A 115,343-nucleotide genomic window follows, 5' to 3' on the forward strand; every position below is an offset into this window, starting at 1 on the left:
ACAGTACCTGGGTGCTGCGCTGGGGCATCTGGTGCACCAGGCCAGCTCCGTGGGACCGACCACATTTGCGCGTGAGTTGCTGGGCGAGGGATTGTTTGCCGCTCTTCGCCAGCTTCCACCCGAGGCGGTGGTCGCCATGCAGGCCGTCGCCGGCACGCTGCAGATGGCGCTGCATACGCTGCGGAGCAACCGCGAGAAACGCAATCCTGACGCGGCTGCGCGAGGCTTCCACAATCTCAGTCTCGAACAGTGGGATGCCTTATCCAGCGACGAACAGGAGAACAAGAGAACCGAGCAGCAACATTACTCGGATCTGGTCACCCGGCTCGCGCTGGGCGGCATCCTGAGCAACATCGCCGTGGGTGCGGCCGGCAAGGCATCCGGCCAACCGGAGATGGCGGCCAGGCTGCTGGCCAGCGACCTGAAGATCGCCGCGTATGCCGCAGCCCGCGACACCATCCAGGCCACCTTCAAGATGGTGGGAATGCAGCACCCGGCCCGCTCCAATGGTGGCATCAGTGATCCGCACATCACCAGCGCCGGCAGGTTCTACGGCATGGCCAACGTGCTGGCCAACCTGGCATCGAACGAGCTGGCGTCGCCGGACTTTGCAGCGGCCCGGCAACGCTGGGCCGGCCTGAACTCGCCTTTCACCCAAGGCGAGGCGACCAGCATCATCTTGCGTCAATCGGCGATGACGGCGGCCCTGAATGTCGGCCTGGAAACGGCGGACTGGATCAATGTCACCCAGCACGAAGCCGACCAGGCCGGGACGAAGCAGATCTGGGAGCCCGAATGGAAAGGCAAGCGCGAGGATTATGAGCGGGTCATGGATCACTCGATCGCACGCACGGCCGCCATCAATTCCAATATCGCGCTTGGTACCGCCATCAACATGATTGGCGCCTGGATCGGGCTGTCGCCCGCACGCAGCGGGCTGCTCTCCAATACGGTGTCCGGCGTGGTCGCGGGCATGCAGTACAAGACCATCGGCGCCACCTGGCAGGCCGAGGGAGCCGTTCGCGCAGCCGAGGCGGCTCGCTCGCAGGCCGGGTAAGCACGGCGATCAAACCACCGCGCTCGCCATCCGGCGGGCGTGGTGTGTATGCCCACGGCACTTCCTTTTGGGCACGCAATGCGGGCAGACCAGCAACGCAGTGCGCCACCGCCGCGTGCAATAGCGTTACTCGGCAACCACCCCGCGCCTGGTCAGAATCGCGTGAATGGCATGCGCATACTTGTCGCGCTCGGCGGGCGTTTCGGAATGATAAGCGCCGACGGCAGCCCAGGTATTTCCATATTTATTGGTCATCTCGCGCAGCCGCCAGGCCGCCACATACACGCTGACGCACGGCTGCATCAACGCATCCCTGGAGATGCCGTAGCTGGAAAGACGTCGCAGATGGATCGAATTAATCTGCATTTTTCCATAATCGATGGTGCCGTTGTTGTTGCGGTGGATCGCGTCCGCACGGCCCCGGGATTCCTGCCACGCAATGGCGCGCAACACCCAGGGATTGACGTGTTGATAACCGGCGGCTTCTTCAAAACAGTCTGCGCGTGCGAGCGGCGCGGCGCACAGCAACGCCGCCGCAAGCCACGCGCGTCGCCGAGGCGCGACAGCACGGCTGGCCTGGAGCGCGCACCATCGCTCGTCTGCGGGCATGTTGCTGGAGAGCGTGGCCCAATGCTGTGGATGCCACGTCCCCGTGCCGTGCGCAGACGCACACGTGGTCGGCGTATCGGTCTCTGTCATCTCTGTCACCTGATCGTCGTTGATTCCAGCAACGCGGCGGAGTGGATACGCATCCCCGGTTGATCCAACGTCCCCCGCTCGATCGCGCCACCATAACGGTGCTGTGCATACGCCGGCACATGCTGGACGAAGCGTCTATGACATAAGCGAAAGCACCGCGTGCAGTGTTGCAAGGCAGCTGTTTTCCAGCGGTTTCCCGAGATTTGGCTGCCATCACGTTCGCAAGCAAAAGCGCGCTTTCGCGTCCTGGCAGATGCATCGCGCTTGCCTCTTCTACCTTGCCGACGGGGCAACACAGCGTCCCTGTTGCGAGCTTGCCGTTGCAGCTTTCCGGCAACCGCGATGTACCCAGTCAACCACATGAGACGGGAACCACCATGGACTCATCTATCGGAACCAACTTTTCGAATTTCAGCAACGTGCAGACGATGGGCGTCGGGCCCCAGCAAACGCAGAACTCCGGTCAGCGCGCGTCCTCGGCTGGCTCCGAGCAGCAGCTGGATCAATTGCTCGCCATGTTCATCATGATGATGCTTCAACAGAGCCAGGGCAGCGATGCCAATCAGGAATGCGGAAACGACCAGCCGCAGGACGGTCAGCAGGGCCTGAGTCCGTTGACGCAGATGCTGATGCAGATCGTGATGCAGCTGATGCAGAACCAGGGCGGCGCCGGCATGGGCGGTGGCGGTTCGCTAGGCAGCAACCTGGGCGGCAACAGTCTGGGTGGCGGTTTCAATGCCAACCTGTCGAGCATTACCGGCCAGGCCTGATGGGCAATGCGTGCAGGCTGCCGGTCCACGCGGCAGCCTGCACGTTTCAACAGCATCGGCAGCCCCTCGAGGCGCTGCTCAGGGCGAGACGATATGCGGGGTCAGCAGGAACAAGCGCTGCAGCCGCGACCCGCTCTGCTGGCGATGCTTGAACAGGTTGCCGACCAGTGGAATCTTGGACAACCCGGGCACCTTGTTCAGATCGGTCTGGTCGCTATCGGATGCATAACCGGCGATCAGCAGGCTCTGCCCCTCGTTGACGAATGCCTGCGTGGTGATCTCGCTGGAGGTGATGACGGGAATGCCATCGACGGTGTTGGCGCCCAGCTGCCCGTCTTCGATACGCACATCCAGGCGCATTTGTCCGTCGGGCGAGCCCGGCACCACACTTGGCAGAACGCGTAACGACACACCGGCGGACAGGTTGTAGAGGTCCGCGGATGCGTAGCCGCTGACACGCACGAATGCCTGCTGCTTGTGATCCATCACCGCTTCCACGTTGTCCAGCGTCGCCACCTGCGGGGTGGAGACGATCTTGGCCTTGTTGGTCTGCTCTAGCGCCGACACACGCGTCATCAGGTAACGTCCCGCATCTCCCAGGACCGCCGTCAAGGTGCCGCCCAACGGAGCGCTTGCCCCTGCCGCCGCACCGCTCAGGGTGCCATCGTAGCCAAGCTGGCCGCCACGCCCGTCGCCGGTCTGCACGTCGACACGCCGGCTGTGAAAACGCCAGTCCACGCCCAGATCCTGCATGGCGCCATCGCGGATCTCGATGATGGTGGCATCGATCTGCAGCAGCTTGGGGCGGTTGTCGAGCTGCTGGATCAACGTGCCATAGGCCGCCATCCGCTCGGGGCGGTCGCGAATCAGAATGGCGTTGGTGCGCGGGTCGGCCTCGATCACCGGCGCGTCGGAGGCCAGCTCGCCGCCGCTGCCTGCATCCACCGCCAGCGGCGTGTCGCGCCGGGCCTGGCTCATCTCCGGCCAGACGCTAGCCGGCGCATTGGTGCCAGTGCCCGGCAACGGCGGGCTGACCGGCACCCGATCGGACGGAGAGCCACCGCCGAACCACGACGCAGGCAAGCCGAGAATGCCGTTGTTACCACTGCCGCCGCCATTCTGGCCCTGAGCACTGTTGCCGAACGTATTGGACGAGCCGCCGCCGATCGGTTGCACCCGCCCGAAATTGGCGCCCGGCCCGGGCAGCGCCGCGGTAGGAGCGCCACGCACGCCGTACATGCTGCGCAACAGGCTGGCCATGCCCGGCACCTGGACATCCTGCCCACCGATGCGGGTGCTGTGATCGGCGGCCTGCGCATAATGCAGCTGGAACGCCTGCACCTCGGTGGCGTCGCGTTGGCGTGCGCCCTGCTCGACCTGTTTGGCGATCGCGGCGACGGTATCCACATACCCCGGCGGGCCGGACACCACCGCCACGTGCGCCGCCTCGTCGTAACGGACCGGAAAGCGCGGATCGTCCAGACGCATGCGCGCAAGCGCATCGCGCAGGGCATTCGTCGGCGCAGCGCCCAGATTCAAGGTTGCATTCTTGGTTTCATTGGCGCCCCAGATCCTGAGCACCGCACCGTCGTAATACCAGACGAAGCCGAATGTCGCAGACAAATCGTCGAGGAATTTCTGCGGGCTGGCCTCGAACTTGCCACTGAGCGTGCCGGTCACTTCCGGTGAAATCCAGGTGGTGATGGATTGGCTGGCGGACAGGTCGCGCAGCACTTCCTTGAGATCCTTGTGGTCGGCGACGTATTTGAAGCTGCGCGAATGCCACGGCACCTGCGCGGCATCGGCATGCGGCGGCAGCAACGGCAGCAGGCTGAGCAACAACGCGGCGGCCAATAGCGCACGTCGATGGCGGTGAACTGGAGGACAGGCATATGCCATGGCGTTCCCTCTGCGAGGCAAGTGAAAGAAGTCGATGGGGTGGCGCCCGGCAGGCAGGCGTCGGCCGGGATTGCGTGCCGCGTGCAGCCGGGCTGCAGACACGGCGTCGGGCAGTGCATCGGTGGCGCGTGCGGTCAGTGTAGGCAGCGCACGGCAGTGGATGTCTCAACAATGATCAATTCGCGGCGCCCCCTTTGCCGCCGATGTTGGCGGCATCGTGCAACTGCTGCTGGAAATGGAGGAAGCCGAGTGCGTCACCGGATTGCGTAATGAACACGCTGGTCAGCAATGCGAGCAGCAGCAATGCCAGTACCCCACGGATCGGCTGGCTCAGGTTCGATGGTTCCAGCTTGTCGGCGGCGCGGGCCACAAAGCCGATGGCCAGATCCACCAGCACCAGCACCAACATCACCGGCGCAGACAGCTTGACCATTGCGGTCATCATGTCGTCGGTCTGCTGGATGACGAAGGACTCGGCGACCGCTCCCATGTCCGGCGTGAGCTGGGTCAGCGGCCACCAACGGAACGATTCGAACAGCGCACCGAGCAGCATCAGCATGCCGCCCAGCGCGTAGAAGGACACGATCGCCAGCTGCATCAACACCGTGGACACCGGCGTACTCTGCTCGCCGCTCAGCGGGTTGGTCATCTGGACGTTGTTGTAGCCGGACACATCGTCGATGAGCAGGCCCACGCTCTCGGCAACCCAGAACACCGTGGATGCGGCAAACCCGATCAGCAGGCCGATGAAGGCTTCCTTGAATACCAGGCCCACCAGGCCGGTCGCTTCGATCCTGGCCAGCGCATCGGCCGGCTGTCCGTAGGCGATGAAGGAACTGAGCACATAGATCACGCCGTTGCGCGCCATCCCCGGAAGGCTGTCCTGCGCCGTGGCCGGCAGCACGAAGAACATCACGAACACGCGCACTCCGCACAACGCCAGCAGGGTCAGCAGCGACACGCCCTGGGATGACAGCGCCAGCAGCGCGTTGGCGGTGTCGTTCATTGCCCCACTCCGCGCGCGGCACGATGCCGGCGCAGCCCGACCAACGCCTCGATCGCGTCTTCCTCCTCGGCCGCTTCGCGTTGGGCTTGCCAGGCACGCTGCGCGCTGGCGGCGTTTTCCGCATACATCTGCGCCTGCGCCTGCAGCTTGCTCACGGCCTGTTGCACCGCTGCGGCCTCGTCGCGTGCGTTCTGTAACGCCTGCGTCGCTGCGACCAGCGCCTGCTCTGCGGCGCGGCAGCGCTCTTCCAGCACGGCGCGGAAGCGCTGGTGCTGCAGGATCGTCTCGATGCCGATCGGCTCACCCGCGCCGGCCCTGTCGGCCAGCGTGGCATCGAATGCGGCCAGACGCGCGGTGCAGGCGCTGGCCTCCTGACTGCAACTGGCGCATTCGCGGTCGCACTGCGCCAGCGCGCGCCTGCAGTCGCCCAGACGGTCCTGCATCCGTTCATGACGGCGCGTCTTCAGCTGCTGCAACGTGGTCCAGGTGCCGGCATGCTCACGCATCGTCGATCACGCCGGCAAGCTGCTCCAGGGTGGTGTCATAGTCGCTGAGCTGGTCGGTGGGCTGGCTGAGGAAGTCGCGAATGGCATCGATCCTGGCGATCGCCTCGTCGGCGACCGCGTCGCTGCCCTGGCGGTATTCGCCGACCTGCAGCAAGGTTTCCACCTCGTTGTACTTGGCCAGCAGACGCCGCAGCTGGCCGGCGTACTGGCGTTGCTCGGCAGACACGATCTGGCTCATCACCCGGCTCAGGCTTCCCAGCACATCGATGGCCGGGTACTGGTTCTTGGCGGCGATCTCGCGCGACAGAATCAGATGGCCATCCAGGATGCCGCGCACTTCTTCGGCGATTGGATCGCTGCCGGTATCGTCCTCGGCCAGCACGGTGTAAAACGCGGTGATCGAGCCGGTCTCGCCCATGCCGGCACGTTCGAGCAGGCGGGGCAGCTCGGCGAACACCGATGGCGGAAATCCACGACGCGTGGGCGGCTCGCCGGCGGCCAGACCGATCTCGCGTTGCGCGCGGGCAAAGCGCGTCAGCGAGTCCATCATCAGCAGAACGCGCATGCCCTGATCGCGAAAATATTCGGCGATGGCGGTGCCGACATAGGCGGCCTTGGCGCGCTCGATGGAGGAGCGATCGGAAGTGGCGCACACCACCACGCTGCGCGCCAGACCGTCCTGGCCAAGAATCATCTCGATGAACTCACGCACTTCGCGTCCGCGTTCGCCGATCAGCACGATCACATTGACATCGCACTGCGTGCCGCGCGCGAACATGCCCATCAAGGTGCTCTTGCCGACGCCTGCCGCGGCGAAAATGCCCATGCGCTGGCCTTCGCCCAGTGTCATCAGGCCATCGACGATGCGCACGCCGGTCGGCATCGGTTGTTCGATCAGGCGCCGGCGCATCGGATCCGGCGCCTGCGCCTGGATCCGGACCCAGCCGTCGCCGGCGAGCGGCCCTTGGCCGTCCGCCGGCTCGCCCAGGCCATCGAGCACGCGTCCCAGCAACGCCGACCCGACCGGCACCGCCAATGGGTGGCCCGATCCGATCACGCGCGTCTCGCGCGACAAGCCCACCAGTTCGCCAAACGGCGCAAGCAAGGCGAGATTGCGGCTGAATCCCACCACCTCGGCACGCTGCAGCAGCGTGCCGTCGCGCTGGCGCAACTCGCACACCTCGCCCAGGCTGACCTGCACCCCGGCGACCTTGAGCATGGTGCCGATCACCTCGACCACCTTGCCGTAGCGACGACCGAAGGCCAGCGCAGCCAATTCGCGCTCGAGCGTTGCCTCCAGCACCGGCAGCTCAGCAGTCATCCGGCACCGCCTGTGGCGCGGCCAGGACGCGGCGGATCACCCGCTGGATGCTGCGTAGCTGATCGTGCAGATCGGCCTCGAACACGCCGGTATCCCATTCGCACACGCAGGCGCCCAGGGCCAGACCCGCGTCGCCGCACAGTTCCACCGGCATGGGCCAGCCTGCGGCCGCCGCGGCCGTATCGAAGGCGCGCCGCGCGTCGTCCAGCGCATCCGGATGCACGCTCACCCTTAAGGCCCTGGCCTCGTCCAGGGCGCCGTCCAGCGCCTGGGCGGCGCGTGCGTACAGCGCAGCGGGGTCGTGCCCGTGCAGGACCTGTGCGCAGGCATGCGCGACGATCCCGGCCAGACGCTCGCGTGCGCGCCGTGCGGCATCCTCGGCCGCGAAGGCATGCCGCACGCCGCGCTCGTTCCACGTGTCGAGCTGACGGCGCAGCCCGGCGGCATAGCCCAACCGTGCGCTGCGTTCGGCCTTGTCCCGGGCATCGTCGAGGATCGCCTCGGCTTGCTGCTGCGCATCGTCGATCAGCGCCTGCGCACGCGTTTGGGCGTCCGCCAGCGTCTGCGCGCACCGCGCGTGCACCTGTGCAGTCGCGGCGTCCAGTTCCAGCACACGGGCCAATGCCTCACGGGGGATGACGTCGCCGTCCAGGCCGACCGCCTCCGGCGTGGACCTCAGCCACAGACGCATGGCAGCTCCGGCAACAAGGTGGGAAGCGCCTGCAGGAATGCATCGCTCGCGCCATCTGCAGCGATGGGCGCCACCTGGGCAGCGCCCAGCGGCAAGGACAGCGCGATCACTTTGGCGATGCACGGGTCGGGCCAGGCCCCATCGGCCGCCAGGCGACGCCAGCCATCGCCGACCCATGCCGCCTGGTCGGCATCGCGCGGCAACAGTGGCGCTGTCATGCCGGTGACCGCGCGATGGCGCACATGCTCAAGTACCGCCGGCCCCACCCGCTGCTCGAACCAGCTCAGGCGCTCGCGCTCGATGCAGCGGCGCAGCGCCAGTGCGCGCGAAAACAACGCGCGGCTCATCAATACCTTGGCGAGCAGGTCGGGCGCCAGCACGACCAGCCGGTTGGCCGGCGAATCCAGCGCAGAGACCTGCATGCGCGAGCATCCCGCCCAGGCCTGGACCACGCGCACACGGCGCTGCGCAGGCGCGCGTTCCCAGCCCAACGCAGCGACCGGACCCAGCCAGTGCGCCACCCGCTCTGCCTCCAGCGATTGCGCCAGGGCACGCACCGCCGCCGCCCATCGTTGAAGCCACCGTGCCGCGTTGTCGATGCGTGCCTTGTCCATCGGCCGGCCTCACCCAGCAGGTTTTCTGGACAACGCGCGCAGGCGCTGCCAGCCGCCCCAGCGGCGTGCATCGGCGCTCGGCCACCAGTACAGCGCTGCTGCACCGACCGCCACGCACAGCGCCAGCGCGCATCCGGCCAGCCATGGCCACGCCCAGGCACGTGGGGGCGCCGGTGTGGAGAGCTGCGCATCGCTTTCCGCCCCGCCTGGCACCAGCGTGACGCTGACGTTCTCGTAGGTCAGTCCTTCCACGCTGTGCATCACCAGCGTCTTGATGCTGGGCACCAGGCTGGTCAGATCGCTACCGACGCGAAACTTGATGAACACCGCGGCGCTGGAGGGTTTGACCGAGGTGGACAGCGGGTCGTTGTTGGGAAGCACGATCTCCACATCGGCCGCGATCACCCCATCGATATTCGACAGGGTCTGCGACAGCTGCTGCGACACGCCGTAGATGAAGCGCACGCGTTCTTCGGTGGGTGTGGAGATCAGGCCGTCCTTCTTGAACATCTCGCCGAGATTGGCGTGCCGCGCGTGCGGCATGCCATGCGCGCGCAGCACCTGCAACGCGTACGCCACCTGGTCATGCGGCGCGTTGATCGCCCAGGTCTTGCCGTCGTCGGGCGTGCGCTTTTCCGCATCCACATCGGCGGTCAGCAGCACGGCGAGCATCTCGTTGGCGTCGTTCTCGGTCAGCCCGGAATACAGCTGCTGGTCGCAGCCAGACAGCAGCAGTGCCAGCAGCAACACCACCAGATATCTGAGCGCTCGCATGCTATTGGTTCTTGAACAAAGTCTGCACGGCGTTCTTGCCCGACTGCGCCACGCCGACGCTGACATTGAGGTTGAAGCCGACCATGGTCAGCTCGTGCATCAGCTTCATTTGTTGCGAGGCCATTTCCTGCAGGCCCATGGTCGGCGCCTGCATGCTGAAGGCATCGATATGCTCGGCGATGGTGCGCACGCCATCGTTCTGCACGTCGACCATCCGGCTCACCATGCTGGGCTCTCCCACGCGCTGCATGGCAGGCGGCAGCGGGCTGGAGGATTGCATCAGCGCCTGGAAGCGGTTGACGAGCGCCTGGTTCGGCGCTGCCGTCGGCGATATCGCGGGCGTGGACAGGCCGGAACTGGCAGTGATCGGGGCAACAGGAGGAATGAGCGTCATGGCATGTTCCGCAGGCTGGGTAACGTCCGGGTCAGGCGCGCAGATACTGCGCGTTGGGAACTTCCATCGGCGCGGCGGATTCGGTTGCCGATTCCGCCTGCATGGGTGCCGGCGTGTAGCGTCCTGACAGCGCCTTGACCAGGCCAACGGCGTCGGCATCGGCGTCCTCTTCGATCAGGCTGTCTGCAATGCCGTGCCACGAAGCGTCGCCCACCGCAAACAGGCAGCACGCGTACAAGGCCTTGCATAGTGGCTTGGAGCCGGCATCGGCCTCCAGCTCACGCAACAGGCGCGCACCCTCCAGATAACTGCCGCGCTTGATCGCGATCCAGGCATCGAAGGTGTCCAGCGCCTTCAGCTCCGGCCGCAGCACCCGCACCGCGGCCAGTACCGCTGCGGCCTCTTCGAGTTTCTCGTGCGTCAGCCCCACCGTGATCAGTTCGATCAGCCCACTCACGACCGAACCGGGACATTCCATCTTTTCCATACCGCACCTCGTCATTCAATGGCTGTGGACAGCATGCGTGCGTAACGTACGCGTCGGCGCCAACCAAGGCTCTTCAGAAGCGAACATCGGAATACCATCGCGAACAAACACAGCGTGCTTCGTCCACCCATGCACACGTTCGCCCTGGAAGCCGATCGCCTGGCGATGGCTCAACCAGAATCGGCGTGCAGCAACCGCGGCCGGAGATCGCCATGTCGGATGAGAAGACCGAGAAGCCGACAGAAAAAAAACTGCAGGATGCGCGCAGGGATGGGGAAGTGCCGGTCAGCCCGGACGTCACTGCCGCAGCCGTGCTGCTGGCCGCGTTGTTGGTGATGAAACTGGCGGGCGGTTATTTCGTCGAACACCTGCGCGCCTTGATGTCGATCGGCTTCGATTTCAGCGCCAATACACGCGATGCCACCGCGTTGCACCGCGCACTCGGTCGCATCGGCGTCCAGGGAGTGTGGCTGACGCTGCCCTTCGTGGTCGCATGCCTGGCTGCCGGATTGATCGGCAGCTTTCTGCAGACCGGGCTCAATGCCTCGCTCAAACCGGTCACGCCCAAGTTCGATTCGCTCAATCCCGTGAACGGCGTCAAAAAACTCTTTTCGTTGCGAAGTCTCATCAACCTGATGAAATTGGGCATCAAGGCCGCGGTGATCGGCGTGGTGCTGTGGTACGGCCTGCGCGCACTGATGCCGACGATCATCGGGCTCGCCTACCAGCCAACGGCCGACATCGCCCAGATCGGCTGGCGTGCGCTGGGCATCCTGTGCGCCCTGGCGGTGCTGGTATTCGTGCTGGTCGGCGCGGCGGACTGGAGCGTGCAGCACTGGCTGTTCATTCGCGACAAACGCATGAGCAAGGACGAGCAGAAACGCGAACACAAGGACAGCGAAGGCGATCCGGAACTAAAGGGAAAGCGCAAGGAATTTGCCAAGGAACTGGTCTTCGGCGACCCGCGCGAGCGCCTCGCCAAGGCCAAGGTGATGGTGGTCAACCCGACCCATTACGCCGTCGCGCTGGCCTACGAACCGGACGGCTTCGGTCTGCCGCAAGTGGTGGCCAAGGGTGTGGACGACGGTGCGCTGGAACTGCGTGCCTACGCGCACAACCAGGGCATTCCGATCGTGGCGAACCCGCCATTGGCGCGTGCGCTGCATCAGGTCGAACTGGGCGGGGCGGTTCCCGAATCACTGTTCGAAACGGTGGCGGTGGTGCTGCGCTGGGTCGACGAGCTGGGCCGCGACAACGATGACGGCAGCGGCCCGCTGCCCTGCTAGGAGATCGCATGCGCCTGACACGGTATTTCGCATACACCGGTGAAGTGGCGATCGCCGCCTTGGTGGTGGCGGTCATCGGCTTGATGATCCTGCCGCTGCCCACCCCGCTCATCGACACGCTGCTGGGCATCAACATCACCCTGAGCGTGGTGTTGCTGATGGTCACGATGTATGTACCCGACTCGATCTCGCTGTCGTCGTTTCCCTCGTTGCTGCTGTTCACCACGCTGCTGCGGCTGTCGTTGAACATCGCGTCGACAAAATCGATCCTGCTGCATGCCGAGGCCGGCCACATCATCGAGAGCTTTGGCGAGCTGGTGGTGGGCGGCAACCTGGTGGTGGGCCTGGTGGTGTTCCTGATCATCACCACGGTGCAGTTCATCGTGATCGCCAAGGGTTCCGAGCGCGTGGCGGAGGTCGGTGCGCGCTTCACCCTGGACGCGATGCCCGGCAAGCAGATGAGCATCGATGCCGACCTGCGCGGCGGCAACCTGAGCGCAGACGAAGCACGCAGCAAACGCGCGCGGCTGGCGATCGAGAGTCAGCTGCACGGTGGCATGGATGGCGCCATGAAATTCGTCAAGGGCGACGCCATCGCCGGCCTGGTGATCACCATGGTGAACATCCTGGCCGGCATCGTGGTGGGCGTGACCTATCACGGCATGAGCGCAGGCGAGGCGGCCAACCGCTTTGCAATCCTGTCGGTGGGCGATGCGATGGTCTCGCAGATCGCCTCGCTGCTGATCTCGGTGGCAGCCGGCGTCATGATCACCCGCGTGGCCAACGAGAACGAGGCCAAGACCAGCTCGCTCGGGCTCGAGATCGGACGCCAGCTCACCGGCAATGCGCGCGCCTTGATGGCGGCGAGCGTGCTGCTGGCCTGCTTTGCGTTCGTTCCGGGATTTCCTGCGGTGCTGTTCCTGCTGCTGGCGGCGGCAGTTGGCGCAGGCGGCTATACGATCTGGCGCAAGCAACGCGATGTCAGCGGCAGCGATCAGCCCACGCTGCCATCCACCAGCCGCAAGGGGGCCAAGGGCGATGCACCGCACATCCGCAAGAGCGCGCCGGATTTCGCCTCGCCCCTGTCGATGCGGCTGTCGCCGCAACTGGCTGCGCGGCTCGACCCGGCACTGCTGGACCAGGCGATCGAGAGCGAACGCCGGCAGTTGGTGGAACTGCTGGGCCTGCCGTTTCCGGGCATTGCGATCTGGCAAAGCGACGCCCTGCAGGACCTGCAGTACGAAGTACTGATCCACGACGTCCCGGAAACCCGCAGTGCCTTGAGCGATACCGCAGACCTGCAGAAGGCGCTGGCCCAACAGGCGATCGCGCCGCTGCGTGCACGCGCGCATCTGTTCGTCGGCATCCAGGAAACACAGTGGATGCTGGAACAGGTGAGCGCGGACTATCCCGGGCTGGTTGCAGAGGTCAACAAGGCCATGCCCGCCCAGCGCATCGCCGATGTGTTGCGGCGGCTGCTGGAAGAACGCATCCCGGTGCGCAACATCAAGAGCATCCTGGAGAGCCTGGTGGTGTGGGGACCGAAGGAAAAGGACCTGCTGATGCTGACCGAGTATGTGCGCTGCGATCTCGGCCGCTATCTTGCGCACACTGCGACCGCAGGCACCGGGCAGCTGCCTGCGGTGATGCTCGACCACGCGGTGGAACAGTTGATCCGGCAGTCGATTCGCGCCACACCGGCAGGCAATTTCCTGGCCCTGCCACCGGAGCAGGCCAACCAGCTGGTCGAGCAGGTGGAGCGCATCGTCGCAGATCAGGCACAGCATCCACTGGCGGTGGTCGCATCGATGGACGTGCGGCGTTATGTGCGCCGCATGATCGAGGCGCGCCTGAACTGGCTGGAGGTCTATTCGTTCCAGGAACTGGGCGCAGAGGTGCAGCTGCAGCCGATCGGCAGAGTGGTGGCCTGATGCGCAAGCCACCGGTCCGCCACGTGCGCATCCTGCCGATCGCCGGTGCACCGTTGCCGCCGCACGCAGCGCCCACACCGGCGCGTGCGACGCAGCGTGTCAGCTTCATGCAACTGCGCCGACGCCTGAGCAGCGTGCTGCGCGGATTGCCGGACATGGTGGTGCCGGAGGACGGCGACGACGCTCCGCCGCTGCCAGACGCTGCGGATGCTGCCAGCGACGGTCACGACGCTGCGCCGCTGCCAGGCGCGCCCGCCTGCCTGGATGACGGCAATCGTGGACAGATCGCCCGAGGCGACGACAGCGACGCCTTGGGTCGGCAGATCGCCGCCGAGTGGATCCGCACCCAACGCGCGCAGATGGCCATCCACCACATCGCGCTGCGGGTGGCCGAATTCTGCAATGCCACGCCGGTGCGCGGCGCAGGGATCTGGGAGGCGTGGCTGGAGATCAACCACGACATCCTGCCGCAGACCACGCTGTTCTTGCGGCTTTCGCCAGACCAGCTATCGCTTCGCTTCGACAGCGGCTCACCCGAGACGCGCGAGGTACTTTGCAATGGAAGAAAGCGTCTGGATACCGCATTGAAGGCCGCGCTCAGCGACACGCTGCAGATCAGCATCGAGGTCGTCTAGCGCCGCACATGCAGAACAGCCATATCGAGGGACCCCGCTTTGTCAACCGAGCCGAGCCCGACGCCAACGGCACGCGACTTGTCGCAAGCGCTGACCCACGTGCCTGCTGCGCGCGCGCAGCTCGGCAGAATCCTGTGCGACCCGCGTACCGCACGCCGCTGCGGCTTTACCGCGCAACGCCGCGGCATCCGGGCCGCGGAAGCGGCGCGCCTGCAGCTGCAGTTCGATAGCGGCACCCTGGAGTTGCGGATCGCCGCACGCGACGGCCTGGCGCTGCTGTTGAACGAAGCCGATGCCGCCCTGCGCACCGCGATCGCCGGTGTGCTGTTGAGCGATGCGCTGCGCGCCTTCGCACCGCTCGGACTGGGCGCTGCCGAGGTCGTCGCCTTCGAGCGCTGCGCGGACGCCGCCAATTGCCTCGACATCGGCATCGCCCTCGGCGACATCGACGCGATCGCGGAGACCGCCAGCCCATTGCTGCTTGCCGCGCTGCACAGCGCGACCGCTGCGCTGGCGACACCATCGCCACTGCCGGCCTGGCTGAGCGGACTGCGGCTGAGCACGCGCCTGCGCATTGGCCAGCGCACGGCAGCGGCGACGCTGCTGCAGTCGCTACGCCCGGGCGATGTGCTGCTGCACGCGCTTGGCCCGGCTCCGGTGCGCAGCGGCGAGTTGCTCTGGGGCATCCCCGGAGGTGCGGTGTTGCGCGCACCGGTGCACCTGAAGCCGCAACAGATGATTCTGGAGACCGCCCCCGCCATGCAGCACGATACGCCCGAGTCCGATCCCTCGCAGCCCACCACCGATGTGGCGGCACTGGAGCTGCCTGTCCAACTGGAAGTGGACCAACTTGCGCTCTCGCTGTCGGTGCTGTCGGGCCTGCAGCCCGGCCAGATCCTCGAACTGTCGGTGCCGGTGGACCAGGCCGACATCCGTCTTGTCGTCTATGGCCAGACCATCGGCATCGGCAGGCTACTGGCGGTGGGCGAACATCTCGGCGTGCAGATCCTCAGCATGTCGGAGACTCCACATGCAGATGCCTGATGTCGGCTCGCTGCTGCTGGTGGTCATCATGCTGGGCTTGCTGCCCTTCGCAGCGATGGTGGTCACCTCCTACACCAAGATCGTGGTCGTGCTCGGCTTGCTGCGCAACGCCATCGGTGTGCAGCAGGTGCCGCCCAACATGGTGCTCAACGGCGTCGCGTTGCTGGTGTCGTGCTTTGTGATGGCGCCGGTGGGCATGGAGGCGTTCAAGGCCGCGCAGAACTACAGTCCCGGTGCCGACAACAGCCGCGTGGTGGTGCTGCTCGACGCCTGCCGCGAACCGTTTCGGCAGTTCCTGCTCAAGCACACGCGCGAGCGCGAAAAGGCTTTTTTCATGCGCTCGGCGCAGCAGATCTGGCCCAAGGACAAGGCCGACACGCTCAAGCCGGACGATCTGCTCGTGCTGGCGCCGGCGTTCACGCTCGGCGAGCTGACCGAGGCGTTCCGCATCGGATTTCTGCTGTATCTGGTCTTCATCGTGATCGATCTGGTGGTGGCCAATGCGTTGATGGCAATGGGTCTTTCGCAGGTGACGCCGACCAACGTGGCCATTCCGTTCAAATTGCTGCTGTTCGTGGCGCTGGATGGCTGGTCCATGCTGATCCACGGCCTGGTCTTGAGTTATCGGTGACGCCATGGACCATGACGATCTGGTGCGGTTCACCTCCGAAGCCTTGTTGCTGTGCCTCAAGGTGTCGTTGCCCGTGGTCGGCGTCGCCGCGCTTGCCGGCTTGCTGATTGCCTTCATCCAGGCAGTGATGTCGTTGCAGGATGCGTCGATTTCGTTTGCGCTCAAGCTGGTGGTGGTGGTGGCTGCCATTGCGGTCACCGCGCCCTGGGGCGCCTCGGCGATCATGCAGTTCGGCCAGGCGCTGATGCAGGCGGCCTTTCCATGATCCGGCGCATTTCCCCAGGCGCTGTGCCGCCGTCACTGCCGACCACGCCCGGCGCCCCGCATCACCATGCCGATGCGCCGGGAGCTGGCGCGCAGCCGCTGGCGGACACGCCCCATCATGCCCCCCGTCTGCGCCCCGTTCCGCCACGCAAGCGGCGACGCGGCATGCGGTCGCTGAATGGCATGGACGACGAACTCGACGCCACCGACCAGGAAGATGCCGAAGCGGCGCGCGTGTCGGCGCTACGCGGCCGCGTCAGCATCGCAGTCGCTCAGCCCCAGGAGCAGGGACAACGTCAGGACGATCAGCATGGCGCCGGTGGTCGCGCACATGCCGGCGATCCGCACGCAGTGACGTGGCCAAGCGCCTCGCCGGTACACTGGGACGAGGATGTGCGTGCGGGTGTCCAGGCAGTCATCGATCGCTATGCGGCAACGCGCGCCGCCGACCAGACGGTCAGACGGCACGCCCTCACCGCCGCGTTCGTGGAGTTGCGTGACATCGGCATTGCCCATCCAGTCGCCGCATCGCTGACCACCATGGTCTGGCTGTTGATGCGCGAGCACCTGCAATCGGTCCAGGCGAGCACCTTGTCCGAAAGCGTCGACACCTTGCGCAAACGCCTGGCGGAGATGGTGCGCGCGCAACCGGAGCCCACACCGGCGCTGCGCAGCTACAACCTGCTGCTGCCGCTGATGCTGATCAGCGCGGGAAAGCCGCGCAGACCCGCTGATTGTGCGCGTGGCGTCACACGTTTGAACACGCTACTGATGGAACACCAAGACGGGGCCGCTCAGGGGATTCGTGCATGATCATGCAACTTCGCATACTGACGGGAATACACGCCGGCGCGCGATTAGATTTGCAGCCAGGCAGCTACACGTTAGGCGCCGATCCCCAGGCCGAGATCCGGATCGAAGACTGGCCTGATGGCCCGCTCATCATCGAGGTGGATGCAGATGGTCAAGTTCGTTATCGCAGCGACGCGTTGCCAACGACACCGTTTGTTGCGCTGCATCCAGTGCGTTTTGGTCCGTTGGTGCTGTGCGTCGGCGAGGCTGCTGCCGATTGGCCGGACGATGTGGCGCTGCTGGAGCGGTTGCTGTCTCCAGCCGCGACGCCGGCAACACCCCCACCACGCAAGTCCAGGCGCACTGCGCTGCGCGCAGTGGTGGGCGCCATGTTAGCGCTGGCCGCCGCAGCGCTGCTGCCCTCCCTGCTACCGGCCTTTCTCTCCGATGCCGCTCCCGCGCGCAGCCAGGACAACCAGCTCAACCAGGTCCGGTCCGTGCTGAAACGGCTGGGCTTGCGCGAAGCGCGCGTGGAACAGGTTGGTACGCGCGTGCGCGTCGAGGGTTTGGTGGCGAGCAGCGCGGATGCGGCACGCCTGCGCGTACAACTGCACCGGTACCAACATGCGGTCACGGTCGATGTGCTGGTGGTGGATGAGGTGCTGGCAACCCTGCGCGATACCTTGGCCGACCGCGATCTGAACGTTCGCTACGACGGTCAAGGCGTGTTCTCCATCGCCGGCAGCAGCGACAACGCGGAGCGTGCAATCCAAAGGATTGCCGATCTACGCAGCGATCTGGGCCCGGAGGTCCGCAAGCTGCATGTGGACATCACCCAGCAGGACCCGTCGGTAAAACCGCCCGCCAATTACGACGCCGCGCTGCTCGCCGACGGATTGCATTACGTCGAGACCCCGGACGGCACCAAGCACCTGACTTCCCTGCCGCAGCACGCGGCGCCATGAGAACCGCACCATGTTCGATGCCATGACCCACACGGTTACCCAGGATATGAGCAAGATCTTGCAGACCAAGGCGGAGGATCTCTCCGGTGAACGACTGCGCAACATCGATGCAGCGCTGCACACGACAGCGCAACAACTCCGTGTGCACTGGTCTGCAGCGAGCGATCAGGCTGCGCGCAACAATTTCACCGTCTTGCACGACGGCATCAACGCCGCACGCGACATCGTCGCGCACATTGCCAGCATGCCTTGATCATCGAGTTCCTTGGCCACGTTGGTCAAGCAAAACGCGCCGGCAGGCGCTCCACGTTACTTCACCTTTAGCTGAGGAGTATTTATATGTCGGATTTACAATCGATTGGGCCGCGATTGGGCCAGGGCGGGGATCTGTTTAAATCGGACTTTTCAAGCAGATACGACAATCATATGAGCAGCCAGACTTCAGACAATCAGATGGATAGTCTGATGGGTGGCATTGGCCATTCAGCCTCCGCGCAGGAGCGCATGAACAACTACCTGACCGAGAAGAAGAACGAACTTGACTTCAACGTAGCGCTCAACAAATTCATCGGCAAGGCTGGCGACAACGCGAAGCAGCTGGTTGGCCAGTAATGGGCCCTGACATGACGCAGGGCCGGTGCATGGCCCTGCGCATGTCGTACGACAGATGAGCAGCACCCGATTCGAAGCGATCGTTCGGCAGATGTGCGAAGCACTGGACCTGCCGGATGTGCAGACGGTGCTCAGCAAACGCGTGCTGTGGGTGGACGGGTTTGAAGTCTATCTGCACATGCCTGCAGCCCAGACCGACGATGAAGCACAGCAAGCGCCGGAAGAAGAAGCGCTGTATCTACGCATCTGCTACGGCCTTGCTCCTGCGGGACGCAGCTTGACGGTCTTCCGGCTATTGCTGGAAGCCAACCTCTCGGTGTACGCGCAGGACCAGGCGCAACTGGGATTGAACGACGCCGGCGTGATCGTGCTGATCGTGCGCGTTCCGCTGGACGACGACGTCGACGGCGCATGGATCTGCGATCTGCTCGCCCACTACGCCGAGCATGGCCGTTACTGGAACAACAATATCTTCATTGCACACGACGAAATGTTTGAAGGAATCGCGACAGGGAATTATCTGTGGCTACGCGCCTGAGGTGCTCGGCCGTGCATGCAAGCTGATGCCTGCAGCGAGGCAGGCACGACTCAGCAGCACGCTGATCGGAGCCTTGCGCATCCGCTGCGCTGGGTCACATCGCCACGCTGTCGCGCCGTGATTTCCCCTCGCAGGATTTCTTACGCCATTCATCACTCGCAAGGACACTCGCCAATGAATCTCGCCATCCCCTCACACACCACTGCGAGCTTGCAGCCGTCCTCGTTCTCCCTGTCGCAGCAGCAAGCCCTTACCGCGGTGATCATGAGCATGCTGGCGTACTGCATGCAACGCGTGCTCAGCGACATGCTGCAGTCACAGGATCAGCCATCCAGTAACGGTCAGTCACCGACCACCCCCAATCCGACGCCCTCGATGCCGCCATCGAACCCGCCGAGTTCCACCAACCCCGGCGGACAACACGGCAGCGGGACTGGCAATGGCAGCGGCGGCAATGGCAGCAACACCAACAAAGGCAACGGAAGCACCAGCGGAACAGGAGCCGGCAACGGCACATCCCGCAGCAACCCGGGTCAACCGGCAACGCCGCCTGGCACCGGCCAGCCGGTAACGCCCAGCCCCAACGGCACGCAAGCATCCCTGCCTCCCGGCAAGGTCGTCACCGCACCGCCCGGCGTACAGAACAAGCCCATCGTGGTGCATAAGGGCGAGGTGTTCGACGGCAAGAATCAGAGCTATATCGGCGGCCCCTGCCTGGGCAAGGGCGATCAGGACGAGCACCAGCAACCGTTGTTCGTCGTCGAGGACGGCGGCTGCCTCTGCAACGTCAACATGACGGGCGGCGGCGACGGCGTGCATTTCATGGGCAGCGGCAAGATGGTCAACTGCGTCAACGAAGATGTCAGCGAGGATGCGGTCACCATCGATGGCCAGGGCAACCGCGAGCATGATGCGGGAATTGCAGGTTGTAGCGCTGAGGTCAGCGGCCGGCCGAAGGTCGAGATCATCAATTGCACGTTCAAGAATGCCGCAGACAAGGTCGTGCAGGACAACGGTGCTGCCGACGTGGTGATGTCGGGTGACACCGTCGAGGGTGCCAGCAAGGTCTTCCGCACCAACGGTGGGCATGCCGATATCAATACGAGCCTTCAGGTGGAAAACTGCGAGTTCAATCAGGTCAAGGAAGCAGTGTTCCGCACCGACGCGCCAGGCGCGACGGTGGAGTTGGCAAACCTGACGACCGATGCGCCCGACGAGGTGATTGCTCCCAACGCGTCCCAGGCCATCGGCGCGACACGCATCGGCCATAAGGCCTACAGCGGCTGACCACACCCTGCACCGTTGCTGTGCGTCGAGCGCGCCCGGCAGATGCACTGCGTTGACGCATCTGCCGGGTATCGGCGCCCGGTGGTGTCGAGGTCCACATGCGAGGTGTCGAGCGTGACCCGTATCCGCCCTTCCACCCTGACATTCGGGCTGCCTGGCAACAGCCATGGCGCGGCGCATGCGGGTACGCCGTCGCCGCACAAGCAGGCCCATCACCGACTGCATCAACTGGATGGGCCGGCGGCCGAGTCCGAAGCACGCGCTGCAGAACTGGATGTGGCCGCACGGGTGTATCGCTACAGCGCAGCTGCTGCCGACACCGGACGGGGGGCGCCTGCGCCACGCGAGACAGGCAGGCTGCGGGGCGTGCGGAAGTCGTTGCAGAAGCTCGCCCGGCTCGCCGGCACGGCGGTGGGCATCGCCCGGCAGGCCACTCCCGACCATACGCGCCTGCTGCGCTACCAGGGCACATCTGCGCAGCCTGCACCGCCCGCTCGGGCAGAGCCGGGCCACTGGCACACGCTCGCTCCTTTGCAGACAGCGACATTCGCCGCCTCGCAACGGCTAAGCGACGCCCGGATCGCCGTGCGCAAGGCCGCCGCGCTGGAGCGCCTGGTGGTGCTGCATATCGATCGCCTGGAGCAGGACACAAGCCTGCAGGCCAGACGCGCGCCGCGCCTGGCCGACCGTGCCAACGCCACCCGCAAACGCCAACAGGTGCTGGCCACCTGGAATACGCTGCTCCGCAAGCACATCGCCAGCTGCAGCGAGCGCTTGGCGCGTACCGAGCACCAGCTGCAGCAGCAACTGGACCAGCTCACGGCCATGCCCGCGCCTGCTGCAAACGAGCGCCGACCGCGCTTGCGTGACCTGCTCAAGCACGAAGCCGCGCTGGAGCGCATCCGCCAGCAGCACCAGCACGCGCAGCACCTGTCCGCCCTGCGCGAGAAACAGCAGGCCTTGCTGCAGCGCCTGGAAGCGCGCGCCGCCAACCTCGACACCACACTGGCACAGGCGCTGCAGTCAGCACTCATCGTGGCCGGCGACCTGTTCGAGACCGCTGCGCGCACCGACGCGTTGCGTGCACTGCTGCCGGCGCTGGCGGATCTCACACAATCGCTCGAGGAGGAGGTTGACCGCGCGGCGGCCGACGACCTGCGCGCCAGCCAGGCGCTGCGGGCCGCATCGGACGCACTGATGGCCGCGCAGATCGCGCAGACCGCCTCCAGCACAACCGATGCCGCTGCGGCCACCGCATTGCGCAACCGCTTGTCGTCCTGGGCGAGCGGGCTGTCCACCACGCGTTTCGCAGACCAGGCGGTGCCTGCAGCGGGGATCGTGGCCATCGCGCTCGGCGCGCTGCGCTCGGCAGTGGCCAGTGTGCTCGGCGACAACTGCGCTGACGCCGCGGCGCTGCTGTTGGCCACCTTCGACCGTGTCCACGACAGCACCTGGAGCGCGCTGATCCCCGCCGATCCGGAACGGCCCGGAGACCCGCCGGGCATGACGATGGGCGAGCACTCCGCCATTGCCCGCGCAGCGATCGAGGCGGCGACAACGCATTGGCTGGAGACCCTGGGACGTGTGCCACGCGGCCGTCAGGTACTGGGCCAGTTGATCCAGGCACGCCACGAGCGTGCCGCCGACCCCGGCCGCCAGGACATCGCGCGCATTGCGTTGCGGGCCGATGCGCTGCTGCGCGCCGCACCTGTGGACGATACCGCCACGCGGTGCTGGCTGAGCGGTGCGCGCCGCGCCGCCGGTGTCGCCCTGCACGCGGCCGACCCGGCAGACGCGTTGCGCACCTGCAGCAGCGACGAACGCGCGGCCTACCATGCGCTGCGCAATGGCTACGAGTCGCGTGCTCCCGATTCGGCGTATGCGCGTGCAAACGCCCACCTGCAGGCGTTCGGCGAGGCGGTGTGCACTGCCACCTCGCCGCATCCTGCCGGCGCACACGCGAGCGCTCCCAATCCACTGCAGGCCTTGTCGGAGGGGCTTGAGGTCGCATCGGCCACCGCACTGCCGACACCGCGTCGACGCGCAAACCTGGCCCTGGAGCACGCCGCGGCTGCCTTGGCCGGCTACCTGGGCGCATTGCATGCGGCCCGACCGCAGGGCAGTGTTCCATCGCAGGCCGAGTTGCACTGGCAGGCGGCGGCCGAGCTGCTGCAATGGGTCGATGAGGACGTGGACCGCAGCGGCGTGGTCTTCGATGCCGCCACCCTTGCACGCATCGCCGAACGTGCCGCAGCGCTGCACAACCACCATCAGGCGCAGGCATCCCGAACCCCGGGCGGTGCAGCGGTGCAGGCAGCACCACCGGAAGGATTGCGGCGTGCCTGGGAGCAGGTGCGGAGCGGTCGCTGCACCGCGCCAGCCGCGTTCGATCTGTTGCGCACCTGCCTGTCTACGGTGCGGGCGGAGCACGCAGAGCAAGCGGCGGAGCCGCAAGCAGGCGATCCCTCGCCACAGGCCACGTTGTGGCTCGCACATGCGCAGGACTGCCTGGCGCATTTCGACGCCGTCGTCGACAAGACCTTGCAGTTGATGAAGCAGACCGGTGCCGGCGCCCTGGCTCACCCCGAGGCATTGCTGGACCTGCTGCGCGACATGCTCTCGCACCTGGAATGGCGCGACCGCTGGCGGATGACCTGCCAACAGACCTGGGGCGCCAATCTCGCACCGCTTTCGGCGGCAGCTGCGATTGCAGGGTCTGCGTTCGGCCTGGGTACGCGACTGATCGCCAGCATGCAGTGCAATCGCGATGCCTCGCTGGAGTTCTATATGGGACGTACCGGCCTGTACCTGCAGATCAGCCGCCAATCCGCGACGCAGCGCCAGCTCGCTGCGGGCCTGACTGTCGGCTATGGCATCGATGTGGAAAGCGACTACGCGGCAGCCGGGGTGTCGGCCGCCGTGGACTGGCGCTATCGGCGCGAGGCCGGCGTGGAAGACGGCCTGCAGCTCCGTATCCCCCGGTTGGGCAAGGGAGGCGAGCCGGAGCTGCTGCAGGCATTTTTGCGCATGCTGGAGCATCTGGTACGCCGCGCAACGCCCGATCCTTCCGCACAGCCCCCCGGCGCAGACTGGATGCAGGCATTGCTGGCCGAGCATCCGGACGCCAGCGTCGGGCTGATCGACCAGGCCGCACGCGTCAGCCAGGGCACCGAATGCAGCGCCAGCGTCAGCGCCGGCCTGCGTGCAGGCGATGCGCACGGCCGCCGCGCGGGCGGTGCGCTGGGGCTCGGCGTCAAGTCGCGCCAGGACCTCGGCTGGACATCGACGACCGTGGCCGGCTACATGACCACGCACTACTGCGACGCCACCGCCGCACGCCGGGTGGAAGCGGCCGCACGCCTGACGGCCGGCGCGCAACTGGCGCTTGCCCAGCATCGACACGGAGGCGCATCGGCAACGCCTGCGGCCAGCACCACGCTCTCGGCACTCGATGCCGGCTATGTCGCCGAAGTGAGCGCGGACGTGGCCACCGCGTTCTGCACGCTGTTCCAGTTCGGTGGTGAAATCGATGCGGCCCGCAGCGACCGCGCAACCGACTTCGCGCAATTCGCCGCGTTCGAGCGCCTGGTCCGCACCCAGTGGGAGCGCTGGGCCGACTACGGCCTGGTCAAGCTGGGCAACGATGTCGACCAGACCTTGCAGCCGGTGCTGGCAGAGCTGCAACTGGAGCATTTCATGCAGCAGGCCAGGCGCTTTGCCGATGGCAACGCACTGGCTGCGCTGTTCGCCGACGAGGCGTTACGTAGCGAAGCTGCACCGCTGCTGGACGTGCACCGCGCACTTGCACTGGTGGCGCAGGATGCAGGTGACGACACGGCTGCACTCGCCGAGCGCACCGCCTTCGACGCGTTGCTGCAGCAGCCCGCCGTGTGGGAGCCGACGTTGCTGCTGGTCCGCGAGAAGGCAAAACTGACCGAAGAACGTGGCGTGGACTTCATCGTCAAGCGCCAGCGCAACCGCATCGCCGAGGCCATGCGCACGGTCGGTCAGTGGCCAGCGTACGAAGCGGTGCCGCGCGCCGTATCGCCCCGCTCCACCACCACTACTCGCACGTAAGCCGCGCACCGGGCTGGCCCCGGGACCGCCAACAAACGACAGACGCAACGGCGGTTGCGTCTGTCGTGGCGGCGTGCGCGACGCAGTGGGTCAGCTGCAGGATCGATCGCTCACGGCCTGCCGTTTTCCCACTGGCGAAGTTCCTCGCTTTCGTGCAGTGCCTGCCTGAGCTTCTGTAGCTCGGTCTTGAGTGTCTTGGTCAGGTCGTTGCGTGGCACGCCGCTGAACATCGCCGCCTGCCCGGCGTGCAGGCGGTCGAGCACAGTGTCGATGGTCGCAATCGAGACCGATTGCGTGCCGACCTCCGTGCGCAATTCCTCCAGGGCTTCACGCAATCTCCCCGCCAGCGGCCCAGTTGCAGGCGCAAGCGGCTGCCCCTCCTCCAGGGCGCGCGCAATCTCTGCCGATGTCGGCGCCGAAAACAGCGCGATCGCCGCCTCGACGGGTTCGGCCAGCGCCTGAAGCGTGCCTGCGATGGTGCGTTGATGATCGGCGGCGCTGGCGGCGCGTTCCTGGTCCAGGCGCGTGGCCTGGGTGGTGTTGGCGCCGTTCTTGGCCTTGAGCGCATTCCAGATCGTGTCGTTGAACAGGGTCTGCGCTGCCTGTTGCACGACCGTGGCGGTGGAATTGGCGGCTTCGCCCGCAACGCTGCCGTTTGCGTTACCGCCACGCAAGGGCGCAGCGATCAGGCGGCCGGCCCCGAGCGAGGCGAAATTGGCCAGCACGTTGCTGAGCATGTGACGGCCCAGCACATCGCGTACCGCAGTGGTGATCGCGTTGGTGGTGCTCAAGGCCTGCCTGGCCAACGCCAGGCCTTCCATCCCGGTTTCCAGCAGGTAGTTGGGGAAATGCACGGCGTCAGACCATTGCGCGGGCCGACGGGTCTTGTCCGGCAATGCCAGCGCAAACAGATTCAGCCGCTGCTGTCCGCCAAGCAGGTCGGGCACGCGCGTCTGGCCGGTACGCGCAACCGCCTTGCCGGTTTCGAGCATCGCCTTCTGCACCACCCCTGCCCCGCCAATGGCGAGCGCGCTCAAGCCCAGTTGGCCGGCCGGCGTACGCGTGCCCGGGTCGGCGGAGGTCCGCCGCGCCGCGTTGAATCCCGCGTTGATCGTCGGCTTGAGCAGCAAGGTGTCCAGGGACTTGTCGTCCAGGGTCGATTGCCACTGGGTGATTCCCTGGCGGAGGTCGTAGGTCTGCGCCTTGAGCTCGGGAAGCGTTGCGGTGTTGCCCTCGCCGGGACGCGTGAAGCGTTTGCCCTCGGCAGTGATTTCCAGCAGGGCCGGCGGCGGATCGGGCACCAGGATCTTGGGGTCGATGGCCTGGAACCGCGGCAGGTTGGCAACACGCGCGCGCCGGTCCATCGCCGGGATCAGCAATGTATCGCTGGTATAGGACATCAGACCCGCCACCGTGCCGGACAGCGTCGTCGTACTCAGCGTCTCCGATCCGGGCGCACGCGCGCCATCGTAGGCTGCACCCGCGGCGAGACCGAACGGAGTCCGCATCGAGCCGATGACGAAGGCCCTGAGGCACTCGTAAGCGATCGGCCACGCTGCCTTTGCGCCTGCCGTCTTCATATCGCCGACGATCTGGTATCCGGCATCCGGCCCGAACGCGGCGATGCGTTCGTCCACGCGCGCGTCCGCCCATTCCAGATACGCGGCCTGCAGTGCCTCCTGCTCCTCCGAGGGCGCTGCAAAGCGCAGATTGCCCAGGCGAGTCCGTAGCTGCGCCTTCAGCTCAGCGGCCGCCGCCGCGCTGCGCTGCGCATAGCTCGCTGCAACGGCAGGCGCATGCGGCTCATCGACGACCGAGGACGCGGGGCTTACATACGGAGTGTAAAACGCCGCGTCCGTCGACTCGGAAGAATGCGATGACTGCGAGGACTCCGAGCGATGTGATGCACCATGCGAGGACTCGGCATGACTTGCGTCGGTGGTCACGCGACGTGCAACCGGTGCGCGGCGACCGCGCAATACCGGGCCCGAAGAGGGCAGGCCGGCAAGCGGCCCGGTTGGCACTCGCGCCTGTGGCAGGGCGACGGCCTCCTCGGCATGCGTCGGGCGTGTGGGTGCAGGAGACGTTGCGCGGCCGCTGGAAGAGGTCCCGATGTTGCTGGAGAGCTTCATGAGGCCACCTCGGCCGTGCTGCCGGCCTGCGTCACCAGCGCGTCCAGCACCACACGTGCGGCCACCTGCCCGCGCTCCAGCGCAGTGGCCACGGCATCGGGCGTGCGTTCGACCAACAGCGGGCAAACACAGAGCAGGCCAAGGTCCGAGAGCGTGAGCCGCCAGCCGTATTGGGTCAGCAATTGTTCCTGCAGCGCCAGCAGCGTCACCACCTCCTCGCCGCCGAGCTCGCGTGCGGCCAATGGCAGGATCACTTCCGGAAACGCCGTCATCCCGCCCTGCTGCATCTGCGCGTGGACACGGCACAGCATGCCCGCAGGACCAAGGATGGTTTCGCCTTGGCCAAGTCGCTGCGCAAGCTCCTCAGGCAACCCAAGACGGACTCCCAGGCTGGTGAAGAATGTGTCGTTCGCTGTGTGGAGATTTCCCAATTCCGACATTGTCCGAAATCCTCGAGAAAGTATGCGATGGGTACCGATACACCATTCCGGTAGGAGAAAGTCTCCATTACCGGATGCATAGCCGGGTAACCCCCTGCGAAAGACTCTTGCCGCGCGCGAAGATGTCCTGCTGAAAAATGTGCAACCGAGACCTGGATCATGTGCCTTGCACTCTGGAGCACGACAGGATCATGTTGCACAACCCGGATGCGGGATTAACGCCATTGCACCCCGGACATTCGATTCGCATCGCTATGCCCGACTTCGCGATGCAGGTCGCAAAAAATGGTCAGCGTGCTGCATTGTTGCCGCCCATAGCGGCCACCCCAAACATCAGACGTGGATTCGCTATCGCGCGTTGCGTTTCACCCTATTTCATCAATACAAGCGAGTGGTATTCATGAAGGTTTCTTCCGCACCCCAGACAGCACGCTCCTACACTAACCCCGTAGTGAATTCACCCAGCGCCGAAAGGCAAAGCAGGCCGACCACAAAAAGCGATGGGCCGCTTGCACAGCTCCAGGGACGTTCCGCTCCGAAAAGATATCGCACCGCCCCCAAGCCTGCTCAGTCGAACGCACAGGCTCAGCAGATGCGGCCACTTGGCATGCCGCCATTCCATGCAGGCACCAGTAACGATTGCGGTCTTCATACGATTGCGGCACTGACCGGGCTCGCCGAGGCGGATGTTGTCAACGGGCTTGGCCTGACACCGGACAACATTCAATACATCAGCCAGCATGGCATGACGCCAGACCAGTTTACCTGGGCGATTAGTAAATTCGAAAATGGCAGTGTCAAACACCAGCGCGGATCGCCGCAAGACCTTGCAAGTGCGCTTCATCAGCTTCCAAACTACGAAAAGATTGCGATCGGCATGGAGCGTCATTCAGGCATCGGACACCTCGTTGCTGCGATGCGCCAAGGTGAAAAACTGGTCATCTGGGATCGCCAGGTCAGCCATGTAACAGAAGTGCGAACGAGAGAGGAGTTATTGAATTATTTCAATAGCAATAATGTGTCAAGTGTTCAAACGTGGTCCCGTCAGTGATTCCCGGTAGCCCGCAGCTATCCGCAGGCAACTGAGAAAAACCTCTGCAACATCCTTCTGCAATTGCTGCAGGGCTGCAGCCCAACCGCTCAGCCCTGCAGTGGTCCGGCCGTTCACCTTTTCCGGGCAGGCCAGGATAATGCGCTTCGGGCAGGCGATAGCAGAGAGAGTCCCCCAGCGCGCTGGCCTCTCACGTTTCGATGCAGCGTCATTGCTCCGCTCGCCACTTCCACAGCTCTCGCGAACACCCCCGGTCCGGGGGCCGGTGCAGGAATGCTTGCCGGTCGCAGATAACAGCCGGCAAGGGACATTGGCGTTCAAGGTAGCAAGATGGTGGTCGCCAACCTTTGTCAGGCGGCCACCGTCTATCGAACCGCGAGAGCGTGCGCCTGAAATCAGTTAATCGGCACGCCAATGCATCAGGCGATCGTGGTGATCGCCCTGCACTGCTCTCACAGCAAACGCCGAACGAAGGCGAGCATTACCTGCGCCGCCCACCCCTCAAGCTCCTGAGATTCTCCTTCGTATCCGCCTCGAAATTGTCTGCAATGGGCTTGGGAATAGTCTGTTTACCCAGTGGCACCCCGCCCGCGTCTTCCAGATTCTGGCGAATCTCGCCTTTCTTCTTCTCCTTGTCCAATCGCATCTCTTCGTAATGCAAACCTGCCAACACGGGCACTTTGAGCATCTCAGTCGATTTGCTGATGCTGCTACCTACTAAATAACCTTTAACCGCATCAGTTGGCTGTTGCCGCTCGGCTGCCCCCTTGCCTGCTCCCTTGGCTGCGCCCTCGGCTGTCCCCTTGGCCGCGCCTTCGCCTGCGCCCTTGCTCGCCCCCTTGCTCGCCCCCTTGGCTGCACCCTCGCCTGCCCCCTTGCTCGCCCCCTTGGCTGCGCCCTCACTTGCCGCCTTGGCAGCGCCCTCGGCGACCCCTTTGGCGGCCCCCTTGGCTGCGAGCCTGGCCGTAGGTCCGCCGACAGCGCCAACCACCGCCCCAGCCATGTTGATGCCGGCGAGTTTCCACGCGAGCGACATGTCGCCGCCTTGCAGTGCGGTGTCGAGGACCTGTGCTGCCTGCGCTTCGCTCTCCAGTGCCAGCGCTGCTGCATCGGCAAACTCGCCGATGACGGGGATGCCGTTCAGTGCACTCAGTCCGACCGAGGCCCAGTCCAGGATCTTGCTGTCCCATTTCAGGAACTCATGCAATCCCTTGCCGACGGTACCGATGTCCTTTTTCTTCTTCTTGATCTCGGGTTGATCGGCCTTGCCCATCAACATGTCCGCGACGGCCTTCTGCTGGTCGGGTGATGTGGCTGCGTGCGTGGGCGATTTCTCCGCGGTCTTGTTGGCCGCCGTCATATGTTCGTAGAACTGCTGAAAGTCCTTCTTGCTGATCTTGCCCGAGTCGACGACATGGCCACCACCGAAGAAGCTGTGCGGCTTCTTGTAGCCGGTGATCGAGTTGTTCAACACGCCGAACAGCAGCGGGTCGCCCAACAGCTGTTTGGCGGCGTCGCGCACTGCGGGGTCGGCTTTGTCGTCTTTGGCGATCGTGTCGAGCTTGTCGCGCGTCACCTCCTTGCCGTCGCCGAAAAACGCGTCCTGGTGGCTGTTGATGGTGTCCAGCGTTTTCAGTTCGGGCGCGGTCAGGTGCATCTGCGATGCGGATTTCTGCAGGAAATCCGGGGTACTCATCGAACCCGAGTCTCCCGCCAGCGCCTTCCACTGATCGGGGTGCTCACGAAAATACTGCGCGGCAGCGGTGACCTGCGGTGGGCGCTTCTGGGTCTTGTCGTCGCCTTCGACCAGGTGCTTGAACGCGTCCTGGTTCAGATCCTTCGGCAGATAGTCCGAATAACGATAGAACTCGCGCATCGCGTCGCTTTCGGTCATGACCGTCGGCTCGGTCTTGTCCGGGCTGTCCGACGCCACATAGTTTTGCGTGTAGCCCTTGGCTTGCTTGGTGGCGTACTCCGCCACCTGCGCGTGGCCGGCCGAGAACTTGCCGAGATCGCCGGCCTTGATCTTGCCGCCGCATTTGCCATCGCCCTGCGAGCCGATGGCGAAGAACAGCCGCGGGTCCTTTTGCAGTTCCGTCAATGCCTTCTTCAGATCCGGCGGTGTCGCCGGGTCGTTGATCTTCGCATCGAGATCGGCCCACGCGAGCGGCAGCTTGTCCTTGTGGCGATCGAGCGTGGTGACGATCTCCAACTCGTTCTGGGTGAGCGTCCCGCCATCCCACGTGACCGAAGAGCCGTCCACCGGCGGCGGCAGGTCGCGCCCTTTCATTTTTTCGGGATTGTAGGTCGCATTCTTCCCACCCATGGCAGTGACTTGCGGATGGCGATCGGCAAAGTCGTAGAGGTTGGCCGCAATCAGCTTGCCATTGCACTTGCCCTGGTCGTCGTGGTGGTGCTTGCCGTGTCCCTGGGATGCCATTGCGAAGAACAGGCCGGGGTCCTGCTGCAGACCTTGCAGGGCTTTTTTCAGGTCAGGCGGCGTGGCCGGATCGTTGATCTTTTCATCGAGCTTGTCGAACTCGATCGGCGTCATGTCGCGATGCTGATTGAGCGTTGAAACGATCTCCAGCTGGGATTGCGTAAGCGTGCCGCCGTCCCAGGTAACCGTGGAGCCCTCTGCTGCCGGCGGCGGCGTGTCTCCCTTGATATTTTTTGGATTGAACTCGGCGTTCTTCCCGCCCAGATCGGTCACCTGTTGATGGTGGTCTGCAAAATCCCACAAATCGGCGGCCTTGATCTTGCCGCAGCATTTGCCATCGCCCTGCGAGCCGATGGCAAAGAACAGACGCGGGTCTTTCTGCAGGCCTTGCAGCGCGCTCTTCAGATCGGGGGGTGTGGATGGATCGTTGATCCTGTCGTCGAGTTTTGCGAACTCAAGCGGCATCTTGTCCTTGTGCTGATTGAGTGTCGAAACAATCTGAAGCTCCGATGCGGTGAGCGTGCCGCCGTCCCAGGTCACCGACGATCCATCCACCGCGGGCGGCAGCTTGGATCCCTTGATGTCCTTGGCATCGAAGGGGGTCGCTAGCGTCGGCCAGGAGGTGCGTTTCTCGATCGGCTGGCTGGCCTGCATGTCGTCAGCCGAAGGCGTGGACAACCCAGCCAGTCCGCTGCCTGATCCATCGTTCGGCGCATTGCCGTAGATGGCGGCAAGCAGCTGGTAGATCTGCTGCAGGAACAGGTTATCCATCGCCAGCAACAGATCGGAGTCGTTCATGGCCGAATCGGATCCGGGCGCCTCCGGAGACGAGGCGTCATCCGTGAGAGGGAGAAACAGACCGGCGGCACTCCCGGTCGATAGCGTGTTGAGCGACATGTGCGGCCTCGCAGTGACAGAGCAGTGACAGAGCAGCTGCATATGAGTACATGCTCATACGGTCACACGGGCATGTCTCATGCGGCGAGCACAAATGTTGCCACCGCCGGTACGGGGCGCATGCACCGATGAACTATTTTGGCGAAAAAAGCGCAAGAAGCCGCGCGCAGACGACGAGCCTGCAAACCGGCGTAGAGGTAAGACACCCCCGCGCCACGATGGTGTCGCTGCCTGTGCCGATATCGGTCATGTCGGTCTCGATGGTCACCGTGCCGGTACGATCCGGCGCGCACGCACCCGCCTTGGACATCGGCGCGCCGCACACGGCAGCGGCCATGCCCATCCCGATCAGCCATTGCCCGTCGCGCACGCTGGCGTGCGCCGCCTGTTTTAACAGCGCGCGCGCCTTGTCATGCTCGGCGCGTGCAGTGGCCAGCGATATCTCCGGATACTTGCCCGTGGCATGGACGTTTTCCTTGCAGGCGATCCGGATGGCAGCGGCTCACTGCGCGATCAGGAACACCGCATAGATGTTTTCGGTGTAGGTGATCGTGCCGGTCAGCAGGCTTTCGCCGATGCCCTGGGCTCCGGCGCTTGGCGCAGGCGGCGGCGGTGGGGCCGGTGGCGAAGGCGGCGACACCACCGAGCCTGGCTTTGGCGCTGCGGGGGCCGACCAGGTGCCCGCCTCGACGCCATAGGCAAAATTGGGGGCGACATCGGAGATGCTGTAGATCCCGCCGAGCCGCACGCCGTAAGCAGCGGCCAGTCCTTGGGCCGATTCGCGCGACTGCGTGGCGGCTTCGCGCTTGAGGTCTGCACGCAAGGCAGCGGCATCGGCGTAGGCGGTCTGCATCGACAGCACCTGGACATGCTCATTGGCCTCCAAGCCGCCGAGAAAGGCACGCACATCCTTCAAGGACGTAAAGGTGCCGCGGATCTTGCGCTCCACGCGTGTTCCCTCGAAGACCGATTTACCCGCCTCGTAACGCGATTGCGGCGCAATCGACAACGCAGAGGCATACAGCGAGTCCTTGAGCACGCGGTTGCGCTGCAACCCATCCAGGACCACACGGGCGCGCTCTTCGACGAACGTGCGTGCCAGGTCGGGCTGCGGATTGGTGTTGCTGACCTTCAGATCGACGATGAACCGGTCCGGGTCCACGGTCCGATAGGCCTGCCCCTTCACCAGCAAGTGCGGCTGCGAGGGCAGCGTATTGATCTGCGCTGCGCCCACGGCAGGTAGCATGAGGGCGGTGGCGAGCATCCAAGCGGCGAATCTGTTCATTGTCGTCTTCCTTGATGGCGGGTGATGCCCCTAAAGCGTGGGGTCCTGCAGAAGCGCCGCCACGTCCGCACACAGCCGATCGACCGCCGCCGGCGTGGTGGCCCATGAGGTCACGAAGCGAATGACCAGGCGGCCATCGCTGCGGGTTTCCCAGCGTTCGAAATCGTAGCGCCGGGTGAGCTGTTCGGCCTGCGCTGTGCTGACGACGATGAACTGCTGGTTGGTCGGCGAGTCGCTGGTGAACTGCACGCCAGCGGCCAGCAAGCCGGCGCGCAAGCGCTGCGCCATGGCATTGGCATGCGCGGCCAGCTCGAGGAACAGGCCGTCTTCGAACAAGGTGGCGAACTGCGACCCCAGCAGCATGCCCTTGGCCAGCAGCGCGCCGCGTTGCTTGATCAGATAGCGGAAGTCCGCCTGCAATGCCGGAGTGACGATGACCAGCGCTTCGCCGAGCAAGGCGCCGTTCTTGGTGCCGCCGATGTAGAACGCATCGGTCAGCGCGGCAATCGTCGGCAGGTCCAGATCGTTGCCAGCGGCAGTCAGTGCGGCGCCCAGGCGTGCGCCATCCAGGTACAGCAGCAGGTCGTGTGCGCGGCAGAAACGCGACAGCGCCTGGAGTTCGGCACGCGTGTAGATGGTGCCGCTCTCGGTGCTGTTGGAAATGTAGACCAGGCGTGGTTGCACCATGTGCTCGTTGCCGTGCACGTCCAGCAACGGCTGGATCAGCGCCGGGGTCAGCTTGTCGTGCAACGCGGGCACGGCCAGCACCTTGTGGCCGGTGGCTTCGATGGCGCCGGTTTCGTGCGTGGCGATGTGCCCGGCCTCCACCGCGATCACCGCCTGGTGCGGGCGCAGGAACGCCGCGATCGCCGTCAGGTTGGTCTGGGTGCCGCCGACCAGCAGATGCACGTCGGCCTGTGCCTGCGCGACTGCATTGCGAATCAATGCAGCCGCACGCGCAGTGTGGCGATCGGTACCATAGCCGGCGTTCTGTTCGGCGCTGGCCTGTGCCAGGGCCTGCAGCAGGCGCGGATGCGCGCCCTCGCTGTAGTCGTTGCGGAAGCTGATGCGCATCGCGTTGCCCTGCCCGTCCATCACAACCCCTTGGCCGCCTGCGCAACCGCACGGAACAGCGCACGCCCCTTGTTCATGGTCTCCTGCCATTCCAGGTCCGGGTCGGAGTCGTAGACCACGCCGCCGCCGGCCTGCACGTACAGATACCCGTCCTGGATCACGGCGGTGCGGATCGCAATGGCGGTGTCGGCATCGCCATGCCAGCCGATATAGCCGACTGCGCCGGAATAGACGTTGCGCTTGACCGGCTCCAGCTCGCGGATGATCTCCAGCGCGCGAATCTTCGGTGCGCCGCTAACGGTGCCGGCCGGGAAGGTGGCGCGCAGCACGTCGCTGTAATTCAGGCCGGCCTTGAGCGTGCCGGTGACCTCGCTGACGATATGCATCACGTGGCTATAGCGCTCGATCACGAACTGCTCGCCCACCTTGACCGTGCCCGGTTCGGCCACGCGGCCGACATCGTTACGACCCAGGTCGATCAGCATCACGTGCTCGGCGCGCTCTTTCGGGTCGGCCAGCAATTCTTCTTCCAGCGCCTTGTCCAGCTCCGGTGTTGCGCCGCGTGGGCGGGTACCGGCGATCGGACGCACGGTGACCACGCCATCGCGCAGGCGCGCCAGGATTTCCGGCGAGGAGCCGACCACCTGGGTACCGCCGACATCGAGAAAATACATGTACGGCGATGGATTGAGCGCACGCAGCGCGCGATACACATCCACCGGGCGCGCACGGAACGGCACGCGCAAGCGTTGCGACGGCACCACCTGGAAGATGTCGCCGGCGCGCACGTATTCCTGCGCCTTGCGCACCACCGCGTGGTATTCCTCGCGGGTAAACGAGGAGCGGAAATCCGACTCGTCTATCGCATCGGAAATCTGCGCCTGCGGATACCCGGCGCCGCCCTGACGCAGGCGGTGCGCCAGTTCGTCCAGGCGCCGGTTGGCGCGCACATAGGCCTGCGGCTGGCGTGGGTCGGCATGCACGATCAGGTACAGCCGGCCCTTGAGGTTGTCGAACACCGCCAGCTCTTCGGACAGCATCAGCAGGATGTCCGGCGTGCCCAGCTCATCGGGTTTGTCGCCGGTGCCCAGGCGCGGCTCGATGTACTGGATGCACTCGAAACCGAACCAGCCGACCAGGCCACCGGTGAAACCGGGCAGGCCGTCCAGCTGCGGCACCGAATGCTCGGCGCGCAAGGCGTCCACTTCGGCCAGCGGATCGGCGACCTCGCGGGTTTCCAGCACTTCGCCGTGCTCGCTGATTTCCAGCGTATGCCCGCGGAAGCTGTACACGCGCCGCGCCGGCAGGCCGATGATGGAATAGCGCCCGAAGCGTTCGCCACCTTCGACCGATTCGAACAGGTAGGTGTAGGCGCCGTCAGCAAGCTTTAGATAGACCGACAGCGGCGTGTCCAGGTCGGACAGCACTTCGCGGACGACGGGGATACGGGTGTGACCTTCAGCGGCCTGGCGCTGGAACTGCTCTGCAGTGATCAAGACGACTTTCCTTCCGGGACTCTGTGGCGGGGCGGACGACGGCAACGGGCCACCATCGCCACCAGCGGCGAGCGGAAGAGAAGGAGCGTGGAGTCGTCAGGCGGGACACGCCGCTACTGTAGCGCAACTGCCGCGCAAGGGCAGCAGGCGCGAGACCAAGGCCGCGCAAATCGCGAAGCCGAGCCAGTCCGGCCTTGGGTGTCTTACAGCCCATGACACCAACACGCCGCAACACCCGCCCTATCGCTCTATCGCTCTTCCGATTCCCGATTCCCGATTCCCAGAGCTCAAACGCTCCGCAACGGGCACTCCACCGGCAAATGCATCCGCAACCGCGCCGGCACGCATTCGATGCGGAAATGCAGCGAGGTCTCCGGCTCGCCATCCAGGTTCAAGGTCAGCGGCTGGTGCGAGACGATCTCCAGCCACGGCAGCCGCGCGCGCACGGCCACGCGCTCCAGCGCGGCCTGTTTGCCGCCGGTGACCAGGGTGCCGAGGGTGGCGGCCACTTCGCCGTTGAGCGCGGGCACGATGGTGACGTCGAGCAGGCCGTCGTCGATCAGGGCCTCCGGGCACAGCGCCTGGCCGCCGCCGGCCTGGCGGCCGTTGCCCAGGCCAAGTGCAATGAACTCGCCTTCCCAACGGAAGTCCGGGCCGCTGAAGCGGGCGCTGATCGGGTCGATCCGGCCCAGCCGCGACATGCCGGTGATCAGATACGCCAGGCCGCCCAGCATCTTCTTCAGGCCTTCGTCGGTTTCGACGGTGACCTGGGTGCCGAACCCGCCGCTGGCGACGTTGGCGCACCAGTGCGGGCCGTGCTCGGCGTCGATGCGCAGCAGGTCGATCGGCTCGGCCGCACGCTCGGCGATCAACGTCAACGCGGCGAGCGGCTCGATCGGCAGATTGGCGGCGGTGGCGAAGTCGTTGGCGGTCCCCAGCGGCACCAGGCCCAGCGACGGCAGCGTGGCGGCGTCGGCCATGTGATGCGCCAGCGCGGCGGCCACTTCGCTCAAGGTACCGTCGCCCCCGGCCGCGATCACGGTGTGGGCGCCGTCGGCAACCGCTTCGCCGACATAGCGCTCGGCATCGCCGTCTTCCCAGGTGACCCGCACCTCGAGCTGGATGCCGCGCTCGCGCAGCGTTCCCACCGCCTCACGCAGGTCCAGGTTGTCGGTGGACTTGCCATTGAGGATCAGACGCCAGTGGGACGCGGCCATGCACGCTGCCAATGCTGTGAGGGTGGTGGCCGCAGGCTAGCAGCGGCCCGCTGCGTGCCCCGTGAATACACAGCGTCGCCTGACTGTCATCGGCATGTCACCGATGACCCGGAGAGTGGAAGGCCATAGCAGGGACGACGGGCGGAGGCAGGATCAGCCTCCAATTTTCCTGAAGGCCGCTCCGGTGGGGGCGGCCTTCTTCTTGCGTGCCACGGCGGCGCGGCAGGCCGCGCTCAGGTACCGGCGGCGAAGGCGGCCAGGCGTTCGCCGTCGAGCCGGTAGACGGTCCAGCCGTCCATCGGGCGCGCACCGGCCGCCTGGTAGAAGTCGATGGCCGGCTGGTTCCAGTCCAGCACCGACCATTCGAAACGCCCGCAGCCACGCTGCACGGCCAACCGGGCCAGATGCCGCAACAAGGCCAGGCCGGCGCCCTGCCCGCGCGCCTGCGGACGCACGAACAGGTCTTCCAGATACAGGCCGTTGCGGCCGAGCCAGGTCGAGTAGTTGAAGAAATACACCGCAAATCCCAGCGCCTGGCCATCCTGCTCGCAGATCAGTGCATGCGCAGTGGCCCCATCGCCGAACAGGCTGGTGCGCAGGTCCTCCGGGCTGGCCTTGACCGCATCGGGCTCGCGCTCGTACACCGCCAGTGCGGTGATCAGCTCGTGCAGCAGCTGCGCATCGTTCGGCGTGGCAGCGCGGATCTGCAGCGTGGGCGCGCTCATCGCACCGCGTCCACCGCTGCGCGCATCTGCGCGATCACCTGCGCATAGTCGGGCGCGTTGAAGATGGCCGAGCCGGCGACGAAGGTGTCGGCACCGGCCGCAGCGATCGCGCCGATGTTGTCGGCCTTGACCCCGCCGTCGATCTCCAGCCGGATCGGCTTGCCCAACGCGTCGATCCTCTTGCGGATGGCGCGCAATTTATCCAGCGCCGAGGGAATGAAGGCCTGCCCGCCGAAGCCGGGGTTGACCGACATCACCAGCACCAGATCCAGCTCGGGCAGCACCCAGTCCAGGATGTCCACCGGGGTGGCCGGGTTGAGCACCAGGCCGGCCTGGCAGCCGTGCGACTTGATCAGCTGGATCGTGCGGTGCACATGGCGGCTGGCTTCGGGATGGAAGCTGATGGTGGTGGCACCGGCCTCGGCGAAGTCCGGCACGATGCGGTCCACCGGCTCGACCATCAGGTGCACGTCGATCGGCGCGGTGATGCCGTGCTTGCGCAGCGCCTGGCACACCATCGGGCCGATGGTGAGGTTGGGCACGTAGTGGTTGTCCATCACGTCGAAGTGCACCCAATCGGCGCCGGCCTTCAGGACGTTGTTCACTTCCTCGCCCAGGCGGGCGAAATCGGCGGACAGGATGGACGGGGCAATCGCCGTCGGTTGCATGGGCAGCTCGTCAAGGAACGGGACACGCATTGTCGCAGGCACGCAACGCCGGTGCATCCGCGCCGGTCCCGCCTGCGTATGCACCTGACCGGCGCATCGCGCCCTTTCGCCAAGGACACCGCATGAAGACCACCCCGCTCGCCTCCGCTGCGTTCGTTTTGATGGCCCTCGCCCCGTCCGCCTGGGCACAGACCGGCCCAGCCGACTGGTCAGGTTTCTCGATCGGCGCCAATGTCGGCGGCGCCGACGTCAGTGGCGTTTCCGGCGGCCGCTTCGGCTTTGATACCAACCTGGACGGCCGCGATGGCGACCAGGTCAGCACGCCGACTGGCGCCGATGCCTTCTCGCCCGGATTCTGCGGCGGCGCGGCGGCCGGGCGCACCCCGGCCAGCGGCTGCAGCAAGGACAAGGGCGGCGCCGAATACGGCGCGCGGCTGGGCTACGACTGGCAGGCCGGCAACTGGGTCTACGGCGTGGTCGCCGAATACACCCGCAACGACCTGCGCGACAGCGTCAGCGCCTTCAGCACCACCCCGGCGTTCTACACCTTCACCCGCCAGCTCAACCGCACTGCGGCCCTGCGCGGCCGTATCGGCTATGCCTTCGGCGCGCAGGGTGACTATCTGGCCTATGTCACCGCCGGCGTGGCACGCGGCGAGTTCGACCACAGCTTCTCCAGCAGCAACACCGCCAACAGCTTCACCAGCAGCGGCGGCGACAGCGCCGACGGCTACCAGGCCGGCCTGGGCCTGCAGCGCCGCTTGAGCGACAACGTCTCGGTCGGCGTGGAGTACCTGTTCACCCGCCTGCAGGACGAAGACACCCGCGTGCGTGTTGGCCCGGGCACCGCGCCGGCCACCAACCCGTTCCTGCGCGTCAACCCGGCCGGTACCGATCTGCGCCGCACCGATACGGACTTCTCGTCGAATGCGGTGCGCCTGACGGCGACCTATCGCTTCTGAGTTCTGGAGCTTGCGTGACCACGCCCGACCTGCAAGGGGTCGGGCGTGTTTGATGGTGGCGCCAATGCCGATGCCGGAACGCGGCGGCTGGATCAGCGTTTACGCAGGCGCTGGATCCGGTCGTAGGCCGCATTGATCTGGCTGGCTTTCCGCTCGGCCTGGCGGCGTGCTTCCGGCTCGGCGTTGGCCACCTTGTCCGGGTGGTAGCGCGACATCAGCCGGCGATAGGCCAGGTCGATCTCGGCAGTGGTGGCGTCCGGCTCCAGTCCCAGCGCCTCGTACGGGTTTTCGGCGCGGCGCTTGAACCAACCGGCGTCCACCGCATGCCCGATCGCCAGGCCGATCATCAGCCCGACCACCGGCGCGCCGCGGAACAGCAGGGCGCCGGCCAGTGCGCCGAGCAGTTTTCCATACCAGGACATGTGCGATCGGGGGGGCGGGAAGGCGGGCTGGCGATCTTACCCGAACGCCCGCCCGGCCTGGCTGACGCGGCCTGCACGCCGGCACGCAGGCGGGCTCCAATAAATACAGCGGCGCGCACCGAAGCGCCGTACACTACGCGGCCCGCTGCCCACCCGCGGGCCCGCCGGGTCCCGGGGACAGCGTCATTGCGACGTCCTTAGGAGTGCCTGTGTCGACCACGCTGTTGCAATCCGATCTGCCCGGCCTGCCGTTGCGTCACCGTGGCAAGGTCCGCGATGTCTTCGACATTCCCCGCGAGCGCCTGCCCGCCGATGCGCCCCCGGGCGATTATCTGTTGATGGTGGCGACCGACCGCCTGTCCGCGTTCGACGTGGTGCTGCCCGACCCGATCCCTGGCAAGGGCGAGATGCTGTGCCAGGTGTCCAACTTCTGGTTCCACAAGACCGAGCACCTGATGCCCAACCACCTGGTCGACATCACCGTGGAGCAGGTGCTGCCCGAAGGTGTGGACCCGGCGCTGTATGCCAGGCGCGCGGTCGTCACGCGCAAGCTCAAGCCGGTGCCGGTGGAAGCGATCGCACGCGGCTATCTGATCGGCAGCGGCTGGAAGGACTACCAGCGCACCGGCAAGATCAGCGGCATCGAACTGCCCGACGGCCTGCGCCAGGCCGAGAAACTGCCCGAGCCGATCTTTACCCCGTCGACCAAGGCCGCGGTCGGTGACCATGACGAAAACATCGACTTCGACGCGATGGTCATGACCGTCGGCGCCGAGCTTGCCGAACGCGTCCGCGATGCCACCTTGCGCATCTACCGTTTCGCCGCCGATTTCGCCGCCGAACGCGGCATCCTGCTGGCCGATACCAAGTTCGAATTCGGCACCGATGCCGATGGCCGCCTGTACATCATGGACGAGATGCTGACCCCGGACTCGTCGCGTTACTGGCCCGCCGACCAGTACGAACTCGGCACCAGCCCGCCCAGCTACGACAAGCAGTTCGTGCGCGATTACCTGGAAACCCTGGACTGGGGCAAGACCGCCCCCGGCCCCAGCCTGCCGGCAGACGTGATCGAACGCACGCGCGCAAAATATGCCGAGGCATTGCAGCGGTTGGCGGGTATTTCGGTTGATTGATCTTCAAGGCCCCGCACTCGGGGCTTTGACGCTGCGCCAAAGCAGCACTGGCGGCCGGCGCTCGTCATCGAGCGCCCAAGCACGCACCTGACGCCATCCATTGTCCAAGGAAGTCGCAATGGCTCTCTCCTGTTTTTCCTTGCGCAGATTGCCGGCGTTACGCAACGCCCTCCTGCCGGCGCTGCTTGCAGTGAGCGCGTGCAGCGCCGGCGAATCGGCAGCGCCTGCCGCGCCGCCAGTCACATCCACGGCGTCGGCGTCTGCAGCAGCACATGCCACCTCTCCTGGTGGCGCTTCCGGCAATGACCGGCTCGCTGCCTTACTGCAGGCAGCCGGCGTGCAGTGCGCCGATGCGAACATGGCAAAAGGCTGTACGGCCGGAAATGTCGATGCCGGCGATTTCTATGACGTAGAGCTCTCACCTGCATGTGGCAATACGGGCTTCTTTGCCGGCGTGGCGCAAGCAAACGGGGTGGATGTACTCGACGCGGTGCCAACCACTGGAAGTAATGCGATCGCAAGAGCCAGGCTGGCGCAGGGCCAGCGCGTCTGCATCCAGGCGATCGGCCGCGCTGGACAGACCCCGCTGTATTACTACGTCATCGCGATCCCTGCAGACACTGTTGCCCAATGCAAGAACAACCCCGCATGCGGAACATACGGCGACAGGCCGATCCAACGCTCGAGCGCCGCCGCTGGTGACAGCTGCCACGCCGCCGCACCGGGCCAGTACGTCGGCGAGTGCGCGCAGGGATGGGTGGGTGCGGATGCACTCGATGTGTTTTCAAACGGGATAGAGTCACCCGCGCCGGCCTGATGAATCCGCAGGTAACCCCTAATCAAATCATCATGATTTTTGCGAAGGCGGGATTTGCGTTAGCCTGGCGTGTGTTGGCGGCATCACCGGCAATGGAACGACCCGAGCGCCGGGGCACGGATCGTCGGGCGGGTGGCTCTCCTGGGGTGTTGGCCTGCCGCCTGCCGGCCGGTTTGGGTCACCCTCGGTACCGCAAGCCTTCACACATTTGCAGGTAGCGCGCGGATAGCATCCCGCCCGCGCACCCGTTGCCCACCATGATCAGGAGGATCCCTTGGCCCTTTTCCGAACGTCCCTGCACGCGCTCGCACTGAGCCTGGCGCTGGTTGCCTGCAAACCGCAAGCAGAGCCAGCCGGCGCTGCGATGCCTGCTGCGGCTGCCGCACCTGCCGCCTCGACACCTGCTGCCGCTGCAGCAACGCCTGCCCAGGCGGCAACCTGCCCCAGCACCGACTTCGCTACGTTTCTGAAAAGCTTCAGTGCGGACATAGCGGTACAGGAAAAGGCCACGGCCGATCCGCTGACGATGATTCAACTCGACCAGGACGCACAGCCCGAGCCGGCGCCGGTCACCCGTACGGTTGCGCTGGCCGACGTTGAATGGCCCGTCATCCCGAACCTGGAGGCGGCCCGCAACGGCGGCCGCGAAGTCACGATTTCCGAAGAAGCCGATGGCCGCCAGGTGCTGGTCCGCACACCGGACACCGGCGACCAGCAGGTCTACCACTTCGCCCAGCGCCCTTGCTGGATGCTGGTCAAGGTGGACGACCAATCCCTGTAATCTGCGCGCCAGCGGCCGCGCCGTTCATCGCATACCTGCCATCGTTCCAGGAGATAACCTTGCGCCCTTTCCGATTGATCGGCCCTGCATTGGCAGTTGTCCTTGCGGCCTGTAACGGCCCCCAGGCGGGCGGTGCAACCGAGCGGCCGACGGCTGCTGCCGATACCGCGGCGACGCAGTCGTCCGCACCTGCCGCAACACCCCCCGCATCACCGACACAAGGGACTGTACCTATGGGCACGATAGACTCCTTCATTCCGGCGGGATCGAAGGCTCTGGAGACCATCCGCGGCGATCTGACTGGCGCGGGGCGCTCCGATGCGCTGGTGGTGATTTCCCCGCCAGCCACTGGTGCGGAAAAGCTTGGTGAGGGGCAGCCGCGTACGGTCCTGTTGCTGACACAGACTGCCGACGGCGCGCTGAAAAAGGCTGCCGAAAACAGCAAGATCGTCCCATGCGCCCGTTGTGGCGGCCTGGCAGGCGACCCCTATGCGTTTTCGCGCATCCAGCCCGGGCAATTCACCATTTCCATTTCCGGCGGATCGCGTGAGCGCTGGGCAGACGACTTTACATTCAAGTACTCGGCAGACAAGCAGAGCTGGTTGCTGGACAAGGTGGTGCGTGACCTGTCCGATACCGAGACCGAGCAGCACAACACCCTGGAATTAACCACCAAGGATTTCGGCACGGTGGCATTCGCGGAATTTGATCCCTCCACATTGAAGAAAGCTGCGGCATTGGACGACGCCGCAGCCGAGAAGGCGAATTAAACGGAAGTAATGGTTTGCACGGACAAGGAAGGAGTCCGTTATTTCATGTTGCTGAGAAATGAGGAGTTACTCCCATGGCAACCGATCGCGAAACAGGGCTGCTCCAATCAGCCTATGCAGCAGGCATTACCCAGCCGAAGGAGCTGGCAAACTTCATGGCCCAGGTGGGTCATGAGTCGATGGGCCTCAACCGCCTGGAAGAAGGGTTCCGCTATACGCATGGATCCTCACAGGTGAGTTCGAAGGTGCGATCCGCACTGCGTGAGGGGCCCGAGGCCCTGGAGCAGGCGCGTCTGGATGCCCTGCGCGGGCAACCGGAAAAACTGGCCGAATTGATGTATGGCGGGCGCATGGGCAATAACGAGCCCGGCGATGGCTACCTGTACCGTGGCCGCGGTTACATGCAGCTCACCGGCAAGGATCAATATCGTGCGGCCGGCGAAGCGTTGAACCTGGACCTGGTGGCGCACCCCGATCTGGCGGCACAACCTGAGAACGCATCCCGCATCGCGACCTGGTACTGGCAGAACAACGTGCCACAGGCCGCCAGGCAGGACGCGCATGCGGCAGGCGTTGCGATCAACGGTGGCGATCCGCCGAATGGATTGGCCGACCGCGAGAACCGGTTTGCCCGCTGGCAGCGCGATATCACTCCAGAGCTGATGAACAACCTGGCACATGGCCAGCTCGGACAGCCGGTGCAGCCCGCTGCGCCAGCACCTGCGCAGCCGCAGCATGGCGGTTCCAGCACGTTTCAGCACACGATGGAACGGATGCTCCCGCCGCAGAACGGGACGGCGCCGCACATCACCGGCCATTATGGCGAGCATCGCAGTGCCCGCGATCACGGCGGTACCGACTTCAACTACCAGGGTGGCCAGACAGGCCGCAACCTGCAGCACCCGACGGTGCATTCGCCGGTCTCCGGAACCGTGACGTTTGCGGGCGGCAACTACGGCACTGTCAAGATTCGCGATGCACAGGGTAACTCGCACGAGATCCTGCACCTGGACGCACTCAAGGTGAAAGAAGGTCAGGCGCTGTCCGCGGGCGATGCCATCGGCACGATGGGTGGACGCGGCCCGAACGGCAACAGCCAGTACGCACAGCATGTGCATTACCAACTGCGCGATGCCAGCGGCAAGTTGACCAGCCCGGAGACGTTCTGGAATCAGGGTCATCAGCAGGAGTCGGGCGCGCGCCACTCCCAGCCAGCGACACCGGCGGGCAATGGCACGCTGCGGCATGGCGAGCAGGGCGGCGATGTCGGCAAGCTGCAGCAGGACCTCAACCGGCTTGGCGTGCGCGATGCGCAGGGCAACCGGCTTGCCGAGGATGGTCGCTTTGGCGACAACACGCGGGAGGCGGTGATTGCGTTCCAGAAGCAGCACGGACTGCAGCCCGATGGCGTGGTGGGGCGCAACACGCAGGCCGCGTTGTCCGCACAACCGGCACAGGCACAGGCAGCACAGACGCCTGTCGCTGCGCCCAAGGGTCCGTCGCTCGACGATGCCTCGCACCCGGACCATGCCTTGCACACCGCGATCCGCAGCAGGCTGCCCAGCATGATCTCCAACGAGACGGCGGCCCACGTCACGCTGCAGGCCAAGCAGAACGGGATCGATTCGGCAGACAAGCTGCAGAACGTCACCGTGCAGGATGGCAAGGCGTTCGTCATGGGTACCACGCCGGGCTTCCGTGCGGCGGTGGATCTGAACCAGCCTGCCCCCACGCTCGAGCAGACCAGTGCGCAATTGCTGGCTGGCCAGGCTTCGCAGCAGCGCGCTCAGGACGAGCAGCAGAGGGTCGCGATCGGCGGCCGCTGAGGGCTCAACGGTGCAGCACAAGAAAACCGGCCAGGTCTCTGGCCGGTTTTTTTGTGCGTGTCCTGCTCTCGCATTGCCGCCGAGAACGATGCGGCAACCGTACCTCGGCACACACGCATCAGCGCCTTGCTTTCGCCGTTGGCCGATTGCCTGCCACCGGAGATCGACACACCTTTCAGACGTCGGTTAAACATGGCCTGCAGCGCTGACGACGTCCCACACGCAGCGCCACGTCGGGCGCTCTGCGATGCCCTCCACATCGCAAAGTGGCGCGGCGCACAGAACGCAACACAGCTGTAACTTTTCCTACTGCGCTGTCATGGACTGTGCAAGTTTATCTGCAGGCACCTGTTGCCAGTCGCGATCGGCCGTGATGCGTGTCGCCGCCGATCTTTGCATTGCACGTTTTCGGGGAGAGAGTCGTCATGCAAGTTCATGTCCTGGGCGCGGCGATCTGCTGCGCGCTATCGTTGTCTGCTGTCGCCACTGCCGCGGATCTTTCCGCGGATGCCGCGGTGTCGCGCGCGCAATCCTTGTTGGGCAATCACGCTGCGGCGCTGGCCAACCGTGCAACGGCCGATGCGTTTGTCGCGCGCGACAGCATTGTCGATGCCGACGGCAGCGAGCATGTGCGCTTTGATCGCACCTATCGGGGCTTGCCGGTCATCGGCGGCGATGTGGTGGTGCATTCGCGACGCGGAGTGATGCGTCAGTTGAGCCAGAGCATGGACACCAGCGTGCGCCCGAGCATCGTGCCGGGCATCGATGCGGACACGGCTATGCGTGCGGCCGGTGCGCAGTTCGATCTGGCACCCGATGCGGCGCCGCGCGCAAGCCTGGCCTTGTATGCGCGTCAGGGGGCACCGCGTCTGGTTTATGAAGTGATCTACAGCGGCATCAAGCCCGACCAGACGCCGACCGAAATGCATTACATCGTCGATGCAGTCAGTCAACGCATTCTCGAGTCCTGGGACACGGTGCATACCGCCTGCGCGGGCGGCACCAGTGCGGCCGGCACCGGACGTTCGCTGTATGCAGGCAGCGTGGCATTGGCAACGACGCGTTGCAGCAGCGGGTATGAATTGACCGATCTGAGCCGCGGCAGCGGCGCCACCTACAACATGCGCAACAGCACCTCCGGCAACGGCACGCTGGTCACCGATGCCGACAACACCTGGGGCAGCGGCGCCAATAGCGATACGGTGACTGCGGCGGTGGATGCGCATTACGGCGTCGCATTGACCTGGGACTATTTCCGCACCGCCCATGCGCGCAGCGGCATCGCCAACGATGGAACCGGTGCACGCAGCCGGGTGCATTACGGCAGCCGCTACAACAACGCGTTCTGGCAGGACAGCTGCTTCTGCATGACCTTCGGCGATGGCGACGGCAGCACGTTCACGCCGTTGGTGTCGGTGGATGTGGCCGGCCACGAGATGACCCACGGCGTGACCAGCCGCACCGCGCGACTGGTGTATTCGGGCGAGTCGGGCGGCTTGAACGAAGCCACCTCCGACATCATGGGCGCGATGGTGGAGTATTCCGCCAACAACAGCGCGCAGCCGGGCAATTATCTGATCGGCGAGAAGATCATCCCCGGCAACAGCAGCGGGACGCTGGCGCTGCGCTACATGTTCAAGCCCAGCCTGGATGGCGACTCGCCCGATTGCTACAGCAGCAGCCTGGGTTCGCTCAACGTGCATTACAGCTCGGGCGTGGCCAACCATTTCTACTATCTGCTGGCCGAAGGGGCGGTGGTGCCGAGCGGCTTCGGGTCGGGCACCAGCTGGAACGTGACGCCGGCCGGGTTGGTCTGCAATGGCAACACGGCATTGACGGCGATCGGCCGGGCGGCGGCCAGCCGCATCTGGTACCGCGCGTTGACGGTGTACATGACCTCCTCGACCAACTATGCGGCCGCACGCCGGGCGACGTTGAGCGCGGCCACCGATCTGTACGGCAGCAGCTCCACGCAGTACCGCGCGGTTGCCGCAGCGTGGAGCGCCGTGTCGGTCAACTGATGGATGCCACCCCTGCCACGCGCGCTGCGCGTGGCAGGGGCGCGGCTGCCACAGTGCCATCCGCGCGCGTATGCTTGGGTCATTCCTGGGAGGGAACATGACCGAACGCACCAAGACCGCGCGACCGATCGACCGCTATTTCGCCAGTTATTCCGACGACCATCGCAACGCGACCAATCAGCAGATCCACGTGCTGGCGGTGCCGGCGATCCTGTGGTCGGTGGTGGGCCTGCTGTGGTGCATCCCGGTCGGCGGCACCTGGTTCAGCAGCGGCGTATGGGCGGCGTTGTCGATGTTCGCGGCCTGGTCGTACTACAACCGCTTATCGCGTCCGCTCGGGCTGGGCATGCTGGGGATCTTCTTTTTCTTCGGCTGCCTGTGCCGGTTGATCGAAGGCAGGCTCGGGCTCAGCGGCCTGTTCACCACGGCGCTGACAGTGTTCGTGCTGGCCTGGATCGCGCAGTTCGTCGGCCACCGGATCGAAGGCCGCAAGCCGAGCTTTCTGACCGACCTGACCTATCTGCTGATCGGGCCGATCTGGGTGCTGGCCAAGCTGTATCGTCAGTTGGGTTGGCGGTACTGAGCACGGCCGACAACCCCAGCGCACCGCCCGGTGCCGGCGTGGCCCTGCGTTGAAGCGGCGTATTACGACTGCGCGCCGCCGCGGCTGACGCTGAGGACGCGCTATTGCTGCACCCCAGGCGTGGTCGACTGCGCGCCACGCAGCGCTGCATGGCAGACAGGTGCACCTGCGGGGTATCACTCGCCGATGCCGAGCTCTTCGGGCAGCGGACGAAAGGCGCGCGGCGCATACCCGAAGTCGCGTCGCGCCGGTTCCAGGTCGAACACCAGGTCATCGCGCATGCGCTGCAATGCGGCCGCATTGATGCCACGCAGGCGCCCCAGCCGCTGCGCGGCAGTGAGGGCAAGGCCGAACAGGCCGGGCGGCACCTGATACAGCCGCGCCGGTCGCGGCAGCGCCGCCAGCACGCGCTCCACCATCTGCGTATAGGCCAGCACCTCGCCGCCGCCGACGGCATAGCTGCGCTGCTGTGTCGCCGGCTGGGTGAGCACCGCCAGCGCGGCGCTGGCCAGATCGTCCACATGCACCGGCTGGCGCAGCCCGGTTGCGTTGGCTGGCAGCACGAAGGCGCCGGTGCGCTGCGCCAGCCCGGCGATCTGGGTGAGCGTGCGGTCGCGCCCGGCCCCATAGACCAGCGTCGGGCGCAGCACCGTCGCCGTGGCACCACGCGCCTGGGCTGCGGAGAACAGGGCCTGTTCGGCATTTGCCAGGCGCTGTGCGACATCGCGCTCGGCCGCGTCGATCGAGTGTTCCTTGACCTCCAGGCTGGTGGAACCGAACGCCACGATGCGCGGAGCACGCACCGGATTTTCGACATACCAACGCGCGAAATGGTCCAGCGGACCGCAACTGAAGATCACCTCGAATGCCTCGCCCGCGGCAGCCGGCATGGCCAGATCGCCCTGCCGCCAGATCAGCCCGGCGCGCGCGGCACGTGGCTGGCGCGACCAGGCCGTCACCTGCCAACCGCGGCCGAGCAGCCGCGTCAGCAGGCGTTCGCCGATCTGACCGCTGCCGCCGAACACCAGGGCGCGCGGCGCAGAAACGGCAGTGGACGGAGCGGGATCGGCAGCAGTCACAGGGCTCGGATGCAGTCTGGGTGATCCCAGCATAGCGAGTGACAGGCAGCGGCGCGACGCCGATCCGGCCGCGATTTGCGCAGGCGCGCAGCCACGGCGTTGACGCTGGCGTCAGTCAACGATTTGTTAAGCTCTCTGGCCTGCTCGCGAATCTTGTGTTCCCTGCATGCCTTTTCCGCTGGAAATCCTGCTCGCGCTGCCATTCGTGATGGCGGCCGCCACTGCGCTGCTCTGGCGCGTCTCCCGTTCGATCACTGCGTGGTTGGCTGCGGCCGCGCCGTTGGGCGGGCTGCTCATCCTGGCAACGCTCACACCGGCCGTGCTGCGCGGCGAGGTGGTCGGCAGCCAGCACGCGTGGTTGCCGCAGATCGGCCTGATGTTCTCGCTGCGGCTCGATGGCCTGGCGTGGATGTTCGCGTTGCTGGTGCTGGGCATCGGCGCGCTGGTGGTGCTGTATGCGCATTACTACCTGAGTGCACGCGACAGCGCCTCGCGCTTCTTCGCATATCTGATGCTGTTCATGGGCGCAATGCTCGGCATGGTGTTGTCGGGCAACCTGCTGTTGCTGATGGTGTTCTGGGAGCTCACCAGCATCAGCTCGTTCCTGTTGATCGGCTTCTGGTCGCACCGCAAGGACGCGCGCGAAGGTGCGCGCATGGCCTTCGTGCTGACGGCCGGTGGCGGCCTGGCGCTGCTCGGCGGCATCCTGATGATCGGCGGCATCGTCGGCAGCTTTGAGGTGGATGCGGTACTGGCGGCCGGCGATCTCATTCGCGCCAGCCCGCTGTATCCGTATGCGTTGGGATTGGTGCTGCTGGGCATCTTCACCAAGAGCGCGCAGTTCCCGTTCCACTTCTGGCTGCCGCACGCGATGGCCGCGCCTACGCCGGTGTCGGCGTATCTGCATTCGGCCACGATGGTGAAGGCCGGCGTGTTCCTGCTGGCGCGCCTGCATCCTGCCCTGGCCGGCACCGATCTATTCTTCTATACGGTCACCAGCATCGGTGCGATCACGCTGCTGCTTGGCGCCTGGCATGCGATCTTCCAGCACGACCTCAAGGGCGTGCTGGCGTACTCGACCATTTCGCATCTGGGCCTGATCACGATGCTGTTCGGCCTGTCCACGCCGATGGCGGTGGTGGCCGGCGTGTTCCACATCCTCAACCACGCGGTGTTCAAGGCCTCGCTGTTCATGGCCGCCGGCATCATCGACCACGAGACCGGCACGCGCGACATGCGCAAGCTGGGCAATCTGCGCCGCCTGATGCCGGTCACCAGCGCGCTGGCGATCACCGCCTCGCTGGCGATGGCCGGCGTTCCGCTGCTCAACGGCTTCCTGTCCAAGGAAATGTTCTTTGCCGTGGCGCTGGAAACCGACGCGCCGCAAACGATGCGGGTGTTGGCCAGCATCGCCGCCCTGCTGGCCGGCCTGCTCGGCGTGGCCTACAGCCTGCGCTTCGTGCACGACACCTTCTTCGGCCAGGGCCCACGCGATCTGGACACCACCCCGCACGAGCCGCCGCGCTGGATGCGGATTCCGGTGGACGTGCTGGTGCTGATCTGCGTGGCCGTGGGCATCGTGCCGGCCTGGACCATCGCGCCGGTGCTGCGTGCCGGTGCCAGCGCCATCCTCGGCGAGCGCCTGCCCGACTACAGCCTGGCGCTGTGGCACGGCTGGAACTGGCCGCTGGCGATGAGCATCGCCGGCATGGTGGGCGGCACCCTGTTGTACATGGCGCTGCGCCGCACGCTGGACATGTACGCGATCCAGAACCGCTCGCCGGGCAAGGCGCTGTTCAACTGGAACCTGCGCGCCCTGTTCGCCGGTACCGTGCGCATGACCGATGCGGTCACCAACGGCAATCTGCAGCGCATGCTGATGCTGCTGGTGCTGAGCGCGGTCGTGGTGGCGCTGGTGCCGTTCCTGCAGGGCGGCGCCTTGCCGACCTGGCCGGCGCCCACCCCGCTGCCGCTGCTGGGCTGGACGATCTGGCTGCTGATGATCGCCTGCGCCCTGGGCAGCCTGTTCCTGTACAAGCAGCGCCTGCTCGCCGTGCTGGTGCTGGGTGGCACCGGCCTGGCCGTCAGCATGACCTTCGTGTTCCTGTCGGCACCGGACCTTGCCTTGACCCAGCTGCTGGTGGAGATGGTGACGCTGGTGCTGATGCTGCTGGCGATGAATTACCTGCCCGAGCGCTCGGTGCCCGAACCTGCGCGCCTGCGCAAACTCCGCGATGCCGGCATCGCCGTGGTCGGGGGTGCCGGGCTGGCTGCGTTGGCCTACACCTTGATGACCCAGCCCAGCCACACGGTCGCCGGCGAGCTGCTGCAGCGTGCGCTGCCGGAAGCCTACGGGCGCAACGTGGTCAACGTGATCCTGGTGGATTTCCGCGGCTTCGATACCTTCGGCGAGATCACCGTGTTCGCGATCGCCGGGCTGGTGGTGCACGCGCTGCTGCGGCGCTCGCGCATGGCGCCGGAGCGCACCATGCCTGGCCCGCCGATCAAGTTGCCGGTGCCGGCCGACCTGGCGCAGATCATGTTCCCGCTGACGCTGACGGTGTCGTTGTTCCTGTTCCTGCGCGGCCATAACGCGCCCGGTGGCGGTTTTATCGCCGGGCTGGTGCTGGCGGTGCCGTTGCTGATGCAGTACGTGATCCAGGGCACCGCGTCGGTGGAATCGCGCTTCGGCTTCGACTACATCCGCCTGATCGGCATCGGCCTGCTGTGCGCGCTGGTCAGTGGCGCCGGTGCGCTGGTCTTCGGCATGCCGTTCCTGAGCAGCGGGCATCTGGAGATTCCGTTGCCGCTGCTGGGCGATCTGGAACTGGCCAGTGCGCTGGGCTTCGATATCGGCGTGTATCTGGTGGTGTTCGGCGCGGCGATGTTGATGCTGTCGATGATGGGCACGATCAAACCCTCGCGTACGCGCAGCTCGCAGCGTGGCGAGATCGACCCCACCCAGCGTTCGACACGCACCGCGGAGCAGCATTGATGGAACTGGCAGTGGCAAGCGCGATCGGCGTCCTGACCGCATTGGCGATCTACCTGTTGCTGCGCGCGCGCAGCTTCGACGTGATCCTGGGCATGACCTTCCTGTCGTATGCGACCAACCTGCTGATCTTCGCCGGTGGGCGGCTGCGTAGCGGCCAGGCGCCGGTGCTGCGCGAGGGCGTGCCGGCCGACCTGATGCACTACACCGATCCGTTGCCGCAGGCGCTGGTGCTGACTGCGATCGTGATCGCGTTCGCGATGACTGCCGTGAGCCTGGTGCTGGCGATCCGCAGCCGCAGCGACAATGGCAGCGACCATGTGGATGCGCATGAAGACGCCACCACCGGCGTGGATACGCGCGAGGCACGGCGATGAATCATCTGCTGATCCTGCCGATCCTGATCCCGATGCTGGGCGCATCGGCGTCGCTGTTCGTCGAACATCGCCGCTATGGGCCGCGCGTGCAGCGCACGGTGGCGTGGACGAGCATGGTGTTGCTGGCCGTGTCCGTGATCGCCCTGTTCGCGCGCGCCTCCGACGGCCAGGTGCTGGTGTACCTGCTCGGCGACTGGCCGGCGCGCATCGGCATCGTGCTGATGGGCGACCGCCTGTCGGCGTGGATGCTGTTAACCACCTTGATCCTGGGCGCGGCTTGCCTGCTGCATGCCTGCGCGGGCTGGGACCGGCGCGCGCCGCATTTCCATGCCTTGTTCCAGTTCCAGTTGATGGGCTTGAACGGTGCGTTCCTGACCGGCGACATCTTCAACCTGTTCGTGTTCTTCGAAGTGATGCTGATCGCCTCCTACGGCCTGTTGCTCAGCGGCGGGCGCGGGCTGCAGATGCGTGTGGGCCTGCATTACGTGGTGTTCAACGTGTGTGCGTCGACCCTGTTCCTGATCGCGCTGGGCCTGCTGTTCGGCGTGTTCGGCACCTTGAACATGGCCGAGCTGTCGCAGCGCATCGCCACGTTGCCGGCGCAGGACCTGCCGCTGGCCAAGGCCAGCCTGGGCCTGTTGCTGCTGGTGTTCTGCAGCAAGGCCGCGTTGCTGCCGCTGTACCTGTGGTTGCCGGAGACCTATTCGCGCGCGCCGGCGGCGGTGGCGGCGTTGTTTGCGATCATGACCAAGGTCGGGCTGTACGCGACGCTGCGCGTGTCGGCGCTGTGGTTCGGCGCCGGTGCCGGCGCGCTGCAGGGCTTCGGTCGCCACGCATTGCTGTGGCTGGGCATCGCCACGCTGTTGATGGCCGCCTTCGGGGTGATGGCCGCATCGCGGCTGCGGGTGATGGTGTCGTATCTGGTGGTGTTCTCGGCAGCGACGTTGTTCATCGCCTTCTCGCTGGACGATGCCGGCGCATTGGGTGCGGGGCTGTACTACCTGCCGCACAGCAGCTTCGTGGCCGCGGCACTGTTCATGGTATCGGACCTGATCCGGCGTCGCCGCGGCAGCGCCAGCGACCGCAAGGAAGTGGTCGCGCCGCTGCCGCGGCGCGGGATGCCCGGTGCGATGTTCATGGTCGCCGCGGTGGCGGTTGCCGGGCTGCCGCCGTTGTCCGGCTTCCTGGCCAAGGCCGCGTTGCTGCAGCACGTGCCCGCCGGCCTGGTCGGGCCGGTGTGGGTCGCCATCCTCGGCAGCAGCCTGCTGGTGGTGATCGGCCTGACGCGTGCCGGCGTGCGCCTGTTCTGGCGCGTGCCCGAAGCGGTGCAGGATGTCCCCGCGCTGCAGCCGCAACGCCGTGCGCGCATGCGCCCGGTGGAGACCGCCGCCACGCTGCTGTTGCTGGGCGGGCTGGTGGCGATGACGGCCGGTGCCGGACCGTTGATGCGCTACACCGACGCGGCCGGCGTGCAGCTGCGCGATCCCGGCGCCTACGTGGAACAGGTGCGCGCCACCACGCCGCAACGGAGGCAGCCATGAGCACGCGCATGCCGCTGCGCAGCCGGCTGCTGCCCTCGCCCTCGCTGAGCGTGACGGTCTTCATTTTCTGGCTGTTGCTCAGCGACAGCTTCGGGCCGCAGCAATGGGTGCTGGGCCTGCTGCTGGGCTGGGTGGTGCCGATCTTTGCGGCGCGCCTGGACCGCGAGTTCGCCCGCATCGGGTCGCTGCGCTCGGTGCCGCGCATGTTGCTGGTGGCCGCCGGCGACATCGTGCGCTCCAACCTCAAGGTGGCCGGCCAGGTGCTCGGCCCGGAGTCGCGCATCCACCCCGGTTTCATCTGGGTGCCGCTGGACATCGCCAACATCCACGGCATCGCCGCGCTGACCAGCATGATCACCCTCACACCCGGCACGGTGTCGGCAGCGCTCTCGGATGACCGCAAGTATCTGCTGGTGCACGTGCTGCACCTGGACGACCCGGACGCCCTGATCGCCGAGATCAAGAGCCGCTACGAGAAGCCCCTGATGGAGATCTTTCCATGACCGGCCACATGTTCATCGAATCGACCATCGTCATCTGCATGCATGCGGTGGGCCTGGCCATGCTGATGGCGCTGTGGCGCCTGCTGCGCGGGCCGAGCGTGCCCGATCGCATCCTGGCACTGGACACCCTGTCCATCACCGCCATCGCCGAGCTGATGCTGCTGGGCATGTACCTGGATTCGCCGATCTACTTCGAAGCCGCGCTGGTGATCGCGATGCTGGGCTTCGGCAGCACAGTGGTGCTGAGCAAGTTCGTGCTGCGTCGGGACATCGTCGAATGATCGCGCTGACCGAATATCTGCTCAGCGCGCTGTTGTTGGTCGGCACCTTCTTCATCCTGATCGGCGCGTTCGGCCTGGTGAAGCTGTCGGACTTCTTCAAGCGCCTGCATGCGCCGACCAAGGCCAGCACGCTGGGGGTGGGCTGCGTGCTGCTGGCATCGGTGGGCTATCACCTGTTCCTCGGCGTGGACCCGCAACCGCGCGAACTGCTGATCACCGTGTTCCTGTTCATCACCGCACCGATCAGTGCCCATCTGATGGCCAAGGCCGCGTTGTCGCTGATGATGGAAGACCGCCCGGAAGTGCCCAACCACGGCGACATGGAAAAGGAAGGCCTGCCCACGCCGCAGACCCAAGGCGATGTCGGCGAGAACGCCGACACCGCCAGCCAGCACGCCGGGCCGGACAAGCATCCGCACTGAGGCTTCCTGCTGCCGCGTCGGCCGCCACCGCCGTGCTGGCCCCGGCGCGGTTGCAGCCGGTCAGCGACAGCAGTGCGCCCATCAAACCGGGCAATCCGGTGGTCATGCATGGCGTTGCTACGGGTCCGCCACAGCCCAACGGCGCACATCGCGGCGGCGTGCAGAACGCCAGCGCGCCTTGCAGCGTGCCGATGTCATCGGCGCTTCATTGGCTGCGGGCAAGCTGGGCGCCTCGCAGGACCGCCGCCATGACCCCACGCAAGACCGAGCTCGCCCTCACCGCGCTGCAATCGCACCGCAGCCCACTCACCTTGCTGCAGCGACGCGCGCTGATCCTCGCAGACGGGCAGCGCGATCTGGCAACCCTGGCAGCACTGCTGGGCGGCGACGGCGCCGCGTTGGTGCAAGGGCTCTGCGCGATGGGCTATCTGGCCTTCGGCACGCCTGCAGGCAACGCGAGAACGCCACTCGCGCCCCCGGCCGCTGCGCTCGCTCCCGTCGTCACGGGCGATTGCGTGCCGCCGCCAGCTGCACCACCGAGCGAGGAGGACCTGCAACGCCAGCGTCGCCGCGCGGCCACCAACGCGCGGCTGTACCTGCTCGACATCCTGCAGCTGCAACGCAACCCGGTGGCCGTGGTGCTGCACCGGCAGCTGCACGCCGCACGCACCGAAGACACCATCGCCGCCGCCATCGCCGAGGCGCTGCGCGCGTTGCCGCAGATCACCTCGGCAAGCTATGCCGAGCGCGTACGTGCACGGATCGGCGAACTGCTGCCGGATGCGTTGCAGGCTGCCTGACCGGGCAACTGAAACCGACATGGCGTGGATGGCGTGATCGGCCAGCGGCAACGGATGCCTTGCAGTTGGCGTGATCCGACAATCGCAGCCGGTACCGTGCAGGCTGCTCGAGCACGCGCCTGCGACTGCTGCGTTGCAGACGGCACGGTTCCGACAACCACGCCTCTGCCGTGCCGTACTGCCTGCTCAGCCCCCCGGCTGGTGGCCTGAGCTACGGCGCATCACCTGACCTGGGCGCCTGGAACGCCGCGCGCAAGCCGGACCAGCACTGCTGGTAGTCGCCCTGCCGATGCGCAGCCTGCAATGCCTGCTGCGTGGGGCGCAGCACCGCGTGCGTTTCGAACATGAAGGCCATGGTGTCGGCGATCACGTCCGGGCGCGTCAGGTCGGCATGCGAGGCCTTGTCGAAGGTCGCCGCATCCGGGCCATGCCCGCTCATGCAGTTGTGCAGCGAGGCACCACCGGGCGCGAAGCCGTCGGCCTTGGCGTCGTAGACGCCGTGCACCAGCCCCATGAACTCGCTGGCCACATTGCGATGGAACCACGGCGGGCGGAAGGTGTGCTGCGCCACCAGCCAGCGCGGCGGGAAGATCGCGAAATCCATGTTCGCCGTGCCATGCGTGTCGCTGGGCGAGGTCAGCACGGTGAAGATGCTCGGGTCCGGATGGTCGAAGCTGATCGAACCGATGGTGTTGAAGCGGCGCAGATCGTAGCGATACGGCGCGTAGTTGCCATGCCAGGCCACCACGTCCAGCGGCGAGTGGCCGATGTCCGCGCGCCACAGATGGCCCTGGAACTTGGCCACCAGTTCGAACGCGCCTTCGCGCTGCTCGAAGGCCGCATGCGGCGTTTCGACATCGCGCGCATTGGCCAGCCCGTTGGAGCCGATCGGCCCCAGGTCGGGCAGCCGCAGCAATGCGCCGAAGTTTTCGCAGACATAGCCACGCGCGTTGCCATCGGGCAGCTCGACACGGAAGCGCACGCCGCGCGGTATCACCCCGATCTGCTGCGGCTCCAGTTCCAGCACCCCGAGCTCGGTGTGGATGCGCAGGCGCCCCAGTTGCGGCACCAGCAACAGCTCGCTATCGGCATCGTAGAAGAAGCGATCGTGCATGGAGGCATTGGCCGCATACAGATGCACGGCAACGCCGGACATCGCCTCCGGCCCGCCGTTGCCGGCCATGGTGTAGAGGCCATCGACGAAGTCGGTTGGCGCCGACGGCAGCGGCAACGGGCTCCAGCGCAGTTGATCCGGCGGCACCGGGCCGCGCCCGAAGTCGTTGTGGAAGTGCGTCTGCGCAATCAGCGAGAACGCGCCATGCACCGCCGCCGGGCGGATGCGATACAGCCAGCTGCGCCGGTTCTCGCTGCGTGGCGCGGTGAACGCGGTGCCGGACAACTGCTCGGCATACAACCCGTGCGCGACACGCTGCGGCGAGTTCTGCCCCACCGGCAAGGTGCCGGCCACCGCCTCGGTGGCGAACGTGTTGCCGAAACCGGTCATGTACTGCGGGGTGTTATGCATGGCATGCGTCCGGATCTTGGCCCTCCCTCCCCGGATGCAGAAGGTTGGGATTGAGTTGAATCAGGCCTTTCCTACCGAAGAAGAGCTAAGGCCTGGCGGATTAAGCCCCTCTCCTCGTGGGGAGAGGGGCTTTAACGACGTGCGTCTTCGTTACTTTGTGTTGTCGGAAAAACACCTTGCCTGAGCGCGCTTGATTGCGACCACTTGCCGCCCGCTTCGTTGGCTCCGTACCGGAACCACATCCGACGTTACGGGCAGCCAGGCTGGACATCGCAACACTTTGCACCACTCAAACCCGCACCGACCCAGTTAACCGCACCAACCACAAATCCCGAATCCCGAATCCCGAATCCCGAACAGCAAATCCCCAATCCCCGCCCTCAAAGCACCCCACGCTTCATCTGATCGCGCTCGATGCTCTCGAACAGCGCCTGGAAGTTGCCTTCGCCAAAGCCCTCGTTGCCCTTGCGCTGGATGATCTCGAAGAAGATCGGGCCGATGCAGTTGGTGGTGAAGATCTGCAGCAGCTTGCGCTGCTTGGTGTCCACATCCGCATCGATCAGGATCTTGTTGCGCCGCAGGCGTTCGACATCCTCGCCGTGGTCGGGAATGCGCAGGTCCACCACGTCGAAATAGGTGTCGGGCGTGTCCAGGAATGTCACGCCGGCCTCGCGCATCCTTTCCACCGAGCTGTAGATATCGTCGGTGAAGCAGGCGATATGCTGGATGCCTTCGCCATGGTAGGCGTCCAGGTACTCGTTGATCTGGCTCTTGGGGTCGGAGGATTCGTTGAGCGGGATGCGCACGATGCCGTCCGGGGCAGTCATCGCCTTGGACACCAGGCCGGTCTTGGCGCCCTTGATGTCGAAGTAGCGGATCTCGCGGAAGTTGAACAGGCGCTCGTAATAGTCCGACCAGCGCTGCATGTTGCCGAAGTACAGGTTATGGGTCAGGTGGTCGATGAAGGTCAGCCCGAAGCCGGCCGGGTGCGGGTCGGCGCCTTCGATCGGCTCGTAGTCGGCGTCGTAGATGCTGCCTGCATCGCCATAACGGTCAACCAGATACAGCATGCAGTCGCCGATTCCCTTGACCACCGGGGCCGGGACAGCGCGCGTGTCGGCCTTGTCCTGCACCGCTTCGCCGCCGTTGCCCAGCACGGTCTGCAGCACCGTCTCGGCCGGGGTGCGGAAGCGGATCGCAAAGCCGCAGGCGCTCGGGCCGTGCGCGGCGGCGAAATCGGCGGCAAACGAATCGGGGTCTTCGTTGAGCAGGAAGTTGACCCCGCCCTGGCGATAGACGGTAATGGCGCGGCTGCGATGACGCAGCACCGCGCTGAAGCCTATCTTGCGGAAGTAGTCGTGCAGCTGCGCGGCCTGGCCGGCGGGCGCGGCGAATTCGACGAACTCGAACCCGTCGATCCCCATCGGGTTGTCGAAGGTGGTGACCTGCATGCCCAGGTTCGGGCGGGTTGCGGTACTGCTCGGTTGTGCGCTCATCGTCGTTTCTCCACGCTAGGCCGTCCGCAGGGCTATGCGGGGTGGCAGAAGACCCGCGAGAATGCGCAGGCCACCCAAGGTTTGTAGTTGCAAATGAAACCAAAATCAAGACACAGTGCAACATGAGCGATCTCGACGCCCCTACCCCGCCGCCACATCCTGTGCTGCTCAACCTCGAGCAGTTCCTGCCGTATCGCCTGAGCGTGCTGTCCAACCGCATCAGCAGCAATATCGCCAAGGTCTACGGTGATCGTTACGGCATGGCCATTCCCGAGTGGCGGGTGATCACCATCCTGGCGCTGTATCCGGGTTCCTCGGCCAGCGAGGTCTCCGACCGCACCGCGATGGATAAAGTTGCAGTCAGCCGCGCCGTGGCGCGCCTGCTGGAGCGCGGCTTCATCCGCCGCGAAACCCATGGCGACGACCGCCGCCGCTCGATGCTGGCGCTGTCGCCGGCCGGGCGCCAGGTCTACGAGACCGTCGCCCCGCTGGTCAACGAGATGGAACAGCGGCTGATGTCGGTGTTCAGTGCCGAGGAACAGCAGATCCTGGAGACGCTGATCGACCGGCTGGCCAAGGACGGGCTGCCGCGCATGGCCGGCAAGGACTGATAAAAAAACCCCCGCAGTGCGGGGGTTTTTGCATGCCACGGCAACGACGGGTCAGGCCTGCGGCGGCGCCCACTGCTTGAGGAAATCGAACAGTTTCCTGCGGTCGAAGCCCTCGCCCTTGCGCAGTTCCGGGCCGGACTGGGTGGTCAGCAGCTTGCCGTCGTTGTCCAGCACCAGCAGCGACGGGTAGTCGTTGAGCTGGGCGAACTGCGACAGGAACGCGGCGTTCTCGTTGGTCGCATCGCGATTGACCTTGACCACCACGAAGTGCGCATCGCGGAAGCTGCGCAGCTCCGCATCGCCGCCCATCAGCTCGTCCAGCGCCTTGCACGGCTCGCAGGCCGCATTGCCGACGTTGAGCACGATGCGCTTGCCGCCGCGCTTGGCCTCGACCTTGGCGGTCTCCAGATCGGCGGCCGGATCGCGCGAGGGGTCGTATTGCGCATTGAGCGCCGCCGCCGCAGCGATGTCCGCCGCGGTGGGCGTATTGCCCGAGGACACCGGCTGGCTGGGGTCGGCGCTGGGCGGCTTCTGCATCGAGGTGTCCAGCGGCCGTGGCGCCTCCTGTTGCTCGGTGGGCTGCCCGCAGGCGCTCAACAGACCTGCCAGCAGCAGGCCACAGACAGTGGGTTTGATCGGCATTGCAGTTCTCCTCACTTCACACCATGCATCAGTTTGTTGATCAACGGCGCGATCAGGAACAGCACCGCGCCAGCGCCCAATAGCGCCCAAAACCCGAAGGTATACCCGCTCAGGGCCGAGGACACGCTCATCCCTTCGCTTCCGCTGACATGCCCGGCAAAGATGCCCGACAGGTTGTTGCCGATGCCGGTAGACAGAAACCAGCCGCCCATTCCGAAACCGACCAGACGCACCGGTGCCAGCTTGGTCACCATCGACAGGCCGATCGGCGACAGGCACAGCTCGCCCACCGACTGGATCACGTACACCATGAACAAGGTCCAGAACGGCACCTTGCCAGCATCGTTGACCAGGCTCGACAGTGCAAACATCAGCAGCAGGAACGCCAGGCCGTTGAACAGCAGGCCCAGGCCGAACTTGCGCGGAATCGACGGATTGAAGCGGCCGGCCTTGACCCAGATCCAGGCGATGATGGGCGCCAGGGTGATGATGGCAATCGAGTTCACCGACTGGAACCAGGCGGTCGGGAAGGTCCAGTCGCCGAAACCGCGGTCGACGATATTGTCGGCCAGGAAGGTGAACGAGCTGCCGGCCTGTTCGAAGAACATCCAGAACAGCACGTTGAAGGCGAAGATGATCAGCATCGCGATCACCTTGTCGCGCTGCACCTTGCCTTCGCGGATGCCTTCGACCAGCAGCATCACCGACAGGCCGACGAACAACACGGTCAGCACGATCTGCAACACGTCTGCACCGACGGCGAGCAGGAGGTACACCACCGGGATCGCCAGCACGCAGCCGACCAGCACCATCAGCACCCGGCCGATGCCCTGCGCGTTCGGCGCCGGTACGCCGATGCCCTTGAGCTGCGCGCGGCCGATCCAGAACCACACCAGGCTGATCAGCATGCCCGCGCCGGAGGCCATGAACACCATCTTGTAGGACGGCATGGCCTGGGTGCCGAACACCTTTTCGGCCAGCAACTGGGTCAGCACCGGCGAGATCATCGCGCCGAGGTTGATGCCCATGTAGAAAATGGTGAAGCCGCTGTCGCGGCGCGGATCGGCCACCGAGTACAGCTTGCCGACCATGGTGGAAATGTTCGGCTTGAACAGCCCGTTGCCCACCACCACGGTGGCCAGGCCGATCTCGAACATGGTGTGGTCGGGAACGGCGATCAGGAACAGGCCGGTGGCCATGACGGCCGCACCGACCAGGATCGAGCGTTGGTAGCCGAGCACGCGGTCGGCCACGTAGCCGCCGAAGATCGCCGCCGCATACACCAGCGCCAGATAGGCGCCATAGGTGCGTCCGGCCGGCGCCTGGCCGGTGGCATCGCCGCTGAAGAACTGCGCCACGATGTACAACACCAGCGCCCAGCGGATCCCGTAGAACGCGAAGCGTTCCCAGAATTCGGTCATGAACAGCATCCACAGCGGCCGGGGATGGCCGAGCAGCGTGGGGAACTCGGGCGGTGCAGGCGGCGGCGGGGTGGCGGAAGTCGGCGCGGTAGCGTCAACGCTCATGGAATGTCCCTTGCGTATTCAGGAATGGCTGGGTGCCCAGGGCGTACCCCGGGAGACGCGCGAGGATCACTTAGACGTCATGTACGCGTCAAATTCGCAGCACTCCTCGACCTGATGGCGGCCACTGGAGCGCCACCGGCCTCAACTCCAGCGAGCCACTACCGCCCCGCCCGCTTCCGCTGGCCCGCTCAGCCGTTCTCCGGCTCATCGCGGCCACCCTTCATCGGCGCACGGCTTTCCATACCCACCGACGTGCGCACGTCGAACAGCTCCGGGAAGAAGGTCAGCGCCAGCGCCTGCTGCAGGAATCCCACGCCGCTGGACCCACCGGTGCCACGCTTGAAGCCGATCACCCGCATCACCGTGCGCATGTGGCGGAAACGCCATAGCTGGAACTGGGTTTCCACATCGACCAGGTCCTCGCACAGCGAATATTCGCGCCAGTAGCGATCGGTGTTTTCGTAGATGCGCTCGAACACCGGGCGCAGGCTGTCGTCGGCCACATGTGCGCAGGTCCAGTCGCGCCCCTGGTATTGCGGCGGGATGGCATGCCCGAAGCGCGCCAGGTAGCGCAGGAATTCCTCGTACAGGCTGGGCGCTTCCAGCACCTGGCGCAGCCGTGCCTGCCCCTGCGGGTCGTACGCGAACACCTGCAGCATCTGCGGGTTCTTGTTGCCCAGCAGGAACTCGATATAGCGGTACTGCAGCGACTGGACGCCGGACGAGGGCCCCAGCACGTCGCGAAACCCCATGTACTCGCTCGGGGTGAGCGTCTCCAGTACCGACCACTGTTCGGTGAGCTGGCGCAGCACCTGCTTGCTGCGCGCCAGCACCTTGCGGCACTGCCAGACCTGATCGTTCTGCAGGTGCACCATCGCCGCGCGCAGCTCGTGCGCCAGCAGCTTCAGCCACAGCTCGGAGGTCTGGTGCTGGATGATGAACAGCATCTCGTCGTGGTGCGCCGGCTCGGACAGGGGCTGCTGCGCCGACAGCAACTGGTCCAGCCGCAGGTAGCCGCCGTAGGTCAGCCGCCCCTCCAGATCGGTATGGATGCCGGGTTCCAGGTCACGCAGGTTCTTGTCGACGGGCATGGCAGCGCAGATGGATCGGGCCGGTCAGGGTAGCTCAGTGGCGGGGATTGGGGATTGGGGAATCGGGAGCGGAGATTGGATATCGACGGCCTGGCGGCTGAGGGAGGCGCTGGAGGCTGGGTCTTCGACACGTGATCTCCGGTGTGTGTCGCATCGTTCTACCGTGCAGACCTTCTGGCTGGACCGACGCCCTTCCGGATTATTCCTTGTGCAGCGCGCGGCCTCCCTGCATGTCGTTGCAGCGCGCCTTTGCCGCAGCGCCCGATCTGACTGGGTGACCGGCTCACGCGGGCAGCCTGACAACGCGGTGGCGTACGCGACTGGTACTTCACACCTGAAAAAGCCAACCGCTTTCGACTGCGCAGTCGCAGCAACTGCGCCGGTGTCACCATATCGTCAACCTAGGTCTGCAAATTCATGCAGAATCGAACGGCGCTGCCGGCCAGGGACGTGGCCGGACCAGGGGAGCGTTTCACGTCTCACGGATCAGGGGACTCTCATCTCATGCATGTGTTGCAGCGTCGTGCAGCCTTACTTGTCTGTGCGCTGGCGGTTGCCGGCCACGCCAACGCCCAGGTCGTCATCAGCCAGGTCTACGGCGGTGGCGGCAACAGCGGTGCCACCTTCCGCAGCGATTTCATCGAGCTGCACAACATCGGCAGCACCACGGTCAGCCTGGACGGCTGGTCGGTGCAATACGCCTCGGCCGCCGGCAGCAGCTGGCAGGTCACCCCGTTGGCGGGCAGCGTGCCGGCCGGCGGCTACTACCTGGTCAAGCAGGCCGACGGCAGCGGCGGCAGCGTTGCGCTGCCCACGCCCGATGCCACCGGCACCATCGCCATGGGCGGCGGCGCCGGCAAGGTGGCGCTGAGCAACAGCGCCTCGGCGTTGAGCGGCGCCTGCCCCACCGGCAATGCCGATCTGGTCGGCTATGGCAGCACCGCCAGCTGCGCCGAAGGCAATGCGCCCACCCCGGCGCCCAACAATACGCTGGCGGTGCTGCGCGGCGGCGATGGCTGCACCGACACCGACAACAACGCGGCCGATTTCGCCACCGGCGCGCCGGCTCCGCGCAACGCCACCAGCCCCGCACGCCTGTGCAGTGGCGGCGGCCAGCCGATCGCCACGCTGGCCGATGTCAGCCAGGCCGAGGGCAACAGCGGCAGCCGCAGCCTTGTGTTCACGCTGAGCCTGAGCCAGCCGGCCGGTGCGGGCGGGGTGAGCTTCACCGCAGCCACCGCCGATGGCACCGCCGTCGCTGGCAGCGACTATGTCGCCCTGCCCGCGTCCAGCGTCCGGATCGCCGCTGGCGAGCGCAGCGCCAGCATCAGCGTGGAGGTGCTGGGCGACACCACACCCGAGCCCGACGAGACCTTCGCGCTGCGGATCAGCGGCCTCACCGGCGCGCTGCCGGCCACGCTGAACGCCACCGGCACCCTCCTCAACGACGACTTCAGCCTGCTGCCGATCCACGCCATCCAGGGCAAGGGCGCACGCTCGCCGCTGGAAGGCCAGGTGGTCGCCACCTCGGGCATCGTCACCGCCCGCCGCAGCGCCGGCTTCTTCCTGCAGGCAGCGGATGCGGAAACCGATGGCGATGCGGCCACCTCCGAAGGCGTCTACGTCTACACCGGCAGCGCACCGCCGGACGCCGCTGCCATCGGCAACCGGGTGCGCGTGCAAGGCACGGTGCTTGAGTACGTGCCCACCGCCGACCCGACCCAGCCGCCACTGACCGAGATCGGCGGCAGCCTGACCGTGCTGCTGGATTCCACCGGCAACCCGTTGCCGATGCCGGTGGCGTTGAGCACGAACTTCCCCAACCCGGACGGTGCCTTTGATCAGCTCGAAGCGCTGGAAGGCATGCGCGTTACCGCCGCCAGCCTCACCGTCAATGCGCCCACCGGCGGCAACGTCAACGAAACCAACGCCACCGCCACCAGCAATGGCGTCTTCCATGCGGTGGTCACCGGCGTGCCGCGTGCCTTTCGCGAGCCCGGCGTGCAGTTGCCCGATCCATTGCCGGCCGGCTCGCCTGCCGGGGTGCCGCGCTGGAACACCAACCCGGAAGTGATCGCGGTCGGCAGTGCCGGCGTCGGCGCCGAGCGTCTGGACCTGGCATCGGGCTGCGTCGTGCTGGATGTCACCGGCCCGCTGGACTACAGCTTCCGCCGCTACACGCTGTATCCGGAACGCACCCCGCAGGTGAACTGCAACGGTGCCGACCAACCACGCCCGGCACCGCGGCCGCAGGCCGACGACGTGGCCGTGGCCACCTACAACATGGAGCGCTTCTTCGACGACCAGAACGACCCGGCGACCGGCGAGCCGGTGCTCACCCCGGCCGCATTCCAGGCCCGCCTCAACAAGGCCTCGCTGGCGATCCGCAACTACCTGCACACGCCCGACATCCTGGGCACGGTGGAAGTGGAAAGCCTCGGTGTGCTGCAGACGTTGGCTGCGCGCATCAACGCCGATGCCATCGCTTCCGGCCAGCCCGATCCGCAGTACGTGGCCTACCTGCAGGAAGGCAACGACGTCGGCGGTATCGACGTGGGCTTCCTGGTCAAGACCGCTGCGGTGTCGGCCGGCGTACCGCGCGTGGAAGTGGTGTCCATCGCCCAGGAAGGCAAGACCACCACCTGGACCGAACCGGGTGGCGCGGTGAGCCTGCTCAACGATCGCCCGCCACTGGTGCTCAGTGCCAAAGTGCACCAGGCCGATGGCCGCGTGCTGCCGCTGACCGCCATCGTGGTGCATCAGCGCTCGCTCAACGGCGCCGAGACCGACGATGCGGCCGGCACCCGCATCCGCGCCAAGCGCCAGGCCCAGGCCGAGTACCTGGCGCGCCTGCTGCAGACGCGCCAGCAGCTCGACCCGGCCGAGCAGGTGCTGGTGATGGGCGACTTCAACGCCTTCGAGTTCAACGACGGCTACGTGGATGCGATGGGTACCGTCACCGGCAGGCCGGCGCCGGATGCGCAGACCGTGGTGGGCGGCGATGGCGTGGACCTGGTCAACCCGGACTACACCGACCTGACCTGGTTCAACACGCCCGACCAGAGCTACTCGTACGCCTTCGACGGCAACGTGCAGTCGCTGGACCACATCCTGGCCAACGAGGCGCTGATGCGCGCACCCAACATCGCCTCGCTGTCGGTGGGCCATGCGCGCATCAATGCCGACTTCCCCGGCACCGCGCGCAACGATGCCAATACGCCCACGCGCTTGTCCGACCACGACCCCACCGTGGTGCTGTTGCGCATGACCAAGCAGGTGAACGCGGACGTGCAGGTGGCTGTCACCGCCGCGCGCGACCAGGTGGTCGAAGGCGAGCACATCGACTACACCGTGGATGTCGAGAACCGAGGGCCGGATCGCGCGCCGTTCACTGCGCTGGCGTTGGTATTCGACCTGCCGGCACGGGCGCGCCTCACTGCCCCGCCGGGCTGGATCTGCCAGAACCAGACCAATGCCACGCAGACCACGCTTACCTGCAATATCCCACTGCTTGCGGCGGGATCTGCGCAGAGTTTTGCAGTGCAACTGGATGCCGGCCCGGACCTCGCCGGGCGCACCCTGACCCTGGCCGCCTCGGTCGCCTCGCAGTCGCCCGACCCGCAGCCGGACAACAACACCGACACCGCTGCCGTTGTGGTGCAGGCACGGCCGCAGCCGCGCAGCGACCTGGCGGTGCGGTTCGACGGCCCGGCCAGCCTGCCGACAACAGCGTTCAGCGCCAGCTACCGCGTGCTGCTGGACAACGTCGGTGCCGCGCCGGCGCAGCGTCCCGGCTTGGTGATCGAAGGCAACACGGTGTCGGCGCTGTCGCAGCTGGTGTCGCCGCAGGGCTGGCGCTGCGACAAACAGGTGCAATCGCTGCGCAGTGCCCGCTTCGTGTGCAGCAGTGCGGCGGTCGTGCTGCCGGGCGCGCAGCTGGCCTTCCAGTTGACCGTGGCAGCCAAGCCGATCCCTGCCGACGGCGCCATCCGCGTGCAGGCGAGGGCCACATCGACCTCGCCCGATGCCAACCCGGCCAACGATTCGGCGCTGATCGTCACCCCGATCGGTGGAGGCGCCGACCGCCGCTGATCGCAGTGCACCACGTCGCAATTCTGTACTGCGACAAAGGGCGCGGCCTGGTCCGCGCCCTTTTTTTTGTGCAAGCCAGCATCATTGTGTGCTGCGGTGCAGGACAGCTTTTTGCTGTGTGGTCCTTAACATCGCAACTCATATCATTTGAAACTTCTTGGTGAAGGTGTCGCCGCAATGAGCGTAGCCGCGCAGTTCGAGATCGAATATCTGCAATACATGGACGCGGACGGCCAGATCGTCCGCGACGACCTGCCGGCCGACGCCGCCAACCCGCAACAGCTGCTCGCCCTGTTCAAGCGCATGCTGTTCGTGCGCACCTTCGACAGCAAGTCGGTCGCGCTGCAGCGCACCGGCAAGTTGGGCACCTATGCGGCCTGCCTCGGTCACGAAGCCACCCATGTGGGCATCGGCGCGGCGATGCGCAGTGGCGATGTGTTCGCGCCCAGCTATCGCGAGTACGGCACCATGTTCGAACGCGGCGTGCGCCCGCGCGATGTGCTGCTGTACTGGGGCGGCGACGAACGCGGCAGCGACTATCCGCGCGATGCCGATGCGGCGATCGACTTCCCGATCTGCGTGCCGATCTCCACCCAGTGCCTGCATGCGGCCGGTTCGGCGCTGTCGTTCAAGCTGCGGGGCAAGCCGCAGGTCGCGGTGGCCTGCTGTGGCGATGGCGGCAGCTCCAAGACCGACTTCTATGCCGCGCTCAATTCGGCCGGCGCCTACAAACTGCCGCTGATCCTGTGCGTGATCAACAACGGCTGGGCGATCTCGGTGCCGCGCTCGGCGCAGACCGGTGCGCAGACGCTGGCGCAGAAGGGCCTGGCCGGCGGCCTGCATTGCCTGCAGGTGGATGGCAACGACCTGATCGCGGTGCTCGAGGCGATGCGCCAGGCGCGCGCGCGCGTATTGGCCGGCGACGGCGGCACGGTGATCGAGTTCCTGACCTATCGCCTGTCCGATCACACCACCGCCGACGACGCGCGGCGCTACCGCGGCGAAGAAGAGGTCAAGCAAGGCTGGGCGCGCGAGCCGCTGCTGCGCCTGCGCCGCTATCTCACCGCGCAAGGCCTGTGGGACGAGGCGCAGGAAACCGCATGGAAGGCCGAATGCGGTGCGCGCGTGGACGCAGAGGTCAATGCCTATCTCAACACCCCGGTGCAGCCGGTCGAAGCGATGTTCGATTACCTCTACGGCGACCCGCCGGCCGAGTTGCTGGCCCAGCGCGCCGAGGTGATGGCGCAGGAGGCCCGTCATGGATGAGCTCAACCAGTCACACCTGGCTGCGACACAGCAGCAGGCCAGTGCCCCCTACAACGCCGCAGCCACGCGCGGAGAGAGTGCCATGAGTTCGCCCATCACCCTGATCGAAGCCATCACCCAGGCGCTGGCCTGGGAGCTGGAACACGACCCTGCGGTGCTGGTGCTGGGCGAGGATGTCGGCGTCAACGGCGGCGTGTTCCGCGCCACTGCGGGCCTGCAGCAGCGCTTCGGCAGCGAGCGGGTGCTGGACACGCCGCTGGACGAAACCACCATCGCCGGCCTGAGCGTCGGCCTGGCCGCGCAGGGCATGAAGCCGGTGGCCGAAGCGCAGTTCGACGGCTTCGTGTATCCCATGGTCGATCACCTGATCTGCCATGCCGCACGCCTGCGCAACCGCACCCGCGGCCGCCTGCATTGCCCGATGGTGCTGCGGGTGCCGTGGGGCGGCGGCATCCGCGCGCCGGAACATCACAGCGAAGCCAACGAAGCCATCTTCACCAACGTGCCCGGCCTGCGCGTGGTGTTGCCGTCCTCGCCGCAGCGCGCCTACGGCCTGTTGCTGGCCGCGATCCGCGACCCGGATCCGGTGATCTACATGGAGCCCAAGCGCATCTACCGCCAGTACAAGGAAGTGGTCGCCAACGATGGCGAAGCGCTGCCGCTGGATGTGTGCTTCGTGCTGCGCGACGGTACCGACGTCACCCTGGTCACCTGGGGCGCGCAGGTCAAGGAAGCGCTGGAAGCGGCCGACAAACTCGCTGGCGAAGGCATCAGCGCCGAAGTCATCGACGTGGCCACGCTGCGCCCGCTGGACTTCGACACCATCGCCGAATCGGTGGCCAAGACCGGCCGCTGCGTGATCGTGCAGGAAGCCCCGCGCACCGCCGGCTTCGGTGCGGAGATCGCCGCGCAGCTGGCGGAAAAATCGATGTACGACCTGCTCGCACCGGTCGAACGCGTCACCGGCTACGACACGCATATTCCGCTGTTCCGGCTGGAAATGAAGTACCTGCCGAGCGTGGAGCGCATTGTCACCGCCGCCCGTCGCGCGGTGGCTGCCGGCTGACATGCGCGCCCGTCTGCTCTGCGATTACCGCGCCGCGTACGCCAACCCGATCCGCTTCCACGCTGGCCAGCACGTGACCATCGGCGTGCGCGACGAGGAATGGCCGGCCTTCGCCTGGGTCAACACCGGCGACGGTCATGCCGGCTGGGCCCCGGTGGCTTGGCTGCGCCCCCTGGGCGACGGCCAGGCCGAAGCCCTGCGCGACTACGACGCACGCGAACTCGATGCCCAACAGGGCGAGGACGTGTTGCTGCATTACGAACATGGCGGTTGGTGGTGGTCCGAGCGTGCCGATGGCATGCAGGGCTGGCTGCCGGCTGCCGACCTCGAACTCCTCGACGACACCACGCCGCCGCTGCCTGCGGCGCAAGAGAACTTGCCATGAGCGAAGCCAAGAATTTCCACCTGCCCGACCTGGGCGAAGGCCTGCCCGATGCCACCATCGTCGAATGGTTCGTCAAGGAAGGCGATAGCGTGCGCCTGGACGATCCGCTGGTCTCGATGGAGACCGCCAAGGCGGTGGTCGAGGTGCCCTCGCCGTTCTCCGGCACCGTGACCAAGCTCGCCGGTGCCGCTGGCGATGTGATCGTGACCGGCGCGATGCTGGCGCAGTTTGCGCTGGACGCGTCGCAGCCGCAGCGCGCCGACGGCCAAGACACCGGCCACTCGCATGGCCCTGCACCCACGCATACGCCCAGCACCGGCGACAGCGCGGCCGGCCCGACCGCGCGCGTGGTCGCCTCCGACAACGGCGGCGAGATCGCCGACGCCGACGCCAGTGGCCAGAGCGAGCGCGACGACGCCGGCACGGTGGTCGGTGCGATGCAGAGCTCCAATGCGGTGCAGAGCGAACAGGCGATTGCCGTCGGTGGCGTGCGCGCGATGCCGGCGGTGCGTGCGCTGGCGCGCAAGCTGCGGGTGGACCTGGCACAGGTGCGCGCCACCGGCCCGGACGGCACGGTGACGATGGCGGATGTGAAGCAGGCCGCAGCCGCGGGCACCGCACGGTTTTCAGCCGGCGCGCAGGGCGTGTCGACCTCATCGGCCAGTGGCCGAGGGACCGCCGCTGGCGGCGGAGCGACCGCAGGCAACAACGCGCACCAGTCAGACGGTAGCGTGCATCCTTCGGACAACAGCGCGAACCATTCGGATGGCGGCGCGCGTCCCCTTCTCCCGCCTGCGGGAGAAGGTGCCCGCAGGGCGAATGAGAGCACCACTGCCCGCTCGCCGCTGTCGGCCAGCGGCAGGCCGATGCGTACCCAATCGCCCGGCACCAGCGTCAAGGGGCAACCCGAACAGCTCAAGGGCGTGCGTCGCAACATGGCGCGGGTCATGGCCGATGCGCACAGCAAGGTGGTACCGACCACGCTCAACGACGATGCCGACATCCACGCCTGGCAGCCCGGCAACGACGTCACCGTGCGCCTGGTGCGCGGCATCGTGCGTGCCTGCCAGGCGGTGCCGGCGCTCAATGCCTGGTTCGACGGCGAGGCACTCAGCCGCACCCTGCACCCCCAGGTCGATATCGGCATTGCGGTGGATACCGAAGAAGGCCTGTTCGTGCCCGCGCTGCGCAATGCCGACATGCTGGACGCACACGGCATCCGCGAGAGCGTCAACCGGCTGCGCCAGCAGGTGGAAACCCGCAGCATCGCCGCATCGGAACTCAGCGGCTACACCATTTCGCTGTCCAACTTCGGCATGTTCGCCGGCCGCTACGCCACTCCAGTGGTGGTGCCGCCATGCGTGGCCATCGTCGCCGCCGGGCGCGCGCGCTACCAGCTCACCCCGGTGATGGGCGGCGTGGAAACCCACAAGGTGATGCCGCTGTCGCTGACCTTCGACCACCGCGCCGCCACCGGCGGCGAAGCTGCGCGTTTCCTGCGTGCGCTGCTGGACGATCTGGCGCTGGCCAACTAACGCGCGGACAGCAAGACGACCGGCGCCCACCGCCAGGTGGGCCCGGCAGGTCTTGCGGATCTCATTCGCACGCGACCGGGTCGGCGCTTGCAGTGCACGCGCTGCTTGGGGACCGTTGGCGGCAGGCCACCATGTCGCCATCCATGGATGAAGTCGCGACGTATCACACGATCGGTTAAGGGCGCCGCTCGGTAAGGGCGCCGCGCAGTCGACCCACCGTTTTTTTTTAAGCATCTGATCGCGGCGGAATGACGCCTTGGTCGAAGTATTGGTCGCTTTATGTGTCGTGCCGCGATGAGGCTTGAACACTGCGGATGGATCAGTTGCAGAGCAGCCGATCTGCGGGTTTTCTGCAGGGCCCTCGCCTGCCCGCCATCGCGGGACACGCCGTGAATCCGTCCATGGAGGCTCTTACGCGGCATCCATGCCGCGTAAGGTCCCGCGACGGTGAGCGGGCAAGGACCTGTCGAGAGGGTCGGTGTGTCTAGTTGCAAGCAGTACATGATGCGCACGACGTGCGCTGGTCGGATCACCAGGCGTTCGCTCAACTCCCATCATTGCGCCGTCGCAAGCCGAGCGGCAGACAAGCCTCCTACACGCAACCTAGAAACGTCTCGTCTGCCACGCAAGCCGAGCATGCTTTCAGGAAAGCTGCCGGCCAACTATCTGGTGCGGTGCCCTCGCCGATTGCGGGACCGTGTGGCGGCATGGATGCCGCCACCGAGCCTCCATGGACGGATTCACGGCGTGTCCCGCGAGCGGTGAGGACGCCGCGCCCTCGACGCTGGGGCTTGGCTGCAGGGCCCTTGCCCGCCCACCATCGCAGGACACGCCGCAAGTACGTCCATGTAGGCTCTTACGCGGCATCCATGCCGCGTAAGGTCCCGCGACGGTGAGCAGGCAAGGACCTGTCGAGATGGTCGGTGTGCGGGTGCAAGCAATGCATGACGTGCACTGTTTGGATAACGGGGCGTTCGCTCGACCTTCCGCCATTTTCCATTGCAGGCCAGCAGCCGGCCAACTGTCTGGTGCGGTGCCCTCGCCGATTGCGGGACCGTGTGGCGGCATGGATGCTGCCACCGAGCCCCCAGGGACGGGTTCACGGCGTGTCCCGCAAGCGGTGAGGGCACCGCGCACTCGACGCTGGGGCCTGGCTGCAGGCCCTTGCCCACCCACCGACGCAGTGCCCGCGGCGGCCCCGCATGGGTCTCACCGACCATTGCAGTGCAAATGCCTGGATAATCGGTCCATGTCATTTGCCCATCTTTCGCTGTCGCCGCAGCTGCAGCCATTCTTCGACACCGCGCTGGCACGCGCCGGCCACCACACGCCCACGCCGATCCAGCAGCAGGCGATTGCGCCGATGCTGCAGGGCCGGGATCTGATTGCGATGGCGCAGACCGGTTCGGGCAAGACGCTGGCCTATGCGCTGCCGCTGCTGCAGCAACGCTGCCTGGCGCCGGATGTTGCCCCGCGCGTGCTCGGCGCGCTGGTGCTGGTACCCACGCGCGAACTCGCCGCGCAGGTCGAAGACACCTTGCGCCAACTGGCCGCGCATCTGCCGCGGCGGCTCAAGATCGTTGCGGCCACCGGCGGCAGTTCGATCAATCCGCAGTTGCTTGCCCTGCGCGGTGGTGCCGATATCGTGATCGCCACGGCCGGCCGGTTGCTGGACCTGGTGGATCACAACGCGCTGCGCCTGGGCGAGGTTGCCACGCTCGTGCTGGACGAAGCCGACCGCCTGCTCGAACTGGGCTTCGGTGCCGAGCTCGATCGCATCCTGGCCCTGCTGCCGGCGCAACGGCAGAGCGTGCTGTTCTCGGCCACGTTTCCGCCCGCCATCGCCTCGCTGGCCAAGCGTCGCCTGCGCGACCCGCTACGCATCACCGTTGATGCCACCCCGGAAGCTGCGCCTGCGATCGAACAACGCGCGATCGCCGTCGACGCCGGCCAACGCACGCAGCTGTTGCGCCACCTGCTGCAGGAGCATGGCTGGTCGCATGTGCTGGTGTTCGTCGCCAGCCGGCACACCGCCGAGAAAGTTGCCGAAAAACTCACCAAGACCGGCATCAACGCGCAACCGCTGCATGGCGAACTGAGCCAGGGCCGCCGCGAGCGTACGTTGCATGCCTTCAAACAGCGCGAGCTGCAGGTGCTGGTGGCCACCGATCTGGCCGGGCGCGGCATCGATATCGATGCGCTGCCGGCAGTGGTCAATTACGACCTGCCGCGTTCGACGGTGGACTACACCCACCGCATCGGCCGCACCGCGCGCGCAGGCGCCAGCGGCCTTGCGATCAGCTTCATCACCGCAGAGAGCCAGCCGCAATGGCGCCTGATCGAAAAACGCCAGGGCCTGCGCGTGCCCACCAGCGTGGTTGCCGGTTTCGAGCCGACCCTGGCGGCGACGACGCCTGCGACGCAGACGCCACATGTCGGCGCGCGCGCTCCGGACGACAACGGCGGCATCAAGGGCAGGCGGCCGAGCAAGAAGGACAAGCAACGCGCAGCGGCGGCGACGCAGGCTGGCAAGCCCGACTGACAGCAGGGCATGCCACCTGACGCGCCGTCGTCACGCGAAGGTGGACGGTGCGACGATGCCTCAGTCCTGCTCGAAATCCAGCTCGCCGCCCGGCGCGTTGTCGCCATCCGCACGCGGGGTACGCTTGCCGGGCTTGCGCAGGATTTCCACGAAGAACTGTTCGCCACCTTCGCTGGTGAGCGCATTGATCGAGCGGATCAGCTCGGCCGGCGGCAGCGGCGCGGCACTGGCCTCGTCCGCCCCGAAGCGCATGTCGAAGTCCCAGTAATCCGCGCCTTCGGGCAAATCCTTGCGGCGCTCGCGGCGGATGTACTTGCGGATATCGTGCTTGCTGGACTCCAGCAGACGATCGCGGTTCTTGCCTTCGAGGTTGAGCTGATAGGTCTTGCGCATGGCGACATCGGTTGGGAACTGGCCGCCTATTGTGAGGCCATGCGGCCAGTCTGGGTGAATCGCCGGCCATTGGCGTGGACCGAGCAGGCACCTGCGTGTGCATGCGCTCGATTGCGTGGTCGCGTTCGTGCCGGGATGCACGCCGATGCCAGGCAGCACCATGTGCAAGCCTCCGTCACCTCAACTCGTCATCACACACACGTGCATCAGCCGCAGTCCCTCACCCCACCGTTGCCGTTGCCGGCGCCAGCGCTTGCGTGCCCGCGACGAACGCCTGCTCGGCCGCAATCACCTCATCGGCGTGGTCCTGGCACCAGTGCAGCAGCGCCATCATCGGCGCTTCCAAGGTGTCGCCCAAGGGCGTGCGCCGGTATTGCACGGCCACCGGAGACGAGGAAATCACTTCCCTGCTGATCAAGCCGATCCGCTCCAGCCGCCGCAGCGCTTCGGTCAGCGACTTGTGCGTCACCCCGTCCAGTTGCCGCTTGATCTGATTGAAGCGCGTCGGCCCGTTGCACAGCACCGTCATGATCATGATCGACCACTTGTTGGCGATCGGCTCCAGCACGGTGCGGATATCCGAGATGCGATAGAGGTCGCAGGGCGCAGCGGTTTCCTCGGCCATATCTAGTTACCTCAAAGTGCGTAATTGAAACTAAGTATAGGATGGATATCATCTCGCCGGTACTGAAAACCGACTGGACGCGGTATCGCCGCGTCCAATCCCGTATCGACAACCAGCGAGAGACTGTCCATGTCAACGAATGAGCTCCACGGCAAAGTGGCCCTGATTACCGGCGCCTCCAGCGGCATCGGTAGCGCAACGGCCAAGAAACTCGCAGCGGCAGGAATGAAGGTGGGCCTTGCGGCGCGTCGCATCGACCGGCTGCAGGCATTGAAGGCAGACATCGAGCAGGCGGGCGGCCAGGCCGTCGTGCTGGAAATGGATGTCGCCAGCAAGGACTCGGTCGCTGCCGGCGTCGCAGCACTGATCGCCGCTTACGGCGCCATCGATGTGCTGGTCAACAACGCCGGCATCATGCCGCTGTCCAGCATCGATGACTTCCACACCGACGAATGGGAACAGATGATCGATGTCAACGTGAAAGGCGTGCTCAACGTGGCCGCCGCGGTGCTGCCGCAGATGATCAAGCAGCATTCCGGCCATGTCTTCAATACTTCCTCGATCGCCGGGCGCAAGGTCTTTGGCCAGGGATTTGCGGTGTACTCGGCGAGCAAGTTTGCGGTGACCGCGTTCACCGAAGGCCTGCGCATGGAAGTCGGCAAGAAGCACAACATCCGCGTCACCAGCATTCAGCCGGGCATCGTTGCAACCGAGCTTCCGGCACAGACCACCAGCGCGGAATATCAGGCAATGATGGCCGGTTATGCCGGCACGGTGCGGATGCTGGATCCGATGGATATTGCCGACACCATCCTGTTCGCAGCGCAGGCACCGGCGAACGTCAATATTGCCGAAGTGTATGTGTTACCCACCGACCAGGTGTAACGAGTGCTCGACCACTCCATGCAGCCGGCTCCCCGGCGGCATGGGGCACGCGACGCTTCGGAGCAGCTAGCAAAACCCCTGTGCGCACCGCCGCCCGGGCGTGGTCGGTGCTCGAAATCGGTGCGTTGGTCATCGCTCGGCACGCGGTTGACCTAGCCGCCGCTGCCAAGCGGTGAGGGGTCGCCTCACATGGGTGGGGCGACACACGCAAGGCCGGCGATGGACAGGCAGTGCGTAGCGATTGCAGGCACCACCCGCATCTGCCCGGCGACGCGCAGTGCTTGTCGACGCGCAAGGTGTCACGCATCCACCTGCAGGCGCGCTAGGTGCGTCAGCTCAGCCCAAGCTGCTTGCGCAAACTGCCATCCACCGCACTGGCGGGCATGAACCGGCGCAATTTGCTCAGCAGCGATGCCTGGCCGGGCGGGGTGCGACGCATGCGCCACTTGCCCAGTGCGGCCTCCACCACGGTGGTGGCCACGTCCTGCGGTCCCGGCGCATTGTCGATGTAGCCGGTGACCGCACGGCCAACCATGTCACGTTCGCGGTCGTACTCGGCGATGGTGCTCTGCGCCACCGGCGAATTGCTGCCCAGGCTGGTCTTGGTGTACGCCGGCTCCACCAGCGTCACCCGGATGCCGAACTGGCGCAGCTCGTGGTCCAGCGTTTCCGACAGCCCTTCCACCGCGTGCTTGGAGGCGGCATACACCCCCATGTACGGTGCCGGCAGGAAACCCAGCACCGAGCTGACATTGACGATGCGCCCCCGGCGCTTGTCACGCATGTGCGGTGCCACTGCCTGGACCGTGCGCAGAATGCCCAGCACGTTGGTATCGAACAGCACGGCAGCTTCTTCGGGGCTGGTTTCCTCCACTGCGCCGATAAGGCTGCTGCCTGCGTTGTTGACCAGCACATCGATGCGGCCGCTGCGGCCGACGATACCGTCGACGGCGCGCCGCACCGAGGCAGCGTCGCGGATATCCATCTCGACCAATTCCACATTGGCCAGCGGCGCGGCGCCGGAAAGCGCGCGCACGCTGCCGTAGACGGTGCAGCCGCGCTGGGCGAAGCGCTCTGCGGCAACGCGGCCGATGCCGGAGGACACACCGGTGATCAGCACAACGGACTGCTGTTGCATGGTAATTCCTTTATCTATGAGGGAAGAGCGCCGGCCAGGTGCGCAGCCATTGGCGGCGCGCGGATCGAACGCGAGGATGACAAGCGCCCTATAGCGGAAGGCAACGGCAGCATGGCCGCCGTCGCCAGTGGCACTCAGGCGTGCTGCGCAACCGCCGCGGTGCTGCTGCCGTTGCCGGTATCGGGGCGGATCTTGAACCAGATCGAATACATCGCCGGCAGGAACACCAGCGTCAGGATCGTGCCGGCCAGGGTGCCGCCGATCAGCGTATAGGCCAGCGTGCCCCAGAACACCGAGTGCGTGAGCGGGATGAACGCCAGGATCGCCGCCAGCGCGGTCAGGATCACCGGCCGGGCGCGCTGCACGGTGGCTTCCACCAGGGCATGGAACGGGTCCAGACCCTCGGCCTCGTTGTGGTGGATCTGCCCGATCAGGATCAGCGTGTTGCGCATCAGGATGCCCGACAACGCGATCAGGCCCACCAGCGCATTGATGCCGAAGGGTTGCTGGAACAGGATCAAGGTCGGCACCACACCGATCAGGCCCAGCGGGCTGGTCAGGAACACCATCACCATCGCCGAGATCGAGCGTACCTGCAGGATGATGATCAGCAAGGTGGCCGCCAGCATGATCGGGAACAGCGGCAGCATCGCGGTGGTCGCCTTGCCGGATTCCTCGATGGAACCCGCCTCCTTGATCTGATATCCGCTGGGCAGTTTTTCGATGATCGGTTGCAATTGCTTGGTGATCACGGCCGAGACATCCGGCGGCTGCAGCTGGTCATCGACATCGCCGCCCACGGTGATCGTCGGCACCCGATCGCGACGCCGCATGATCGGCTCTTCCATCCGCACATCCACCTTGCCCACCTGCGCCAACGGCACGCGCTGGCCATTGGCGCCGGCCAGGGTGAAGTCGGCGATGCGCGCCGGATCGAAGCGCGTGTCGCCGGCCGAACGCGCCATCACCTGCACGCTGCGGATATCTTCGCGCACCAGCGTGACCGGCACGCCACTGAGCAGGAACTGCAGCTGCTGGGCCACGGCGGTCGAGGTCAGCCCCACTGCCTGCAGGCGGTCCTGGTCCAGGGTGAAATGCAGCGTGGGGGTGCGCGTGCCCCAGTCGGTGTTGACGGTGCGCAGCATCGGGCTGTCCTGCATCACCTGCCTGACCTGCGCGGCGATGCCACGCAACACCTGCGGGTCCGGACCGCTGACCCGGTACGCCACCGGGAACTGCGAGTACGGGCCGAAGGTGAGCTGGGTGACACGCACGCGTGCTTCGGATGCGAGGCCTTCGGAAATGGCCTTGCGCAAACGCAGCTTCAATGCATCGCGCTGGTGCTGGTCATCGGTGCGGATCACGATCTTGGCAAACGACGGGTCCGGCAACTCCGGGCCCATGGCCAGGAAGAAGCGCGGCGCGCCCTGCCCGATGTAGGCGGTGACGATCTTGGCTTCGTCCTGCCTGGCGAGCCAGGCTTCGACCTTGGCAGTGGCCGCGCTGGTCTGGTTGATCGAGGTTCCGTACGGCATCTGCACTTCGACCAGGACTTCGGGGCGATCGGAGATCGGGAAGAACTGCTTCTTGACGATGCCCATGCCAACGATCGCGAGCACGAACAGCCCCACCACCGAGCCGGCCACCAGCCATTTGCGCGCGATGACGCGCCCCAGCGCAGCGCGGAAGCGGTTGTAGCGCGGCGTGTCGTACATCGCGGCGTGGCCGCCTTCGATCTTCTTCAGGTCCGGCAGCATCTTGACGCCCAGATAGGGCGTGAACACCACCGCCACCACCCACGACACGATCAACGCAATGCCCACGATCCAGAACATGTTGCTGGTGTATTCGCCGGCGGTGGAGGCGGCAAAGCCGTTCGGCATGAAGCCGACCGCGGTCACCAGCGTGCCGGACAGCATCGGCGCGGCGGTATGGCTCCACGCATACGCCGATGCGGCGACGCGGCTGTAGCCTTCCTCCATCTTCACCACCATCATCTCGATGGCGATGATGGCATCGTCCACCAACAGGCCCAGCGCCAGGATCAACGACCCCAACGTGATGCGGTCGAAGTTCTTGCCGGTGGCCAGCATCACCACGAACACCGCCGCCAGCGTCAACGGCACCGCCGCCGCCACCACGATCCCCACGCGCCAGCCCATGCTGACGAAGCACACCAGCATCACCACCAGCAATGCGACGAAGAACTTGGTCATGAACTCGCCGACCGATGCGTCGATGTTGACCGCCTGGTCGGTGACCTTGCTCAGGGTCATGCCCAGCGGCAGCTCGGCATTGATCGCGCTGACTTCGCTGTCCAGCGACTTGCCCAGATCCAGCCCGTTCCAGCCATCGCGCATGATGATGCCCAGCAACAACGCCGGCTCGCCGCCGCTGCGGATCATGAAGGTGGACGGATCCTCGTAGCCGCGCTTGACCGTGGCGATATCCGACAGCTTCAGGGTGCGGCCCTGCACCACCAGCGGGGTGTCGCGAATCTTCTGCAGGCTGTCGAGCGCACCATCCAGGCGGATGAACACCTGCGGCCCGCGCGTTTCCACCGAACCAGCCGCATTCAAGGCGTTCTGCGCATTGAGCGCGGCAAACACGTCCTGCGGGCTGATGCCCAACGTGGCCAGGCGCTCGTGTGAGAACTCGACAAAGATGCGCTCGGGCTGTTCGCCGATGATGTTGACCTTCTTGACGCCCGGCACATGCAACATGCGTTGGCGCAGGGTCTCTGCATCGCGCGCGAGCAAGCGTTGCGGCTCGCCCTTGGCCTTGAGGGCGAACAGCGCGAAGGTGACGTCGGCATATTCGTCGTTGACCATCGGCCCGATCACACCGGCCGGCAGGTTGCCGACTTCGTCGCCCACCTTCTTGCGTGCCTGGTAGAACTGCTCCTGCACCTGGCTGGGCGGCGTGCTGTCCAGCAAGGTCAAGGTGGTGAACGCAAGGCCGGGGCGCGTATAGGTTTCGCTGCGGTCGTACCAGCGCAGTTCCTGCAGGCGCTTTTCGAGTTTCTCGGCCACCTGGTCCTGCATTTCCTGCGGCGTGGCACCCGGCCAGGCAGTCACGATGGTCATCACCTTGACGGTGAAGGCCGGGTCTTCGGCGCGGCCCAGCTTGAGAAATGCGACCAGGCCGGCCAACGAAATCAGGAAGATCAAAAACAGCGTGATCGAGCGCTCGCGTACCGCCAGTGCCGAGAGATTGAATCGGCCCTCGCTCACGGCTGCGCTCCTGCCGCGGACGCGGTTTTGGCGCCGGTCGCGCTGCCATCGGCAGGCGCGATCGTGTTGGCGACCCGCACCCGTTCGCCGTCGCGCAACAGGTGCGCGCCCAGCGCCACAATGCGCTCGCCACGCCCCAGCTTGCCGGCGACATTGGCATGGTCATCGTCCAGGCCCAGCACCGTCACCGGCCGCCAGCTCACCCGGGTCGGGTTGCCGGCGATGACCCACACGCCCGGCCCCTTGCCGGCATCGAACACCGCGGCCAGCGGCACCTGCAGGCCGGCCTGGGTGCCGGTGGCGGTGCCGGCAGGCACGCGGACGCTAACGGTGGTGCCCAGCGGCGCCTGCGCCAGCGCGCCGTTGAGCACGTACCGCGCCTCGAAGGTGCGGGTGAGCCGGTCTGCGCTCTCGGAGAGCTGGCGCAAGGTGGCCGGCACGCTGACCGCGGCGTTGCCGAACAAGGTGGCCTGGGCCACCGAGCCAACCTGCGGGCGCAGGGTTTCCGGCAACTGGATCACCGCCTCGCGCGGCCCGGCATGCGCCAGGCGCACCACCGGCTGCCCGGCAGCAACCACCTGGCCCGGCTCGACCAGGGTCTCCATCACCACGCCGTCGGCATCGGCCAGCAGGTCGGTATAGCGATTGGCATTGCGCGCGACATCGGCCTGGGCCTGGGCGGCGCTCAGCTGCGCCCTGGCCGCATCGGCGGCCGCCTTGATCTGGTCGTAGGCCGAGGCGGAGATGGCGCCGGTGCCGCGCAGGTCGCGATAACGGGCTTCATCTTCGGCGGTCTGCAGGGCACGGGCGCGGGCAGCGGCCACCGCATCCTGCTGCGCACGCGCGGCCAGTTGCAGGTCCACCGGGTCGATGCGCATCAGCGGCTGCCCACGCTTGACGCGCTGGCCGGCATCGACCAGCCGCTCGGACACCTTGCCGGCGACGCGGAAGCCCAGGTCGCTCTGCACCCGCGCTGCGACGGTGCCGGAGAAACTGCGCGTGCCTGCGTCGGCGTAAGCGACGGTGGCCACCCGGACCAGCGGCGCGGCGGTCCGCGGGTCAGTAGGAGCATTGCCTCCGCAGGCGCTAAGCGCCAGCGGCAGAACACACAGAAGGGCGAAGGGAATCTGGAGGCGCGGAAGCATGGTCGTCTCAAAGCGAGCTGTTGATGGCTCGCATCTTCAGACTTGTGACCAAATCAGTCAATAGTCACAAACGAACTAGGGCGCCAGACTGCGCAGTACCAGACTCGACAACAGTGCCGGGACCTCTTCGGCGTACTCCAGGCTGTGCTGCAGCAGCAGCGGATTGATGTATGGCCGCATCACCAGGTAGATCGCCCGGCTCGCCTCGTCCAGCGGCGTCTTTCGCTCGAAGTCACCACTCAGGCGCCCCTCCACCAGGATCTCCTGCAGCAGCGCCTGCAGCTGCGCTTCGTAGACGAGGACCGTGGGCCACCGCTCGATCGAGGCAGACGTGGCAATCTCGTACAGCTTCGGTCCGCGCGCGTGCAGGCGCAGGCTTTCGTTGACTACCACCTTGAAAAGACTGCGTAATTTCTCCTGCGGCGTTGTTGCCTGGGCAACGGCCGCAGCCGTCTCGAGCTTGATTTCCTGCAGGCACTGGCCACAGATGACTTCGCCGATGGCCTGCTTTGAGGCGAAGAACTTGTAGATGTAGGCCTTGGAGAATCCAATCTCTTTTGCCAGATCGGACACGGCGGTCTTTTCGTAGCCATAGCGACTGAAGTGGTCGGCTGCTGCGGCCACGATCTGGTCGCGCACGTCGTGATCGACCGGGCCCCGGCCCGCAACTGGGTAACTGGATGCTTTGTTCATTTGGACAGCTTAGCGCTGTCGCCCCCGACTTACAAAAGTGACCGTTTCGTATTACAGTCACTCACCGCTTTGCCACTTTGGTCTCCTCATGCCACTCCGCACCCTTGCAGCGCTTATTGCCGCCAGCCTCGCCGCAGGTTGTGCGGTCGGCCCCGACTACGCCCGCCCGGACACGCCCGTGCCGGATCGCTACCTTGGCCAAGCCGCCGTGGCTGAACGCCAGGCCACCGTGCAGGCCGACCTGGCCACCTGGTGGACCGGCTTCAACGACCCGGACCTGAGCCGCTACGTCACCCAGGCGCTGGCGCAGAACCTGGACCTGGCCCAGGCCACCGCACGCGTCACCCAGGCCCGCGCCGGGCTGACTGCCGCCACCGCCGCGCTGCTGCCTTCGGGCAACATCAGCGGCAACGCGACCCGCGCCTACCAGTCGCTGGAAACGCCGCTTGGCCAGGTGCTCAGCAGCACGCCCAACTTCGACCGCTATGCCAGTACCTACGAAGCCAACCTGGGCGCGAGCTGGGAACTGGATCTGTTCGGCGGCCTGCGTCGCGGGCGCCAGGCCGCCCTGGCCGACTACCAGGCCAGCGAAGCCGGTGCCGCCGCCACCCGCCTGGCGGTGGCGGCGCAGACCGCCGATATCTACATCAGCATCCGCGGCCTGCAGGCCCGGCTGGAGGTGGCCCAGCGCCAGGTCGCCACCCAGCAGGGGCTGGTGTCGATGGTGACGCTGCTGCATGGCAAGGGACTGGCGCCCGAGCTGCAACTCCACCAGGCGCAAGGCGCGCTTGCGCAGGCGCAGGCGTCGGTGCCCGGCATCGAAAGTGGCCTGGTCGCGGCGATGAACGCCCTGGACGTGATGTTGGGTGTGCCGCCCGGCACGCACCGCGCGGAACTGGCCGCCACCAAGCCGATTCCGCTTGCACCGCAGATCGCCGCCACAGGCACGCCCGGCGACCTGCTGCGCCGCCGCCCCGATCTGATCGCCGCCGAACGCAGGCTGGCAGCGTCGAACGCGCGCATCGGCGTGGCGATGAGCGAGTACTACCCCAAGTTCTCGCTCAGCGGCCTGCTCGGCAGCGCCACGGCCATCTCCGGCGGCAACCTGTTCACCGGCGATGCCGCGCAGTCGTCCGGTGTACTGGGGCTGCGTTGGCGGCTGTTCGACTTCGGCCGCATCAATGCGCAGATCGCCCAGGCCAAGGGTCAGGAAGCCGAGCAACTGGCGGCGTATCGCCTGGCGGTCCTGCGCGCCACCGAGGACGTCGAAAATGCATTCACCGCGCTGGTCAAGCGCGAGCAGCAGGCCGCGGTGCTGTCGCAGGGAGTGGAGGCGCTTGGCAAGGCGCGTGGCGCCTCGGCCCTGGCCTATGAGAAAGGCGCGGTCAGCCTGATCGAAGTGCTGAATGCCGACGACACGCTGCTGCGCGCGTCCGATGCGCAGGTGCAGGCGCGCACGGATGCAGCGCGCAGCGCAGTGGCCACCTTCAGGGCACTGGGCGGAGGCTGGCAATCCAGCGCCGCCGAGGCGGTGGCAGTGCAGCAGTCGTCACCGCGGTGACGTGACCCAGGCAAGACCCGAGCATGCAATCGCCAGCCGCGGCGATTGCATGCTCGGGTCGCGCCCGACCGCTGCAGGCCGCAGGGCAACGCGATGGCGCTGCACTGCAGCCTGCAGTCGTCACGGTGCAGCGCGCTCAATCGGCGTGGAAGCGGATGCCTTGATTGATCGTGCATTGATACGCCAGCACCGGCCCACGTTGCTGCAGGCCCGGCAGGTCGTACATGTAGGTGGTGAAACGCACGCTGCCATCCGGGCGCAGTTGGTAGCGCATGAACTGCTGGATCGGCTTGCCGTCGTTGGCCACGGTGAAGTGCGAACCGGAGAACGCGGCGGTGCCGTCTTCGGTGATGCGGTACGCGTCGATATGGCGGCCGCCACGGGTCTGCGTGACGGGCGTGCCTTCTTCGGGTGTGCAGCGGCCAAGGTCGGTGGTCAGGCTGACGTCGTAGCCGGATTCCAGGGCTGCGAGCACTTCAGCACGGGTATTGAGCGATTCGCTGGCCCAGGCGGGCAGCGCGCAGGCGCACAGCGTGGCGAGCAAGGTGGCGGGAGCAAGACGGGGCATGGCGAACTCCAGGCGGACGGGGGAATCAAACGCCCTGGACGGTCATCGGCCCAGGGCGATCACCATGACCTAGTCCTGTCTGCACCGCTGCGCTGCGCTACGCATCACGCGGCATGATTGCGCTGTTTGGCGAAGCCCGCACGCAATTGCCGGATGGGGGCTATGCCCGTGCGCGCAGAGGCTGCTTGCAGCGTGATCGGGCGTCTTCCGCGCCAGAAAAAATGACAGGGGAAAGACGGAACACGGCAGACGGTATGCGCATCACGCAAGTGTCCGATGCACGCGTAACGCGCTGCGCGGGGTGCCGGTCACGCCCCAGTCGCGGCCAGGTCCGCTCCTACGGCTGGCGCGTCGACCGGAATGACCTTTTTCAGAGAATCTTTAACCACACGAGGCTGCGCGCGCGCCCCCATCCGGCGCGGGCGCGCCACCTTCTCCCGAAGGGAGAAGGGCTGGAACCCGCGATCGTCGAAGCTTCAACGCCCGGCCGTCCGTGAAGAGGTTGGAACGAACGCACATTTCGCTACAAACGCCCATTGACCTCGCGCGGCACCTGTTCCGGCTCTGGCTGTAACGCCGGCATCGCCCCCAGCAACAGACGTTCTGCCAGGGCGCGCGTGGCCACGCGCAACTCCGGCACGGCGGTGATTTCCCAGTAACGCCCGCGCAGCAGCGGGCCCACGCAATACAGTCCCGGCACGATCTGCCCGGCACCATCGCGCACGCGCAGTTGCGCATCGGTGTCCACGCCCAGGCCCAGCGGGTCGGCACGCAGCAGCCCGGCTTCGCGCATGCCGGCGATCAGCGGGTCACTGGTGCGGTCGATATCGGTATCCAACCCTGTAGCGCGGATCACCGCATCGTAATGAGCGGTCTGCGCGTCGGCCGATCCACGCGGGCGGATCACCGCCTCCACACCATCGGGCACCCAACGCGCACGCAGCAGCCGCGCTGCAACGATCTGCAGCTGCCCCGATTCCTGCAATTGCGCCAGCTGCTCCGCCGCGCCCGGCGCAACCCGATGCCGCGCCACTTCCCAATACGGGCGCAGATGGCGCAGGAAACGCGCACGCTGCGGCAGCTCCAGCCGCTGCCACAGCGGTTGCAGATGCGGGCGCAAGGCATCCACCACGCGTCGCCAGTCGTCGACCACGGCGCTCAGCTGGCGCACGCCGCGCAGCAGGCCGCGCAGGTCGGCATCCTTGAGTGCGCGCTGCAGATGCGGCGGCAACTCCAGCGCCGCGCCCGGCTGGCGCAGATGCGCCTGCGGCGCCAGGCCGCGCCGCGAAATCGCCAGCAGGCGACCGCGATGCCCGCGCGTGTGCAGGGTCAATGCCACGTCCACCATGGTCAGCCCGGTGCCGACGATCAGCACGTCGTCGTCCGGCGCCAGGCGCGCCAGGGCATCGCCCTGCCACGGCCAGCCGATATAGCGCGGATGCACGCTCAGCCGCGGGCCGATGCCGGCCAGCGCCTGCGGCTGCAATGCGCCCACCGCCAGCACCACCCGGTCGCTGTGGAAGGCGTCACCATTGGCCAGGAATACGCGGAAGCCCTGGCGTGCACGCTCCACCGCCACCGCTTCCTGCGACAGCCGCACGATCGACGCCTGCGCGCCGCTGACCGCGGTATCCAGCTCGCTGCGCAGATAATCGCCATAGGCAAGCCGCGGCAGGAATTCCAGCCGCCCGCTATCGCCCAGGTGCAAGGTGTCGGCGAAGGCGCCTGGCGCCTGCGCATCAATTCCCAGGTCCTTGGCGCGCACGTTGAGCAGGTGCTCCGGCCGTGCGGCGCCATAGGCGATGCCGCTGCCGAAGGTGTCGGCCACGCCGACCAGGGTGATGCGCACCTGCGCATCGGCCGTCTGCGCCAGTGCACGGACCAGCGCGGTGCCGCAAAAGCCGGCACCGATGACGGTGATATGGGTTTCCATGTGCAACTCCCACTGAATGACCCGCACGTTTTGCCCGCAGCGCGATGCAAGCGTGTAAACAAATGGTTAGTAGCGAACAACCGAAAACGCATGAGCTGATCATGCTTGGTGATGAGGCTTGCGTCGCAAGCTGCGCGCACACCGTATTGCACGCAGATGACAGCGCACACGACCGCAGACAGGTGCCGGTGCATGGCTCCCAAGCTGGCGCATAGCGCAGCGCTGCGCACCGCCATTAGGGTGACTGACAAAACTTAGCGAGCAATCGCTCGGGGCGTGTGGACGGCGCGCTCAGAACCTGAGTCCACGCGTGGCACATGGCAATTCCGGGCACCGGCCGCGCGCGCCTGGGGATGAGCGCAGTAGATCGCCAGCCCGCTACGCGCGCTGGCCAGCGCCTCGTTGGCAGAAGCGGTGGAAGAGTGGAACGGACAGCAGACATTGCAATGATGCGCTCAACACTGCAACGGCGGCACCGGGCACCGCGTCATGACCGAGCTGCTCGATAATGTCGGTTTCCGATCGAGTGTCCGCCATGTCCATTTCCGCAGCACCCACGCAAATCTCGCCGCGCAATCAACGCGTGCTGATCGCAGGCGGCAGCCGTGGCATCGGCCTGGCCATTGCCGACGCGTTCGTGCGCAACGGCGCGCAAGTCTCGCTGTGCGCACGCAATGCCGATGGCCTGGCACAGGCCGCACAGGTGTTGGCACCACATGGCAGGCCGGTCCATACCTTCGCCTGCGACCTGTCGGATGCTGCGCAGATCGAGGCCTATGTGCAGGCCGCAGCACAGGCGCTGGATGGCCTGGATGTGGTGATCAACAACGCCTCCGGCTATGGACACGGCAACGACGATGCCAGCTGGCAGGCCGGCCTGGATGTCGATCTGATGGCGGCCGTGCGTTGTAATCGCGCCGCGCTGCCGTACCTGCGCAACAGCGCTGCGGCGGTGATCCTCAACATCAGCTCGATCAATGCGCAGCGCCCCACGCCACGCGCAATCGCCTATTCCACCGCCAAGGCGGCGCTGAATTACTACACCACCACGCTGGCCGCCGAGCTCGCCCGCGAGCGCATCCGCGTCAACGCGATCGCGCCCGGTTCGATCGAGTTCCCCGACGGGCTATGGGCGCGGCGTCGCGACGCAGAGCCGGACCTGTATGCACGCATCCGCGACAGCATCCCATTCGGCGGGTTCGGGCAGGTGCAGCACATCGCCGATGCGGCGTTGTTTCTTGCATCGCAACAGGCACGCTGGATCACCGGGCAGGTGCTGGCGGTGGATGGCGGGCAGTCGTTGGGGGTGTGAGTGGGGATGTTTACGCTGGCGAAGATGCCGATCCGCCGCGTGGACCCGTAGGAACGTGCCTGCGCGCAACGGAGCTTTATCGGTAACGCCGCGTCGCGCGCAGGCACGCTCCTACGGCACAGCTGGCAGCGAGTCCTATTTCCGCGGCACTCTCGCAGCTATGGGCGAGCCCTGGCGGTGGACGGTTTGGCAGTCGCTGGGGTGTAGGCAATGCATTTGTAATGGCGAAAACGCCGATCCGCTACGCGCGCATTTGTAGGAGCGCGGCGTGCGATGAGGTTTTACCGGTAACGCCTCATCGCACGCCAGCGCGCTCCTACGAGACAGGCGACAATCAGGCCTCTATTTCGCTGCACGTGCAGTTGTAGGAGCGTGCCTGCGCGCGACGGAGCTTTATCGGCAACGCCTCATCGCGCGCCAGCGCGCTCCTGCGAGGCAGCCGACCCGACGCTCCATCTGACTGCCTCGCGACGCGGCCGCGAGGCGGGAACGACGGCGACCTCAGTCAGCCAGCTCCGCCGCCTCGACACTGTGCTCCCCACGCGCCGGTGCCAGCGCGGCGCCCACTATGGCGGCGGCGATGCGTTCGGCCGGGTTGAGACGGAAGCGGCGTGGCAGCAGCGGACCGAGCGCGCCCAGCACGAGGCTGCCGATGTGTTCGCCGGTGCGCCGCTGCTCACGTTCGCCGCCGATCAGCCCCGGGCGTACGAAGGTGAGCGAGGGGAAGCCGACCGCGCGCAGGTCGCGTTCCAGCTCGCCCTTGACGCGGTTGTAGAAGATGCGCGAGTGCGCATCGGCACCGGCGGCCGAATTCAGCACGAATACCGAGGTGCCCTGCGCGCAGACCGCGCGTGCCAGCGCCATCGGATAATCGTGGTCGATGCGGTAGAACGCCTCGCGCGAGCCGGCCTGTTTCATCGTGCTGCCCAGGGCGCAGATGGCCGCTTCCATGCGCGGTGCGGTCCAGTGGTCCAGGCGATCGAAATCGATCACCTGGTTGCGCAGCTTGGGGTGGATCTGGGACAACGGCCGGCGCGTGATCGCTACCACGCCGGTACAGCGCGCATCGGCCAGGAGTTGTTGCAGGACATGTCTACCGACCAGACCGGTGGCCCCTGCCAGCAACACATCCATCAGATCACCCCCGCCATCAGCGCGCGCCCTCGGAGACGATGCGCGCGCTGCTGGCGATGCGATCGCGCTCCACTGCGAGCAAGGTCAGCGAGTGCGCCGGGGCCTTCCATTCGCTGCCGCCGGCCACCACGCGGCCGCCGTGGCGCGCGGTGTCGACCAGCACGCGCCAGTGCTCGTCATGCATCGCCGGCAGCGTGAACGACACGCTGGTGGAGGCGGCATTGATCAGCATCAGCAAGGTCACGTTGGCGGCGATCTCGCGCAGGCCGGTGGTCGGCGAGCGGCCATCCAGCCGCAGCATCAGCGCGCGCGCTTCCGGGTCGTGCCAGCTGGCTTCGTCCATCTCGTGGCCGTCCGGCGCCAGCCAGGTGAGATCCTTCAAACCCAGCGCTTCGTCGAACTTGCCGTCGAAGAAGCGGGCGCGATGCAGCAGCGGATAACGCTGGCGGATACGGATCAACCGCCGCACGAATGCAGCCTGATCGGCAGCAGCGGCCTTGGTGGCAGCAGTCCAGTCGATCCAGGTCAGCTCGTTGTCCTGGCAATACGCGTTGTTGTTGCCGTTCTGGCTATGGCCGAACTCATCGCCGGCCAGCAGCATCGGCGTGCCTTGCGAAAGCAGCAACGTGGCCAGCAGGTTGCGCATCTGCTGACGGCGCAGTTGCTTGATGGCCGGGTCGTTGGTGTCGCCCTCGACACCGTAGTTGGCCGAAATATTGTGGTCGCTGCCGTCCCTGCCCTCTTCGCCATTGGCGAAGTTGTGCTTGCCTTCGTAGCTGACCAGATCGCGCAGGGTGAAGCCATCGTGCGCGGTGACGAAATTGACCGATGCAGTGGGGCGACGACCGCTGTGGTTGAACAGGTCCGCCGAACCGGTCAGGCGCGTGGCCAGTTCGGCCAGCTGGCCGCCGTCGCCACGCCAGAACGCGCGCACGTTGTCGCGGAACTTGTCGTTCCACTCCACCCAGCCCGGCGGGAAATTGCCCACCTGGTAACCGCCAGGACCGATATCCCAGGGCTCGGCGATCAGCTTGGTCTGGCTCAGCACCGGATCCTGGCGCACCGCATCGAGAAAGCTGCCCGATGGATCGAAGCCGTAGCGCTCGCGCCCGAGGATGGTGGCCAGGTCGAAGCGGAAGCCATCGACATGCATTTCCTGCACCCAGTAACGCAGCGAGTCCATCACCATGCGCAGCGCGCCGACATTGGTCAGGTCGAAGGTGTTCCCGGTGCCGGTGTCGTTGATGTAGAAGCGGCGATCGTCGGCCAGGCGGTAGTAGCTGGCGTTGTCGATGCCCTTGAACGACAGCGTCGGCCCCAGCTCGTTGCCTTCGGCGGTGTGGTTGTAGACCACGTCCAGCAGCACTTCCAGCCCGGCGTGATGCAGCCGCGCCACCATCTGCTTGAACTCGGCCACGGTGCGCGTGGACATGTAGCGCGCCTGTGGGGCAAAGAACCCCAGGGTGTTGTAGCCCCAGTAGTTGCGCAGGCCTTTTTCCAGCAGGTATTGATCGTCGACGAAGGCGTGCACGGGCAGCAGTTCCACCGCGGTGACGCCGAGTGAGCTGATGTGGTCGATCAGCTCGTCGGTCTTCAGCGCCGAGAAGGTGCCGCGGTTTTCCGGCGGCACCGACGGGTGCAGCATGCTCAGCCCACGCACGTGCGCCTCGTAGATCACCGTGCGGTTCCACGGCGTCTGCGGCGGGCGGTCCTGGCCCCAGGTGAAGGCCGGGTCGATCACCGCGGATTTGGGCATGAACGCGGCACTGTCGCGGCGATCGAAGCTCAGATCCTTGTCGCGGTGGCCAATGGTGTAGCCGAACAGGTGCGGCGCCCATTTGAGCTCGCCGACGATCTGCTTGGCATACGGGTCCAGCAGCAGCTTGTTGTGGTTGAAGCGATGCCCGGCATCGGGCGCATAGGGTCCATGCACGCGATAGCCGTACAGCTGGCCGGGGCGTGCGTCGGGCAGATAGCCGTGCCAGACCTCGTCGGTATATTCGGGCAGCGCCAGGCGCTCCTGCTCGCGGCCACGCTCGTCGAACAGGCACAGCTCCACCCGGGTGGCGTTGCGCGAATACAGCGCGAAATTGACTCCCAGGCCATCCCAGGTGGCGCCGAGCGGGTTGGGACGGCCTTCGCGGATGCGCGAGCGCTGAGTGAACTTGCGGGTGGCCATCGGTAACTCCTGAGAACGGTGAACTCAAAACGCTGAGCGAATGCGGCTGCCTGCGTGCGTGTGCACGCTCACCCTGACATGGCGCAGCCTGCAGGATGAACCATGCAGGGTGACAGAGTGACCGTTACTGGCGTGCACTCGCCGGCGGGCCGGCCTGCTCGGCGGCGCGCTCTTCGGCATCCACCAGGCGCTCGGCCATGGCCCAGTGCCGATCTGCGTGGCCGTCCGGGCGGCCTTCGGCCTCCCAGATCTCCTGTGCCAACTGGCGAAGCCGCGCCTGCCGTTCCGTGTCGTTCATTGCGTACGTTCTCTTAGGGGGTCAACAACACTGCCACTGGCGCACGTGCAAACAGCGTGGATATCGCCACGCGGCCGCCTTGCGGCTGCACCGTGCTGCCATCTAGCACATTACGGTGACTGGCCTGCGGCAATGCCAACGCCGCCTGACCCCAGCTGGCCGGCGGCACCAGCAGCGGCAGATCGCCATCGCCCGCGTTGCCGGCCCCCAGCCGCGTGACTGCCACCACCAGCGACTGCCCGCGGTACTGGCGGCGGAACGCCAGCACCTGCGCATCGCCGCTGCCGGTCACGGTCAGGGGCTGGTAGTCGCCCTTGGCGAACAGCGCCGGATGTTCGGCCCGCAACTGCAGCAGCAGTGCGGTCAGACGTGCCTTGACCGCACCATCGCGCCAGCTGCGCAGCAGCGTGTTCCAGTCGCGTGCCTGCGCCAGCCACTGCTGGCGCTGCGCGTAGTCGACCGGGCGGCGGTTGTCCGGGTCCACCAGCGACAGATCCCAGCCTTCGGTGCCCTGGTACAGGTCGGGCACGCCCGGCACGGTCAGACGCAAGGTTGTCTGCACCAGCGCGTTGCGCGCACCGGCCGCGGCGATGTGGTTGCTGGCGCGCAGCAGCGCCCGCCGCAGCGGCAACCCGGCGCGGCTGCACAGCACCTGCTCCACGGTGGCCTGCACGGCCTGTTCGTAGGCCGGCGAGCCGTCGGTCCAGCTGGTGTGCAACTTGGCCTCGCGCACGGCCTTGAGCAGCCACTGCGCAATGCGCTCGGCGTACTCGGCCAGCGGCTCGGTCTGGTCGGCACCCAGGCCGATCGGCCAGGCGGCCACCAGGGTCTGCCAGAGCATCTGCTGGTCGCCGCCGGCCAGTGCCGGTGCCTCGAGCGTCTCGGCCAAGGCATCGAACCGGGTGCTCTGCTCGATCCACCAGCGCGGTTGCTCGGACAGCACCGCCAGCCGCATGCGCAGGTCTTCGCCGCGCTTGTGGTCGTGCGTGGCGGTGGCCAGCAACGCGCGCGGGAAGTGCTTGGCGCGTTCGAGATTCTGCGCGTGGAACTCGGCCGCCTCGTTGGCGAAGTGGGTCGGATGGCTGCCGACCTCGTTGCGCGACAACAGCACGCCGTGCCGGTAGAACGCGGTGTCTTCCACCGACTTGGCATTGAGCGGTGCGGACAACTGCTCCACGCGACGACGCAGGATGCGCCGCAGGGCGACCTGCGCGCGGTCGGCGCCGGCATCGTCGAGCAGCCAGCGCTCGATCGCATCGACGGCCGCAACGATGGACTCCGGCATGCCCTCGCGCGCACGCGCGGCGGTGGCGCGCAGGCGCTCGGCTTCGCTGCCGGTCACGCCCTTGGCACCGGCATAGGTGCGGTACACCGGGAACCAGCGCAGCAACACGCACAGGCCGCGCGCCAGCATCTGCGGGCTGAACTCGCGCGTGGGCGGGTCCAGCCGCGCCAATGCCGACAACGCACCGACGGCGCGATTGAATTCGGTCTGCAGCGGGCCACGCAAGATCTCGTCGCGGGCGGCGCGTTCTTCCTGTGCGAAGTCGCCACTGCGCCCGCTCACCTTCTGCCAGGCACGCGCCAGCGGCTTGAAGCCGCCCGCGTCATGCAGCACGCCGCCGACCTGGTCCATGAAGTCGTAGCCGGTGGTGCCATCGCAGGGCCAGTCGGCCGGCAGGTGCTCGCCGGGCGCCAGGATCTTTTCCAGATACAGGCCCAGGGTGCCGGGCTTGAGCCCACGCGTGCGGCCAGCCGCATCCAGCCGGCTGCGCAGCTTGCGTACGTAGCCGGTGGGGTCAGTGAGCCCGTCCACATGGTCGATGCGCAGGCCGTCCAGATGGCCCTCGGCCACCAGCCGCAGCGGCAGCGCATGGACTGCGTCGAACACCGCCGGCAGCTCCACCCGCAACGCCACCAGCGAGGTGATGTCGAAGAAGCGACGGTAGTTGAGCATGTCGTTGCCCACACGCCACCAGTTCAGGCGGTACGGCTGGCGTTCGATCAGCTTGTGCAGACGGCCATCGCCGCGCTTGGCGCCGTCGTTGTAGTCGCGCAGCCATTGTGCACGCGCGGCCTTTTCCGGCACCTCCAGCGTCTGCGGACGGATCGGGTACCGCTGGTCGTAGTGCGCCAGTGCCGCGCTGCCGTCGTCCTCGACCACCAGGGTGATCAGGCCTTCGGCCAGTGCGGTGGCATACGGGCGGTCCAGCACCGCCAGCCACAACTTGCCGTCGCGCCCGGGCGCGCGCCAGTCGATGTCGAACCAGTCGGCATGCTTGGCACTGCGGCCGTTGCGCAGCACATCCCACCACCACGCGTTGTCCGCATGCGTGGCCATGTGGTTGGGCACGATGTCGGCGATCAGGCCCATGCCGTGCTCGCGCGCGGCCTGCGACAGGGCGATGAGCGCGTCTTCGCCGCCGAGCTCGGGATTGACCACGGTCGGGTCGATATTGTCGTAGCCGTGGGTCGAGCCGGGCACTGCGGTGCCGATCGGCGACAGGTACAGATGGCTGATGCCCAGCCCGGCGTAGTACGGCACCTGGGCGAGCGCATCGTGCAGGGTGAAGCCGACATGCAGCTGCAGGCGGGCGGTGGCGCGAAGCTCGATCATGGATGCGGTTCCGAAACGGCCGCGACGCGACGCGCCTCGGCAAAGCCCTGCAGCGCCGTACTCAGGCGCGCATGCGGCAAGGGATCGGGCAGGCGTCGACGCCAGTTGGGATGGACCTCGACGGTACCCGGCAGATTGGGTTGTTCTTCCAGCGCCAGCGCATCTTCCACCGGCAGCAGGGCCAGTGGCGACACGCTGGTGGCGGTGAAGCGCAGCGCGCCCAGCAGCGGGTCGTCCGCAGCGCTGAGTCCGGTGTGTCCGACCGCTGCATCCAGGCGTGCCACATCCTGGATGCGGGCCGCGGCATCGTCCTTGGCCTGCGCGGGCTGGATCAGGTCCAGCCTGCGCCGCCAGTCGATATCACGGCCTTCGCGCCAGCCGGTCAGCGTCGGCAGATCGTGCGTGGTGGTGGTGGCCAACGCATCCGGCCGCCACAACGCCGGCGAGACGAAGGCGCCGTCGTCGTCGCGGGTGAACATCAACACATCGATGCCCATCACCCCGCGCCGCGACAGTTCCTCGCGGATGCCGGGCGGCACCACGCCAAGGTCTTCGCCGATCACGATCGCCCGGTGCCGCCACGATTCCAGCGCGAGCAGATTGAGCAGGTCGTGCAGCGGATAGGCCAGATACGCGCCTTCGTTGGAGCTGGCCCCTTCGGGCACCACCCACAGCCGCATCAAGCCCAGAATATGGTCGATACGGATGCCGCCGCGATCGCGCAGCACCGCGCGCAGCAGCGCGATGTATGGCGCATAGCCGCTGCGCCGCAACGCGGTGGGCGAATATGCGCCGATGCCCCAGTGCTGGCCGTCGGCATTGAAGGCGTCCGGCGGCGCGCCCAGCACCAGGCCGCGCAGCACGGTGTCGGCGGCCGCCGCGGCTTCGGCGCCATTGGGATCGAAGCCGACCGCCAGATCGGCGATCAACCCGATCTTCATGCCGCGCTCGTGCGCCTCGCGTTGCGCATCGGACCAGCTGCGCGCCGCCAGCCATTGCGTGAACACGTGCAGTTGCGGGTCGCCATCGCCGAAATCCTGCGCGGCAAACCGCGCAAAGCCTTCCAGCGCCGCGCCGCCCTCGCTGCGGAAGGCAGCCAGATCGGGGTGATCGGCGGGCACGCGGGTGTAGAGATGGCGCAGCAGCTGCCACTTGGCCTGCGCCGAGGCCGGCCAGTCGATCAGGGCGCTGTGGTGCAGCGTATCGAAGCGCTCGCGCAGGCCGGGCACCTCGTTGATCGCCTCCAGTGCGAGCTCGCCCAATACGCGCACCGGTGCGGCATGCAGGGGATCGAGAAAACGCCGGTCGCTGGGCGAATACGGGCTGTAACCGCCGGTGACCGGGCGCGCGGCATGCACCGGGCTCAGGGCCAGGGCATCGGCGCCGGCCAGTGCAGCATGCCGCACCCATTCCACCGTGCCCGATGCGTCGCCGATGCCGGCGTCGTCGATGCTGCGTGCCGAATACACCTGCAGCGCCATGCCCCAGGCACGCGGTGTCGGCAGGCCACAGGCATCGGCCACGCTGAAGCAGCGTTGCGGGGCGACCGCAACCTGCTGGGTCAGGCTGCCGATCTGCAGCGTCCAGTAGCCGAAACGCTGCGGCGCACGCACCTGCCCCTGCGCATCGGCATGCGCCGGCTCGCTGGTGCCGCTGTCGTCCAGCCAACGGCCGCTGGCATTGGCGGCGACCGACACCGGCAGCAACCCGGCCACCTGCACGGTCAGCAGCGGCGCCGGCTCGGTGGCGTGCGCCTTGCAACGACGCAGGCTGTCTTCGCGCTGCGCAGCGGTGCCGGCAGGCAGTTCCAGCGCGGTGAGCACCGCATGCAGCGATTGGTCGGACACCTGCCGTGGCTGGTCGCTGGCATCCACCCAGTCCACCATCACCCCGGCCGCGCCGGCCAGCGCATGCAGATCGCTCCTGCTCAGATCGCGCGTACTCATGCGCGCGCCTCGTGCCAGGCGATGAAGCCATCGACCGGCAACTGCTGCGCGTCGGCAGCGACGTTTTCGGCATGCGCCACGCGGCCGCGCAGCGGCGGCATCGGCACCGCCGAGGCGCCGACGTTGAAGGCGATATGCCACAGCCCGTCGGGCAGTTCCCAGCTGGCGGTCACTGCACCGTCGGCCAGCACCTCGGCGCCCACCGCGCGCGCCTGTGCCAGCCCCGGGACCAGCCACTGGCGGCGTACGCCCAGCAGCGCGGTGAACCAGGCTGTCCACTGCACGCCATCGCCGCGGGCGGCGTCTTCGATCGGCGCGCGCGAGGCAGCAAAGGTGTCGTGGCTGTTCGGATCGGGAATGGTGGCGCGCTGCGCTTCGTCGGCGAATGCGGCGAAGTGCGCAAATTCACGGCGCCGCCCTTCGCGCACCGCATCGTCCAGCGGCGGGCCGAAATCGGTGAAGAACAGAAATGGCTGTTCGGCGCCCCACGGCTCGCCCATGAAGAACAGCGGAATCATCGGCGTCAGCGTCGTCAGCGCCAGCGCAGCGCGCAGGCGCTGCGGCGAGACCAGCACGCTCAGCCGCTCGCCGCGCGCCCGGTTGCCGATCTGGTCGTGGTTCTGCGCGAAGACCACGAACTTGTGCGGCGGCAGCGCCCCGCTCGGCTCGCCACGCACATGCCCGCGCGGGTCCGGCTCGCCCTGGTAGGCGAAGCCTTCGCCAAGCACGCGCGCCAGGTGCTCGGTGGGCTTGTCGGCGAAGGCGGCGTAATAGCCTTCGGCTTCGCCGGTCAGCAGCACATGCAGGGCGTTGTGGAAATCGTCGTCCCATTGCGCGGTGTAGCCGCGTTGCAGCTGCGAGGCCTGGTTGGCCTCGTTTTCCAGCACCAGGTGCACGTGGCGGCCGGCCGGCAGGCTGGCCTGCACGGTCTGCCGCAAGGTATCCAGGAACGCGTTCGGCGTGATCGCATGCACCGCGTCCAGGCGCAGGCCGTCAAAGCCGTATTCGTGCAGCCACATCAGCGCATTGTCGAGAAAGTAACGCTGCACCTGCGGCTTGCGGAAATCGATCGCCGCGCCCCACGGAGTGGGCTTGTCCTCGTTGAAGAACGGGGCGGCATAGCTGTGCAGATAATTGCCGTCCGGGCCGAAGTGGTTGTAGACCACATCCAGCAACACCATCAGGCCGTGTCCGTGCGCGGCGTCGATCAGCGCCTTCAACTGGTCCGGCGTGCCATAGGCTTCCACCGGCGCGTACGGCAGCACGCCGTCGTAGCCCCAGTTGTGCGCGCCCGGGAATGCGCTCAGCGGCATCAGCTCGATCGCGGTGATGCCCATCGCCGCCAGCTGCGGCAATTGCGCCTGCACGCCGGCATAGCCGCCGCAGGTGCCGACATGCAGTTCGTAGATCACCACCTCGTCCCACGGCCGTCCCTGCCACTGGGTGTTCTGCCAGGCGTAGCCGTCGGTTGGCTGCACGGCGCTGGGGCCATGCACGCCCTCGGGCTGCCAGCGTGAGGCCGGATCCGGCACCGGTTCGCCACCATCGACGCTGTAGCGATAGCGCGCATCGGCCGCGCAGTCGATCGCCGCACTGAAGAAGCCATCCTGCGCGGCCTGCAACGCGACGCGCGCGCCGTCGTCGAAGACCACCTCCACGCTCCTGGCATCCGGTGCCCAGAGCGCGAAGCGCACCTGTCCCTCACCCGCTGGCCATGCGCCCCATGCCGGCGTGGTGTCATTGCGCTCGTTCATTGCTATTTCTCCGCTTGCAGATAGATCGTGGCCAGCGGCGGTAGGGTCAGGCGCAGGCGTTGTGCGTGCCCGTGCATGCCCATCGGCTCGGTCGCCAGGCGACCGCTGTTGCCGAGGTTGCTGCCACCGTAATGGGCACTGTCGGTGTTGAGGATTTCGCGCCAGCCGCCGGCACGCGGCACGCCGACGCAATAGTCGTGGTGCGGTCGCGGAGTGAGGTTGCTCACCGCCAGCAAGGGTGCGCCGCCCTCGGGATCGTGGCGGATGAACGCCAGCACGCTGTTGCGCGCGTCGTCGGCCACGCTCCAGTCGAAGCCGTCGGCACGATGCGTGCCGCGATACAGTGCCGGCACCCGTCGCAATGCGGCATTGAGATCGCCGACCAGTTGCTGCACGCCGCGATGCGCGGCCCCGTCGAGCAGATGCCAGTCCAGCGACTGATCGTGATTCCAGTCGTTCCACTGGCCGAATTCGGCGCCCATGAACAGCAGTTTGTCGCCCGGATGCGCCCACATCAGCGCCAGATACGCGCGCAGGTTGGCAAAGCGCCGCCAGTCGTCGCCAGGCATCTGACCGAGCAGGCCACCGGTGCCGTGCACCACTTCGTCGTGCGAGATCGGCAGCACGAAACGCTCGGAGAACGCGTACACCAGACCGAAGGTGAGCTGGCTATGGTGCTGCGCGCGCTCGGCCGGATCGCGCTGCATATAGTGCAGCGTGTCGTGCATCCAGCCCATGTTCCATTTGTGGGTGAAGCCCAGGCCACCCTCGCTGATCGGCGCGGTCACGCCTGGCCAGGCGGTGGACTCTTCGGCGATGGTCAGTACACCGGGGAAGCGCGCGGCAATCTCGCTGTTGAGCTGGCGCAGGAAGGCAACGGCTTCCAGATTCTCGCGGCCGCCATGCGCGTTGGGCACCCACTCGCCTTCGGCACGGCCATAGTCGCGATACAGCATCGAGGCCACTGCGTCCACGCGCAGGCCGTCCAGATGGTAGTGGTCGATCCACTCCAGCGCGCTGCCCAGCAGGTAGGCGGTCACTTCGGGCCGGCCGTAGTTGTAGATCAGCGTATTCCAGTCGCGATGCATGCCCTCGCGCGGGTCGGCATGCTCGTACACCGCCGCGCCGTCGAACTGCGCCAGGCCGTGGGCGTCATCGGGAAAGTGCGCGCTGACCCAGTCCAGGATCACGCCGATGCCGGCGCGATGACAGGCGTCGACGAACTGGGCAAAGCCGTCCGGGCTGCCGTGGCGCGCCGTCGGCGCATACAGCCCCAGCGGTTGGTAGCCCCAGGAGCCGCCGAATGGATGTTCGGTGATCGGCAGCAACTCGATATGGGTGAAGCCGAGCTGCTGCACATAGGGAATCAGCTGTGCGGCCAGCCCCGGCCAGTCCAGCGGCTGGTTGTGCCCATCGCGTCGCCAGGACGCGGCGTGCACTTCATAGATGGACAGCGGCGCCGGCGCGGCACGGGCATCGCGCGCGGCCATCCAGGCCGCGTCGGTCCAGCCGAACGCTGCCGCGCCCGGCACCACCGAGGCGGTGGCCGGCGGCAATTCGCTCTGGCGCGCCACCGGGTCGGCCTTGAGCAAGACGCGGCCATCGGCAGCGGTGATGGCGTACTTGTAACGCGTGCCGGCTTCCACGCGCGGCAGGAACAGCTCCCAGAACCCACCGATGCGCTGGCGCATCGGATGCCGGCGTACGTCCCAGCCGTTGAAATCGCCCACCACCGCCACGCGCTGCGCATGCGGCGCCCACACCGCAAAGCGCACCCCCGGCACATCGTCGCAGCGCAGGTGCCGGGCACCCAGGGCGCAACGCAAGGCCTGGCCGTCGCCGGCAGCGATCTGCAGCAGGATGGATTCGTCCAGCGTGGCAGCAAAGGCGTAAGGGTCTTCGATCTCCTGCACCACGTCCGGCCACACGATGCGCAGCCGATACGGTCCTTCGACCGCCAGCACGCCCTCGAACACGCCATCGACCGGGCCGGCCTGCATGCGCGCCAGCAACTTGCCGCGCGGATCGATCAGGCCCATGGCCTCGGCACCGGGCGCCAACACGCGCACCAGACGGCGGCCGTCGGCCTGGACATGCGGGCCCAGGACCGCGAATGCATCGGCAGGCAGGCCAGCGGCCAGCGCCTGCACGCTCTGCGCTGAATCCGAGATCCCGTCCATGGTCACCGCCGTCGTTTCCGTCTCCTGCCCCTGCACGCCCAGCCGTTCGCTCATGACACCGTCGCAAGCGCGGGAGCGGTTGCGGCGGTGCGTTCGTACAGCGAGAGGTACTTCTTGCCCGCCACATCCCAGCCACTGGGACGCAACATCGCCGCGCGGCGCATCGCCGACAGCAGGCTGGGCAGGCGGAAGGTACGGAATGCGCGCTCCAGGCAACGGCGCAAGGCCTCGGCGCTGGCGTGCTGGAACAGGAAACCGGTGACGCCGTCATCCACCGTGTCGATCAGGCCGCCGGTGGCGTGCGCGATCGGCAGGCAGCCAAAGCGCTGCGCGTACATCTGGCTCAGGCCGCACGGCTCGAAGCGCGACGGCATCAGCAGGAAGTCGGCACCGGCAAACATGCGCCGCGCCAGGCCTTCCTCGAACCCGATGAAGGCACCCACCTGGCCGGGATAGCGCCGGGTCAGCTCGGCGACCTGCTGCTCGATCTCCGGCTCGCCGCCGCCGATCACCGCGATCTGGCCGCCAGCGGCCACGATCTGCGGGGCGACTTCGCAAATCAGGTCCAGGCCCTTCTGGTGCACCAGCCGCGATACCACCGCAAACAGCGGGCCGGTGCTCTCGCGCAGCCCGAAGGCCTTGCGCACCTGCGCGGCGTTGGCCTGCCGGCCCTGCCACTGATTCACGCTGAAATGCGTGTCCAGATATTCGTCGGTGCGCGGGTCCCAGCTGGCGTCGATGCCGTTGACGATGCCGGTCAGCGCGCCCTTGGCGGCGCGACCGGCCAGCAGGCGGTCCAGGCCACAGCCCTGCGCCGGGCCGGTGATCTGCTGGGCATAGCTGACGCTGACCGTGTTGACGTGGTCGGCATGCACGATGCCGCCACGCAGGAACGACATCTGCCCGTAGAACTCCAGCTCGGCCACGCGCTCGGCGGGGATGCCCAGCGCAGCGGCCATCGAATACGGCACCAGGCCCTGGTAGGCCAGGTTATGGATGGTCAACAGGCACGGCGTGGTGCCGCCGGACCAGCGCACATAGGCGGCAGCCAGCGCGCACGGCCAGTCGTTGAGGTGCAGCAGGCGCGGCTTCCAGCCCAGCCCGGCGTGGCCGGCGGCGATCTGCGCGGCGGCATGCGACAAGGTGGCAAAGCGGATCGCGTTGTCTTCGAACTCCGACCCGCTGGTGCTCACATAAGGCGACCCGTCGCGCTCGAACAATTCCTTGGACAGCAGGATGTAGATCGGCAGGCCGTCCGATTGCACGATGCGGCCGATGTCGCAGGCCGGCAGTGCCGCATGCGCCAATACCCGGCCGACGATCTCCACCTTGCCCGCGCGCGCCAGCACTGCGCGGTAGCCGGGGATCAGTACCCGCACGTCGTAGCGATGGCGCAGCGCGCGCGGCAGCGCCGCCGCCACATCGCCCAGGCCGCCAGCCTTGATAAAGTCCGCCATCTCCGACACCACGAACAAGGCGCCGCGGGTATCGGCCGGCGACACCGGCAGACGTTCGTGATGGCGAATGAAGCGCCCGCGTGCATCACGCGGCCGCCCGCTCTTCTTCAGAGTGGGGAGCAACGTACTGCGTTCAAAGCGTGCGGTAGTGGCGTGAAGCGGCATCATGGCAACCATCTAAACGTCCGTCGTAAAGTGGGTGGAGACGGAAAACAGCGAAGCGACAACCATCATCTGCCGATTCAGCCAGACGACCTGCTACGAATGAGGAGCGGGGCCAACGCGCGTACTCCACGTCGTCCTTGAGATGAATCTACACCCCGGGCAAATAAAATATGCGTGAATACGTGCTGACTTTTCTGCGACACCGACATTCCCTTGCGCATGGTCGCGTGTACGTCCCGGCATAAGCGGCGCGTCGCCGTGTGATGACATCCCCGCCGTGGTGCGTGGTTGTTGAAACGCACCGGAAGCAGGCGCTGGCCGCGGCGCCTGCCAGTCCCGCCTGACTTGTTCAGCCACAGGTCGGCATCGCCTTTCGACCATCGCCGGCCATCGTGCGCGCAGGCTGGAACTGCGCAGACCTGTCCGGACCGCTTAAGCAAGACGCTTGCACGCCGATAACCAGCGGTAGCATCACGACTTTCCGAGACCCCGGCGCATGGCAGACCAGCCTGAACTTCCAAGCCGCCCACGTGGTGGGCTGCGCCGCCTGTTGCCCTGGGGTGGCGCGGACAGCGCACGCCCGGCCGCCGCCCTGCCCAGCGTGGTCGGCGGCGGGCACGGCGGGCACGGCCTGGCCGCGCATCAGCTGGTGCCGGCCAAGAACAAGTCCGGCGCGCACGACCCGGCTGCCGCCACCGCCCTGCTGATGCGCCTGTTCTCGCATGCCGCGCACCCGGAGGCCTTGCTGCTGGCCTTCGCCGAGGGCATCACCAGCCTGCATGGCGAACTCGGCGATATGGGCGTGCGCCTGAGCGCGGCCTATGCGGCCGGCGACTGGCCCGGCTACGGCCGCGCCTTGCGGCAATTGATCGACAAGTACATCCGCACCATCGATACCGGCGACTCGCTGGCCGAAGGGCGCACCGAAGCCGAGCAGCTGCGCGACCTGCTGCGTCACGCACTGGGCAATGCCTTGGCCACGCTGCTGCAACGCAGCCCGGAGCTGGCCGAAGAAGCACAGACCCTGGCATCGGCGCTGCGCCATTGGCGCCCCGGCCATGAACTGATCACCCTGGACCAACGCTTGCGCGAACTGAGTCATCAGATCGGCCTGCGTGCCGAAGATGCCAGCGAACAGCAGAACCTGTTGCTGGGCCTGTTCGACCTGTTGCTGGAGAACGTGGGCGAACTGCTCGACGATCGCAGCTGGCTGCAGGGGCAGATCTCGGTGGTGCGGCAGCTGATCTCCGGGCCGCTGGATGTCGGCTCGATCGAGCAGGCACGCGGCACCCTGCGCGAGGTCATCTACAAGCAGGGCCTGCTCAAGCAAGGCATTGCCGACTCCAAGACCGCCATGCGCGAGATGATGGTGTCCTTCGTCGACCGGCTCGATGGCATGGCCACCAGCACCGGCGAGTACCACGATCGCGTTGCCGGCTATTCGCAGGCGATCGGCGACGCTCGCAGCATTCCCGACCTCAATCGCCTGCTGCAGGACGTGTTGCAGGACACCGCCGGCGTGCAGGCGCTGGCGCTGGCCGCGCGCGACGAGCTGCTCGCCGCACGTCGCCAGGTCGAGGACGCCGAGCAGCGCATCGCCCTGCTGGAACAGGAACTCAAGGACGTGGCTGGCCTGGTGCGCGAAGACCAGCTGACCGGGGCGCTGAATCGCCGCGGCTTCGAAGAGCTGTTCCAGCGCGAAGCCGCCCGTACCCAGCGCGGCGGCCAACCCTTGTGCGTGGCGATGCTGGATCTGGACGACTTTCGCCGCCTCAACGAGACCCACGGCCATGCCGGCGGCGACGCCGCGCTGCGCCATACGGTGGACGTGGCCAAGTCGGTGCTGCGCACCACCGATGCCATCGCCCGCTTCGGCGGCGAGGAGTTCGTGTTGCTGTTGCCGGATTCCACCATCTTCGAAGCCAGTGCGGCGGTGATCCGCCTGCAGCGCGCGCTGGCGCAACGGTCGCTGTTGCACGACGACGTGCGACTGTTCGTCAGCTTCAGCGGCGGCGTGGCGCTGCGCCATCTCGACGAAACCCAGGACGATGTCATCCGCCGTGCCGACCGCGCCATGTACGAGGCCAAGTCGGCCGGCAAGAATCGCGTGGTCAGCGCCGACTGAGCGCAACCGTCGGCGGAACGCAGGGGGCATCTGCCCTGCCTGGAGCGGTGAAGGCCGCCGCCCGGTGCGCTCCTCGGCACAGGGTGGCGTGGCCGTGCAGGGCGGCGCCGTTGGCGCGGCGGCCCGAGCATAGCCGTGTCGACAGCGATTTCCGCCGGCTATGGCGTGCCGGCTGATCCAGCACGCGGGGCGATCACGTCGCGCCGGTGCGGGTACCAGCCCCACGCCCGGCCCGTCGCAGCGCGGATCAATGCGCCGCCGGCTTGCCGCGCAGCTTCTGGAACAGTATCACCGCGCCCAGCACGACCGCACCGGCAACCACGCCCACCAGCATGTTGCCCAACGCATCGACCAGCCAGCCCATGCCACCGGCCGACTTGGTCAGGTCCTGCACGGTGTGGTGCAGCGCCGGGATGTTGTGCACCAGGATGCCGCCGCCGACCAGGAACATCGCCAGCGTGCCGGCCACCGACAGGAACTTCATCAGCCACGGAGCGGCCACCAGGATGCCGCGCCCCAGCGCAGCCAGGGCAGCGCCCTTGTTGGTCAGGTACAAGCCCAGGTCGTCCAGCTTGACGATGGCCGCGACCAGGCCGTACACGCCGATGGTCATCGCCAGCGCGATCGCCACCAGCACTGCAACCTGCTGGCCGAACGACACTCCCGCCACCACGCCCAGCGACAGCACGATGATCTCCGCCGACAGGATGAAGTCGGTGCGGATCGCGCCCTTGACCTTGTCCTTTTCCAGCGCCACCACGTCCACTCTCTCGTCGGCCAGCGCGCGGGTGCGTTCGGCATGCCGCTGCGCTTCGTCTTCCTCGTTGTGCAGGAACTTGTGGGCCAGCTTCTCCACGCCCTCGAAGCACAGGTAGGCACCGCCGATCATCATCAGCGGCATCACCAGCGGCACGTTGTAACCGCGCCCGCGCAACCAGGCCTCCAGGGCGCTGATCGCCAGCGCCGCCGGCACCAGGATCACCTTGTTCATCAGCGACCCCTTGGCCACTGCCCACACCACCGGCAGCTCGCGGTCGGCAGTGACGCCGGTGACCTGCTGCGCATTGAGCGCCAGGTCGTCGCCAAGCACGCCGGCGGTCTTCTTGGCCGCGACCTTGGTCAGGATGGAAACGTCGTCCAGCAATGTGGCGATGTCGTCGAGCAGGGTGAACAGGCTGGCACCGGCCATGCGGGGGGTCCTTCGTGAGTGGCGGTGGATTCTCGCCGATCCTGCGCCGGTATGGGGTGATGGCAGGCCGTTGCCGGCTGTTGGCGACCGTTGCCGCGCGATGCCGCCGCCCGCCAGCCGGACGATCCGGCCGTGCCCGCCGGCCCTGGGCCGCGCACGGCAGCGCCTTGGCCACGTGGCTGGATTCACCGCCTGACGACCCGCCGCTGGCCACACTCGCCCCCTTGCACGACCGCCGGAGATGGCCTTGAGTCCGAACGACCCGTACCGCACACCGGCCCAGGCCGCGATCCCCGCCGACACCGGCGTGGTGGGCGGCATGAGCCGTCGCACGCAGATCCTGCGCCTGTTGCTGCGGTATCGCGGGTCGGGCGTATTCGCCGGCATGAATCTGGATCCGGCCGCGATCAACGAGTACGAAGTGCCCGCCGAAGGCACGCCCGACCAGTTCGTCTCCGACCTGGAGGCGCTCGGCCCCACCTTCGTCAAGCTTGGCCAGATGCTGTCCACGCGGCCGGACATCGTGCCGCCTGAGTTCGCCACGGCGCTGGAGCGCATGCAGGAGAACACCAGCTCGGTGCCGGTGGAGCGCATCCGCCAGATCATCGAGGAAGAACTCGGCGTGTCGGTCAACAAGGCGTTCTCGTTCTTCGACCCGGTGCCGCTGGGCTGCGCCTCGCTGGCGCAGGTGCACCGCGCCGCCCTGCGCGACGGCACCCCGGTGGCGATCAAGGTGCAAAAACCCGAAGTCGCCGCCCAGGTCCGTTCGGACCTGGACGTGCTCAAGAGCTTTGCCACCGCCGCCGACCGCCTGACCGGCATCGGTCGGCGCGTGCGCTTTGCCGACTGGCTGGGCGAGTTCGGCAAGACCCTGCGCGCTGAGCTCAATTACGAAGACGAGGCCGAGACGCTGGCGCGCTTCGGCAAGCATCTGAAGCCATTTCCGCTGTTGTGGATTCCGCAACCGGTATGGGACCTGAGCAGCCGCAAGGTGCTGACCATGCAGCTGGCCGAAGGCGTGCGGGTGGACAAGATCTCCGGCCTGCGCCGCACCGAGCAGCCAATGGATAACCTGGCCGCAGAGCTGGTCAAGGGCTACCTGGACCAGATGTTCGTGCATGGCGAGATCCATGCCGACCCGCATCCGGGCAACCTGCGCGTGCTGCAGGACGGGCGCCTGGCGATCTTCGACCTGGGCATGGTCGCGCATGTGCCGCCGCGCCTGCGCGAGCGCTTGCTCAAGCTGCTGTTCGCCGCCGTCGACGGGCGTGGCGAAGAAGTCGCCGAAGAGACCATTGCGCTCAGCACGCGCCTGGAGGACTACGACGAGGACCGCTACCAGCGCGAAACCGGGCAGATGATCGCCCGATATGCCGCCCACGACACCACCTCCGAAGGCCGCGTGGTGCTGGATCTGGTACGCATCGCCACCTCCAACGGCTTGCGCACGCCACCGGAGCTGAGCCTGCTCGGCAAGACCTTGTTGAACCTGGAAGGCGTGTGCCGCGCGCTGTCGCCGCACCTGGACACGCGCCGCATCGTCGAACGTCATCTGCAGCATGTGATGCGCGCGCGGCTGAAAAAGTCCCTGTCCGCCGCCAATCTGGCCAGCGAGGCGATGGAACTGCAGCACCTGGTGCGCGAAGGACCGCGCCGCATGTCCGAGATCCTGTCGCTGGCGGCGGAAAACCGGCTGCAGATGCGCGTCACCGGGCTGGAAGAATCGCATCTGATGGAAAGCCTGCAGAAGATCGCCAACCGCGTGGCGGCCGGCATCGTGACCGCGGCATTGATCATGGCCTCGGCGCAGATGATGCGCATCGAAACCGGCTTGAAACTGTGGGGCTACCCGGCCATTGCGATGGTGCTGTTCCTGCTCGGCGTGGTGCTGGGCCTGGGCATCGTGCTCAGCGCCCTGTTGTTCGACCGCCGTGTGCGTGCGCGCGAAGAACGCGGGCATCGATAGCACTCCAACAGACCCCACCTCCGCGTAGGAGCGCACCCGGGCGCGACATCGCTTGCCAAGACAGCCGCGTCAAACCGTCAAAGCAGATCGGGTGGTGCGGGGTGATAGCCACGTCGCCCATCTGCGAGAAGCGCGCCAAATGCGCAATGCAGATAGCGCCGATTTCTGGCGAACGCCACCGCGACCAGGGGAGCGTCAACGCGTGCGATCCGCCACGCTGCGGCGATGGCTTAACGCGAACAAACATTTCAGTCAGCTTCGGCGCGGCATAGTCCGTCATCCGGGTGTCACATTGGGTGTGGCGCACAGGACATGGCGAGCAAGGCGTCCGGTACGCGCTCGCATCATTCCCCCACGGACGCTGCCGCATGCATTGGATGTTGTTGTTTTCGCTGTTGCTCCTGCTTTGGCTCTTGGTCGCCTCGCCGCGTCTGGCGTGGTTGAAGGCCGGTCTGTTGTCGTTGCTGCTGCTGTTGCTCAGTGCCTGGGGCTTGGTGGATCGGCTCAGCGGCGATGGCATCAACGCCGCCACGCTGTATCACCTGCGCGCGGACATGGACGGTGCCGGCGTCAGCGATTTTTCCGCCTATATCGCCGTGTTTATCGGCATGGTGCTGCTGTCGCTCAGCCCGCTGGTGTTGCTGAAGGTGCGGCGTTTCCGTCGCCCGCGCGGAGGCAACGCGGTGTTTGGCGCCTTCGTGATGATGTTGCTGGTCAGCATCGCGGTCAGCCCCTTGTACCGCGACGGCAAGCGCCTGTACTACCAGTTGCGCCCCGTGGATTACGCCACCGTGGTGCCGGAATACCTGGTGCCGCAGCAGCCCTTGCAGAAGCGCAAGAACATCGTGTGGATCTACGGTGAGAGCCTGGAACGCACCTACTTCGATGAAAAGGTGTTTCCCGGCCTGATGCCGAACCTGCGCGCGCTGGCCAGCGAGGCAGTGGACGTACGCAACCTCACCTCCACCGAAGGCAGCGGCTGGACCATCGCCGGCATGGTCGCCTCGATGTGCGGCGTGCCGCTGACCACCGCGCCCGGCGATGAAAACAGCATGGGCCGCATGGGCCTGTTCCTGCCCGAAGCACGCTGCCTGGGCGACTATCTCAAGGATCAGGGCTACCGCAATCACTATGTCGGCGGCGCCGATGCCAGCTTTGCCGGCAAGGGCAGCTTTCTGTCCAGCCATGGTTTCGATGTGGTGCACGACGTCAGCTACTTCCGCGACAAGGGCGTGGCTCCCGAGCACTTTTCCGCCTGGGGCGTGCACGACGATGTGCTGCTGGACGATGCCTGGGACAGCTTCCAGACGCTGTCGCGCGCCGGCCAGCCGTTCATGCTCACCACGCTGACCATGGACACCCACCACCCCGCCGGCCATCTGCCGCTGGCCTGCAAGGGCCAGCACTACGACAGCGCACTGGGCGACATCGGGCTGCTGCATGCGATCAAGTGCAGCGACCGGCTGATCGGCGAGCTGGTCACGCGCATTCGCAACAGCCGCTACGGCAAGAACACCATCATCGTGATCGCCTCCGATCACCTGGCGATGCCCAACGATCTCAGCGACGTGCTCGCCAAGCAGAAGCGCGAGAACCTGCTCCTGTTCCTCGGCAAGGACATCGCTCCGCAACAAGTGGTCACGCGCGCCGGCAGCACGCTGGATTCGGGTGCAACGCTGTTGCAGCTGCTGGAACCGGGCATGCGCACGCTGGGCTTTGGTCGCTCGCTGCTGGCCAGCGACGCGCCTCCCAGCGCCAGCGTGGCGGCCAGTCGCGACAGCGGCAAGGACTACCCGCGCTATCTCGCCTACGCGCGCACGCTGTGGACCGGGCGCAGCACACGCATGCTGCGCATCAACGGCAATGGCGATGTGGTGGTGGGCGTGCAACAGGTGCGCCCGCCGGTGCTGCTGGAATACGACGACGACACCAATCTCAAAACCGTCTATCTGGAAAACACCTCGCGCCAGTTCGATCGCACCCACACCGAGGGCACGCTGGCGTATGTGGATCGCTGCACGGCGTTCGAGGACGGTTCGGCCGATGGCGATTGGTGCGCATTGGTGGTCGACCGCCACCAGAGCATGAAGCTGTATCGCGATCCGGACCTGACCCGCGGCATCGCCGTGGACGCGCCGCTGGAGGCCAGCCAGCAAGGCCCGCGCCCCCGCGTGCGCCAACCGATCATGCTCACCCAGACTGCCCGCAAGACCGAGGCCGGTCGTTACATGCTGGAGCTGTACGCCAAGCGCCGGCCGACGCGGGCCTTCTGGGTGGAAGCCGTCTCGTCAGAGCGCAAGGTGGTGCTGGCCCAGCAGTGGGTGGTGCCCGATGCGGCCGGTCGCATCCGCATGCCGGTGGGCCTGGAGCATGCGGTGGACGATCTGGAGATCCGTGCCTGGCTGGACTACACCGAAGATGTCAGCGTGGACGATCTGGCCCTGGTGAAACAGAGCCAGGTCGCGGATCGCTCCTGAGCCTGGCCATCGTCTCGGTCTCGGTCGAGGTCGAGGTATGTGGATGAGGTAAAGGCAAAGGCAAGGCCGAAGCCGAAGCATGCGATGTGCGGCCTGGCTGCAGGGCCCTTGCCCGCCCACCATCGCGGGACACGCCGCAAGTACGTCCATGTAGGCTCTGGCGCGGCATCCATGCCGCTCAAGGTCCCGCGACGGTGAGCGGGCAAGGACCAGTCGAGACGGTCGGTGCACATGGAAGAACAGTGCTGGATGCCTTGCTCGATCGTGACGTCTCTGCCCCACGTCTAATGCACACCGCACGACAGGCAGCTTTTCAAATGAGCGCCGACCAACTCTCTGGTGCGGTGTCCTTGCTGGTTGCGGGACCGTGTGGCGGCATGGATGCCGCCACCGAGCCCCCAGGGACGGGTTCACGGCGTGTCCCGCAAGCGGTGAGGGCGCCGCGTCCTCGACCCTGCGAATTTTAGCTGCACCACCAGCGCAGGACACGCCGCGTATCGTGCACGGGCCGGCTCAGTCTTCAGATGCCGGGGTGCCATCGCCCGGATCGCGCGCCACCGCAGCACCTGCACGGCTGAAGCGGATTTCCTGCGGCGACTGCAGCGCAATCCCCGCCGTTTCCATCCGCTGCAGCAGCGCGAAGAACAGCTCGCTGCGCACCCCATACGAATCGCGCGGGCTGCGCACGTAGGCGAACGAATTGAAGTTGACGTGCCCGCCGGCCAGCGAATCGATGAACACCGAGGGTGCCGGGTCGGCCAGCACCTTGGTGTGCTCGGCGAACAGGTCCAGCAGCATGTTGCGCACCTTTGCCACGTCGGTTTCCAGCGGCACCGAGAACTGCAGCTGCACCCGGCCCATCGGGTTGGACAGCGTCATGTTGCGCACGCTCTTGGTGATCAATTCCGAGTTGGGCACGATCAGGGTGGAGCGGTCGCCGACCTGGATCTCGGTCGCACGCACGCTGATCTTGCGCACATCGCCCTCCTGATCGCCGATGCGCACCCAATCGCCGATCTTCACCGGCCGCTCGGCCAGCAGGATCAGACCCGACACGAAGTTCTGCGTGATCGCCTGCAGACCGAAACCGATGCCCACCGACAATGCACTCAACACCAGTGCAAGCCGCTTCAGATCCAGGCCCAATGCGGTCAGGCCCCACACCACCACGATCAGCCAGCCCAGATAACGCGCCACGGTGCTGATGGAATTACGCGCACCGTCATCGAGCTCGGTCTTGGGCAGATAGGTGTTGAGCAACCACTGCTGCACCACGTGCACCAGCCCCATGCCGAGCAGGAACACGCACAGCGCCCTGAACACGTCGCCCGGGGTGATCACCAGCTCCTTGCCGATGGTGATGCCGTGGGCGATGTTCTCCGCCCAGTCGGTGACCACGCTGATATTGGCGCCATACGGCGTCAGCAGCACCGCGATGCCCAGCAGCACCAGCAACACCCGTGTCGCGGCAGAGATCAGCAGCCCGAGCTGCACCAGGCGTCCGCTGCCGATGCTAAGCGCATGCGACAACGCCCGGCTGAAACGGCCGTCCGGCTTGAACAGCCAGGTCATCAGATCGTCGGTAAAGACCACCAGCAGGCCGAGCAGACTGCACACCAGGGTGATCCAGATGATCTGCCGCTCCACGAACAAGGCCAGATTGAGATAGCCGAACAGGGCTGCGATCAACGCGAAGATCACCGCCAGGTGACCCAGCAGGCGGATCAGCACGATGAAGCCGCCACCGCGCGTGACCACCGGCGGCGGCGCATCGCTGTCCGGATCGGCCACGCCGGCATTTGCCGCGTGCGCGCGCAAGGACAGGGTCAGCCCGGCCAGGGCCGACAGGATCAACCCCGCATACAACAGCGCCGCCACCGCATCGGTGGCGGCGGTCAACGCCGGACTGCTGCCGGCCACCTCGTTGATCTTGATCGCCATGCCGCTGAACCAGATCACTGCTGCGGTGGCCAGGCAATGCACGCGCAGGCGGTCGACGGTGGCATCGTCCAGCGGGAACAGGCGCCAGCTGGGCTGGTGTTTCATCAACAGGCTGGCACTGAGCGAACCGACGAAGGCAGCCACCACGCTGATGGCGACAAACCCGGTCAGCAGCTGGTCCAGGTCATCGGGCAGCTCGCCGAGCGCGCGGATACCTTCGACCAGCACCAATGCCGCAATCCCCAGGCTCAACGTGCCGACCAGCAGGAACCACAGGGCCAGCCCCGAGCGCCGCAGGCGTCCGCCGGGCGCACGCGAGGCCGCATAGCGACGCCCCAGGTGGCGCAGGAAGATGCGCAGCGGCAGTGCCAGCAACAACGCGACCACGGCAGCGGTGATCAGTCCACCCATGCCATTGGCCGCCACACCTGCCTGCACCAGCTGCACCGTCTTGTCGGACAAGGCCTGCAGGCGGGCACGATCGTCCGGCCACTGCTGCCCGATCTGATGCCATAACGTCGGCGACAACGGCGAGGCCACCCGTGTGGAGAGCTGCACGCTGAAGCGTTGCACGCGCTCGCGTTCGAGCCGGTCGGCCAGGTCCTTGGCGTTGGAGGCCAGCAGCGTGGCCCGGATGAACTCGGCATTGAGCTGATCGCGCTCCTTGGTCAGCGCCCTGCGCTGTTTGACCAGGTCGGCCGGTTCGTTTTGCGCCGCGACACCAAGCCCCTCCAAGCGCCCGTTGAGCTCCTTGAGCGGTTGCTCCAGCGTGCGCACCAGATCCTGCGCCTGCCGCTGCGCGCCTGCGACGTCCTCGGTCAGCTTGCCCAGCTGCTCGGTATCGGCCTTCTCCATGCCCGCGTCGGCCTGGGTCAGCACCTTCTGCATGCTGTCGAGCTGCGTCTGCGCGGTCTCCAGCAGGGTGTCGTCGTCCTGCGCGATGGCGGCACCCACGCACACCATCCACAACGCGACCAGCAACAGCACACGCTGCAACACGCCGCGACGGGCACCCAGGGCAACTCGGAATTCGGACACAGGCAGACATCGGACAGGCGCACATCAGCGCGGTGCCGGCATCTTAATCCACTGCCCGCAGCCGGGCAGTTCGCCGCTGCCGTGAGGGTTCAGCCTGGCAGAGCTCGCCAGGCGTGACGGGTGCTGCGCGATCGGAGGCGCGTTGGCGATCGCGGTTACGGCGCCGGCCGCCGCAGCGGGTGCACCGCCGGGCCATCCCAACCTGTGCATGAACGCGGTGCAGCTTGTCACCTTGCGGCAACGGTGCGCTGTCGCAGAATCGAGTCACCGCTACGGCAGACGCAGCGGATGACCGCGAAGGAGACACTCTATGCAGATTCAGATCCAGACCGACAAGCACGTGCCGCATGACCCCTCTGTCGTGCAGCATGTCGAGAAGACCTGCTCCGCCCAGCTGGCGCATTTCGCCAGCGACATCACCCGCGTCGACGTGCATTTGCGCGATGAAAACGGCCAACGCGGCGGCGCAGCGGATCGAACCTGCAGCATCGAGGCGCACGTCGCCGGCCTGCCACCGATCGCGGCCACCAATAGTGCCGAAACCACCGCCTCGGCCGTCACCGGCGCCGCGCGCAAGCTGCGCACCGCCATCGAACACGCACGTGGCAAGCAGCACGCCAAGGCCACCACACCGCCGCCGGACGTGCTCTGATCCGAGCCTGCGCAGGGCGGCGCTCCTCGCCCCCTGCCAAGCGGCGCATCGCTGGCATCACAGTGCAACGCCGCGTCGATACTCAGGCCGGCCTGCAACCCTGATCAGAAACGCCATCGGCCCGCTGCAGTGTCACTGCAGCGGGCCGATGGCGTTTTGCTTTTGCGTTGGAGCTGCTCGACGCGCTGAGCCTGGACATGGCCGTGTTGCGACGTGGCTGTCAAACGTGCCGCGGCCCATGCAGCGCGCAACGCTCGAGGGCCCCCTGATCGTCCTCTTCGCCTCGACAGTAATTAATTGACCCGTCATCTATATTTCCACACACTAGTTCGACTGGCGGCCGCGAGGCCACTCAATCGCAGGAGAAGAATGATGGGCAGACTGCAAGGCAAAGTCGCAATCGTCACCGGTGCCGCACAGGGCATGGGCGCGTCGCATGTGCGCAATTTCGTTGAAGAGGGTGCGCACGTTGTTTTCACTGACATCAATGCCGAGGGAGGGCGTGCACTGGCCTCCGAGCTGGGCAAGCATGTTCGCTTCGTCCAGCAGGACGTCACGAGCTGGGACGCATGGCAGAACGTGGTGGCCGAAGCGGAAGCGGCATTCGGCAACGTCACGATTCTGGTCAACAATGCAGGGATCCTGGGCCCCATTGCCAAGACTGCGGACATCTCCGAAGAAGATTTCCTCAAGGTCTGTGCGATCAACCAGAATTCCGTTTACCTTGGCATGAAGGCAGTCATCCCCTCCATGCTGAAGGCGAAGGTGGGATCGATCGTCAATATTTCCTCGATCGCCGGAATGGCAGCCAATTACGGATTCCCGAGCCTGGCCTATGTCGGCAGCAAATTCGCCGTACGCGGAATGAGCAAGGCGACGGCAATCGAATATGGCGCAGACAACATCCGTGTGAACTCGGTCCACCCGGGCTTCATTCAGACCCCGATGATGGTGGAAGGGACGGACGAAAACGGCGGTGATGCCGTTGCCCAGATCCCACTGGGGCGCATCGCCAAGGCCAGCGAAGTCAGCAACCTGGTTCTGTTCCTGGCGTCCGACGAATCGTCCTACATCACCGGACACGAGCATGTCGTCGATGGTGGACTGCTCGCCCAGTAAGCTTGCCCGTGTCAGGACGCGTGGGGACTCGCTGCCACGCCTGGTTCAACCGGCATCGTTCCCGGGCCCTGGCCTGCGGGATGACGTTGCCAAGCAACGCGTGAGCAGCGAAGTGCACCGGCACATCAGGGGCGGCGACGTGGTGGCAGTGATGGAACGCTTGCGCCACCACCGTGACTGCCGCGCCGCCTCCGGTACGGTGTGGCAGCCGTAGGAATTTTGCTGGGCGGCGTCCAGCAATCGCGCGTCGAGACGCAAAATTTCAGAGCAATCCACCGTCAATTTGGCGTTGGACTATACTCATGCGGTACGGTCCGGACCGGTTCACAGGCCGTTGGTTCGCATTCGATGACAGGTGAAAAATCGCATGAAGAAAACGCTGATGTTCATGACATTTGCCACCTGCATCGGTGTCTTCGCAGGAATGAGTTCCGTCAACGTCGCACGTGCACAGCAGCGGGCCAGCCATGCCCCTGATCCGCTGCACGCCAAGGTGTTGGCACGTTATGAGGCGATTGACGTTAGCCTGGCCGAGGCGCGCAAGGCAGGCAAGCTGTCCAGTGCCCAGGCTGCGGAGATCGAGAAGAAGCTCAGCTGGGTCCGCACCGATTCCGCAACGAGAGCGAAGCAGCAGGGATTCGTCAGCGCGGGTGAGAGCGCCAGCTACAACAGGACCCTGGACGAGGCCGAGCAGGCAATCCGCCGTGGCACGAGTGGCAGCAAGGATTAGGTCCGCGGCGTCCTCAGCATCCGGGCGCCAGGGCAGTCAGTCGCCCGCAAGCGACGAAAGTATAGACGCGTGGACTGATCAGGTGGGTGTGGGCCGGTACGCGGAATCGGCACGCGTCAGTCGTGCACGCCGGTTTCCGTGTACCGTCCGCATCCACCCTGACGAGCGCTTGTTACCTCTTGTCAGTCGCTCATGGCGATAGGACTCGCACGCACATTTCATACCGACCTGCTTACAGTCTGCTTCCGTAACGGGGCCGCACTGGCCTTCCATCTATCCCGACGTCAGCGTCCGAATTGGAGTGGTCATGAAGCTAGGTCTCTTGTCAGCGCTTGCGCTTTCACTTACTGCGTGCACGGGCGCCCCCGTCGCCAAGGAACACAAGATCGACGATGGCGCCCTGCCCAGCGCAGAGGTCAAGGCATTCGAGCGTGCCCAGGCGCGTTATCACTACAAAGACGCGCGTTTTGAATGGGATGCCAGCAACTGCGCGGTGTATGAAGGGACTGCCCCGGACGGCAAGCGTCAACAGCAGCCGTTGACCAAGGAAGACGGCTCCCGTTTTTGTAGCGCCCCCTGACAGCCGAATGCTTCCCGCCTCTCCGAGCGCCGCCGGTGACGCATCCAGCTCCACGGTCCTGCGCCTGCGCTTGTCCATCCTGCTCTTCACGACGGTCGCAGCACGCACGCACGACGAATCGATTGAACGGCGAGACGCGGATGGGATTTAATTGATGCATCGACAACGGACCAGCGCTTCAATGCCTCGGCGCAGATCAAGCTAAGGTATCGGGGAAACAGGCGAAACCCGGACGCGTCGTCCCGGCCGCATCAGCAATGGGACTTACGGGATATGTCATTTCACGAAGGCGAAGATTGGCGAACGACGCTGACCTGGACCGTGCTGCCTGCCGGGCGCGCCTGGCAACGCGCAGCAGGAATCGCCCTGGCGCAACTGGGCGTTTCCCTGTCCATCGCGGCGGTTCTTCTTGTGATCGCCCGGCTGGGCGATGGTATCCGGCAGAAAGACGTGGCCGAGGAATCGGCGCTGGATCCGGCCGCCATTGCGCGATCGGTCACCCAACTCGAACGGGACGGTTTGCTGAAGCGGCGCAGGGACCTGTCCGATGGCCGCGCCAAGACCCTGCACCTGACCGAACGGGGTCGTGCGGTGTCGCTCAAACTGGGCGAGGCGCTGGACGGCCTGCGAAACGAACTGATCGCCGGCATGGACGACACCGAAGGGCGCATTGCGGTGCGCGTACTCCGTAACCTGGAGAGCCAATGCCTGGCATTCTCCGCTGGAGACCTTCATGCCGGAACGTCCGAGGCCTGACCGACCGCATGACGTGCGGGTAAGGAGCGGTCTTTTGCGGGAGGCGGCCAGGTGCTTGCCAAGGAAGCGTCCCGAGGCAGCAGCTGATCAAGCGCTGCAGCGGTGCCTTACCGATGCGCCCGATGCACCGCTGCCCGAAGGTGTCGACCAGCGGTGATACGACTGGAGAAAGCGCCCCCGGCTCTCGTGAGCCCGCCAACCCGCGTTTGCTCGGTCGAATCCACCAGCTGCACCCGGACCGCCCGGGTACGCACTTAGCGCGAATGCACGACTATCTGATCCTTCGCCATGAAGATGGACATTGTTCTTGCATTGAAATCATTTCAATGGGCCTTCCCGGATTTCGGCGGACCAGCAACAATAAACCCCCGATTTCTCGAGGGTTTATTGGCATCCCGGGACAAGCCTGGAACGTGAATTGGTGCGCCCGGAGGGATTCGAACCCCCGACCAATGGCTTCGGAAGCCACTACTCTATCCGGCTGAGCTACGAGCGCCTGGTCGGGCATTATGCCAGAACCGCCGCCGTGCGCGTGACCCCGCAGCGCAGGCCTGCCGAACGACCGGGCACCACCGCGTTGCCGACCTGGGCTCGCCCGGATGCCGCGCCCACTCCTGCCCGGCCTGGCGCGGCGTCGGGCAGCCGCCTGGGAGCCCGGACGATGCACTGCGCGATCACCGGCCAGCGCATGACCGCGGCCAGGCCGCACTGCTACCCTTTGCAGCATGAGCAAGCATGGTGTTGAACAGCTGCCGACAG

95 protein-coding genes, 1 tRNA gene and 1 other RNA gene (2 of these 97 only partly in view) are annotated in these 115,343 nt (G+C 66.3%); 51 read left to right on the forward strand and 46 right to left on the reverse strand.

Annotated features, from left to right (window positions below):
* Positions 1–1,057, forward strand: partial view of a hypothetical protein gene (locus EO170_RS21495; protein WP_206514002.1) — the 3' portion only. 533 nt of this gene lie to the left of the window's left edge; the window shows 1,057 of its 1,590 coding nt (coding positions 534–1,590); its start codon lies off the left edge, out of view; it ends in the stop codon at positions 1,055–1,057.
* A gap of 126 nt (positions 1,058–1,183) precedes the next feature.
* Here the strand turns inward: EO170_RS21495 and EO170_RS11185 are convergent, their stop codons facing one another.
* Positions 1,184–1,756 (reverse strand): lytic transglycosylase domain-containing protein, encoded by a 573-nt coding sequence (locus EO170_RS11185; RefSeq protein ID WP_241239425.1) that lies wholly within the window; start codon positions 1,754–1,756, stop codon positions 1,184–1,186.
* Between the two features lie 203 nt (positions 1,757–1,959).
* On the opposite strand from EO170_RS11185, the gene xopA reads away from it, so the two are divergent.
* The gene (gene xopA / locus EO170_RS11190; RefSeq protein WP_241239426.1) at positions 1,960–2,526 is read left to right on the forward strand and encodes a XopA/Hpa1 family type III secretion system protein; all 567 of its coding nucleotides are present in this window, start codon (positions 1,960–1,962) and stop codon (positions 2,524–2,526) included.
* A gap of 78 nt (positions 2,527–2,604) precedes the next feature.
* Here xopA and sctC read toward each other — a convergent pair whose 3' ends face one another.
* The 9 genes from sctC to EO170_RS11235 form a co-directional block, all read right to left on the reverse strand.
* On the reverse strand, positions 2,605–4,425 hold the full coding sequence (sctC, locus tag EO170_RS11195; RefSeq protein WP_126944912.1) for a type III secretion system outer membrane ring subunit SctC: 1,821 nt from the start codon (positions 4,423–4,425) through the stop codon (positions 2,605–2,607).
* A 175-nt stretch (positions 4,426–4,600) separates the two neighbouring features.
* Entirely contained in the window at positions 4,601–5,431 is an 831-nt protein-coding gene (sctT, locus tag EO170_RS11200; protein WP_126944914.1) for a type III secretion system export apparatus subunit SctT, read from the reverse strand.
* The gene (locus EO170_RS11205; RefSeq protein WP_126944917.1) at positions 5,428–5,937 is read right to left on the reverse strand and encodes a type III secretion protein HrpB7; all 510 of its coding nucleotides are present in this window, start codon (positions 5,935–5,937) and stop codon (positions 5,428–5,430) included. The genes sctT and EO170_RS11205 overlap by 4 nt, the downstream gene beginning before the upstream one ends.
* The gene (gene sctN / locus EO170_RS11210) at positions 5,930–7,258 is read right to left on the reverse strand and encodes a type III secretion system ATPase SctN (RefSeq protein ID WP_126944920.1); all 1,329 of its coding nucleotides are present in this window, start codon (positions 7,256–7,258) and stop codon (positions 5,930–5,932) included. The genes EO170_RS11205 and sctN overlap by 8 nt, the downstream gene beginning before the upstream one ends.
* On the reverse strand, positions 7,248–7,949 hold the full coding sequence (sctL, locus tag EO170_RS11215) for a type III secretion system stator protein SctL (protein WP_126944923.1): 702 nt from the start codon (positions 7,947–7,949) through the stop codon (positions 7,248–7,250). Before sctL ends, sctN begins: the two co-directional genes overlap by 11 nt.
* A complete protein-coding gene (locus tag EO170_RS11220) occupies positions 7,934–8,563 on the reverse strand; it encodes a type III secretion protein HrpB4 (protein ID WP_126944926.1) in 630 nt (209 codons plus the stop codon). The genes sctL and EO170_RS11220 overlap by 16 nt, the downstream gene beginning before the upstream one ends.
* Positions 8,564–8,572: 9 nt before the next feature.
* Positions 8,573–9,337: a type III secretion inner membrane ring lipoprotein SctJ gene (gene sctJ / locus EO170_RS11225; protein ID WP_126944929.1), complete on the reverse strand. Its 765-nt coding sequence runs from the start codon at positions 9,335–9,337 to the stop codon at positions 8,573–8,575.
* Position 9,338: 1 nt separating this feature from the next.
* Positions 9,339–9,731, reverse strand: coding sequence for a type III secretion protein HrpB2 (locus EO170_RS11230; RefSeq protein WP_104583499.1), 393 nt, complete (start codon positions 9,729–9,731; stop codon positions 9,339–9,341).
* 31 nt (positions 9,732–9,762) lie between these two features.
* Positions 9,763–10,218 (reverse strand): HrpB1 family type III secretion system apparatus protein, encoded by a 456-nt coding sequence (locus tag EO170_RS11235; protein ID WP_126944772.1) that lies wholly within the window; start codon positions 10,216–10,218, stop codon positions 9,763–9,765.
* Between the two features lie 212 nt (positions 10,219–10,430).
* On the opposite strand from EO170_RS11235, the gene sctU reads away from it, so the two are divergent.
* The 13 genes from sctU (at position 10,431) to xopZ (ending at position 24,280) form a co-directional block, all read left to right on the forward strand.
* A complete protein-coding gene (sctU, locus tag EO170_RS11240; RefSeq protein ID WP_126944769.1) occupies positions 10,431–11,504 on the forward strand; it encodes a type III secretion system export apparatus subunit SctU in 1,074 nt (357 codons plus the stop codon).
* 8 nt (positions 11,505–11,512) lie between these two features.
* Positions 11,513–13,435: an FHIPEP family type III secretion protein gene (locus EO170_RS11245; RefSeq protein ID WP_126944766.1), complete on the forward strand. Its 1,923-nt coding sequence runs from the start codon at positions 11,513–11,515 to the stop codon at positions 13,433–13,435.
* Positions 13,435–14,070, forward strand: a complete 636-nt coding sequence (sctP, locus tag EO170_RS11250) for a type III secretion system protein SctP (RefSeq protein ID WP_164741006.1) — start codon at positions 13,435–13,437, stop codon at positions 14,068–14,070. Before EO170_RS11245 ends, sctP begins: the two co-directional genes overlap by 1 nt.
* Positions 14,071–14,160: 90 nt before the next feature.
* Positions 14,161–15,114, forward strand: a complete 954-nt coding sequence (sctQ, locus tag EO170_RS11255) for a type III secretion system cytoplasmic ring protein SctQ (protein ID WP_164741034.1) — start codon at positions 14,161–14,163, stop codon at positions 15,112–15,114.
* Positions 15,101–15,745: a type III secretion system export apparatus subunit SctR gene (gene sctR / locus EO170_RS11260; protein WP_126944933.1), complete on the forward strand. Its 645-nt coding sequence runs from the start codon at positions 15,101–15,103 to the stop codon at positions 15,743–15,745. Before sctQ ends, sctR begins: the two co-directional genes overlap by 14 nt.
* Before the next feature lie 4 nt (positions 15,746–15,749).
* Positions 15,750–16,010, forward strand: coding sequence for a type III secretion system export apparatus subunit SctS (gene sctS / locus EO170_RS11265; protein WP_002802878.1), 261 nt, complete (start codon positions 15,750–15,752; stop codon positions 16,008–16,010).
* Positions 16,007–16,822: a 4-hydroxyphenylacetate catabolism regulator HpaA gene (locus EO170_RS11270; protein ID WP_126944936.1), complete on the forward strand. Its 816-nt coding sequence runs from the start codon at positions 16,007–16,009 to the stop codon at positions 16,820–16,822. Before sctS ends, EO170_RS11270 begins: the two co-directional genes overlap by 4 nt.
* Positions 16,819–17,766 carry an HrpD5 family protein gene (gene hrpD5 / locus EO170_RS11275; protein ID WP_126944938.1) on the forward strand — a complete coding sequence of 316 codons (948 nt, stop codon included), beginning with the start codon at positions 16,819–16,821 and terminating at the stop codon, positions 17,764–17,766. The genes EO170_RS11270 and hrpD5 overlap by 4 nt, the downstream gene beginning before the upstream one ends.
* 10 nt (positions 17,767–17,776) lie before the next feature.
* A complete protein-coding gene (gene hrpD6, locus EO170_RS11280) occupies positions 17,777–18,019 on the forward strand; it encodes an HrpD6 family protein (protein WP_104583493.1) in 243 nt (80 codons plus the stop codon).
* A gap of 86 nt (positions 18,020–18,105) precedes the next feature.
* The gene (gene hrpE / locus EO170_RS11285) at positions 18,106–18,378 is read left to right on the forward strand and encodes an HrpE family protein (protein ID WP_104583492.1); all 273 of its coding nucleotides are present in this window, start codon (positions 18,106–18,108) and stop codon (positions 18,376–18,378) included.
* Positions 18,379–18,433: 55 nt separating this feature from the next.
* Positions 18,434–18,916: a CesT family type III secretion system chaperone gene (locus tag EO170_RS11290; protein ID WP_126945462.1), complete on the forward strand. Its 483-nt coding sequence runs from the start codon at positions 18,434–18,436 to the stop codon at positions 18,914–18,916.
* Positions 18,917–19,090: 174 nt separating this feature from the next.
* Positions 19,091–20,203, forward strand: coding sequence for a pectate lyase (locus tag EO170_RS11295; protein WP_164741007.1), 1,113 nt, complete (start codon positions 19,091–19,093; stop codon positions 20,201–20,203).
* A 114-nt stretch (positions 20,204–20,317) separates the two neighbouring features.
* A complete protein-coding gene (xopZ, locus tag EO170_RS11300) occupies positions 20,318–24,280 on the forward strand; it encodes a XopZ family type III secretion system effector (protein ID WP_126944941.1) in 3,963 nt (1,320 codons plus the stop codon).
* Positions 24,281–24,390: 110 nt separating this feature from the next.
* On the opposite strand, the gene xopF1 is transcribed toward xopZ, so the two are convergent.
* Together xopF1 and hap3 are read right to left on the reverse strand one after the other, a co-directional pair.
* Positions 24,391–26,412, reverse strand: a complete 2,022-nt coding sequence (xopF1, locus tag EO170_RS21500; RefSeq protein WP_164741008.1) for a type III secretion system effector XopF1 — start codon at positions 26,410–26,412, stop codon at positions 24,391–24,393.
* The gene (gene hap3, locus EO170_RS11310) at positions 26,409–26,852 is read right to left on the reverse strand and encodes an Hpa3 family type III secretion system protein (RefSeq protein WP_115675786.1); all 444 of its coding nucleotides are present in this window, start codon (positions 26,850–26,852) and stop codon (positions 26,409–26,411) included. Before hap3 ends, xopF1 begins: the two co-directional genes overlap by 4 nt.
* Before the next feature lie 400 nt (positions 26,853–27,252).
* Between hap3 and EO170_RS11315 the strand changes: the two genes are divergently transcribed.
* Positions 27,253–27,903, forward strand: coding sequence for a hypothetical protein (locus EO170_RS11315; protein WP_126944944.1), 651 nt, complete (start codon positions 27,253–27,255; stop codon positions 27,901–27,903).
* A gap of 481 nt (positions 27,904–28,384) precedes the next feature.
* Here EO170_RS11315 and EO170_RS11320 read toward each other — a convergent pair whose 3' ends face one another.
* Positions 28,385–31,240: an HrpF/NolX family T3SS translocon protein gene (locus EO170_RS11320; RefSeq protein WP_126944947.1), complete on the reverse strand. Its 2,856-nt coding sequence runs from the start codon at positions 31,238–31,240 to the stop codon at positions 28,385–28,387.
* 128 nt (positions 31,241–31,368) lie between these two features.
* On the opposite strand from EO170_RS11320, the gene EO170_RS21755 reads away from it, so the two are divergent.
* Entirely contained in the window at positions 31,369–31,770 is a 402-nt protein-coding gene (locus EO170_RS21755) for a hypothetical protein (protein ID WP_241239427.1), read from the forward strand.
* On the opposite strand, the gene EO170_RS11330 is transcribed toward EO170_RS21755, so the two are convergent.
* The 6 genes from EO170_RS11330 to rpe form a co-directional block, all read right to left on the reverse strand.
* The gene (locus EO170_RS11330; protein ID WP_126944950.1) at positions 31,743–32,525 is read right to left on the reverse strand and encodes an SIMPL domain-containing protein; all 783 of its coding nucleotides are present in this window, start codon (positions 32,523–32,525) and stop codon (positions 31,743–31,745) included. The two genes, EO170_RS21755 and EO170_RS11330, sit on opposite strands and share 28 nt — an antisense overlap.
* Positions 32,526–32,555: 30 nt before the next feature.
* Positions 32,556–33,620, reverse strand: a complete 1,065-nt coding sequence (locus tag EO170_RS11335) for an aminotransferase class I/II-fold pyridoxal phosphate-dependent enzyme (RefSeq protein ID WP_126944953.1) — start codon at positions 33,618–33,620, stop codon at positions 32,556–32,558.
* Positions 33,620–35,095 carry an anthranilate synthase component I gene (trpE, locus tag EO170_RS11340; protein WP_126944956.1) on the reverse strand — a complete coding sequence of 492 codons (1,476 nt, stop codon included), beginning with the start codon at positions 35,093–35,095 and terminating at the stop codon, positions 33,620–33,622. The genes EO170_RS11335 and trpE overlap by 1 nt, the downstream gene beginning before the upstream one ends.
* A gap of 287 nt (positions 35,096–35,382) precedes the next feature.
* Positions 35,383–36,312, reverse strand: coding sequence for a lipid kinase YegS (yegS, locus tag EO170_RS11345; protein ID WP_126944959.1), 930 nt, complete (start codon positions 36,310–36,312; stop codon positions 35,383–35,385).
* Positions 36,313–36,545: 233 nt separating this feature from the next.
* Positions 36,546–37,037 carry a GNAT family N-acetyltransferase gene (locus tag EO170_RS11350; protein WP_104583483.1) on the reverse strand — a complete coding sequence of 164 codons (492 nt, stop codon included), beginning with the start codon at positions 37,035–37,037 and terminating at the stop codon, positions 36,546–36,548.
* Positions 37,034–37,705: a ribulose-phosphate 3-epimerase gene (gene rpe, locus EO170_RS11355; protein ID WP_126944962.1), complete on the reverse strand. Its 672-nt coding sequence runs from the start codon at positions 37,703–37,705 to the stop codon at positions 37,034–37,036. Before rpe ends, EO170_RS11350 begins: the two co-directional genes overlap by 4 nt.
* Before the next feature lie 122 nt (positions 37,706–37,827).
* Between rpe and EO170_RS11360 the strand changes: the two genes are divergently transcribed.
* On the forward strand, positions 37,828–38,667 hold the full coding sequence (locus EO170_RS11360) for an outer membrane beta-barrel protein (protein WP_126944965.1): 840 nt from the start codon (positions 37,828–37,830) through the stop codon (positions 38,665–38,667).
* A gap of 92 nt (positions 38,668–38,759) precedes the next feature.
* Here EO170_RS11360 and EO170_RS11365 read toward each other — a convergent pair whose 3' ends face one another.
* On the reverse strand, positions 38,760–39,089 hold the full coding sequence (locus tag EO170_RS11365; RefSeq protein WP_047126203.1) for a DnaJ domain-containing protein: 330 nt from the start codon (positions 39,087–39,089) through the stop codon (positions 38,760–38,762).
* Positions 39,090–39,298: 209 nt separating this feature from the next.
* On the opposite strand from EO170_RS11365, the gene EO170_RS11370 reads away from it, so the two are divergent.
* From EO170_RS11370 to EO170_RS11400, 7 genes are all read left to right on the forward strand, one after another.
* Positions 39,299–40,225, forward strand: coding sequence for a phosphoribosylaminoimidazolesuccinocarboxamide synthase (locus EO170_RS11370; RefSeq protein WP_164741009.1), 927 nt, complete (start codon positions 39,299–39,301; stop codon positions 40,223–40,225).
* Between the two features lie 118 nt (positions 40,226–40,343).
* On the forward strand, positions 40,344–41,042 hold the full coding sequence (locus tag EO170_RS21505; protein WP_206514010.1) for a hypothetical protein: 699 nt from the start codon (positions 40,344–40,346) through the stop codon (positions 41,040–41,042).
* Between the two features lie 274 nt (positions 41,043–41,316).
* Positions 41,317–41,823, forward strand: a complete 507-nt coding sequence (locus tag EO170_RS11380) for a hypothetical protein (RefSeq protein ID WP_126944968.1) — start codon at positions 41,317–41,319, stop codon at positions 41,821–41,823.
* Between the two features lie 233 nt (positions 41,824–42,056).
* Positions 42,057–42,593, forward strand: a complete 537-nt coding sequence (locus tag EO170_RS11385) for a hypothetical protein (RefSeq protein WP_104583479.1) — start codon at positions 42,057–42,059, stop codon at positions 42,591–42,593.
* A 74-nt stretch (positions 42,594–42,667) separates the two neighbouring features.
* The gene (locus EO170_RS11390) at positions 42,668–44,419 is read left to right on the forward strand and encodes a peptidoglycan-binding protein (RefSeq protein ID WP_104583478.1); all 1,752 of its coding nucleotides are present in this window, start codon (positions 42,668–42,670) and stop codon (positions 44,417–44,419) included.
* A gap of 425 nt (positions 44,420–44,844) precedes the next feature.
* Positions 44,845–46,440, forward strand: coding sequence for a M4 family metallopeptidase (locus EO170_RS11395; protein WP_126944971.1), 1,596 nt, complete (start codon positions 44,845–44,847; stop codon positions 46,438–46,440).
* A gap of 97 nt (positions 46,441–46,537) precedes the next feature.
* Complete coding sequence (locus tag EO170_RS11400; protein ID WP_119129420.1) at positions 46,538–47,023, forward strand: Mpo1-like protein; 486 nt, start codon at positions 46,538–46,540, stop codon at positions 47,021–47,023.
* Between the two features lie 176 nt (positions 47,024–47,199).
* Here the strand turns inward: EO170_RS11400 and EO170_RS11405 are convergent, their stop codons facing one another.
* Positions 47,200–48,102 carry an NAD-dependent epimerase/dehydratase family protein gene (locus EO170_RS11405; RefSeq protein WP_164741011.1) on the reverse strand — a complete coding sequence of 301 codons (903 nt, stop codon included), beginning with the start codon at positions 48,100–48,102 and terminating at the stop codon, positions 47,200–47,202.
* Positions 48,103–48,268: 166 nt separating this feature from the next.
* Here EO170_RS11405 and EO170_RS11410 point away from each other — a divergent pair, with 166 nt between their 5' ends.
* The 7 genes from EO170_RS11410 (at position 48,269) to EO170_RS11445 (ending at position 55,018) form a co-directional block, all read left to right on the forward strand.
* Complete coding sequence (locus EO170_RS11410; protein WP_126944977.1) at positions 48,269–51,097, forward strand: monovalent cation/H+ antiporter subunit A; 2,829 nt, start codon at positions 48,269–48,271, stop codon at positions 51,095–51,097.
* Positions 51,097–51,471 carry a Na+/H+ antiporter subunit C gene (locus EO170_RS11415; RefSeq protein ID WP_016901335.1) on the forward strand — a complete coding sequence of 125 codons (375 nt, stop codon included), beginning with the start codon at positions 51,097–51,099 and terminating at the stop codon, positions 51,469–51,471. Before EO170_RS11410 ends, EO170_RS11415 begins: the two co-directional genes overlap by 1 nt.
* On the forward strand, positions 51,468–53,012 hold the full coding sequence (locus EO170_RS11420) for a monovalent cation/H+ antiporter subunit D (RefSeq protein WP_126944980.1): 1,545 nt from the start codon (positions 51,468–51,470) through the stop codon (positions 53,010–53,012). The genes EO170_RS11415 and EO170_RS11420 overlap by 4 nt, the downstream gene beginning before the upstream one ends.
* Positions 53,009–53,515, forward strand: a complete 507-nt coding sequence (locus EO170_RS11425; RefSeq protein ID WP_104649139.1) for a Na+/H+ antiporter subunit E — start codon at positions 53,009–53,011, stop codon at positions 53,513–53,515. The genes EO170_RS11420 and EO170_RS11425 overlap by 4 nt, the downstream gene beginning before the upstream one ends.
* Positions 53,512–53,796, forward strand: coding sequence for a K+/H+ antiporter subunit F (locus EO170_RS11430; RefSeq protein ID WP_016901330.1), 285 nt, complete (start codon positions 53,512–53,514; stop codon positions 53,794–53,796). The genes EO170_RS11425 and EO170_RS11430 overlap by 4 nt, the downstream gene beginning before the upstream one ends.
* On the forward strand, positions 53,793–54,218 hold the full coding sequence (locus EO170_RS11435; protein ID WP_126944983.1) for a Na+/H+ antiporter subunit G: 426 nt from the start codon (positions 53,793–53,795) through the stop codon (positions 54,216–54,218). Before EO170_RS11430 ends, EO170_RS11435 begins: the two co-directional genes overlap by 4 nt.
* A gap of 248 nt (positions 54,219–54,466) precedes the next feature.
* The gene (locus EO170_RS11445) at positions 54,467–55,018 is read left to right on the forward strand and encodes a hypothetical protein (RefSeq protein ID WP_126944986.1); all 552 of its coding nucleotides are present in this window, start codon (positions 54,467–54,469) and stop codon (positions 55,016–55,018) included.
* Between the two features lie 211 nt (positions 55,019–55,229).
* Here EO170_RS11445 and hmgA read toward each other — a convergent pair whose 3' ends face one another.
* Together hmgA and hppD are read right to left on the reverse strand one after the other, a co-directional pair.
* Positions 55,230–56,543, reverse strand: a complete 1,314-nt coding sequence (gene hmgA, locus EO170_RS11450; protein WP_126944989.1) for a homogentisate 1,2-dioxygenase — start codon at positions 56,541–56,543, stop codon at positions 55,230–55,232.
* 380 nt (positions 56,544–56,923) lie between these two features.
* The gene (hppD, locus tag EO170_RS11455; RefSeq protein ID WP_164741012.1) at positions 56,924–58,039 is read right to left on the reverse strand and encodes a 4-hydroxyphenylpyruvate dioxygenase; all 1,116 of its coding nucleotides are present in this window, start codon (positions 58,037–58,039) and stop codon (positions 56,924–56,926) included.
* Positions 58,040–58,161: 122 nt separating this feature from the next.
* Here hppD and EO170_RS11460 point away from each other — a divergent pair, with 122 nt between their 5' ends.
* On the forward strand, positions 58,162–58,650 hold the full coding sequence (locus tag EO170_RS11460; RefSeq protein WP_104583473.1) for a MarR family transcriptional regulator: 489 nt from the start codon (positions 58,162–58,164) through the stop codon (positions 58,648–58,650).
* Positions 58,651–58,701: 51 nt separating this feature from the next.
* Here EO170_RS11460 and EO170_RS11465 read toward each other — a convergent pair whose 3' ends face one another.
* The 3 genes from EO170_RS11465 to EO170_RS11475 all read right to left on the reverse strand — a co-directional run bounded on the left by EO170_RS11465 (position 58,702) and on the right by EO170_RS11475 (position 61,909).
* The gene (locus tag EO170_RS11465) at positions 58,702–59,292 is read right to left on the reverse strand and encodes a thioredoxin family protein (protein WP_104583472.1); all 591 of its coding nucleotides are present in this window, start codon (positions 59,290–59,292) and stop codon (positions 58,702–58,704) included.
* A gap of 11 nt (positions 59,293–59,303) precedes the next feature.
* Positions 59,304–60,818, reverse strand: a complete 1,515-nt coding sequence (locus EO170_RS11470; RefSeq protein ID WP_126944992.1) for an oligopeptide:H+ symporter — start codon at positions 60,816–60,818, stop codon at positions 59,304–59,306.
* A 188-nt stretch (positions 60,819–61,006) separates the two neighbouring features.
* Positions 61,007–61,909 carry a tryptophan 2,3-dioxygenase family protein gene (locus EO170_RS11475; protein ID WP_126944995.1) on the reverse strand — a complete coding sequence of 301 codons (903 nt, stop codon included), beginning with the start codon at positions 61,907–61,909 and terminating at the stop codon, positions 61,007–61,009.
* A gap of 504 nt (positions 61,910–62,413) precedes the next feature.
* Between EO170_RS11475 and EO170_RS11480 the strand changes: the two genes are divergently transcribed.
* From EO170_RS11480 to EO170_RS11515, 6 genes are all read left to right on the forward strand, one after another.
* Positions 62,414–66,001, forward strand: a complete 3,588-nt coding sequence (locus EO170_RS11480) for a lamin tail domain-containing protein (protein ID WP_126944998.1) — start codon at positions 62,414–62,416, stop codon at positions 65,999–66,001.
* 177 nt (positions 66,002–66,178) lie between these two features.
* Positions 66,179–67,267 carry a pyruvate dehydrogenase (acetyl-transferring) E1 component subunit alpha gene (gene pdhA, locus EO170_RS11485; protein WP_126945001.1) on the forward strand — a complete coding sequence of 363 codons (1,089 nt, stop codon included), beginning with the start codon at positions 66,179–66,181 and terminating at the stop codon, positions 67,265–67,267.
* Positions 67,260–68,333 carry an alpha-ketoacid dehydrogenase subunit beta gene (locus EO170_RS11490; RefSeq protein WP_164739271.1) on the forward strand — a complete coding sequence of 358 codons (1,074 nt, stop codon included), beginning with the start codon at positions 67,260–67,262 and terminating at the stop codon, positions 68,331–68,333. Before pdhA ends, EO170_RS11490 begins: the two co-directional genes overlap by 8 nt.
* A 1-nt stretch (position 68,334) precedes the next feature.
* A complete protein-coding gene (locus EO170_RS11495) occupies positions 68,335–68,718 on the forward strand; it encodes an SH3 domain-containing protein (RefSeq protein WP_104649133.1) in 384 nt (127 codons plus the stop codon).
* A complete protein-coding gene (locus EO170_RS11500) occupies positions 68,715–70,253 on the forward strand; it encodes a dihydrolipoamide acetyltransferase family protein (protein WP_126945004.1) in 1,539 nt (512 codons plus the stop codon). The genes EO170_RS11495 and EO170_RS11500 overlap by 4 nt, the downstream gene beginning before the upstream one ends.
* A 1,249-nt stretch (positions 70,254–71,502) precedes the next feature.
* Positions 71,503–72,795 (forward strand): DEAD/DEAH box helicase, encoded by a 1,293-nt coding sequence (locus EO170_RS11515; RefSeq protein WP_126945007.1) that lies wholly within the window; start codon positions 71,503–71,505, stop codon positions 72,793–72,795.
* Between the two features lie 60 nt (positions 72,796–72,855).
* Here EO170_RS11515 and EO170_RS11520 read toward each other — a convergent pair whose 3' ends face one another.
* Positions 72,856–73,188 (reverse strand): DUF6172 family protein, encoded by a 333-nt coding sequence (locus EO170_RS11520; protein ID WP_104649192.1) that lies wholly within the window; start codon positions 73,186–73,188, stop codon positions 72,856–72,858.
* 220 nt (positions 73,189–73,408) lie between these two features.
* Positions 73,409–73,813, reverse strand: a complete 405-nt coding sequence (locus EO170_RS11525; protein WP_104649130.1) for a helix-turn-helix domain-containing protein — start codon at positions 73,811–73,813, stop codon at positions 73,409–73,411.
* 129 nt (positions 73,814–73,942) lie between these two features.
* Between EO170_RS11525 and EO170_RS11530 the strand changes: the two genes are divergently transcribed.
* Complete coding sequence (locus EO170_RS11530; RefSeq protein ID WP_164739272.1) at positions 73,943–74,698, forward strand: SDR family oxidoreductase; 756 nt, start codon at positions 73,943–73,945, stop codon at positions 74,696–74,698.
* A gap of 331 nt (positions 74,699–75,029) precedes the next feature.
* On the opposite strand, the gene EO170_RS11535 is transcribed toward EO170_RS11530, so the two are convergent.
* The 4 genes from EO170_RS11535 to EO170_RS11550 form a co-directional block, all read right to left on the reverse strand.
* Complete coding sequence (locus EO170_RS11535) at positions 75,030–75,836, reverse strand: oxidoreductase (RefSeq protein WP_104586297.1); 807 nt, start codon at positions 75,834–75,836, stop codon at positions 75,030–75,032.
* Positions 75,837–75,970: 134 nt separating this feature from the next.
* Positions 75,971–79,069 carry an efflux RND transporter permease subunit gene (locus EO170_RS11540; protein ID WP_126945010.1) on the reverse strand — a complete coding sequence of 1,033 codons (3,099 nt, stop codon included), beginning with the start codon at positions 79,067–79,069 and terminating at the stop codon, positions 75,971–75,973.
* Positions 79,066–80,214 (reverse strand): efflux RND transporter periplasmic adaptor subunit, encoded by a 1,149-nt coding sequence (locus EO170_RS11545; protein ID WP_126945013.1) that lies wholly within the window; start codon positions 80,212–80,214, stop codon positions 79,066–79,068. The genes EO170_RS11540 and EO170_RS11545 overlap by 4 nt, the downstream gene beginning before the upstream one ends.
* Before the next feature lie 75 nt (positions 80,215–80,289).
* Positions 80,290–80,907: a TetR/AcrR family transcriptional regulator gene (locus EO170_RS11550; RefSeq protein ID WP_119129403.1), complete on the reverse strand. Its 618-nt coding sequence runs from the start codon at positions 80,905–80,907 to the stop codon at positions 80,290–80,292.
* 88 nt (positions 80,908–80,995) lie between these two features.
* Between EO170_RS11550 and EO170_RS11555 the strand changes: the two genes are divergently transcribed.
* Positions 80,996–82,468, forward strand: a complete 1,473-nt coding sequence (locus EO170_RS11555) for an efflux transporter outer membrane subunit (protein ID WP_126945016.1) — start codon at positions 80,996–80,998, stop codon at positions 82,466–82,468.
* 136 nt (positions 82,469–82,604) lie between these two features.
* On the opposite strand, the gene EO170_RS11560 is transcribed toward EO170_RS11555, so the two are convergent.
* The 3 genes from EO170_RS11560 to EO170_RS11570 all read right to left on the reverse strand — a co-directional run bounded on the left by EO170_RS11560 (position 82,605) and on the right by EO170_RS11570 (position 85,288).
* Complete coding sequence (locus tag EO170_RS11560) at positions 82,605–83,036, reverse strand: VirK family protein (RefSeq protein WP_104534466.1); 432 nt, start codon at positions 83,034–83,036, stop codon at positions 82,605–82,607.
* Between the two features lie 523 nt (positions 83,037–83,559).
* Complete coding sequence (locus EO170_RS11565; protein ID WP_164739273.1) at positions 83,560–84,969, reverse strand: FAD/NAD(P)-binding protein; 1,410 nt, start codon at positions 84,967–84,969, stop codon at positions 83,560–83,562.
* Positions 84,970–85,211: 242 nt separating this feature from the next.
* A non-coding RNA gene (locus tag EO170_RS11570) (sX9 sRNA) lies at positions 85,212–85,288 on the reverse strand.
* A 216-nt stretch (positions 85,289–85,504) separates the two neighbouring features.
* On the opposite strand from EO170_RS11570, the gene EO170_RS11575 reads away from it, so the two are divergent.
* Complete coding sequence (locus tag EO170_RS11575; RefSeq protein WP_126945019.1) at positions 85,505–86,281, forward strand: SDR family NAD(P)-dependent oxidoreductase; 777 nt, start codon at positions 85,505–85,507, stop codon at positions 86,279–86,281.
* A gap of 501 nt (positions 86,282–86,782) precedes the next feature.
* Here EO170_RS11575 and EO170_RS11580 read toward each other — a convergent pair.
* The 8 genes from EO170_RS11580 to glgA form a co-directional block, all read right to left on the reverse strand.
* Positions 86,783–87,415, reverse strand: a complete 633-nt coding sequence (locus tag EO170_RS11580; RefSeq protein ID WP_126945022.1) for an NAD(P)H-binding protein — start codon at positions 87,413–87,415, stop codon at positions 86,783–86,785.
* Positions 87,416–87,431: 16 nt separating this feature from the next.
* A complete protein-coding gene (glgX, locus tag EO170_RS11585) occupies positions 87,432–89,594 on the reverse strand; it encodes a glycogen debranching protein GlgX (RefSeq protein WP_115675758.1) in 2,163 nt (720 codons plus the stop codon).
* A gap of 124 nt (positions 89,595–89,718) precedes the next feature.
* Positions 89,719–89,892, reverse strand: coding sequence for a DUF2934 domain-containing protein (locus EO170_RS11590; RefSeq protein WP_104649120.1), 174 nt, complete (start codon positions 89,890–89,892; stop codon positions 89,719–89,721).
* Positions 89,893–89,905: 13 nt separating this feature from the next.
* Positions 89,906–92,509 carry a malto-oligosyltrehalose synthase gene (gene treY / locus EO170_RS11595; protein ID WP_126945025.1) on the reverse strand — a complete coding sequence of 868 codons (2,604 nt, stop codon included), beginning with the start codon at positions 92,507–92,509 and terminating at the stop codon, positions 89,906–89,908.
* Positions 92,506–94,455: a 4-alpha-glucanotransferase gene (locus tag EO170_RS11600; RefSeq protein WP_164741013.1), complete on the reverse strand. Its 1,950-nt coding sequence runs from the start codon at positions 94,453–94,455 to the stop codon at positions 92,506–92,508. Before EO170_RS11600 ends, treY begins: the two co-directional genes overlap by 4 nt.
* Positions 94,452–96,209, reverse strand: a complete 1,758-nt coding sequence (gene treZ, locus EO170_RS11605) for a malto-oligosyltrehalose trehalohydrolase (protein WP_126945028.1) — start codon at positions 96,207–96,209, stop codon at positions 94,452–94,454. Before treZ ends, EO170_RS11600 begins: the two co-directional genes overlap by 4 nt.
* A gap of 2 nt (positions 96,210–96,211) precedes the next feature.
* Entirely contained in the window at positions 96,212–98,443 is a 2,232-nt protein-coding gene (locus EO170_RS11610) for a 1,4-alpha-glucan branching enzyme (protein WP_126945031.1), read from the reverse strand.
* The gene (glgA, locus tag EO170_RS11615) at positions 98,440–100,023 is read right to left on the reverse strand and encodes a glycogen synthase GlgA (protein ID WP_164739275.1); all 1,584 of its coding nucleotides are present in this window, start codon (positions 100,021–100,023) and stop codon (positions 98,440–98,442) included. Before glgA ends, EO170_RS11610 begins: the two co-directional genes overlap by 4 nt.
* A gap of 484 nt (positions 100,024–100,507) precedes the next feature.
* Between glgA and EO170_RS11620 the strand changes: the two genes are divergently transcribed.
* Complete coding sequence (locus EO170_RS11620; RefSeq protein WP_126945034.1) at positions 100,508–102,136, forward strand: GGDEF domain-containing protein; 1,629 nt, start codon at positions 100,508–100,510, stop codon at positions 102,134–102,136.
* Between the two features lie 247 nt (positions 102,137–102,383).
* Here EO170_RS11620 and EO170_RS11625 read toward each other — a convergent pair whose 3' ends face one another.
* Entirely contained in the window at positions 102,384–103,325 is a 942-nt protein-coding gene (locus tag EO170_RS11625) for a DUF808 domain-containing protein (RefSeq protein WP_126944670.1), read from the reverse strand.
* A gap of 241 nt (positions 103,326–103,566) precedes the next feature.
* On the opposite strand from EO170_RS11625, the gene EO170_RS11630 reads away from it, so the two are divergent.
* Positions 103,567–105,291, forward strand: coding sequence for an AarF/UbiB family protein (locus EO170_RS11630; RefSeq protein ID WP_104585679.1), 1,725 nt, complete (start codon positions 103,567–103,569; stop codon positions 105,289–105,291).
* A 368-nt stretch (positions 105,292–105,659) separates the two neighbouring features.
* Positions 105,660–107,768 carry a phosphoglycerol transferase I gene (locus EO170_RS11640; protein WP_126945042.1) on the forward strand — a complete coding sequence of 703 codons (2,109 nt, stop codon included), beginning with the start codon at positions 105,660–105,662 and terminating at the stop codon, positions 107,766–107,768.
* Between the two features lie 513 nt (positions 107,769–108,281).
* Here the strand turns inward: EO170_RS11640 and EO170_RS11650 are convergent.
* Entirely contained in the window at positions 108,282–110,705 is a 2,424-nt protein-coding gene (locus EO170_RS11650; protein WP_164741035.1) for a DUF3772 domain-containing protein, read from the reverse strand.
* A 352-nt stretch (positions 110,706–111,057) separates the two neighbouring features.
* Here EO170_RS11650 and EO170_RS11655 point away from each other — a divergent pair, with 352 nt between their 5' ends.
* The 5 genes from EO170_RS11655 (at position 111,058) to EO170_RS11680 (ending at position 114,584) form a co-directional block, all read left to right on the forward strand.
* Positions 111,058–111,399: an HPF/RaiA family ribosome-associated protein gene (locus tag EO170_RS11655; protein ID WP_104585671.1), complete on the forward strand. Its 342-nt coding sequence runs from the start codon at positions 111,058–111,060 to the stop codon at positions 111,397–111,399.
* Between the two features lie 372 nt (positions 111,400–111,771).
* A complete protein-coding gene (locus EO170_RS11660) occupies positions 111,772–112,518 on the forward strand; it encodes a glucose 1-dehydrogenase (RefSeq protein WP_126945048.1) in 747 nt (248 codons plus the stop codon).
* A 367-nt stretch (positions 112,519–112,885) separates the two neighbouring features.
* On the forward strand, positions 112,886–113,248 hold the full coding sequence (locus tag EO170_RS11670) for a hypothetical protein (protein WP_126945054.1): 363 nt from the start codon (positions 112,886–112,888) through the stop codon (positions 113,246–113,248).
* A gap of 307 nt (positions 113,249–113,555) precedes the next feature.
* Entirely contained in the window at positions 113,556–113,828 is a 273-nt protein-coding gene (locus EO170_RS11675; RefSeq protein ID WP_126945059.1) for a hypothetical protein, read from the forward strand.
* Positions 113,829–114,149: 321 nt separating this feature from the next.
* A complete protein-coding gene (locus tag EO170_RS11680) occupies positions 114,150–114,584 on the forward strand; it encodes a MarR family transcriptional regulator (RefSeq protein ID WP_197944248.1) in 435 nt (144 codons plus the stop codon).
* A gap of 419 nt (positions 114,585–115,003) precedes the next feature.
* On the opposite strand, the gene EO170_RS11685 is transcribed toward EO170_RS11680, so the two are convergent.
* A tRNA-Arg gene (locus tag EO170_RS11685) sits at positions 115,004–115,080 on the reverse strand.
* Between the two features lie 229 nt (positions 115,081–115,309).
* On the opposite strand from EO170_RS11685, the gene ubiA reads away from it, so the two are divergent.
* Positions 115,310–115,343: the 5' portion of a 4-hydroxybenzoate octaprenyltransferase gene (ubiA, locus tag EO170_RS11690; protein WP_104649108.1), read on the forward strand. 872 nt of this gene lie beyond the right edge of the window; the window shows 34 of its 906 coding nt (coding positions 1–34); its start codon is at positions 115,310–115,312; its stop codon lies off the right edge, out of view.

Source organism: Xanthomonas sp. BRIP62409 (assembly GCF_003992965.1).
GTDB classification, from domain to species: Bacteria; Pseudomonadota; Gammaproteobacteria; order Xanthomonadales; family Xanthomonadaceae; genus Xanthomonas; species Xanthomonas euroxanthea.

Coding starts and splice junctions, on each gene's coding strand:
- EO170_RS11185 (WP_241239425.1), bottom strand. CDS start 1,756: ATGACAGAGACCGATACGCCGACCACGTGTGCGTCTGCGCACGGCACG.
- sctC (WP_126944912.1), bottom strand. CDS start 4,425: ATGGCATATGCCTGTCCTCCAGTTCACCGCCATCGACGTGCGCTATTG.
- sctT (WP_126944914.1), bottom strand. CDS start 5,431: ATGAACGACACCGCCAACGCGCTGCTGGCGCTGTCATCCCAGGGCGTG.
- EO170_RS11205 (WP_126944917.1), bottom strand. CDS start 5,937: ATGCGTGAGCATGCCGGCACCTGGACCACGTTGCAGCAGCTGAAGACG.
- sctN (WP_126944920.1), bottom strand. CDS start 7,258: ATGACTGCTGAGCTGCCGGTGCTGGAGGCAACGCTCGAGCGCGAATTG.
- sctL (WP_126944923.1), bottom strand. CDS start 7,949: ATGCGTCTGTGGCTGAGGTCCACGCCGGAGGCGGTCGGCCTGGACGGC.
- EO170_RS11220 (WP_126944926.1), bottom strand. CDS start 8,563: ATGGACAAGGCACGCATCGACAACGCGGCACGGTGGCTTCAACGATGG.
- sctJ (WP_126944929.1), bottom strand. CDS start 9,337: ATGCGAGCGCTCAGATATCTGGTGGTGTTGCTGCTGGCACTGCTGCTG.
- EO170_RS11230 (WP_104583499.1), bottom strand. CDS start 9,731: ATGACGCTCATTCCTCCTGTTGCCCCGATCACTGCCAGTTCCGGCCTG.
- EO170_RS11235 (WP_126944772.1), bottom strand. CDS start 10,218: ATGGAAAAGATGGAATGTCCCGGTTCGGTCGTGAGTGGGCTGATCGAA.
- sctU (WP_126944769.1), top strand. CDS start 10,431: ATGTCGGATGAGAAGACCGAGAAGCCGACAGAAAAAAAACTGCAGGAT.
- EO170_RS11245 (WP_126944766.1), top strand. CDS start 11,513: ATGCGCCTGACACGGTATTTCGCATACACCGGTGAAGTGGCGATCGCC.
- sctP (WP_164741006.1), top strand. CDS start 13,435: ATGCGCAAGCCACCGGTCCGCCACGTGCGCATCCTGCCGATCGCCGGT.
- sctR (WP_126944933.1), top strand. CDS start 15,101: ATGCAGATGCCTGATGTCGGCTCGCTGCTGCTGGTGGTCATCATGCTG.
- sctS (WP_002802878.1), top strand. CDS start 15,750: ATGGACCATGACGATCTGGTGCGGTTCACCTCCGAAGCCTTGTTGCTG.
- EO170_RS11270 (WP_126944936.1), top strand. CDS start 16,007: ATGATCCGGCGCATTTCCCCAGGCGCTGTGCCGCCGTCACTGCCGACC.
- hrpD5 (WP_126944938.1), top strand. CDS start 16,819: ATGATCATGCAACTTCGCATACTGACGGGAATACACGCCGGCGCGCGA.
- hrpD6 (WP_104583493.1), top strand. CDS start 17,777: ATGTTCGATGCCATGACCCACACGGTTACCCAGGATATGAGCAAGATC.
- hrpE (WP_104583492.1), top strand. CDS start 18,106: ATGTCGGATTTACAATCGATTGGGCCGCGATTGGGCCAGGGCGGGGAT.
- EO170_RS11290 (WP_126945462.1), top strand. CDS start 18,434: ATGAGCAGCACCCGATTCGAAGCGATCGTTCGGCAGATGTGCGAAGCA.
- EO170_RS11295 (WP_164741007.1), top strand. CDS start 19,091: ATGAATCTCGCCATCCCCTCACACACCACTGCGAGCTTGCAGCCGTCC.
- xopF1 (WP_164741008.1), bottom strand. CDS start 26,412: ATGAAGCTCTCCAGCAACATCGGGACCTCTTCCAGCGGCCGCGCAACG.
- hap3 (WP_115675786.1), bottom strand. CDS start 26,852: ATGTCGGAATTGGGAAATCTCCACACAGCGAACGACACATTCTTCACC.
- EO170_RS11315 (WP_126944944.1), top strand. CDS start 27,253: ATGAAGGTTTCTTCCGCACCCCAGACAGCACGCTCCTACACTAACCCC.
- EO170_RS11320 (WP_126944947.1), bottom strand. CDS start 31,240: ATGTCGCTCAACACGCTATCGACCGGGAGTGCCGCCGGTCTGTTTCTC.
- EO170_RS21755 (WP_241239427.1), top strand. CDS start 31,369: ATGAACTATTTTGGCGAAAAAAGCGCAAGAAGCCGCGCGCAGACGACG.
- EO170_RS11330 (WP_126944950.1), bottom strand. CDS start 32,525: ATGAACAGATTCGCCGCTTGGATGCTCGCCACCGCCCTCATGCTACCT.
- EO170_RS11335 (WP_126944953.1), bottom strand. CDS start 33,620: ATGGACGGGCAGGGCAACGCGATGCGCATCAGCTTCCGCAACGACTAC.
- yegS (WP_126944959.1), bottom strand. CDS start 36,312: ATGGCCGCGTCCCACTGGCGTCTGATCCTCAATGGCAAGTCCACCGAC.
- EO170_RS11350 (WP_104583483.1), bottom strand. CDS start 37,037: ATGAGCGCGCCCACGCTGCAGATCCGCGCTGCCACGCCGAACGATGCG.
- rpe (WP_126944962.1), bottom strand. CDS start 37,705: ATGCAACCGACGGCGATTGCCCCGTCCATCCTGTCCGCCGATTTCGCC.
- EO170_RS11360 (WP_126944965.1), top strand. CDS start 37,828: ATGAAGACCACCCCGCTCGCCTCCGCTGCGTTCGTTTTGATGGCCCTC.
- EO170_RS11365 (WP_047126203.1), bottom strand. CDS start 39,089: ATGTCCTGGTATGGAAAACTGCTCGGCGCACTGGCCGGCGCCCTGCTG.
- EO170_RS21505 (WP_206514010.1), top strand. CDS start 40,344: ATGGCTCTCTCCTGTTTTTCCTTGCGCAGATTGCCGGCGTTACGCAAC.
- EO170_RS11385 (WP_104583479.1), top strand. CDS start 42,057: ATGGGCACGATAGACTCCTTCATTCCGGCGGGATCGAAGGCTCTGGAG.
- EO170_RS11390 (WP_104583478.1), top strand. CDS start 42,668: ATGGCAACCGATCGCGAAACAGGGCTGCTCCAATCAGCCTATGCAGCA.
- EO170_RS11395 (WP_126944971.1), top strand. CDS start 44,845: ATGCAAGTTCATGTCCTGGGCGCGGCGATCTGCTGCGCGCTATCGTTG.
- EO170_RS11400 (WP_119129420.1), top strand. CDS start 46,538: ATGACCGAACGCACCAAGACCGCGCGACCGATCGACCGCTATTTCGCC.
- EO170_RS11410 (WP_126944977.1), top strand. CDS start 48,269: ATGCCTTTTCCGCTGGAAATCCTGCTCGCGCTGCCATTCGTGATGGCG.
- EO170_RS11415 (WP_016901335.1), top strand. CDS start 51,097: ATGGAACTGGCAGTGGCAAGCGCGATCGGCGTCCTGACCGCATTGGCG.
- EO170_RS11420 (WP_126944980.1), top strand. CDS start 51,468: ATGAATCATCTGCTGATCCTGCCGATCCTGATCCCGATGCTGGGCGCA.
- EO170_RS11425 (WP_104649139.1), top strand. CDS start 53,009: ATGAGCACGCGCATGCCGCTGCGCAGCCGGCTGCTGCCCTCGCCCTCG.
- EO170_RS11430 (WP_016901330.1), top strand. CDS start 53,512: ATGACCGGCCACATGTTCATCGAATCGACCATCGTCATCTGCATGCAT.
- EO170_RS11435 (WP_126944983.1), top strand. CDS start 53,793: ATGATCGCGCTGACCGAATATCTGCTCAGCGCGCTGTTGTTGGTCGGC.
- EO170_RS11445 (WP_126944986.1), top strand. CDS start 54,467: ATGACCCCACGCAAGACCGAGCTCGCCCTCACCGCGCTGCAATCGCAC.
- hmgA (WP_126944989.1), bottom strand. CDS start 56,543: ATGCATAACACCCCGCAGTACATGACCGGTTTCGGCAACACGTTCGCC.
- hppD (WP_164741012.1), bottom strand. CDS start 58,039: ATGAGCGCACAACCGAGCAGTACCGCAACCCGCCCGAACCTGGGCATG.
- EO170_RS11460 (WP_104583473.1), top strand. CDS start 58,162: ATGAGCGATCTCGACGCCCCTACCCCGCCGCCACATCCTGTGCTGCTC.
- EO170_RS11465 (WP_104583472.1), bottom strand. CDS start 59,292: ATGCCGATCAAACCCACTGTCTGTGGCCTGCTGCTGGCAGGTCTGTTG.
- EO170_RS11470 (WP_126944992.1), bottom strand. CDS start 60,818: ATGAGCGTTGACGCTACCGCGCCGACTTCCGCCACCCCGCCGCCGCCT.
- EO170_RS11475 (WP_126944995.1), bottom strand. CDS start 61,909: ATGCCCGTCGACAAGAACCTGCGTGACCTGGAACCCGGCATCCATACC.
- EO170_RS11480 (WP_126944998.1), top strand. CDS start 62,414: ATGCATGTGTTGCAGCGTCGTGCAGCCTTACTTGTCTGTGCGCTGGCG.
- pdhA (WP_126945001.1), top strand. CDS start 66,179: ATGAGCGTAGCCGCGCAGTTCGAGATCGAATATCTGCAATACATGGAC.
- EO170_RS11490 (WP_164739271.1), top strand. CDS start 67,260: ATGGATGAGCTCAACCAGTCACACCTGGCTGCGACACAGCAGCAGGCC.
- EO170_RS11495 (WP_104649133.1), top strand. CDS start 68,335: ATGCGCGCCCGTCTGCTCTGCGATTACCGCGCCGCGTACGCCAACCCG.
- EO170_RS11500 (WP_126945004.1), top strand. CDS start 68,715: ATGAGCGAAGCCAAGAATTTCCACCTGCCCGACCTGGGCGAAGGCCTG.
- EO170_RS11515 (WP_126945007.1), top strand. CDS start 71,503: ATGTCATTTGCCCATCTTTCGCTGTCGCCGCAGCTGCAGCCATTCTTC.
- EO170_RS11520 (WP_104649192.1), bottom strand. CDS start 73,188: ATGCGCAAGACCTATCAGCTCAACCTCGAAGGCAAGAACCGCGATCGT.
- EO170_RS11525 (WP_104649130.1), bottom strand. CDS start 73,813: ATGGCCGAGGAAACCGCTGCGCCCTGCGACCTCTATCGCATCTCGGAT.
- EO170_RS11530 (WP_164739272.1), top strand. CDS start 73,943: ATGTCAACGAATGAGCTCCACGGCAAAGTGGCCCTGATTACCGGCGCC.
- EO170_RS11535 (WP_104586297.1), bottom strand. CDS start 75,836: ATGCAACAGCAGTCCGTTGTGCTGATCACCGGTGTGTCCTCCGGCATC.
- EO170_RS11545 (WP_126945013.1), bottom strand. CDS start 80,214: ATGCTTCCGCGCCTCCAGATTCCCTTCGCCCTTCTGTGTGTTCTGCCG.
- EO170_RS11550 (WP_119129403.1), bottom strand. CDS start 80,907: ATGAACAAAGCATCCAGTTACCCAGTTGCGGGCCGGGGCCCGGTCGAT.
- EO170_RS11555 (WP_126945016.1), top strand. CDS start 80,996: ATGCCACTCCGCACCCTTGCAGCGCTTATTGCCGCCAGCCTCGCCGCA.
- EO170_RS11560 (WP_104534466.1), bottom strand. CDS start 83,036: ATGCCCCGTCTTGCTCCCGCCACCTTGCTCGCCACGCTGTGCGCCTGC.
- EO170_RS11565 (WP_164739273.1), bottom strand. CDS start 84,969: ATGGAAACCCATATCACCGTCATCGGTGCCGGCTTTTGCGGCACCGCG.
- EO170_RS11575 (WP_126945019.1), top strand. CDS start 85,505: ATGTCCATTTCCGCAGCACCCACGCAAATCTCGCCGCGCAATCAACGC.
- EO170_RS11580 (WP_126945022.1), bottom strand. CDS start 87,415: ATGGATGTGTTGCTGGCAGGGGCCACCGGTCTGGTCGGTAGACATGTC.
- glgX (WP_115675758.1), bottom strand. CDS start 89,594: ATGGCCACCCGCAAGTTCACTCAGCGCTCGCGCATCCGCGAAGGCCGT.
- EO170_RS11590 (WP_104649120.1), bottom strand. CDS start 89,892: ATGAACGACACGGAACGGCAGGCGCGGCTTCGCCAGTTGGCACAGGAG.
- treY (WP_126945025.1), bottom strand. CDS start 92,509: ATGATCGAGCTTCGCGCCACCGCCCGCCTGCAGCTGCATGTCGGCTTC.
- EO170_RS11600 (WP_164741013.1), bottom strand. CDS start 94,455: ATGAGTACGCGCGATCTGAGCAGGAGCGATCTGCATGCGCTGGCCGGC.
- treZ (WP_126945028.1), bottom strand. CDS start 96,209: ATGAACGAGCGCAATGACACCACGCCGGCATGGGGCGCATGGCCAGCG.
- EO170_RS11610 (WP_126945031.1), bottom strand. CDS start 98,443: ATGAGCGAACGGCTGGGCGTGCAGGGGCAGGAGACGGAAACGACGGCG.
- glgA (WP_164739275.1), bottom strand. CDS start 100,023: ATGGTTGCCATGATGCCGCTTCACGCCACTACCGCACGCTTTGAACGC.
- EO170_RS11620 (WP_126945034.1), top strand. CDS start 100,508: ATGGCAGACCAGCCTGAACTTCCAAGCCGCCCACGTGGTGGGCTGCGC.
- EO170_RS11625 (WP_126944670.1), bottom strand. CDS start 103,325: ATGGCCGGTGCCAGCCTGTTCACCCTGCTCGACGACATCGCCACATTG.
- EO170_RS11630 (WP_104585679.1), top strand. CDS start 103,567: ATGGCCTTGAGTCCGAACGACCCGTACCGCACACCGGCCCAGGCCGCG.
- EO170_RS11640 (WP_126945042.1), top strand. CDS start 105,660: ATGCATTGGATGTTGTTGTTTTCGCTGTTGCTCCTGCTTTGGCTCTTG.
- EO170_RS11655 (WP_104585671.1), top strand. CDS start 111,058: ATGCAGATTCAGATCCAGACCGACAAGCACGTGCCGCATGACCCCTCT.
- EO170_RS11660 (WP_126945048.1), top strand. CDS start 111,772: ATGGGCAGACTGCAAGGCAAAGTCGCAATCGTCACCGGTGCCGCACAG.
- EO170_RS11670 (WP_126945054.1), top strand. CDS start 112,886: ATGAAGAAAACGCTGATGTTCATGACATTTGCCACCTGCATCGGTGTC.
- EO170_RS11675 (WP_126945059.1), top strand. CDS start 113,556: ATGAAGCTAGGTCTCTTGTCAGCGCTTGCGCTTTCACTTACTGCGTGC.